The following is a 109,594-nucleotide window of genomic DNA, read 5'->3' on the forward strand; positions in this document are numbered from 1 at the left end:
AGATCGAAATATCCCTCTTCGTCGGTCAGCACCTCGCCACTGATACCGCCCGCCGAATAAAGGATCCGCGCGCTCCGGATCTCGTCGGTCTCGTAGCGCTTGAGACTGAGCCACACATTGCCGAGGATCGACTCGGTGTGTTCGGCCGAGATCACGCCCTGATCCTCGATGACCCGGCCGCGCAGCCACAGCCCCTCCGGGGTCTGAAACCCGCGATAGGCGAGCAGAATGGGGGTGCCGAGAAGCCCGGCGGCGCGTTTCGCGCGGAAACGGACCCTGTCCCAGAGATTTTCGGCGCGGTGCGCGAGCGCGTGAATTTTTTCGGTTGCCATCGAGCAGACGATAGGGCTGCCCGACGGCGCGGCGAGGAAAAGTTTCGCTGACAGGCGAAGGGCCGATCGCTCGGCAACCGGCCCTTTCCGCGGCGGACGATTATTTGGCGGGCAAGGCTGCCGGCGCCTCGGACTTGACCTCGGGCGTCCGGACGAACGTTCCGGTCGCGCAGGCGTCCGACGTCTCGTTGAGGAAGGCGAAGATCGTCGTCTGATCGGCGTCGCCGACGCGGCGGTCCTTGAGCATGCGGTCGGCGACCGGCGGCGCCACCACGCTGGCGATGAGATAATCGCGCTGCGGGTCCGACAATTCGCTCATCGCTTCGGTCGCAAGACAGGTGCAGGCGGCCGGCGTCATCGCTTTCATCTGCACGCCGCAAAGACCCGCGATCATCTCGATCTGGTTGTCGCCGTTGACGCGTGGCAGCTCGAATTTCTCGCCGACCTCGTTCGACGGCGGGGCGCTGCTCTTGCTCTCCGCCGTGCCTGACCCGGTCGCTGACGTCGCCGAGCCCGCCGGCGAACCGGAGGCCGTCGCATCGCTCGCCTCGCCGCCCGCAGCGGCTGGTTTCTCGGGCGTTTCCGTCGCGGCTGGGTCGGCCGGCGTCGGCACGCCTTGTGTTGTCGGCATCTCGGTCGTCGATTGCGCAAGGGCTGGCGCATTCATCAGAGCGAGCGCGGCAATTACCGCGAGCCCGGCGCCTGTGGATCGAATCATGCAGTTCCTCCGAAATGACTGAATGTCGGCCGCTCAAGCGGACCGGTCACCGGTGCCCGACGACACACTTAGCACGCCGATCGGAATGCGGCAGTCCGGATAGGGCAGGGACAGACATTTCGACTCGATCCGACAAATTCGAGGCCGCGCAGCGAAACCGCCCGTCCTTCGCCGCGCAAACCTTCGCGAACGCAAACGGCCGGCCCGAGGGCCGGCCGACTGAGAAGGCCTGAAGCGGGAGCGATGCTATTCAATACACCCGCGTTTTCGGCTCGATGTATTCGATCTCGTTCGACAGCGTGTAGGCATGGACCGGTCGATCCTCGAGCGTCACGGTCTTGGTGCCGGTGTCGCAGAAGCTCAGCGTGTGCTTCATCCAGTTCGTGTCGTCGCGGTCGGGGAAATCCTCGCGGGCATGGGCGCCGCGCGACTCCGTCCGGTTGCGCGCCGAATCCATCGTCACCACGGCCTGGGCGATCAGATTGTCGTATTCGAGCGTCTCGATCAGATCCGTGTTCCAGATCAGCGATCGGTCGGTGACCCGCACGTCCTCCGACGCCGACCAGACGTCGTGGATCTTCTGATGGCCTTCTTCCAGAACCTCGCCGGTGCGGAAGACCGCGCAGTTCGACTGCATGGTCTGCTGCATCCGATCCCGAAGCTCGGCCGTCGGCGTCGAGCCGGCGGCGTTGCGGAACCGGTCGAGGCGGGCGATCGCCTTGTCGCCAGCATCGGCTGGCAGCGGCGCATGCCCCTCGCCGGGCGTCAGAGTTTCGGCGCAGCGCAGCGCCGCGGCACGGCCGAAGACGACGAGATCGATCAGCGAATTGGAGCCGAGCCGGTTGGCGCCGTGGACCGATACGCAGGCCGCCTCGCCCACTGCCATCAATCCCGGCACCACGGTATCCGGATCGCCGTCCTTCTTGGTCAACACCTCGCCATGATAGTTCGTCGGAATGCCGCCCATATTGTAGTGGACCGTCGGCAGCACCGGGATCGGCTCGCGGGTGACATCGACGCCGGCGAAGATCTTCGCCGATTCCGAAATGCCCGGAAGCCGCTCGTGCAGCACGGCGGGGTCGAGGTGGTCGAGATGCAGGAAGATGTGGTCCTTCTGCTTGCCGACGCCGCGACCCTCGCGGATTTCCAGCGTCATCGCCCGGCTGACCACGTCGCGCGACGCCAGATCCTTGGCCGACGGCGCGTAGCGCTCCATGAAGCGCTCACCCTCGGAATTGGTGAGATAACCGCCTTCGCCGCGCGAGCCCTCGGTGATCAGACAGCCGGCGCCGTAGATGCCGGTCGGATGGAACTGCACGAACTCCATGTCCTGCAGCGGCAGGCCCGCACGCAAGGCCATGGCATTGCCATCGCCGGTGCAGGTGTGGGCGGAGGTCGCTGAGAAATAGGCGCGGCCGTAACCGCCGGTGGCCAGGATGGTCTTCTTGGCGCGGAAGCGATGCAGCGTGCCGTCGTCGAGGCAGAGCGCGATCACACCCCGGCACGCGCCCTCCTCGTCCATGATCAGGTCGATGGCGAAATATTCGATGAAGAACTCGGTGGAGTGGCGCAGCGACTGGCCATAGAGCGTGTGAAGCATCGCGTGGCCGGTCCGGTCGGCGGCGGCGCAGGTGCGCTGCGCCGGGGGACCCTGGCCGAAGTCGGTGGTCATGCCGCCGAAGGGTCGCTGGTAGATCTTGCCGTCCTCGGTCCGCGAAAACGGCACGCCGAAATGCTCCAGCTCATAAACGGCGGCCGGCGCCTCGCGCACCAGATATTCAATGGCGTCCTGGTCGCCCAGCCAGTCCGACCCCTTGACGGTGTCGTACATGTGCCAGCGCCAGTCGTCCTTGCCCATGTTGCCCAGCGAGGCGGCGACGCCGCCCTGCGCGGCAACGGTGTGCGAGCGTGTCGGGAACACCTTGGTGATGCAGGCGGTCTTGAGCCCGGCCTGGGCGGCACCCAGGGTGGCGCGAAGGCCAGCGCCACCTGCCCCGACGACGACGACGTCGAAGGTGTGGTCGGTGATCGGATAGGCCTTGCCGTTCTGGGCCGGGGCGCTGCGATGCGGCTGCCCGGCTCTATTGCCGTCGGCGGTTCCATTCGTTGCCATGGTCAGACTCCGAAGCTCATCTTGACGATCGCGAACAGGCTCGCGCCAGCGATGGCGACCGCGAAAAACGTATTGAAAATAACGAGGACCACCTTCATTCCGCCGTGGACGTAGTCCTCGATGATGACCTGCATGCCGATCTTCATGTGGATTGCCGCCGACACGGTGACCAGCGCCATCGCGATTCCGACCAGCGGATTCGCGAAGGCCGCGCGCACATCCGCGTAGCTCTCGTTGTGGAGGGCGATGACGAGGATCACGAAGAAGCTGATCAAAAACAGGTTCGCGACGGCGGTCAGCCGCTGCTGCCAGAAGTGCTCGGTGCCACTGGCCGCCGAACCAAGGCCGCGCACGCGGCGCAACGGTGTTCTCATGTCGGTCATGGCGCGCTCCCTCAACCGAAGATCAGAATGCCGACCCAAAGGATCAGCGTGACGGCAAGCGAGGCAACCAGCGTCACCTGGGCCAGAAGGGTCGAGGTTTCCTTGCCCAGACCGTGCCCGGTATCCCAGATCAAGTGCCGAACGCCGCCGAACATGTGGTGGAGCAGCGCCCAAGTGTAGCCGAACAAAATCAGCTGGCCGACGATCGAGCCAAAGAAGGCCGAGGCATAGGAGAAGGCCTCCGGACCACTGGCTGCTGCGACCAGCCACCAGACGAAGAACAGCGTGCCGACATATAGCGCGCCGCCGGTGATTCGATGCAGGATCGACATCACCATGGTGGGACGGAATTTGTAGATGCTGAGATGCGGCGATAGGGGCCGCGGGGATGGGGCGTCGGACATCGGTGCTTTCTAGTCCTCGAATTTCCCTTGCACCATGCAGCATATAGGCACAGGCCCCACGCCGCACAGCGATCGGATGCGTCCTTAAAAGACGTATCGCAACTGCGAAAGCAAGCCTTTCGCGTTGCGGTAGGGACGGCGAGGCCGGCTTAATCGATTAGGCGCGGCAGGCGGGTGCGGCAAAACCGTCTGCCCCGCCCTGCACTCTTACAAGTTTCGAATCACTTCGGCGAGGGTTCGCGGTCGATAAAGCGGATGACATAGCTCGACCAATCGGCTGGATCGGCGATCTTTTCGTAGAGCCGCCGCCCGTTGCCGGGGTTTCGCGGCGAATGCAGCACGAGCTTCGACCAGCCGCGGCCGTCGGCTTCATCGGCGAGAAGATCGATCATCGCCTTGGCGATGCCTTTGCGGCGGTGGCGGTGATCCACATAGATGTGGTCGGCAAGACCCGAGCGCATGCCGGTCCACACATCCGGTATGTCGTAGAAAAGAACGAAGCCGACCAACTCGCCATCAAGCCGCGCTCCCAGGACCTCCGCCGTCCGGTCCTGCAGCAATTGCTCCGCGTAATAGGGGTCCGGGGACCCTGGCGCGCCGCGAAACAGCGACTGGTTGTAGGCCGAGATCAACGGCGCCAGATCGCGCGCGTCGCTGAGGCGCAGTCGCCTGATATCGATGTCGGGGGCCGGCGTCTCCATGGACGGAAGCCTTTCACGCCTGGGGAGGCCGGCGTCAAGACCCCTTGCCGGCATCTCGTCAACTGCGATCGTTCGACGGCATCGGATAGCCGTCCTCCCCGAAATTTCCGCTAGGTCGCCGCCCGCAAAACCGGTGGGGTCACCCCTATCCGATTGTTTTCATACATAAATCTCTAGTTGCAATCCCAAATCAATACTACACGCAACTTAAGAGCTCCGTTAACTTAAACCGGCTACAGTTACTCCTGCAACGGCTTTGGCCGTTTTTTGCGCTTTACCACCCTTCTCATCGGTTGCTCCCGAAGAGACCGCCTTTCAAATACGAGTCGACATGAGCGAAGCAGACATTCTGGCCTGGTGCGTGCCTCTCGCTCTCGCTGCGGTCTCGGGGGTCTTTCTCGTCCTCGGCGTCACGGTTCCCGGCGGCGTCTCATGGGGCATCGCCTACGCGCTGGTGGCTATCGGCTATGCGACGGCGATCTTTCCGGGCGGGGACTACGGCGTCGCAAAAGCGATCCTCGAAGATTCGCTATTCCTGTTCGCCATGGCGGCGATGGCGCGAGGCCTATCCCAGCGGTTCCACCGCCCTCCGCACGACTTCGCCGCCTTGGCCATGATCGCGCTGACGCTTCTCATCGCCGGACTCGCTCTCGTCCTCCACGATAGCGTTCCGGCCGAGGTCGCAGCCGTGCAGACCGGATGTGCCGCCTTTGCCCTCTTCGCCGCCGCCCAAATGAGGGGAGCGCTGCAAAAGCCGATCAACCGAGCGTTGTTCGCACTCGCCCTGCTGCTGGCGGCAAACCTGATGGCGCAGAATTTTATCTTCCTCGTCGATCCGTCCCCACACCTCACAACCGCCGATTGGCGCCAGTCGAGCTGGGCGTTTTTCTTCCAGCTCGGCGGTATCGCGTTCGGCCTTCTGTTTGCCTTCACCGCCCTCATCGCCATCGGTCTCGATGCCGTCGAGCGCTACCGTGTCTCATCGGAGACGGATCTTCTGTCAGGCCTGCTCAATCGCCGCGGCTTCGAGCTGCAACTGCGCGCCGCCACCGAGCGGCGGGGAGCCGAGGGTGCGCTCGTCTTGATCGATGTCGACCACTTCAAGGCGGTCAACGACCGCAACGGTCATGCCGCCGGCGACATGGTGATCGCGGGATTAGGGGCGCTTCTCGGCCTGTTCGCGGACCGCCTCGGTTTTGCCGGACGAATGGGCGGCGAGGAGTTCGCGATCTTCGTCGAAGGAGCCGATACGTCGGCTGGCGCGGCGAGGGCTCTCGAAATCCGTGAGGCGCTGAAGGGCGTGGCCTGGCCGCTGCCGCTGGTGGGCATTCAGATTACGGCCAGCTTCGGCGTCGCCGCCGCTCGGCCGGGCGAGAGCTTCGAGGCCGCCTACCGTCGGGCGGACGACAGGCTCTACCAGGCAAAGCAAGCCGGCCGCGACTGCGTCATCGCGGCCGAGACGGCGATTGTTGTCACCAGACCACCGGACCAAGCGGCAACAATCTCGCGGGTCGCCTGACCCCATTCGCCCAGCGCCGGCCGATATCTATTTCCAGGTTCGGATGTCGACGAAACGACCGGCGATCGCCGCCGCCGCCGCCATCGCCGGCGACACCAGATGGGTGCGCCCCTTGGAACCCTGACGGCCCTCGAAATTACGGTTTGACGTCGAGGCGCAACGCTCGTGCGGCTTCAGCCGGTCCTCGTTCATGCCGAGACACATCGAGCAGCCGGGCTCGCGCCATTCGAAGCCGGCCGCCATGAAGATCCGGTCGAGCCCTTCTTCCTCCGCCTGCGCCTTCACCAATCCCGAGCCGGGCACGATCATGCCGGAGACGCCGGTCGCCATACGGCGTCCTTCGACCACCTTGGCGACGGCCCGCAGATCCTCGATCCGGCCGTTGGTACAGGAGCCGATGAAGATCATGTCCACCGCGATATCGGTGATCTTCGTGCCGGGGGTCAATCCCATATAGTCGAGGGCGCGCTGCTTCGACTTGCGTTTGTTCTCGTCGGGAATGGTCGCCGGGTCCGGCACGACGCCCTCAATGGAGACGACGTCCTCGGGCGACGAACCCCAGGAGACGATCGGCGGCAGGTTGGCCGCGTCGAGCCGCACCACCTTGTCGTAATGGGCGCCTTGGTCCGATGTCAGCGTCCGCCAATAGTCGACGGCTATCTTGAACGCCTCGCCCTTGGGCGCGCGCGGCTTGTCCTCGATATAGGCGAAGGTGGTCTCGTCCGGAGCGATGAGCCCGGCCCGCGCGCCGGCCTCGATCGACATGTTGCAGATCGTCATCCGCCCTTCCATCGACAGGGCGCGGATCGCCTCGCCGGCATATTCGATGACGTAGCCGGTGCCGCCCGCCGTGCCGATTTCGCCGATGATCGCCAGGATGATGTCCTTGGCGGTGACGCCTTCGGGAAGCTGGCCGTTCACCTCCACCAGCATGTTCTTGGCCTTTGACTGGATCAGCGTCTGGGTGGCCAGCACATGCTCGACTTCGGAGGTGCCGATGCCATGCGCCAATGCACCGAAGGCGCCGTGGGTCGAGGTGTGGCTGTCACCGCAGACGATGGTCATGCCCGGCAGGGTGAAGCCCTGTTCGGGACCGATGATGTGGACGATGCCCTGCCGCCGGTCGACCTCGTTGAAATACTCAATGCCGAAATCGGCGGCGTTCTTCGCCAGCGCCTCGACCTGGATGCGGCTTTCCGGATTGCCAATGCCGTGCGAGCGATCGGTCGTCGGCACGTTGTGGTCGACCACGGCCAGCGTCTTCTCCGGCTGGCGCACCTTGCGGCCAGCGAGACGCAGACCCTCGAACGCCTGCGGGCTCGTCACCTCATGGACGAGATGGCGATCGATATAGATCAGGCAGGTGCCACCCTCCTGTTCGTCGACGAGATGTTCGTCCCAGATTTTGTCGTAGACGGTGCGGGGCTTGGCTTCGGCGTTGCTCATGGGTCGGTCCTTGTCCGGCAGCCTCTCGGGCCACGGTCGGTCGAATGGGCGAAAGGATGGATCGGTTCGCGCCATCGCGGCGCTCGTCGGTCGCTTTACCGGCCGTCGGCGGCGATCAGCCGGTAGAAGAAACGGCCGGGCAGGCGCGCATGATCGGAGAGCTTGGCGAAGCCCTCGCTGGTCGGCAGGTGCGCCCGCGCTTTCCGGTTCCGGACTCTTGTCATGGCCACAAAGTAGCAATTGGATGCGGCCGGGACAATCGGGACGTTCGTCCGCGACGCTCCAGCAACGGCTCGGCTATTCCGGTACCACCAGATCCTCGATGAAGCGCGGCGTGTGCCGCGCCTCGAAATCGGCCTCGCGCACCAGCCCGTCGAAATGCCGGGTCAGCTCCATGACCTGCCGGCGCTCGCGAAAGGCGAGATAGAAGCGGCCGACATAAACCGCCGCCTGCAGCGGGCCGAAGATCGTCACCGGCGCGGAGAAGACCTTCTTGCGGTCGAAGAGATACAGCCGGAGCGAGGGATACAGTTCTTCGGTCAGCCGGGCCAGCCGCTCGAGCTGCGCCCGTCGCTCGGCTGACGGCAGGCCGCGCCAATAGCCCTCGCCGGCCGCGAAACTCTCCAGCGCATCGATCGGCATGGCGATCTCGTAATCGGTATCCGGCGCTCGGAGATAGGCAAGCCGGTCGCGCATGTCGGCGATCGCCTGGTCGGACGTGCGGCCGAGGAAATCGCCATATTCGAAACGCAGCACCGATTCCGACTTCAGCATATCCGGCAAGGTCGCCGGAACGTGCCGGATCTTGTAGCCGCGCGCCTCCTCGTGCCAGCGATAGATCGACTTGTCGGAGGGCGCCCGCGCCGCTTCCTCGATACGCATCGCCACCTGCAGGACATCGGCGCTGCGCTCGCGCCGGTCGGTGAGCCCCAGCAGCCAGTCGCAGGACACCCCGAGCGCGGTCGCGCATTCCGCCGCGAATTGCGCGTTGGGCAGCCGGCCCTCGTCGGACGACAGAATCAGCGAGACGGTCGAGCGATCTGCCCCGGTGGCACGTGCCAACGCACTCTTCGACATCGCCGCCGAGGTCATGGCAGAGCCCAGGCGTTCGCGGAAAAGGCGGGATCTTTGTCGTTTATCCATGATTGTTGATAATTGTCATAGTTCACGAAGAAAATCTACATTTGTGAATCAAACCATGAGAATTCACAGAATTCCCGTGAGTGGCTGAAAAGCCTATGGTCGTCACATTCCCTCCCAGGGCGCCGACTTTCCACCTGCCTCCCAAGCTGGCGTCGGCGCCCCTGGACTTCGACAAACAATCGAATCTGCCCATCGGTGCGACGCATCGCGACGGACGGATTCGCCTCGGCCAATGGAGATTTTCGATGGAAACCCGCGTACGGAGCCTGGTGAAAGCCGCGTCCTGGCAGCTTCTCGGCCTCGTGACCATGTCGATTCTGGGGTTTCTGTTTACCGGCTCGCTCACTTCGGGCAGCGCTCTGGCCGCCGCATCGGGCCTGCTCGGCTTCTTCACCTATCTGGCGCACGAGCGGGTGTGGGCCGGTGTTCGATGGGGTTGGGTCTCGGCGACCGGCACGATCCGCGAGGCGGCGACCCTCGATCGTTAAATGCGCGGCGAGGGCGCTCCGGGTCGATGCTGGAAACTCCGTCCGCCGGGGCTCCGAGGAATTTCATTCCCCAAACACAAGAAAGCGGCCCCAGAGGGACCGCTTTTCCAAATTCTGTCCGACCGAGAGGTCGGCTTATTCGGCGGCGTCCTTGGCCGCCTGCTTCTCGGCCTTCGCCTTGTCGCGCTCGGCGACGGCGATCTGACGGGCGTCGTCGTTCAGCTTGCGGGCGCGCACATTGGTCGCCTCGACGATACGGGCCGACTTGCCGCGGCGATCGCGCAGATAATAGAGCTTGGCCCGCCGTACCTTACCGCGCCGCACGATCTCGACCGAATCGAGCTGCGGCGAATAGAGCGGGAAGACGCGCTCGACGCCTTCGCCATAGGAAATCTTGCGGACCGTGAAGTTTTCCTGGATGCCCGCGCCCGACCGCGCGATGCAGACGCCTTCATAGGCCTGGACACGCGTGCGCGTGCCCTCGGTGACCTTGACGTTGACGCGCAGCGTGTCGCCGGCGGAAAATTCCGGAAGGGTACGGATCGCGTTGATACGCTCGGCCTCGGCGGCATCGAGTTCGGAGATAATGTTCATGGCATAGCCTCAATTCGTTTCATGCCGGAAAAGTTAGTCTCAGCCGACATGGCCGCGGGTACGGTCAAGTTATTCTGAGGAAATCGGTGTCGCCCATACACCGCTTTGCCGCCTTTGTCACTATCCCGCGTCGACATCCGACACTAGTTTTGCAAGGACCAAGGCGCCAGCGGCAGTCGCGGCGGTTCGATATATGCCCGAACGGTGCGGCAGAGTCGATCAAGCAACGTCAGTCGTCGAGCAAATCCGGTCGTCGCGCGCGGGTGATCCGTTCCGCTTCAGCCTCCCGCCAGCGTTCGACCGCCCCGTGGTCGCCCGACGTCAGGAGATCGGGGATCGTGCGCCCCTCCCATTCCGCCGGCCGGGTATAATGGGGATGTTCGAGGAGACCCGTTTCGAAGCTTTCCGTCTCGCCCGATTGGGCATTGCCCATGACGCCTGGCAACAGCCGGACCACGGCGTCGAGCAGCACCATCGCCGCCACCTCGCCGCCCGACAGGACATAGTCACCGATCGAGACCTCCTCGAGGTCACGCGCCGCGATCACCCGTTCGTCGACCCCCTCGAAGCGCCCACAGACGATCACGGCGCCATCGCCGGCGGCGAGTTCGCGCACCCGCGCCTGGGTCAGCGGCTTGCCCCGCGGGCTCATCAAGAGCCGCGGGCGTGTGTCGCCCGCAGGCGAGGCCGAATCGATCGCGTTGGCCAGCACATCGGCGCGCATCACCATGCCGGCGCCGCCACCGGACGGCGTGTCATCGACCATACGATGACGGCCGACGCCGAAGTCGCGAATCTGCACCGTCTCCAGCGCAAAATCGCCGCGAGCGAGCGCCTTGCCGGCCAGCGAGACGCCGAGCGGTCCGGGAAACATCTCCGGATAGAGCGTGAGGACGGAGGCGCGGAAGCTCATGATCGGATCAGGCGAGCGGCTCGCTCTTGGCGACCTCGATGATCTTCAGATCGCGCCCGAGCACCTCGACCTCGCTCAGCGCCGCCCGCCAGGCCGCGATGTGGTCGGACTGGGCGTGGCGCGTCAGATCGGCCCGGCTTTCCCACTCCTCGTAAATCCGCACCAGACCCGGCTCGGTCAGATCCTCCGCGAAGGAATAGACGAGACAGCCGGGCTCGGCGCGGGTCGCGGCGATGGTGGCGTTCGCCTTGCCACGCAAGCGCTCCAGATCGGCGGCATGAAGACGCTGGGTTCCGGCGACGATAATCATGAGGCGCTCCTTTCGGTGGCAGCGGGATCAGAGATCCGCGCCGCGGGCAAGACAAGGGATCGGTTACGCGCCACAAGGCGCGGAGTAAACCGACGGGGACGACGCCGGAGCCGGACGTCAGTCGTCGTCCGCCGGTAGCTCTGGCGCACCGTCTGGCTCATCTGTCTCGGCCTCGGCAAGCCCGGCGGCGAAGGGTTCGACGATCATCACGCCGCGATCCGCGTCGATCTGCGGAACCGCCGCATCTGAAAACGGGATCATCACGGTCTGGCCTTCCGGCGGCTTGATCTCGACGATGTCGCCGGCGCCGAAATCGTGGAACGCCACGACCGTGCCGACGGCGACGCCCGCCACCGTCTCCACGGCGAGGCCGACGAGGTCGCCCAGATAGAACTCGTCCGACTCCTCCGGCTCCGGCAAAGCGGATCGATCGATGAAGAGTTCACGGCCGTTCAGCCGCTCGGCGTGGTTACGATCCTCCACCTCGGCAAAGCGGACGACGACGACGTTCTTCTGAAGGCGGGCACTCTTCACAGTGTAGCGGTTGCCAGCAGTGTCGAAGAGCGGCCCATAGGCGCCGAGCTCGACGGGGCTCTCGGTAAACGAGCGGACGCGGCATTCGCCCTTCAGTCCGTGCGCGCCGCCGACGACGCCGAGCAGGACGGGATTTTCCGGTTTGGTTTGGTTTTGCGGCACGACGTTGCAATCCAGCGAGCGGAGAAAAGCGGCTTGTTGGCGCCTCACAGGGAGGGTCTTACGCCAACGGATACGGCGATGACACCCTTGCGGCCCCCCAGCAACGACCTCTTGAGGCCATCGGACAGGGCGGAGGCGCCTGGACAAGGTCAATAGCTCGATGAGAGCCGCGCCCCATCACACGAACGGCGCCAAATGGCGCCGTTCGTCACTCTCGTTATCGCGGATGCGAACTGAGCGCCTTATTCGGCCGACGCGGTCTCGGTGTCTTCAGCCGGAGCGTCCTCAGCCGCAGCCTCTTCGGCCGGCGCGTTCTTGGCCGCCTCAGCGTCCGCGGCGGCCTGCTCGGCCGCTGCCTTGGCGTCCTCCTCGCGCTGCGCACGCTCGGCTACGCGCTCCTGCGCCTTCTTGCCCGGCTTGCCCTTCACCGGATTGGCGCGGGCGGGACGGCTGAGAATGCCGGCCTTGTCGAGGAAGCGCATCACGCGGTCGGTCGGCTGGGCGCCCTCGCTCAGCCAGTGCTTGATGCGCTCTTCGTTCAGGATGACACGCTCGACGTCCTTCGGCAGCATCGGGTTCCACGAGCCAATCTGTTCCACGAAACGGCCGTCACGCGGGCTCCGGGCGTCAGCGACGACGACATGGTAATAAGGCCGCTTCTTCGAACCGGCACGGGCAAGACGCATTTTCAGGGGCATCGGGGATCTTCCTTCTGTTGGTATCGGCCCGCTATCGGGTGCCGGATTTCGCTATTCGTGGTGTTCGCATGGTCACGGCCTTGCGGCCCTGACCGGTTATTTCTTCTTGCCTGTCAGACCGGGAAGTCCGGGCAAACCGCCGCTGGGAAGGCCCGTCCCGCCCCCCGGTCCGCTCAGCCCAGGCGGCAGACCCGGCATGCCGCCGCCTTGCGCGGCCTTCGCCATCGCTTCGAGCTGCTTGGGATCCATCTTCGACAGATCCGGCATGCCGCCGGGCATACCGCCCATGCCACCCCCTGGGCCACCAAGGCCCATCTTGCCGGCAAGGCCGCCCATCATCTTGCCCATCATGCCGCCCTTACCCTTGCCCATCGACTTCATGACGTCGGCCATCTGGCGGTGCATCTTCAAGAGCTTGTTGATCTCGGCGGACGAGGTGCCGGAGCCGGCTGCGATGCGCTTCTTGCGGCTGTGCTTGAGGATGTCGGGGCGGGCGCGCTCGGCCGGGGTCATCGACGAAATCACGGCGAGCTGACGCTTCAACATCTTATCGTCGAGACCGGCGGACGCCATCTGGTCCTTCATCTTCCCCATGCCGGGCATCAGACCCATCATGCCGCCCATGCCGCCCATCTTCTGCATCTGACCGATCTGCTCGGCGAGGTCGTTCAGGTCGAACTTGCCCGACTGCATCTTCTTGGCCATCGCTGCGGCTTTTTCCGCGTCGATGTTCTCGGCCGCCTTTTCGACGAGGCTGACGATGTCGCCCATGCCGAGGATGCGATCGGCGATGCGCGAGGGATGGAAATCCTCCAGCGCATCCATCTTCTCACCGGTGCCGATCAGCTTGATCGGCTTGCCCGTAACCGCGCGCATGGACAGCGCCGCGCCGCCGCGCCCGTCACCATCGACGCGCGTGAGAACGATGCCGGTGATGCCGACGCGCTCGTCGAAAGAACGGGCGAGATTGACCGCGTCCTGGCCGGTCAGGGAGTCGGCGACGAGCAGGATCTCGTGCGGCGTCGCCCGCGCCTTGATCTCCGCCATCTCGACCATCAGCGGCTCGTCGATATGGGTGCGGCCGGCGGTGTCGAGAATGACGACGTCGTAACCGCCGAGCTTGCCGGCCTGATGGGCTCTGGCAGCGATTTCCACCGGTCCCTGCCCGGCAATGATCGGCAGCGTGGCGACGCCGGTCTGCTCGCCGAGAATCTTCAATTGCTCCTGCGCGGCCGGACGACGCGTGTCGAGCGAGGCCATCAGCACCTTCTTGCGCTGGCGCTCGGTCATGCGCTTGGCGATCTTGCCGGTGGTCGTGGTCTTGCCCGAGCCCTGCAGGCCGACCATCATCACGACGACCGGTGCCGGCGCGTTGAGATCGATCGGAACCTGGTCCCGGCCGAGCATCTCGATCAGCTCGTCATGGACGATCTTGACGACCATCTGGCCGGGCTTGATCGATTTCAGGATCTCGGCGCCGACAGCCTTTTCACGCACCCGGTCGGTAAAGCCGCGCACCACTTCCAGCGCGACGTCGGCTTCGAGCAGCGCCCGACGGACCTCGCGCAGCGCCGCACCCACATCCTTGTCGGAGAGCGCGCCGCGGCCGGTGAGACCGTTCAGGATGGACCCGAGGCGGTCCTGGAGCGAGTCGAACATCAAGCTTCCTTCCGTCCTTCCGAATTGCCCCGGAAGGTGGTGCGCATCCCCAAGGACCGCAAACCCCTCATGCCCGGAGCAAACGATGCTCAAAGCATGATCGCATCCGCGGGCGAAACTCGCTGGCGGATGGGGACCTCCATGCGGCTCCAAGAGGAGGGGCATGGTCGGCGGGTCGCGGACGGAATGTCGCGGATTTGGCCAGCAACAACACCAATGCGCTCGAATTGTCAAATCCGATGGCTGGGAAAGCGGCCAGAGTCGCCGCGTGCGCGCGGTTTGGAAGGCGATCCCGCGGAACCCGCTGTCAGCAGGCAGAACGCCTGTGGCCTTGTTCTGCGCCGCTTGCGATACAATTGCTCGACCAAGGTCGACCTGTCCCGGCCCTCGATCTGATCACTCCAACGGCGTTGAACTCATGACCGCTGCCATAATCCTGACCGCAGTCACGGTGTTTCTGCTCTTCGCGACCGGCATCTCCTTCGCCCGTATCGCGCACGGTTTCGTCCGGGTTTTCGCCTTTCCCCGGCTGCAATTTCTCGCCCTGACGCTGGTCCTCGTGCCGCTGACCGTCTGGCTTGTTGCGCCCGCCATGTGGATGTGGAGCCTGCTTGCCGGACAAGCCATCGTTCTGGTCGTACAGGCGGTGTCGATCGCGCAGTTCACGCCGCGGCGCAAGCGTCAGTCCCAACGCTACCAGGGTGATCCGAACGGCAAGAACACGGTGTCGGTCCTTTCCTACAACGTCAAAATGTCCAACCGCGACTATGACAGGGCAATCGAGCTGGTTCGCGATGCCGATCCGGATATCGCGATCTTCATGGAGACCGACGAGGCTTGGGCGCGGGCTCTCAAGCCTCTCTCGGAAGGCAGGCCGCATAGTGTCTCGCATCCGCTGGAGAACTCCTACGGCATGGTTCTCATGTCCCGCCACGAATTGCGGGACACCAAAGTGCAATATCTCGTCATGGAGGGCGTGCCCTCGATCATCACGACCGTCGTCCTGCCGGACGATCAATCCCTTCGTCTTTTCTGCGTCCATCCCGAGCCGCCAGTCCCCCATGTGGATTCAGCCGGCCGCGACGCGGAGCTGGTCACGGTTGCCAAGCTTGCCCGCGAAGATCCGATGCCGGCCATCGTCTGTGGCGATCTCAACGACGTCGCATGGTCCCACACGACACGCCTGTTCCAACGCATATCGCGGCTGCTTGATCCGCGTGTCGGCCGGGGATTTTACAACACCTTCGACACGCGCTTCTGGTTTATGCGATGGCCGCTCGATCACCTTTTTCACGATGCCCGCCTCCATCTGATCGCGATGAAGCGCCTGCCGGACATCGGCTCCGACCACTACCCGATGTATTTCAAGTTGGCCCTGACGGCATCCGCCGACGAAGCCGAGCTGCCTGAAGCCGCCGATGCCACGGATCGCGAGGAATGCGCCGAGATCGAGCGGGATGCGCGCGAGGTCGACCGGGACGCCATTGGGACTGACTGGGAAAAGTAGGAGGATCCAGGCTGAATCCTCGCCTCTCTCGCTGAGCAACGAAAAATAGTTGCGCAACGCAGCTGTTAGTCAGGAACAATTATCAACCTGTGACATTTTGAGGAGCGAAGGGCATTTCTTGTTGGGATTAACTTTATGAAACTTCGAAACATTCTCGCAGCTGGCGCCGCTACAGCTATCGCCGCAACGGCTATGCCAGCGTTTGCTCAGACGGTTGTCAAAGCGACGACCGACCTGAACGTCCGCGCTGGCCCAGGTCCGAACTACGAGATCGTTGGCGTGATTGCGAATGAGGGCAATGCCACGGTCGAGGGCTGCATCGAAGGCGGTTCCTGGTGCAAGGTGACCGTCGACGGTCAGGAGGGCTGGGCTTATTCCGACTATCTGACCGCCGACATGTCGGGTGAGCAGGTCGTCGTTACGACCCGCCGGCAGGAACTGGCAGTTCCGGTAGCAACCTACGAAAACGATGCGGGGGGCGGGCTCGCCGGCGCAACGACGGGCGCCGTCGCGGGAGCCATCGTAGGCGGCCCGATCGGCGCGGCGATCGGCGGAGCGGCGGGTCTTGCCGCGGGCGCTGTCATCGACCCACCCGAAACCGCCGTATCCTATGTCCGCTCGAACCAGGTCGATCCTGTCTATCTCGAGGGCGAAGCCGTCGTCGGCGCCAGCCTTCCCGAGACGGTCGAACTTCGGGAGATTCCGGATTACGAGTACCGCTACGTCTATGTGAACGGACAGCCGGTGCTCGTCGAAGCCAGTACGCGTAAGGTCGTCTACGTCGTCCGCTGACGGCCGTCGCGCATCACGGGAGCGCCGGAAAAACCGGCGCTTCTCCCTCGCCCGGCACGCAGCATCGCCGGCGCCTCAAAAAGGAGCACATCCATGTCCGACCCGCGCGACGTCCCACCTCCGGTGGGCACCCCCCCTTCCCGGGAGGACCGTACCGTCATCGTCAACAACGATCGCGTCGACGGTCCTAGGGGCGGCGGCAGCGGCGGCATGATCGCCGCCGCGGTTCTCATTCTCGTTCTTCTCATCGGTGCCTTCTTCCTGTTTGGCGACGGCCTGTCTGGCGGCGGAGACGCGGGCGACAGCAGCACCAGCGTCACCGTCGACACGCCGGACGTGAACGTCGAGGCACCCGCCGCTGAGAGCAACGCGGCCCCGGCCGCATCCGAGGCTCCGGCCGCCGCTCCTGAAGCTCCGGCCGAGACGACGGCGCCGGAAGCCCCCGCGGCCACCGAGCCCGCACCGGCCAACTAAGGCAAAGCGGTCGGCTCTCGGCGCGCAACTCGCGAGACCGAACTGGGCGTGATGGCGGACAGTCGTTCTACCGTCACGTCCCACCGACCGTCTTAGGCACGAGGAGGCCTCCAACGCCTCTGGCCGCGTGGCCTACCCCACGCGGCCTCCTTTCATTTACCACCATGATCGGCCATATAGCCGCCATGACCGAGAGCGCCGGCACCGCCGCTGAGACCGCCATCGCCTTCGCGCGGATGAACGGGCTTGGCAACGAGATCATCGTCGCCGATCTGCGCGGCACGAATGCCCGCATTTCGGCAGATGGCGCGCGTGCGCTGGCCACGGACCCTGCGACCCGCTTCGACCAGATCATGGCGATCCATGATCCCAAGACCCACGGCACCGATGCGTATATCCGGATAATCAATCGCGACGGTTCCGAGGCCGAGGCCTGCGGCAACGGCACCCGCTGCGTCGTCCAGGCGCTCGGCGTCGAGACCGGCCGCACCGATTTCACCTTCGAGACCCGCGCCGGCATCCTGACCGCGAACGAACGGGCCGACGGGCTGATTGCCGTGGACATGGGCAAGCCCCGCTTCGGCTGGCAGGAGATTCCGCTGGCCGAGGAATTCGCCGATACGCGCACGATCGAACTCCAGATCGGACCGATCGACGCGCCGGTGCTGCATTCGCCCTCGGCCGTTTCCATGGGCAATCCGCACGCGATCTTCTGGGTCGATCGCGACGTGTGGAGCTACGATCTGGACCGCTTCGGCCCGATCCTCGAAAACCATCCGATCTTCCCCGAACGGGCCAATATCTCGATCGCCCAAGTCATCAGCCATGGCGCCCTGACACTCCGGACCTGGGAGCGTGGTGTCGGGCTGACGCAGGCCTGCGGATCGGCCGCCTGCGCCGCCGCCGTCTCGGCCGCGCGGACACAGCGAACCGGCCGGAGGGTGACCGTAACCGTGCCGGGCGGTGACCTCCTGCTGGAATGGCGCGACGACGACCATGTCGTCATGACCGGCCCCGCGGCGTGGGAGTGGTCGGGCCGCCTCGACCCGGCGACGGGCGCCTATGTCCGCGACGACCAGACCGCTGCGGAACCCGCCTGATGGGCGTCGACATCGTTTCCTTTGGCTGCCGGCTGAACACCTACGAGGCCGAGGTGATGAAGCGCGAGGCGCTGGCCGCCGGCCTCGGCGAGGACGGCGCGAGCGCGATCGTCTTCAACACCTGCGCCGTCACCGCCGAGGCCGTGCGCCAGGCGCGCCAGCAAATCCGCCGGGCCCGGCGCGACAACCCAAGGGCCCGCATCGTCGTCACCGGCTGCGCGGCGCAGACCGAACCCGGCCGCTTCGCCGAGATGGTCGAAGTCGACGCCGTCATCGGCAATGACGACAAGCTTGCCGCCGCATCCTATCGCGCCCTGCCGGATTTCGGCGTGGCGAAGGAAGAGAAGATCCGCGTCAACGACATCATGAGCGTGACCGAGACCGCCGGCCACATGGTCGACGCCATCGAAGGCCGCGCGCGCGCCATCGTCCAGGTCCAGAATGGCTGCGACCACCGCTGCACCTTCTGCATCATCCCCTTCGGACGCGGAAATTCCCGCTCGGTGCCGATGGGCGCGGCCGTCGATCAGGTCAAGCGCCTCGTCGCCGGCGGCTACAACGAGATCGTCCTGTCGGGCGTCGACATGACCAGTTGGGGCGCCGATCTGCCCGGCCAACCAAGGCTCGGCGACCTCGTCCAGGCGATCCTGCGACACGTGCCGGACCTGAAGCGCCTGCGGTTGTCCTCGATCGATTCCATCGAGGCCGACCCGGCGCTGATCGAGGCGATCGGCTCGGAAAAGCGGCTGATGCCGCATCTGCACCTGTCGCTGCAGGCCGGCGACGACATGATCCTGAAACGGATGAAGCGCCGCCACAACCGCGACGACGCGATCCGGTTCTGCGAAGACATGCGGGCGGCGCGGCCGGACATCGTCTATGGCGCCGATATGATCGCGGGTTTTCCGACCGAGACCGACGCCATGTTCGAGAACTCGTTGAAGCTTGTCGAGGAGTGCGGGCTGACCCACCTCCACGTCTTTCCGTTTTCGCCGCGCGAGGGCACGCCGGCGGCGCGCATGCCGCAATTGCCCCGGCCCCTCGTCAAGGAACGCGCGGCGCGGCTGCGCGAGACGGGCGAAGCAGCCCATGCCGCGCATCTGACCCGGTTGGTCGGCACGGCGCAGTGTGTGCTCGTCGAGCGCGACGGCGTCGGCCGCTGCGAAGACTTCACCGTTTGCCGTGTCGACGAAGGTCTCCCCGGCGAGATCGTCGACACTATCCTTGTCGAGGAACGTGGCGGCCAGCTTTTCGCCCGTGCACTCCCGATTATCGAAGAGAACTGACGTAACCATGGCTGAACCAAAAGGCTTCTTCCGGCGCATCTTTTCCTTCGGTTCGGATCGCGAGGAAGATCGTGTACCCGAGCACGGTGAATTGCCGCGGCCGTCCGATACGGAAGTCGGTCGTGCTGGATCGCCGGACCCGGACATGCATCCGGAGGCAGCAGCCAGTTCGGTCGCCGACAGCGAGGCCGGCGCCTCGGTGGAGGATGGCGGCGGCATCACTCCGCTGGCCGAAGTCGCGGGAACGCGTGTGTCGGGCGAGTCTGGCGACGATACAGTCACCCGCCAGACGGATACGGCTCAAAAAAAAAGCGCTGAAATCCTCCTAGACCGACAGGAACCGCAGCAAGCGGAATTCGATAGCCCGGACGAGACGGTGGATTTTTCATGGCTCGAGGCGCCGGAGCCGGAGGAAGCGATAGCGGAAAGCCCCGACTTCTCGTTTCTGGAAGAGCCGATTATTCCCGAAGACGAGTCACCGCCGCACGTCGCGGGCGAACGGCGGGAAACCTCCGAGGCCGCTGACGCGGTGGCCCCCGTCGTCGGACCGGCCTCCGAAGACGATCATCTCGATGGGCATCGCGACGGACATGGCGACGATCTGCCCAACGAGGAGGCAGACTTTTCCTGGCTCGACCAGGACCTGCCGGCGGACGACAAAGACGATGTGCTTGATACGGCGGAACGAATCGATCCCGCTTTCGACGAGATCCCCGACGGCGCCGCCGATCACCCGCTTCCCGCCCCGGCATCGCAGCCTGCAATCGCCCGCCCGCCGGTGGATCCCGATGCCGGCTTCCGGCTTCGCGAGCAGGCGGCGCCAGCCGCGCCCACCCCCGAGGTACCGGCACCCTGGCTGCAACGCTTGCGCCAGGGACTGTCGCGCTCGTCCAACCAACTCTCCGGCTCGATCGGCTCGATCTTCACCAAGCGGCGCCTCGACGAGGAGACGCTACAGGATTTCGAGGACGTGCTGATCCAGGCCGATCTCGGCGTCGAGACGGCGCTGCGCATCACCGACCGCCTGTCGGAAGGCCGCTTCGGCCGCGAGATCGGCGGTGAGGAAGTTCGCTCGATCCTCGCCGACGAAATCGAGAAGACGCTTTCGGCGGTGGCGATGCCGCTGGAACTCGACCTGGAAAAGAAGCCGCACGTCATTCTCGTGGTCGGCGTCAACGGCACCGGCAAGACCACGACGATCGGCAAGCTCACGGCGAAACTTTCCCGCGCCGGGCTCAAGGTGACGCTGTGCGCCGGCGACACCTTTCGCGCCGCCGCCGTCGAGCAATTGAAGATCTGGGGCGAACGGACCGGCTCCGAGGTCGTCGCCAAGCAGATCGGCGCCGACGCGGCGGGGCTGGCATTTGAGGCCTATGACCGGGCGGTCGAGAACGATTCCGACGTGTTGATCATCGATACGGCGGGGCGGCTGCAGAACAAGACCGAACTGATGGCAGAGCTGGAAAAGATCATCCGTGTCCTCGGCAAGCGCGAGCCCGACGCGCCGCACACCGTGCTGTTGACCCTCGACGCGACCACCGGCCAGAACGCCCTCAACCAGGTCGAGATCTTCCGCAATGTCGCCGGCGTCAACGGGCTGGTAATGACCAAGCTCGACGGCACGGCACGCGGCGGTATCCTCGTCGCCATCGCCGCCAAGCACAAGCTGCCGGTCTATTTCGTCGGCGTCGGCGAGGGCATCGATGATCTCGAACCGTTCAAGGCCAAGGACTTTGCCAGCGCCATCGCGGGGACCGCGCCGGCGGCGCCGTTATAGCGCCAGCCCACATTAAAGATCGACAAGATTTCGGCGATCGCCGCCCGGTGGCCTATCATTTGCCGCGATCCCGAACGATATGAGGGCGAACACGGAGTGCCCATGACCGACCACATCATCGAAGAAGAACCGAACTCTCCCACCCGCAAGGAGATGAATCCGCTCCTGAAATTCGCGCTGGAGCTCGGGCCGCTGCTGGTCTTCTTCTTCGCCAATGCGCGCGGCGAGCAGATCGCCGACGCCTTTCCGGTGCTGCAGGAACTGGGTGGCCCGCTATTCGTCGCTACCGCGCTGTTCATGGCGGCGATGGCCATCTCGCTGAGCGTGTCCTGGGCGATCACCCGGACATTGCCGATCATGCCGCTGGTCTCCGGCGCGGTCGTGCTGGTGTTCGGCACGCTGACCCTGTGGCTGCAGGATGAGACCTTCATCAAGATGAAGCCGACCATCGTCAACGGCCTCTTCGCCGCCGTTCTCCTCGGGGGGCTCGTCTTCGGCAAGTCGCTGCTCGGCTACGTCTTCGATCAGGCCTTCAAGCTCGATGCCGAGGGCTGGCGCAAGCTGACCCTGCGCTGGGGCCTGTTCTTCATCTTCCTCGCCATCCTCAACGAGGTCATTTGGCGCAGCTTCTCGACGGATTTCTGGGTCGCGTTCAAGGTCTGGGGCACGATGCCGATTACCATCCTCTTCATGATGGCGCAGTTTCCGCTGATCAAGCGCCACGCCACCGAGCCACTGGTCAAGGAGCACCTAACCGCGAAGAAGTGACGCCGGCCGGGGGCGCCGTCAGAACTCGCCGGTCTTCAAGACGCGCCCATCAGGCATGACGTTGCCGGTGGCGCCGTCGGGATTGCCGAACGGCACCGGCGGCGCGCCGGCTTCCGCCTCGCGATCGTGGTTCAACGCCCAGTGGACCGAGGGAAAGGCCAGTTCGTCCCACGGAATGGCATCGAAGGCGAACATATCCACGGCCTGGCTTTCCGGTCCCGCCGCGATGGTCGCCTCGGCGAGCCGCGCCCGGTAGATGAGCTGCACCTGGCTGATCCGCGGAACGGCGTAGACCGCGAGCAGCCGCTCGATCGTGAGCGACGCCTCGGCTTCCTCCCGCGCCTCGCGGCGGGCGCCGTCCTCGGGCGTCTCGTTCAGTTCCAGATAGCCGGCCGGGATCGTCCAAAAACCCTTGCGCGGCTCGATCGCCCGTTTGCAAAGCAAGATCTTGCGATCGTGATGGACCACCGAGCCGACCACGATCTTGGGGTTTTCGTAGGCGACGAAACCGCATGTGTCGCAGATCTTGCGCGGCAGGGCGTCGTCTTCGGGCGTGCGGAGGGAGAAGGAGGGGGTCATCGCGTCACAGATGGTCCTCGATATTCATCCGGCCATGCAGGATGCGGACGACATTCGAGAGCGCCCGACGACGAACGCACATAAAAAATCTGATGCCGACCGCTTTGATGGAAGCGCAAACCCTTACGGTATCGCGACGCGTCGCGAGACGAGCCGGGGCGGTCAAACACGCGTTCGCAACTTCGGGCGATTTCGGAGACATATCGGTCCGCCTGATCTGCTCCATATCGCTTCAGTGTATAGAGATAGACAGCGGCAAGATCGCGGTACCCAGCGGGACTGAAGCGGACTTCCCTCACTCGGCGTCGGACCGCGAATGCATGTCGCGCAGGAACGTTTTGAGATCGAACGGCTGTGGCTCGCCGCTGTCAAACCCTTCCTGGATCGCGGCACGAAGCGCGGCGATCTTTCTCTGTCGTCGTTCCAAAAGTCGCAAGCCGGCGCGAACGACATCATCGGGGTCAGCGAATTCTCCGATTTCGACCTGCTGATCGACAAACGCGTCGTAGGGTTCGCCAAGTCTCTGCGATTTTACGGAACTCATTCCAGACCTCCGGCTGTCACTTTCAGCTATTTTCAGGGCTTTCGAGAAACAAGGAACAGCCTCCTCAGCTCGTCGGCGCCTTCTCGGCCGGCTTTCGCGCCAACACCGCTTCGATCGCCGGCATCAGCCCGGTCTCGATGAGCTCGGGCGAAAACGGCCCCGTCTGCTTATAGACGATCTCGCCGTCCGGGGTGACGAGGAAGGTTTCCGGGATGCCATAGACGCCCCAGTCGATCGTCGCCGTGCCCTTGGGATCGACTCCGACCGCGTCATAGGGATTGCCGAGCGATTCCAGGAATTCGAGCGCGTTTTCCGGCTTGTCCTTGTAGTTGATCCCGACCAACCGGAACCGGTCATCCTTCCCAAGGTCCATCAACAGGGGATGCTCGACGCGGCAGGGCACGCACCAGGAGGCGAAGACGTTGACCACCACCGGCCGGCCGTCGCCGAACCCCGCAAGGTCGAGACCCGGCGTCGGTTGCCCGTCCGGTCCCTTGAGCCCTTCCAAAGGCGGCAACGTAGTCTCCGGCGCGGTCTTGCCGATCAGCACCGACGGGATGATCTGGGCGTTCTTTCCCGAAAGCAGCTGATAGAGGAAGACGGAGGCAAGCCCGCCGAACAGCAGCAGCGGCAAAAGAACCAGCCAGTTGCGCCGCGGCTTGGCGGGGCGGGAGGGCGGCGTCTCGCCGTCAACTGGCGTTGGCGCGGTCGGGATCGTCGTCTCGGTCGGCTGCTCGGTCATTGTGCCGTCCCTGTCGTCTCCAGAGCCGCGCCGCGACCGGCGGAGCGCCGGCGAACGCCTCTCGCCTCGAGCGCCTTCAGAGCGCGCCGCTGCGCCTTCGCGTCAAGGAAAACCCACAATGCCAGCCCGACCAGAGCCAGCGCCGAGACCCCATAGGCCGAGACGATAAAGCCGAAATAATTCATGACATTTTCCTCAGGCCTCGGCGTTGCGGGCCGCAAGCCGCGACAGCGCCGCGACGCGGCGGCGCAGCACCTCGGTGCGCATCGCCGTCAGATGCAGGGCGAAAAACAGCAGCGTAAAGCCGACCGCCGAGATCAGCAGCGGTGCCAGAAACACCGCCGGCATCGCCGGGCCGTCGGGGCGCAGAACGCTCGCCGGCTGGTGCAACGTGTTCCACCAATCGACCGAGAACTTGATGATCGGGATATTGACGAAGCCGACGAGGACGAGGATCGCCGCGGCCTTGGCGCTCTTGCCCGGATCGTCCAGCGCCCGGGTCAGCGCGATCAGCCCCAGATACATCAGGAACAGGATAAAGACCGAGGTGAGCCGGGCATCCCAGACCCACCAGGTGCCCCACATCGGCCGGCCCCAGATCGAGCCGGTGATCAGCGACAGCGCCGTGAACACGGCGCCGATCGGCGCAGCGGCCTTCACCGCCACATCGGCCAGCGGATGACGCCAGACCAGGGTGCCGAGGGCCGACACGCTCATCACCGTCCAGGCCATCATCGCGATCCAGGCGAAGGGCACATGAATGAACATGATCTGCACGGTCGCGCCTTGCTGGTAATCCGGCGGCGCGGTGAAGCCGAGGAACAATCCCACGGCGAGCGCGAGCAAAGCCAGCCCATAAAGCCAGGGCTGGATCTTTCCCGACAACGCCAGGAAGCGGGTCGGGTTGGCGAGAATGGTCAAGCGCGACGGCTTGGCGGCGGAGAGGTCGGTCATAAGCCTAGTTTAGGAGCTCCCAGGAGGGATAAGGCGAGAATTGTAGGGTCTTCATAACCTAAGCACCGTGGATAGCGGCGTGTCATTCCCAGCCAGATGCATCACGATCCAGATCATCCAAGTGATCGGCCAGATCGCGGCAAGAAAGGCGTCGATCGTCAGGCTCATGACGATTTTCAGGAAGACCGACATGCCGCTTTGCCACGTGTCCACCACGCCAAGGATGAAGGTGAGCGGGCCGCCGATCATCATGACGATGGCAAACGGTGCGGCGAGCAAGCTTCTCATTTGGGCCTTCGTTTTCTATTGCGCGCCCTTCGCGCTACCGAGGTCGGCAGATTAACGTCGGCAAGTCCGTAACTGCAACCGCTCGCAAATATGTTCTGGTTACGCAGACGTTAAAGCAGCGGGTTCGCCCGAGGATGACGAGGCACGGACAGGAAAGCATCACTTTTCCTCCAGGCGGCGGCGCATCGCATCGGGACGCCTGCCTCAATCAGCACTCGTCTTCAGCGCCGCGCCCGCCGCGATCGGTCCCAGTGCCCCGAAGAACAACGTCAAGGCGACGAGAATGAGGAATGGCGGGAGAAACGGATCGGGATCGTTGACCGCGCCGTAGGTCGCCGAGACGCCGAAGATCAGCACGGGGATCGCCAGCGGCAGGACGAGGACCGAGACCAGCAATCCGCCGCGCGGCAGCGCGACGGCGACGGCGGCCCCGACGGCGCCGATGAAGGTGATCGCGGGAGTGCCGGCGAGAAGCGTCGCCATGACCGCCCCGATTGCCACCGGATCGAGCGCGAGGAAGAGGCCAAGAACCGGCGCGGCAAGGACCAGCGGCAAGCTGGAGGCGACCCAGAGCGCCAGGCATTTGGCAAGGACGACCAGCGGAAGCGGCGTCGGCCCGGCGATCAAAAGATCGAGCGTGCCGTCGTCACGGTCGGCCTGGAACAGCCGGTCGAGGGTGAGCAGCGCCGACAACAACGCCCCGATCCACAGAATCGCCGGCCCGATGCGCGACAGAAGATTGAGGTCCGGGCCAATGCCGAACGGGATCGTCGCGACCACGGCAAGGAAGAAGATCACGCCGGTCATCGCCCCGCCGCCGCCGGAAAAGGCGAGCCCCAGGTCGCGGCGGAACAGCGCGATCATAACCAACCCTCCGCGGCGGCGATCGCCGCCTCGTCGAAGCCGCCGGATCGCTCGTCAGCGGCAGGCAGGCGGCGCGACTCCAGCCGCAATTCGCGTACCGCCGCCATCCCCAGCGGCTGGTGGGTCGCGGCGATAACGATGCCGCCGCCGGCCAGATGCGCGTCCATCAACGTTCCGAATCGCTGCTGCGAGGAAGCGTCGAGCGCCGATGTCGGCTCGTCGAGAATCCACACCAGCCGCTCGACCACGAGCAGCCGGGCGAGACTTGTCCGCCGCTGCTGGCCGGCCGACAAATACGAAAACGGCAGATGCGCAAGATCGGGAAGGCCGACGGCCTCGAGCGCCGCCTCGATCGGATGCCCGCCGCCGCCGAGGAAACGACGCCAGAAGGCGAGATTATCCCGGACGCTGACACCCGGCTTCATGGCGTTGCGGTGGCCGACATAATGGGCGATCTCGGCGACGGTCCGGGCCGGTTCGCCGTCGGCGGCGGTGGCGCCCGTGACAGCAACGTGCCCGGCGAGCGGCCGCAGCAGCCCGGCAAGCGTGCGCAGAAGCGTCGACTTGCCGGCGCCATTCGGACCGGTGATCACCAGTCCGTCCCCGGCCCGTACCGCGAAATCCAGGGGACCAGCCACGGTTTCAAGACCACGTCCGACCGAAAGCCTGTTGGCGGTGATCGTCAGCACGGGATACGTACACGATTCGTCATTGGCGGCGTATATCAGAGCCAGCGGGTCTTCGGCGAGGCGTAGACGCCTTGCAACCTGCCGTTCCGCCCAGTTTTCTCCTCCCCACTCAGCCGACCTCCTTCGCACTGCGACAGAAATTCCGCCTTCCAAACACTGTGCCCTTTATAGGCGTTGCAAACTTCGCTATGAGGACGGCAACCACACCAGCGACCGGCGTGGAATTTTTTCAGCGCCGATCTCAAGGCCCCGCCCGGCACCGGCGGGCGCCGGGGCGGACAAGCGGAAATGGTCGTACCCGCATCTTCGAGCGCTTTTCCGCGGCGCTCAAGGCCGTTCGCCCTTCGGACTTCCATCCTGGTTCGAAAGGAACGAAGCCATATGTCTCACGCACCCGACAGTTTCAAATGCCGCAAGACGCTTTCCGCCGCAGGCAAGGACTACGTCTATTATGATCTGAAGGAGGCCGAGAAGAACGGCCTTGCCGGCGCGTCGCGCCTGCCCTTCTCCATGAAGGTTCTGCTCGAAAATCTCCTGCGCAACGAGGATGGCCGCACGGTGACGGCGGACGATATCCGCGCCGTCGCCAACTGGACCAAGGACAAGGGCAAGGCCGGCCATGAAATCGCCTACCGCCCGGCGCGCGTGCTGATGCAGGACTTCACCGGCGTGCCAGCGGTGGTCGATCTCGCCGCGATGCGCGACGCCACCAGAAGTCTCGGTGCCGACCCGAAGAAGATCAACCCGATGGTTCCCGTCGACCTGGTCATCGATCACTCGGTGATGGTCGACTTCTTCGGCCGCAAGGATTCGTTCGAAAAGAACGTCGATGCCGAATACGGCCGCAATGGCGAGCGCTACACCTTCCTGCGCTGGGGCTCGGAAGCCTTCGAGAACTTCCGCGTGGTGCCGCCGGGCACCGGCATCTGCCATCAGGTCAATCTGGAATATCTTGCCCAGACGGTCTGGACCAAGGACGAGAACGGCGAGACGATCGCCTATCCGGACACGCTGGTCGGCACCGATTCCCACACCACCATGGTCAACGGCCTGTCTGTGCTCGGCTGGGGCGTCGGCGGCATCGAGGCCGAAGCGGCGATGCTCGGCCAGCCGATCTCCATGCTGATTCCCGAAGTCATCGGCTTCCGGGTCGAGGGCAAGCTGCCGGAAGGCACCACCGCGACAGACCTCGTCCTGACCGTGACCCAAATGCTGCGCGCGCATGGCGTCGTCGGCAAATTCGTCGAGTTCTTCGGCCCCGGCCTGTCCAACCTGACCCTCGAGGATCAGGCGACGATCGGCAACATGGCGCCCGAATACGGCGCCACCTGCGGCTTCTTCCCGATCGACAAGGACACCATCGCCTATCTGGAGGCGACCGGCCGCGACAAGGACCGCATCGCCCTCGTCGAGGCCTACGCCAAGGCCCAGGGCATGTACCGCGAGGACGGCATTGCCGATCCGATCTTCACCGATACGCTCGCACTCGACCTGTCGACGGTCGTTCCCTCGCTTGCCGGACCAAAGCGCCCGCAGGACCGTGTCGCCCTCACCGAGGCGGCGGCAAAATTCCACGACGCGCTCGCCGAGATCCATGGCGGACGCAAGAAGAACGACACGCCGAAATCCGAGGGCGAATCCCGCTATATGGACGAAGGCGCGACCGGGGTGAACGACACGCCCCAAGACAACCGCCACGGCCAGACGCTGCATGCCGTTGAAGGCACCGACCACGGCCTGTCGCATGGCGACGTGGTCATCGCCGCGATCACCTCCTGCACCAACACGTCCAACCCCAACGTCCTGGTCGCGGCCGGGCTTCTCGCCCGCAAGGCCCACGCAAAGGGTCTGACGGCCAAGCCGTGGGTGAAGACGTCGCTGGCGCCGGGGTCCCAGGTCGTCACCGAGTATCTGGAGAAGGCCGGCCTGCAGTCGGATCTCGACGCGATGGGCTTCAACCTCGTCGGCTATGGCTGCACGACCTGCATCGGCAATTCCGGCCCATTGCCCGAGCCGATCTCCGAGGCGATCAACCAGAACGACCTCGTCGCCTGTTCGGTGCTGTCCGGCAACCGCAACTTCGAGGGCCGGGTCAATCCGGACGTTCGGGCGAACTATCTCGCCTCGCCGCCGCTGGTGGTCGCCTATGCCATCGCCGGCTCGATGTTCGTTGACATTACCAAGGACGCGCTCGGCCAAGACAAGGACGGCAACGACGTCTTCCTCAAGGACATCTGGCCGTCAACCCAGGAGATCGCCAAGATCGTCCGCGAGACGGTGACGCGTGAGATGTTCGAAAACCGCTATGCGGACGTCTTCAAGGGTGACGAGCACTGGCAGAAGATCGCCGTGTCCGGCGGCCTGACCTACGATTGGGACGACCGCTCGACCTATGTCCAGAACCCGCCCTATTTCGAGGGAATGACTCAGGAGCCCGATCCCGTGACCGACGTGAAGGGCGCACGGATCCTCAGTCTGTTCCTCGATTCGATCACCACCGACCACATCTCGCCGGCCGGCTCGATCAAGGCCAATGGGCCGGCGGGCGACTACCTCGTCAGCCATCAGGTTCGCCCGGTCGACTTCAACTCCTACGGCGCCCGGCGCGGCAACCACCAGGTGATGATGCGCGGCACCTTCGCCAATATTCGCATCAAGAACCAGATGCTCGACGGGATCGAAGGCGGCATGACCAAGCATTTCCCGTCGGGTGAGGTCCTGCCGATGTACGACGCCGCGATGCGCTACAAGGACGAGGGTGTGCCGCTCGTCGTCTTCGCCGGCAAGGAATACGGCACCGGCTCCTCACGCGATTGGGCGGCCAAGGGCACCGTGCTTCTCGGGGTCCGCGCCGTGATCGCGGAAAGTTTCGAGCGTATCCACCGGTCCAACCTCGTCGGCATGGGCGTCGTCCCCTTCGTCTTCGCCGAGGCGGGAACGTCCTGGGAATCGCTCGGGCTGAAGGGCGACGAGAAGGTCACCATAGAAGGCCTCGCCGACATCAAGCCGCGTGAGATCATGGAAGCGACGATCGAGGCGGCCGACGGTTCGACCCGCACGATCAAGCTGCAGGTCCGCATCGATACGCTCGACGAGTTGGAATACTACAAGAACGGCGGCATCCTGCACTACGTTCTGCGCCGGCTGGCGGCCTGATCCCAGGCACCGTCCTGCACATGGCAGATGACGATCATCGACGCCGCCGCGCCTCGTGCCGGCGGCGTCGCTCGTTTGGCCGACCGATCAATGACTTGTCATCCGCAATTGACTGGCAGACGCATCCGTCGATCGCTACGGTACGATCGATGACGAAACCCCAGGCAAAAGCGCTCCAGAACACTGACGGCCCCCGTCCCGCAGACGGACCGGCAGGTTCGTCCAAGGTGGTCTCGTGACCGTCCTTCACCTCATTCGACGCGCCTTTCCGGCATTCGCGTTGCTGATGCTCTTCCCGTTTGTCAGTGGAGCCCGAGCCGGCGACGCACCCGCCGAGCCCGTCACCCAGGTGCTGGAATTGTTCACCAGCCAGGGCTGTTCGTCCTGCCCGCCGGCGGATCGCCTCCTGACCAAGCTGGCCAAGGAACCGGGCGTTCTCGCGCTCGGCTATCACGTCGACTATTGGGATTACATCGGCTGGCGCGACATCTTCGGTTCGCCCGAAAACACCGAGCGGCAGCGCGCTTACGCCCAGGCCTTCGCCACCACCACGATCTACACGCCGCAAATGGTCGTGAATGGCCGCAAGGGTGTCGTCGGTTCGCATGAAGCGAAGATCCGCAAACTCATGCAGGCGACGTCGCTTCCGCAAGGGGGAGACACGCCAAAGGTAGCGTTAAGTGTCGAAGGCGACCGGCTGCACATCACCGCGGACGTCGGCCGGCTGGATCCGGACAGTCCGGCACCGGTACTGATGCTGGTCACCTTCGGTGACGAAGCGACGACGACGATCGAGCGCGGCGAAAATAACGGCCACACCATCGTCAACACGCGTCCCGTCCGTGGCTGGCGCCTTCTCGGCATGGCCGCGGGCGAACCGATGGATATCGATCTGCCCTTGGCGTCGCTACTGAAACGGGGAGAGCCGAGCGGGGGTGGCTGCGCGGTAATCCTTCAGGCCGTGACGGCGGATGGAATGCCGGGACCGATTCTCGCCGCGGCGCAGATGGAATTCGCCGATCCATGACGCCGGCCAGGTGACGGCCGATCAGTCATCCGGCGCGCGTTTGCCGCCAGATGGCCATTCCGTGTTGTCGGCATCGGAAACGGTTTTGCCCGCGGCCGGTTTCATGCGAACATGCCGAAGAGTTGCGGCTTCCTCCGCGGCAAAGCATTGGACGAGGGCAGTCTTGACGGATTTCGGATCGGAGGGAGAAACCGCGACCAATCTCCTCCCCTTTCCCCGTCAGAATTCCTGTCATTTTTCCATCGTCTCGTTCGATCGACGAGAATTGTCCGAGATCCTCAAGATTTACGGACGCATGGTCGCGGCCGGCGAATGGCGGGACTACGCCATCGACACGTTGAAGGATCGGGCGGTGTTCTCGGTCTTCCGCCGGGCCAGCGAAATGCCGCTCTATCGGGTGGAGAAAAATCCGAAGCTCGCCCGTAAGCAGGGGGCGTACCAGGTCGTCGCCGCTGGCGGCCTCGTTATGAAGCGCGGCCATGACCTGACCGCCGTGCTCCGCGTGTTCGACAAGGGATTGAAACTGGCGGAGAACGGTTGAGACCGTCCGCTGGTGCGAAAGCCCTGGATGACGATATCCATTGCCGGCTACAGAAGTTTATCCCGCCCGCCGCCCCGCGAAGGGATCGCCTATTGGGTCGTGGCGTTGCTGCAGAACCGGGACGGGTGAGGGCGAATGACCAGAGCGAAGACAAATCACGCCGAGCTTCGAGACAAGGGCCGGGGGCGACACGCCGACCGGCCCGGTGAAATTCCCGTCGCGGGTTGGAAGAGCATCCTTTGGCGGGTTTACGAGGAAATGGGCGACGATCGCGTCACTCTCGTCGCCGCGGGCGTGACCTATTATCTGCTTCTCGCCATAGTCCCGGGCCTTGCCGCCTTCGTTTCCCTCTACGGACTTTTCGCCGATCCGGCGACGGTCAGCGATCATCTGGCACAGTTGCGCGCCTTCATCCCTGGCGGCGGAATGGATGTTCTGGAGACGCAACTGAAACGACTGGCGTCGAAGGGCGACACCACGTTGGGGCTGTCGCTGGTTATCTCCTTCGCAGTCTCGCTGTGGAGCGCCAATGCCGGAGTCAAGTCGCTGTTCGAGGCGATGAACGTCGCTTATGATGAGCGGGAAAGCCGTTCCTTCTTCAAGCTGAACGCGATCTCCCTCAGCTTCACGCTGAGTCTCATCGTTGTGTCGTTGCTGATGATCGGCCTCGCCGTGGTTCTGCCAGTTCTCCTGGGCTATCTCGGCCTGGGTACGGGGCTGGAATGGCTGATCTCCGGCCTCAGTCTCCTCCTGATGATCGTGGTGTTCTCTCTCGGCCTTGCCGCGCTCTACCGCTGGGGTCCGGACCGTGCGAACGCCAAATGGCGGTGGATCACCCCGGGCGCAATCCTCACGCTCGTAGTCACCACGATCGTTTCATTGCTGTTTTCCTGGTACGCCGCCAATTTCGGTTCCTACGATGCCACCTATGGTTCGCTCGGCGCGTTGATCGGTTTCATGACCTGGATCTGGCTGACGATGATCATTCTGATCGTCGGCGGCGAGTTGAACTCGGAAATGGAGCACCAGACCGCCCGGGACACGACCACCGGGGCGCCGCAGCCCTTGGGCCAGCGCGGCGCCGCCATGGCTGATCGTGTCGCCGGACAATCCTCCGACGCCGATGGTTCCGGTCGCGGCCGCACCCCTCTGACGCGGGAGGAAGAATCCGCCGAGAGCAAGCGGCGACGCGAAGGATTGTCGGTTGGCAAGCTGGCGGTGGCGCTCCCCGCCGCGCTGTTGCTCACCTACCTCAAGCGCCGGTCCGAGCGGCAGAGCTGAGCCATAAGGCTGATCAGCGCGGCTATCGCTGGTACAGCGTGCCGGGAGAGCGCGTCTCGTCGGGCAGCGTCGAGCCGGCCGCGCCAAGCGGCATCTGCATCAGAACGGTATCGATCCAGCGGCCGAATTTGAAGCCGGACTGCTCGAAGACCCCGATCATGCGGAAGCCTGCCCGTTCATGCAGCCTGACCGACGGCGCGTTACCGGAGTCGCCGACGACGGCGATCATCTGGCGGAAGCCGCTTTCGGCCGAGATCTCGATGAGGCGGGTCAGAAGATCGCCGCCCACACCGCGTCCCTTTGCATCCGGAGCGACATAAACCGAATCCTCCACCGACCAGCGATAGGCGGGTCTGGCGCGGAAGGCATTGGCGTAGGCGTATCCCAGGACTAACCCGTGGGCGTCTTCCGCGACGATGAAGGGATAGCCCTGACCCGTCATCGCGGTGAAGCGCGCCGCCATTTCCGCCTCGTCCGGCGGCAAGATTTCAAATGTCCCGGTGCCGTGCAGCACCGCGTGCTCGTAGATCGACCGGATCGCCGGGACGTCTTCGATGCTGGCGGGTCGGATCGTATGAGCGCTCATCGGCAGGCAAGCCCAAGCTTCGTTGCAATCTGGATGTCGCAAAAGCAATGACAAAAGAAAAGGGCGGCCCGCAAGCCGCCCTGATTTGTCAGTCCTGCCCTGGCGCTTAGTTGCGGTTGCCGAACAGCTGCAGGAGGAACAGGAACATGTTGAGGAAGTCGAGATAGAGGCGCAACGCGCCCATGACCGCCTTGCGGCCCATCACCGCCGAGCCGTCGCCCTCATAATACATTTCCTTGATCTGCTGCGTGTCGTAGGCGGTGAGGCCCGCGAACACTAGGACGCCGATTGCCGAGATGGCGAACTGCAAAGCCGGCGAGGCAAGGAAGATGTTGACGACCATCGCGATGACGATGCCGATCACGCCCATGAACAGGAACGAGCCCCAGCCGGAAATATCCCGCTTGGTGGTGTAGCCCCAGAGCGACAGCGCGCCGAAGGAGGCGGCGGTGATGAAGAACACCTGGGTGATGGATTCCTGCGTGTAGACCAGGAAGATCGTCGACAGCGACAGGCCGACCATCGCCGCGTAGGTCCAGAAGGTCGCCTGGGCGGCCGCGACGCTCATCTTGTGAACGCGGAAGGACAGGAAAAAGACCATCGCCAGCGGCGCCAGCATCAGCACCCATTTGAGCGGCGAGTTGTACACGACATTGCCGATGTCGGTCAGACCGACGACGGTGCCAGCGTCGTTCGTCACAACCGCCATCGAAAACAGGAGATAGGCCGCAACGCCGGTGAGGGCGAGACCGCCCGCCATCAGGTTGTAGACCTTCAGCATATAGGAGCGGAGGCCCTGGTCGATGTCCGCTCTTGTACCGGCTGCTGGCACGGTGCGAGCGCCGGCGTTCCGATATTCCGCCATGGATGAATTCCTTTCTGCGTGTCCCGTCCGGTGTCCCCGCGCGACGGTTTCAGTCGGCACGAAGAGGCGCCGCTGGCGGGACGCCCAGCGATCCTATGCATAATATGCGGATCGCGAGGTTCGCGCACAAGCCTCCAGCCGCATGGAACGATAAAATCGCGCCCGATCAGGGTTAATTATCCGTTAGCCTGTTGCCGGATCGAGCCGGAGGCAGGCGGCTGGAGACGCGCCTGCTTCGGTTTTTCCAGCTTTCGCGCGTCTCCTCATCACAGATTGCGCAAGACCGGCGCGGCCTTCTGTCCCAGGACGCGCCATGTTCCCGCAAGACCAATGCCGACCGTCAGCACCAGAGAGACGGCCAGCGTCGTCAGCGCGACGGTCCAGTCGAAGACGTAAGGCAGCTGCATGATCTGGACGACCACGAACCAGGCGGCGAGAGCGCCCGCCCCGACCGCGAAGACACCTGTCGCAAGGCCCAGCAGCAGGTATTCGGTTGTGAAGGCGCGAATCAGGGTCAGCCGCGTCGCGCCAAGCGTCTTGAGGACGACGGCGTCGTGGATGCGGCTCCGGTTGCCGGCGGCCAGCGCCCCGGACAGGACCAGGATCGAGGCGATCAGCGCCACCGCCGCCGCGACCCGGATTGCCAGCGCGAGTTGGGCGATCAGGCCGTTCACCGCGTCGAGCGCTTCCTTCACCCGCACCGTCGTGACCGCCGGATAGGCATTGGTGACGCCGTTGATCAGCGCCTTTTCCGCAACCTCCCCGTCGTCCGGCATCGACAGCGTCGCCAGCCAGGAATGTGGCGCGCCGGCGAAGGCGTTGGGCGAGAACACCATGACGAAGTTGATCGAGAGCGATTCCCATTCCACCGCGCGGAAATTCGCGATCCGGGCGGTGATATTGCGGCCGAGGACATTGACGGTCAGCGTATCGCCGACCTTCAGGCCGAGTTCGCCCGCCTCCTCCGCCGAAAATGACACCAGAGGCTCGCCCGCATAGTCCTCCGGCCACCACTCGCCCTCGGTCAGGCTGGAGTTCTCCGGCAGCGTCGGCGAATAGGTCAGCCCGCGATCGCCATGCAGGACCCAACTGCCTTCGTGTCCCTCCGCAAAGGCGGAGACATCCTGTCCCGCAAGGGCTGTGATCCGCCCCCGCAGCATGGGAGCGGCATTGAGGGACGAGCCCGGCGCCAGCGTCTCGACAGTCTGGCGAAAGCCATCGATCTGGTCGTTTTGAATGTCGACGAAAAAGAAATCAGGCGCTCGCGAAGCCATTCCCGTGCCGATCTCCTGGCGCAGATCGTAGTCGATGGTCGCCAACGTTACCAACAGCGTCAGGCCGAGGCCGAGCGACAGCACCACCGACGCCGTCAGCGCGCCCGGCCGGTGAATGTTGCCGATCGCCAGTCGCAGCGGCGTCGAGCGGACCCGCGGCGCCCGCGCGGCGAACCACTGGACCGCCATCGCGACGCCGCGCAGGATCACGAAGGCAGCCGCCGTGCCCACGAGGAAGATCAGCGCCACCCGGCGGTCGCCGGCCATCACCAGCGCCAGCGCGGAAATGACGAGGGCGAGGCCGAGCGCCGTGCCGAGATAGGCCCAGCGCATCCGGTAGCCGCCCGTCGCCCCGGCTTCGCGGAACAGGGCCGTCGCGGCGATATCGCGGGTGCGCCCGAGCGGCAGCAGCGCGAAGGCCAGCGCCGTGAGCACGCCGAAGACGGCAGCTAGCGCGAGGGCGCCCGGATAGACGGACGCCTCGGCCGCGATCGGGACGACGCTTTCGAGGAAGCGCGCGGTCGCGAAGGGCGCGATCGCTCCAAGGACGAGGCCAAGGATAATGCCCACACCGGCCAAGAGCATGATCTGGATCAGATAGACCGTGACGACGAAGCCGCCCCCGGCCCCAAGGCTCTTGAATGTCGCGATCACCCCTCGCTTGGAATCGAGATAGGCGTTGACGGCATTGGCGACGCCGACCCCGCCGACGATGAGGGCAGTGAGCCCGACCAACGTCAAAAACTGCGAGAAACGCTCGATATTGCGCTGGAGCGAGGGGGCGGCATCTGCCGATGTGCGAATGTTGAAGCCGGATTCGGGAAAGTGCTCTTTTGCCTGCGCCGCGATTGCCGCGGCGTCGCCGCCATTCGGCAAACGGATCTTGTAGTCGTATTCGACGAGGCTTCCCGGCTGGATCAGCCCGCTCGCCGCGAGCCCGTCCAGCGACAGCATCAGCCGCGGAGCGAAATTGAAGCGGCCGGACAAGACGTCGGGTTCGCGCTCGAGCACGCCGCGCAGTTCGATCTCGGCATTGCCGAGCTTGATGGTCTCGCCGGGCTCGATGCCCAATCGATCGTATAATTCCGATGCGGCGACGGCGCCGAACCGGCCGTCACGTTCTCCCAGAAGATCGCCCAACGGCACGTCTGGTTGCGTCTCGACGGCCCCATAAAGCGGATAAGCGCCGTCCACCGCCTTCACCTCGGCCAGCGACTGATCACTGCCGTCCAGCAGCCGAACCATGGAACGCAGGGACGCCGCCTCGGCGACGGTTCCAAGGTCCGCCAGGTAAGTGGTTTCCTCGTCCGTCGCCTGGCGCTGCACAAGGGCGAAGCGCAGGTCGCCGCCGAGGATCGACCGCCCCTGTTCGGCGATGCCGGTGGTCATCATCATCGCGACGGAATTCACCGCGGCGATCGCCGCCACGCCGAGGGTGATGCAGGCGAGGAAGATGTAGAAGCCGGACAGTCCGCCGCGCATCTCACGCAGCGCGAAACGCACGGCGAGCTTCAGATTGCCGCGCCCGTTCGTCGGCTTCGGCCGGGCGGTGGCGGCAATTCCAGCTGTGGAATCGAGCGCGCTCATCCAGCGGCACCGGCAAGCGCGGGATCGAAGTTCGCTCCTGCGGCCTCGACCATCGCCATACGGTCGTCATGAATGACGCCCGAGCGGACGGCGACCTCCCGACCGCAGCGATGCGCCAGCGCCGGATCGTGAGTCACGAGGACGAGCGTCATGGCCCGCCGCTCGCATTCGGCGAACAGCAAATCGGCGACCTGCCGTCCGGTCTCCTGGTCGAGATTGCCGGTCGGCTCGTCGGCGATCAAAATCGCCGGTTGTGGAGCCAGAGCCCGCGCCAACGCGACGCGCTGCTGTTCGCCACCCGACAATTCCCCAGGATAATGGGTAACGCGGTCGGCGAGGCCCACATTCGACAGTTCCCGCTCGGCGCGCTCGAAGGCATCGTCATGGCCGGCGAGTTCCAGCGGCACGGCGACGTTTTCCAGCGCCGTCATGTTCGGAATCAGGTGAAACGACTGGAAGACGATGCCGATATTGCGACCGCGGAACGCCGCGAGCCGGTCCTCACTGAGACCGCCAAGCGGCTGACCGGCGATTTCGACGACGCCCTCGTCGGCTCGCTCCAGCCCGGCAACCACCATCAAAAGCGTCGACTTGCCGGAGCCGGACGGACCGACGATGCCGACGGATTCGCCTCGATCGACGGCAAGGCCGACGCCCTTCAAAACATGGACAGCGCTACGGCCACTCCCCAGCGTGAGATGAACGTTTCGTAACCGGATCGCTGGTTCTGCCAAGGCCGCCGGCTCCTATATGTGACATCGGGCGCCCCACACGGGGCCTGCGCTATATGGGTGTATGATGCAACGCTTCCAACCGATCCTCTTGGCACTGACGCTATTGTCATGGCTGATGGTGCCGTCAGCTTCGAGTGCTCAGCAGGTCGCGCGGGGGGCCGCCGATGGCGAGCCGCTTCACGTCGTCGTTTTTGGCGACAGCCTCATCGCCGGCTACGGTGTCGGGCCCGGGGAAGCATTTCCCGAGCAATTGCAAGTCGCCTTGCGGGACCGGGGATACGGCGTAGAAGTGACTAACGCAGGCGCCTCGGGCGACACATCGAGCGGCGGGCTCGCCCGGCTCGACTGGTCAGTGCCGACAGAAGCCGACCTCGTCATCGTTGAACTCGGCGCCAACGACGCGCTACGCGGGATTTCTCCCGAGATCACGGAAAAGAACCTCGACCAGATCCTGCAAACGCTGACCGAACGCGGCCAGGCCGTCATCCTCGCCGGCATGATCGCGCCACCCAATATGGGCCCCGACTATTCGGCGGCTTTCAATCCGATCTATGCCGGCCTCGCCGAGAAATACGACGTCGCCCTCTATCCGTTCTTTCTCGACGGCGTGGCGACCCAGCCGAAGCTCAATCAGGACGACGCCATGCACCCGAACAAGGAAGGCGTCGCCGTCATTGTCGAAAAGATGCTGCCGCTGGTCACCGAAACGCTTGATTCCGTCAATGCGGGGCGTGTTGCGGGACGAAACTCGCCGCCAGACGCCGCAGGGGCTCGGTGAAGAATCGCAGACGCCGACCGCGCTCCTCGATCATGGCGAAGACATAGGCTTCGCTCTCATCCGCCCATTCCCGTGCGAGGCTCTTCGCATCCGCATAAGGCCGCAGGATTTCGGCGGTCACGTCGCCGGCAATGAAACTGAGATCGGCGCCGTGTTTGGCGGCGATCGCCTGCATCCGATGATTTTCGCGCAGGCAGGTCAGGAAAATTCGCCGAACGCCGCGATTGCGGGCGGCGGCAACCAGCCGGCCGAAGAGGCGATCCCCGTGACCGTGGCCCTGGAATTCCGGCTCGATCGAGAACGCACCTTCGGCTTCATCGTGAGATCCGGTGAGAAACCGTAATTCCGCGACGCCGCGTAGTTCGCCGTCGGCGAACAGACCCTTCACCAGAGAGTCAGGACCGAGTGCCAGCCGGGCATAGCTTTCCAGAAACGTATCGTTGACTGAGTTACCGAAGCGCAGGCGCCGGGTTTCGGAGGGAAGGCGTTGCAGGTGCGAAAGAAAGAGATCGGTCTCATGGGCGCGGACCCGGCGTACGTGAACCGGTGACCCTGCGCCGCCCATCAGGTCCGGGCGCGCATCATTTCGCTTGTCCGCAATATTGGCAGCAACGACATCCGTGACGATGGACATGGGTCATAGCCTTTGTTCAGCCTCCCAGCGACGTCCTCCGTGGACCCAACATAATTGTGCATGGTGCCGCGGACAACGGCGAATGGCAGCATGCAAGGCTGCCCTGTCCTTGAAACATGGCTCGGGAGGTGAGAGTCTTTTCGCGACGGCAACGACGCACGGAAGGACATCCGATGCCCCGACTGTTCACCGCCCTCGAGATCCCCCAGGATATCGCGCTTTCACTCTCCTTCCTGCGCGGCGGCCTGCCGTCGGCCCACTGGATCGATCCGCAGAACTATCATCTGACCCTGCGTTTCATCGGCGATATCGAGCCCCGGCTTGCCGACGAAATCGTCGCTTGGCTCGACCGCGTCGACCGACCGGCCTTTTCCATAGCCTTGAGCGGGGTAGCGGCCTTCGGAACACGCAAGCCGCACTCGATCTACGCCGGCGTCGAGGCGTCGCCCGAGCTTTGCGATCTGCAGGCGGAGATCGAACGCATCTGCAGGCGCCTCGACGTTCCCGCCGACCAGCGCAAATTCGTCCCGCATGTGACGCTGGCACGGTTGCGGCAGCCGAAGCTGGCGGAAGTCGCGCATTTTCTCGCCACGCGCGGCGACTTCCGCACGCCGCCGTTCATGGTCGAGCGATTCGGCCTGTTTTCGGCACGGGAGTCAGTCGGCGGTGGCCCTTATGTGCTGGAGGAGGCGTTTTCGCTGCACACCGGAACCCCCACGGCGAAAGGGCTTGCGCGGCCGGTGTCGGGCGGCCACGCGCAACGGCTGACCAAGTCCGCATGGCCCGCCGCGACGACCGCCATGAACCGAACCTCTTGAGCCCGCGGCGGTAACGGACCATCTAACCTCCTGACATTGGAGGACGCGATGGCACTCGACACACCGAAGGTCGGCGAAATTTTACTGCCCGGTTCCAGCGAGGAACAGGCGCGACAGGAAGAACGGGTTCGCGCATCATTTTTCCAGACCGTCCGTCGCGCGTTGCGATCGGTCCCGTTCATGGAAGACGTGGTCGCGGCCTATTATTGCGCGCTCGACCCGCAGACGCCGGCGGCCAGCCGGGGCATCCTCCTTGCCGCGCTGGCGTATTTCGTCCTGCCGATGGACGTGGTGCCCGATTTCATTCTCGGCCTCGGCTTTACCGATGATATCGCGGTGCTCTGGGCTGCGTTCCGGGCGGTTCGCCAGAACATCCGACCGCAGCATTACCAGCGGGCCCGCGAGACGCTTGGCGAAATGGACCGGTAGCGATTTCCCCGCTGGCGAGCACCGCTGCTGCGCCGCATGGCTACGCCTTACCATTCCGTAACAACGACTTGGCATGACTTGCCAAATTGTCGCCCAATTCGTTCCATCATTCACGGGGGCCGGACCAGGCTTTGGTGAAGCGGAGGGTCTGCATCCGGTTTTTGCCAGATGAAGCGCCGAGTGGTGGAGACGTTTCCATAATTCTCCTCGGCTTTCGTTCTTCGTTAACCGACGATAAACGGCCTTGGCGCTAGTCTGTCGGGTAGCATCGCTTCCAGCGTCTTGCCGGCCTCGGCCTCGACCGTGGGAAATCAAACGAACACGCACCGAACGAGCGGGGAATTATGAACCTCAAGAACGTCCTGACGGCCTCCGCGGCCATTCTGATCTTCTCGAGCGCCGCGGGCGCGGCCCAGACCCCGACGCGCATGAACCAGTTCAACGCCTGGGGCACCTATTCCTACGCCGGCAACGGCGGCAAGGTCTGCTACATCCTGTCGACGCCGACCAAGATGGAGCCAGCGAATGTCGATCACGGTGACATCTTCTTCCTGATCTCGCAAAAGCCGGGCCAGGGCGTCTCCTACGAGCCGCAAGCGGTGATGGGCTACACGCTCAAGGATGGCTCCAAGGTCACGGTCGACGTCGACGGCAAGGATTATTCGATGTTCGTCAAGGGCGAGTCGGCCTGGATGGAGAACGCCGCCGAGGAACCCCAGCTGGTCGCCAATCTGCGCGCCGGGAAGGCGATGAAGGTCGACGCCGTGTCGCAGCGCGGCACAAAGACCAGTTACACGTTCTCGCTCTCCGGCGTGACCGCCGCGCTGAAGTCGATCAACGACTGCAAATAGGGCATCCAGCGACCGCCTCTGGCCCTCGATATCGCAATGAAGCACGACGCCGGGTCCCGCGCCCGGCGTTTCGCCGTTCTGGTCCCGGATCTGCCTGAAACCTTGCGCAAATGACCAGAAGGGGTCATTTGAGGGGGCAATTCCTGTTCCTGACCGTTGATTTCGCCGGCAGCCGCTCGCCGAGGATATGATGCCCGTTTCGCTCGATCTCGCCTCTCCAGCCAACCGCCCGCGCCCGCTGGCGGCGGTTTCGCCGGTCGATGACGGCGAAAAGCCGTCGCTTGTCGGCCTCGATCGTGAAGCCCTCGCCGAGGCGCTGCGCGCGGTCGGCGTGCCCGAGAAGCAGCTGCGCATGCGCGTCGCCCAGCTCTGGCATTGGCTCTATGTGCGCGGGGTGACCGATTTCGGCCAGATGGCGAATGTCGCCGGAGATCTGCGCAACGCGCTCGCCGACGCCTATTCGATCGCGCGGCCGGAGGTCGTCGAGGAGCAGGTCTCGGTCGACGGAACCCGCAAATGGCTGTTCCGCTTTCCGGCGAAAGGCGCCGGGCGCCCGGTCGAGATCGAGACGGTCTACATCCCGGAAGAAGGTCGCGGCACGCTCTGCGTCTCCTCCCAGGTCGGCTGCACACTCACCTGCACCTTCTGCCATACCGGCACCCAGCGCTTGGTTCGCAACCTGACGCCGGACGAGATCGTCGGGCAGATTCTCCTGGCCCGTGAACGGCTCGGCGATTTTCCCGACGCCGCGACGCCCGCCGGCGCGATCGTGCCGTCCGATGGCCGCCTCGTCTCCAATGTCGTGATGATGGGCATGGGCGAGCCGCTGTATAATTTCGACAATGTCCGCCAGGCGCTGGCCGTTGCCACCGACGGCGAAGGCCTGTCGCTGTCGCGGCGGCGCGTGACCCTGTCGACCTCGGGCGTGGTGCCGATGATTGCGAAGGCGGGCGAGGAAATGGGCGTAATGCTGGCCATCTCGCTCCATGCCGTGCGCGACGAATTGCGCGACGAGTTGGTGCCGATCAACAAGAAATATCCGCTGAAGGAACTGCTCGACGCTTGCCGCGCCTATCCGGGGGCGTCCAACGCCCGGCGCATCACCTTCGAATATGTGATGCTGAAGGGCGTCAACGATTCGATGGCGGATGCGAAGGAACTGGTCCGCATCCTCAAGGGCATTCCGGCGAAGATCAATCTGATCCCGTTCAATCCCTGGCCGGGAACGGTCTACGAATGTTCCGACTGGGACCAGATCGAGCGCTTCGCCGACTATGTGAACCAGGCCGGCTACGCTTCGCCGATCCGCACGCCGCGCGGCCGCGACATCTTCGCAGCCTGCGGCCAGCTGAAATCGGAATCCGAGCGGATGAAGAAGAGCGATCGAGTGAAGCTCGAAACGGCGCGAATCTCGGAACTCGCAGCCCACTGAGGGCAGAGCACGGCGCCGAGACGCGCCAGCAAAGGAACCCTCGTCGTCGAATGACCGCCGTTCTCCGTTTTCTGTTCGTGATTCCCTTCGGCTTTGTCGCGGCTTGCATGACGGCGGCCTTCGCGATGCTGTGGCCGTTCCTGACCGTTCCCGCCGGCATGGGAGCCAGCGACCCGATCTTCCTGTTCCAGACGGTTATCGCCTTCCTCGCCCAATCGGCGCAGATTGGCTCGGTGATTCTGTTGCCGTGGGCGTTGTTCATGGTGGCAAGCGAACTCTTCGGACTTTCGTCGATCCTTCTGCATCTTGCCGCCGGCCTTATCGGTGCGGGCGCGATCCTCGTTACCGCCTACGGGGATAATCTGCCGCATGCGAGCGTCCAAACCGCGATCGTCGTCGCGGCGCTGTCGTTCACGCTGTCCTATTGGATCGTCGCCGGACGCAGCGCGGGGCGATGGCGCCGCAGCTCAAGTCGGACGACGCCGGCCGCAGAACCAACAATCAAAGGATAAGATTTCATGGCCCGACGCCCGACCAATCCCCGGGACGCCGCCGAGGCGGCCTTCAAATCCGCCACGACGACGCCGGAGCGAATGAAGGAATCCCTCTCCGCCATCCCGACAGGCCGGGAGATGGTGTCCCTGCGCATCGACCGCGACGTGCTGGCGCATTTCCAGGAGGACGGTCCGGGTTGGCAGGAGCGCATCAACGCCGCGTTGCGGAAATCGGCCGGGCTTTAGTTCTCCACAGGGCACGGCCTCCGCGTCTTGCGCCTAGCACGTATTGCAGCAGGTTGGCCCTATGATCACCATCCATCATCTCAACAATTCCCGTTCGCAGCGCGTGCTTTGGCTGCTTGAGGAGCTCGGCGTCGCCTATGAGGTGAAGCGTTACGAGCGCACCAAGGATATGCAGGCGCCGAAAGAGCTCAAGCAGATTCACCCGCTCGGCAAGTCGCCGGTACTGACCGAGGACGGCCGGACGATCGCGGAGACCGGCGCCATCGTCGAATACATCCTGGCGCGATATGGCAATGGACGGCTGATGCCGGCGGAGGGAACGGACGATTACTGGAACGCCCGCCATTTCCTGCATTACGCCGAAGGCTCGGCGATGCCGCCGCTGTTCCTGATCCTCATTCTGCAGATGATCCCGGAACGGGCACCGTTCTTCATCAGGCCGATCCTGAAGACCTCGTTGGCCAAGGTCGACGCGATGCTGGTGCGGCCACAGATCGCGCTGCATCTCGACCATTGGGAGAAGGCGATCGGCGACAGTGGCTGGTTCGCCGGGCCGGAGCTTTCCATCGCCGACATCATGATGAGCTTTCCGGTCGAGGCGGCCGCCCACCGCTTCGGCTACGACGACCGCCCGAAGCTGCGCGACTTCCTGCTGCGTATCCACGACCGACCAGCCTATCACGCGGCCTCAAGCGCGGCGGCCCCTACGCCTACGCCTGAGGGCGATCAGCGCCAGGCGACCAGCACCGCCCCACCCATGATGAGGACGACGCTCAGCTTGTCGACGGGCGCGACGGCCGAGGCGGGTCCGAGCTTCAGCGCCCGGAAATAGCACAGCCACGACGCGCCAGTCGCCAGTCCCGACAAGGCGAGAAAGACGAGGCTGCGACGGGACAACTCGGCGGGTGGCTGCCATTGTCCGGTCAGGCTCACGATCGCCGCCAGTAGCACCACGACGACCACCGTCCGCAGGAAGGTCGCGAGATCGGAGTTGATCCCCTCGACGCCGATCTTCGCCAGAATCGCCGTGGCAGCAGCGAACATGGCGGCCAGCACCGCCCAGAACTGCCAGGATTGCGCGAAGCCGAGCGATGTCGGGTGCGACGCCATGTCAGCGACCCTGCGTCAGGAGAATCCGCACCGCGAAGGCCGAGAACACGCTGGCGAACAGCCAGTCGATCGCCCGCATCACCTTCGGGCGGCGCTTCAGCGCGGCGGCGAAACGATCGGCGGTAAGAATCATCGCGACGCTCATCGGCACCGCCAGCACGATGAAAAACAGGCCGAGGAAGAACAGCTTGCCGATGACATCGGCATCGCGCGCCGAGACGAATTGCGGCAGGAAGGTCACGAAAAACAGGACGATCTTCGGGTTGAGCAGATTGATGCCAAGCCCGGTCAGCCAGTTCGAGAGGAGGCTGTGGGGCCGCCCCGCCGCCTTGCCGTCGAGCTTGAAGGTCGAGCCGCCGCGGATTGCCTGCACCGCCAGATAGACGAGATAGCCGGCACCGACGATCTTCAGCGCCAAAAACGCCTGCGGCGAAGCCGCGATCAGGGCGGAAATACCGAAGGCGGCCAAGCTCGTATGAACGACGATGCCGGAGGCCGCGCCCAGCATGGCGGCCATGCCCGCTGCCCGGCCCTCGGACAGCGTGCGGCCTAAAAACAGCGTCATGTCCGGCCCCGGCGTGATGGTCAGCACGAAGGCGGCGAGCATAAAGGCCAAAAGCGTCGGAAGCTCGGGGATGAAGGTCATGTCACATGTCTCGTTTCAATGCCGTCGGTCTGCGAGGGCTGACAATGCAAGCTGCTTTTCTCGATCCGGTATCGACCGATACGCTCCGCGCGCCACCCGGAATTCGCCGAAGGCGAGCGGACGCTTCGCGTGAAGCGGTTTCCCTACCGGCCTGCTTTGCGCTAGAGGCGTGGCGAAGCGCAAGACGAAAGAGTTCCAATGGCACAAACCCGCGACGTCAAGAAGGTCGTTCTCGCCTATTCCGGCGGCCTCGACACCTCGATCATCCTGAAATGGCTGCAGACCGAATACGGCGCGGAGGTGGTCACCTTCACGGCCGATCTCGGCCAGGGCGAGGAACTCGAGCCGGCCCGCCGCAAGGCGGAAATGCTCGGCATCAAGGAAATCTACATCGAGGATCTGCGCGAGGAGTTCTGCCGCGACTTCGTCTTTCCGATGTTCCGCGCCAACGCCGTCTATGAGGGCACTTATTTGCTCGGTACCTCGATCGCCCGGCCGCTGATCTCCAAGCGCCTCGTCGAGATCGCGCGCGAGACCGGTGCCGACGCAATCGCCCACGGCGCCACCGGCAAGGGCAACGACCAGGTGCGGTTCGAGTTGGCCGCCTACGCCCTCGACCCGGACATCAAGGTCATCGCCCCCTGGCGCGAATGGGAGTTCAAGTCGCGTACCGATCTGATCGACTTCGCCGAAAAGAACCAGATCGTCGTGTCCAAGGACAAACGCGGCGAGGCACCCTTCTCGGTCGACGCCAACCTCCTGCACTCCTCCTCCGAGGGCAAGGTGCTGGAGGACCCCGCGGAAGAGCCGCCGCACTACGTCTTCCAGCGCTCGGTCAGCCCGGAGGAAGCGCCGGACAAGGCGACGACGATCGAAATCGGCTTCGCCAAGGGCGATCCCGTCTCGATCGACGGCAAGACGCTGAAGCCACATGAGTTGCTCGCCGCGCTCAACGACCTCGGCCGCGACAACGGCATCGGCCGCCTCGATCTGGTCGAGAACCGCTTCGTCGGCATGAAGAGCCGCGGCATCTACGAGACCCCTGGCGGCACCATCCTTCTCGCCGCCCACCGGGCGATCGAATCGATCACCCTCGATCGCGGCGCGGCGCATCTAAAGGACGAGCTGATGCCGCGCTATGCCGAACTGATCTATAACGGCTTCTGGTTCTCTCCCGAGCGCGAGATGCTGCAGGCGGCGATCGACCGCAGCCAGGAACACGTCGAGGGAACGGTGCGGCTGAAGCTCTACAAGGGCAACGTCATCGTCATCGGCCGGACCTCGCCGCAATCGCTCTATTCCGACGAACTCGTCACCTTCGAGGACGACCACGGCGCCTACGACCAGAAGGACGCGGCCGGCTTCATTCGCCTGAACGCCCTGCGGCTCAGGACGCTGGCCAAACGCGCGGGGCGGTAGGCGCGGCGCGGAGAACGCAGCGTTTCATTGATGTCATAGAGCGCGGCGTCCATATCGGGGTTCACCATAGACAAGGGCCCGCCATGATCCCCTATTCCGTTCTCGACCTGTCGCCGATCCCGGAGGGCTCGACAGCCGCCGAAGCGCTGGCAAATTCCGCCGACCTTGCCCGGCACGCTGAATCCCTCGGCTATCTGCGCTTCTGGATGGCCGAGCACCACAACATGACCGGCATCGCCAGCGCCGCGACTGCCGTCGCGCTCGGCCATGTCGCAAGCCAGACGTCGACGATCCGGGTCGGCGCCGGTGGCGTCATGCTGCCGAACCACGCGCCGCTGGTCATCGCCGAGCAGTTCGGCACGCTGGCGACGCTCTATCCGGGCCGCGTCGATCTCGGCCTCGGACGCGCGCCTGGGACCGACCAGCCGACCGCGCGGGCACTGCGCCGCAGCCTCGATAATTCCGATAATTTTCCCCAGGACGTCATGGAGTTGATGGCCTATTTTGAGGAGGCCGAGCCGAACCAGAAGATCCGAGCGGTGCCGGGCACGGGAACCCACGTTCCGGTCTGGATTCTCGGCTCCAGCCTGTATGGGGCCCAGCTCGCCGCGCATCTCGGCCTGCCTTACGCCTTCGCCTCGCATTTCGCGCCGGGCGCGCTGGATCAGGCCGTCGAGGTCTATCGCCAGACCTATCGCCCGTCGGCGCGTTGGCCGAAGCCGCATTTCATGCTGGCGATCAACGTCTTCGCCGCCGCGAGCGACGAGGAAGGCCGCGTGTTGAAATCATCGATGCAACAGGCCTTCGTCAATCTGCGCACCGGTGAGCCCGGACCCCTGCCGCGCCCGGTCGAGGACTTCGCGGAGCGCGTCGCCCCGGCGGCCAAGGCGATGGTCGACGAAGCCCTTTCCGTCGCGGCGACCGGCTCGCCGGAGACCGTCCGTCATGAACTGGCGCGCTTCGTCGAAGCCTATGCCCCCGAGGAGGTGATCCTCACCGGCCAGATCCACGATCATGCGGCGCGCAAACGCTCCTTCGAGATCGCGGCTGAGGCGATGCGCGAGATCGCCAACACCCGCGACGCCGCCGAGTAGGAACAGGCTCCACAATCCGGCCACTTCGCCCGCGCGTGGCGCATGGCTGCAACGCCTAACGCAAATCCTCCGCGCGAAGACCGACATTCGCCTTCTCAATTCGACGTCACTGGGCTAGGCGATACACGCGCCCGTGATCTTAACGTCCCAGCGGTCGCGAACAAGGCAGACCCTCCCGCCCGACGGTATATCGGGAGGATTGTGGAGAAGGCATGATCGAGAAGCGGCTCGTGTTCGTGTTCCCCGGTTTCGAGCCGATGCTGGCCCCGGCTCATATGGAACGGTTTCGGCGGGCGGCCGAACGCTCGGCGGCCGTATGGCAGGCCGATCTGCGGCTGGACGGCGCTTCGGGTGCGCCCACACTGTTTCCGTCGCTGCGGGCAGACCTTTCGGGCTCCGGCTGGCGCACGGAAACCGAACTGGTCTTCTGCGACTGGGGCGATCTCATTCTCGCCTACGCCGCACGCCCGGCAATCGAGCGATTGTCCAGCGGATTGCTGGCGTTGGCCGACTTCCTCGTGACCGGCACGGTCTTCCGCTATTGCCAGGTGAGCTGGCGCTACGCCTTCTTCTTCGCCTTTCCAATTGCCGTCATGACGGCGGCCATCTGGATAGGTTGGGCAGTCCATGCCGCGCTGACAGCCCTGTTGCCGGGACTTGCCGGCTCCGTGACCGGTTTCGTCCTGGGTTTGTTGGCCGCGCTGGCGCTGCTCTTTCTCGCGGAGCGGCGATGGCATCTTCTGACCGCCCTGGACGATTGGGCCTTGGCCCGCGACCTTTGCCGCGAGCGCAACCCCGCCCTGTCGGCGCGGATCGCACGACAGGCCGAGGAAATCGCCGCACGGGCGGCAGCGAGCGACGCGGGCGAGATCGTCGTCGCCGCCCACAGCCTCGGCGCCAGCTTCGCGGTCCTCGCCTTGGACCGGGCGTTGTCGGGCGATCTGAAGACCGACCTGCGCTGGCATATCCTCACCGTCGGCTCCAGCTTGATGAAGACGACGCTGCATCCGGCCGCCAAGACGCAACGCGCGGCCGTGCGACGGCTCGTTGCCGACCACCGCATCGCCTGGACCGATTGCCAGGGCCTGTCGGACCCGATCAATTTCTACAATTCGAACCCGGCCACGTCGCTCGGCATTCGCGAGGGGCGCATCCCGGTCGTCGTGCGCGTCCACTTCAAGCGGCTCGTCTCGCCCGGGACCTACCGGCGCATCAAGCGCGACTTCTTTCGCCTGCATCGGCAGTTCGTGCTCGCGGTCGAGCGCCGCTGCCCCTATTCCTTTCACATGCTGCTGCTTGGGCCCCGCCCCCTCGCCGACTTCGCCGAGACCAGAGCCGTCGACGTCCCGCCGCTTGCCCCCGCCGCGTGCGAGGGAGCCGCTCCATGAGCCCCGCTTTGGCCGGTTCGATCGCCTGGGTGCTGATGGTCGTCGGTTGGTACGTCATCCGCTATCCGTTCGAGCGCCGCGCCAAGCGGCGGCGGGTCGAGCGCACGCGCCGCGGCCCGGCCGAGTCCCTGCGCATGGCGATCTCGCTGACCGGGCTCGGCATCCTGCCCGCGATCAATGTCGCCACCGGCTGGCCGGAGGTCGCCCGCAGCGAGCCATCCTGGGGGCGGATCGCGCTCGGCCTCGCCGCGATGGCGCTGGCGCTCGTCCTGTTCCGCAAGACCCACAAGGCGCTGGGCAAGATGTGGTCGGTCTCGCTCGACATCCGCGAAAAGCACGAACTGGTCACCTCCGGCATCTACAGGCGGTTGCGCCATCCGATGTACAGCGCCTTCTGGGCGATGGCGCTGGCACAGGCCCTGCTCGTTCCCAACTGGATCGCCGGGCCCGCCGGCCTTATCGGCTTCGGCATCCTCTTCGCCGCCCGGATCGGCCCGGAAGAGCGGATGATGGAAGAGACCTTCGGCGACGCCTATCGCGCCTACAAGGCGCGGACGGCGCGGATTATCCCCGGCATCTTCTGACGCGCTCTGCGCCTGAATCGTGCTCGCTGGCTGGTGTTTTGCCGGCTCCAAAGTCCCATATGATGGGCGACGCTGGTTGGCGCATATCCTGTTCGCACGCCGCCTCGCCGGTCGACGCTGAAATGGAGAGCCGCGAATGTCCTGGTCCCTCACCCTGGGCCGGCTGTTCGGATCCGAGATTCGGATCCACATCACCTTCCTGATGCTGCTGGCCTGGATCGGCGTCGCAGCCTACCAGCGGGGCGGTGCCGCCGCCGCCATCGCCAGCCTCGCCTTCATCATCGCGATCTTCGCCTGCGTCGTCGCACACGAGTTCGGCCACGCCCTCGCCGCGCGGCGCTACGGCATCAAGACGCCGGACATCACGCTGCTGCCGATCGGCGGCATTGCTCGGCTTGAGCGGATGCCGGAACGGCCACGCGAGGAGATCGTCGTCGCGCTTGCCGGCCCCGCCGTCAACGTCGTCATCGCGGCGGTGCTGATCGTCTTTCTCGGCGCCAACTTCGACCCTGAAAGCCTGGCGGCGCTCGAAAGCCCCAATGCGGGTTTTCTGGCGCGAATCGCGACGATCAACGTCTTTCTCGTCCTGTTCAACCTGATCCCGGCCTTCCCGATGGACGGCGGGCGCGTGCTGCGCGCCCTGCTGGCGCTCAAATTCGACCGCCCGACGGCGACGCGCTACGCCGCGCGCGCCGGCCAGTTCCTCGCCTTCGGCTTCGGTTTCTGGGGGTTGTCGACCGGCAACGTCTTCCTCGTCTTCATCGCCGTCTTCGTCTATGTAGCCGCCGCCAGCGAGAGCTATCAGGTCGGCGTCGATGACGCGGCGCGCTCGGTCTCGGCGCATGAGGTGATGATCACCAAATTTGAGAGTCTCGGCCCGACGGCGAGTCTCGCCGACGCCGCCGAGGCGCTGATCCGCACCACCCAGCACGAGTTTCCGGTGGTCGACGGCGGCGGAAAGCTGCGCGGCGTGCTCACCCAGAAGGCGCTGATCGCGGCACTGGCCCGGTCGGGACGCGAGACGCCGGTCATGGAGGTCATGATCAAGGACGTGCCGCTGGTGCGCGAGCACGCGGCGCTGTCATTCGCCTTGAAGACGATGCGGGAACGCGGCGCCGGTGTCATCGGCGTCATTGATCAGGCTGGACGATTCATCGCCTACATCACCCAGGAAAACATCGCCGAATATCTGATGCTCGCGAAGGCCGGCGGCGTCGACCGGCCGAAGCCGGCCACGCGCACCGAAGCCGGCCCGTTCTGAGCCGCGGCGCGCGTCCCTTCACTCCCGCGCGTCGCGGGGCAGCGGCGGGGCCGGCACCCTTGGCCGGGGCTCCGGTTCGACGACATGCGGATGGGCGCGATAGACCGCATAGGCGCCGATCGCGATGACGCCGAGGCCGGGCACGACGACCTGCGTCGCCAGCACCGGTTCGCCGATCATCGCGGCGATGACCCCGCCGACGAGGCCGGCACCCATTTGAATGAACCCCGTCATCGCCGCGGCGGCGCCCGCCATATGCGGAAACGGCGCCAGCGAAGCCGTGGTCATTGCCGGCATGACGAAGGCGATGCCGAAAGCATAAAGGCCGACAGGCCCCATGATCGAGAGATAGGACACCGGCAGCGCCGCGATCGAGACGGCGAGCGAGAGGCTCCCGGCGGCGATGAAGCCGAGTCCGACCGGTACGAGCCGATGGGCGCCGGTGCGCGGCATCAAAAAGCGCACGGCGAGCGAACCGGAAAAGAACATGCCGGACTGCCCGAGCATGCCGATGCCGAATTGGGTCGGCGTCAGGCCGGCGCGCTCGATGAGCACAAAGGGCAGCACGGTCGCCAGCGTATAGAGCGCGCCGACCGAGCCGGCGACGGTCAGGCTGGTAGCCATGAAGTGCCGGTTGGTGACGAGTTGGCCGTAGGAACGAGCGATCGCGCGCGGGCGAATACGCGACCGGTCGGGTATTACGGTTTCGCGCATGAAGCCGAGCGTCACCGCGACGACGGCGAGGCCGCAGACCAACATGCCGACGAAGATCGCCCGCCAGCCGGCGAGAGCGAGCAGGAGGCCACCGATCGTCGGCGAGACCGCGGGGCCGATGGCGAGGATGATGCCGATCGTGTTCATGATCCGCGACGAGGTTTCGCCGGTGAACTGATCGCGGACGATGGCGCGCGATGTCGCGACCCCGACGGACGCGCCGACCCCCTGCAGCAGGCGCGCGGCCAGCAGCGTCTCGACGTTGGGCGCGACAACCGCAAGCATCGAGCCGGCCAGATAGATGGTGATGAAGCCGAGCGTGGTAATCCGGCGGCCGAATGCGTCCGAGACCGGCCCACAGACCAGCTGGGTGAGGGCGAAACCGGCGAAATAGACGGCGAGCGTCAGTTTGATCAGCGAGTCGGTCGTGCCGAATTCGGCGACCAAGGTCGGCATCGCCGGCGTGTACAGCGCCAGCGAGATAGGCCCGATCGCGACCAGGCAGCCGCCGACGAGGCTGGTCCGCCGCTCGGACATCAGCGGCGAGCGGGCGGAAGAGACGGTCAAGCGGGGCGATCCGTTATTGGAGGCTCAAACGGCGACGCACGGCCGCGCCAAAGCGACCGTTCCGCGTCCCCTCGTGCCCTATCCCAATCCGGCAGCCGGGAAAACCCGCCAGTTTGTGCGGTCTATGCGGCGCCGCGCAGCGGCTGCTCGGCCGGCATCTCGCCCAGAACCTGCGGATCGTTGGTCAGATTGGCCCGCATCATCTGCAGCGCGGAATCGAGGAACTTGCGCTCATCCTCACTGAGGCCGGTCACCGTGCGTTCGTAAACCGCGAGCGCCACCGGTCGAGCCTCCTCGAACACCTGCTCGGCAGCCTTTGTCGGCGCGATCACCTTGGCGCGCCGATCGGTCGGATCGACGGTGCGGGTGATCAACCCGCGTATTTCCAGTCGGTCGAGATAGGCCGACAGGGTCATCGGCTCGACGCCCATGCGCTCGGCCAGCACCGCTTGGCGGGACCCCTCGTAACGTGCCACATAGGCAAGCGCCCGAATTTCCCCGGGCGTCAGTGCTAGGCCGGCTTCCTCGACAGCCTTTTCGAAGGCTTGTCGATAAAGCCGGGCGATGTCGACCACGACGAAGCCGAGTGCATTTCCTGGTAGTAGTTGTGACATGATAGCAAAGGTCCCGTTTCAGTCGTCTTGTCGATGTGAGCCTACCGGAAACGTTACGTCAGGACCGGCACAACCCCATTTTCGCATTATCTGCCTGCCGAAGCGGTACGTCTATAAGGCTTTCGACCAAAAGGCCGAACTGTTCCGTCGAGCATCGCCTCAATACAACAAGGTTTTCTCATGCCCGATCGCGGAATCACTGCCTCGCAGGATGCAGCCTTCACGTTTAATTTACCGTCTGGGCGTCTCGACTTCGGCACAATCGACCCTTCCGGTTTCCCCGACGCGTTTCGCGCGGCGATGGCGGAGCACCTCGCCGAAATTGCCGCGATAGCCGAAAACCCCGCCGCGCCTAGCTTTATCAACACCTTGGCCGCGATGGAGGGCTCCGGCAGACGTCTCGACGCCGTGGCTCGGACCTTTTTCGCACTCGCGGGAGCTCATACCAACGCGGAGTTGCAGGCGGCCGAGCGCGAGATTTCCCCGGCGCTTTCCCGCCATGCCTCGGCGATCGCGCTGAATGCCGGACTCTTCGCGCGGGTCGATGCCGTCGCCGAAAACAGCGTCGAAATGTCGCGTCTCGCACCGGAAGATGCGCGGCTGTTAAAGCGTGTTCACAGCGGATTTGTTCGTGGCGGCGCGAATCTTCAGGGGGCCGACCGCGAAAGGCTGGCCGAGATCGACGCTGAACTGGCCTCGCTCGGCACGCGCTTTTCCCAGAACATCCTGGCCGACGAGCGCGACTGGCTGCTGCCGCTCGCCAAGCACGACCTCTCCGGCTTGCCGGATTTCCTCGTCTCGTCCATGGACGGGGTCGCGGCGGAGCGTCGTATCGACGGCTACGGGCTGACCCTGTCGCGCTCCCTTGTCGTGCCGTTCCTGACCTATTGCGACCGGCGCGATCTGCGCGAGACCGCGTTCCGCGCCTGGACCAGCCGCGGCGAGAATGACGGGCCATCCGACAACCGGCAGATCATGGCCGACATCCTGCGGCTTCGCCGCGAGAAGGCGAAGCTGCTCGGGTACCCGAGCTATGCCGCCTACAAGCTCGACGACCAGATGGCCAAGACGCCGGGGGCAGTCCGAACCCTCCTGGAAGAGGTCTGGGGCCATGCCAAGGCGCGGGCGGCGGACGACGCCGAAGCGCTCCGCGCCCTCGCGGCGGCGGCCGGCGACAACAACGCGCTGGAGCCTTGGGATTGGCGCTATTATGCCGAGAAACGTCGGCGCGCCGCGTTCGATCTCGACGAGGCGGAACTGAAGCCGTATTTCCAGCTCAACCGCATGATCGACGCAGCATTCGACGTTGCCGGCCGGCTGTTCGGCCTGACCTTCGAGCCGTTGCCGGACGCCAAGGCCTGGCACCCGGACGTGAAGGCCTGGGCCGTCCGCGACCGGACCGGCCGTGAGCGCGGGCTTTTTCTCGGCGATTATTTCGCGCGCGCCTCCAAGCGCTCCGGGGCCTGGATGAGCGCGTTGCGCGGCCAGCACAAACTCGATGGCGGCCAGACCCCGATCATCTACAATGTCTGCAATTTCGCCAAGCCGAACCAGGGTGAGGCGGCGCTGCTGTCGCTCGACGACGCCCGCACGCTGTTCCACGAATTCGGCCACGCCCTGCATGGCCTGCTCTCCGACGTCACATGGCCGTCGCTCGCCGGAACCGCCGTCGCCCGCGACTTCGTCGAGCTGCCGTCGCAGCTCTACGAACACTGGCTGACCGTTCCCGAAGTGCTGGAGAAACACGCCCGCCACGCCGAAACCGGGGAAACGTTACCCAAGGCGCTGCTCGACAAGCTTACCGCCGCGCGCACCTTCGACGCCGGCTTCGACACGGTCGAATACACCGCCTCGGCCCTGATCGATCTCGGTCTGCACGAGGCCGAAACCGTTCCGGACAAGCCGCTGGAGGCCGAGCGGGCCATGCTGGAGGCCCTCGGCATGCCGCGCGCGATCGTCATGCGCCACCGCTCGCCGCATTTCGCCCACATCTTCTCCGGCGACGGCTATTCGGCGGGCTATTACTCCTACATGTGGTCGGAAGTGCTCGACGCGGATGCCTTCGAGGCGTTCGGCGAGACGGGCGACCCGTTCGATCGCGCCACTGCGGACAAGCTGCTGACGCATATCTACTCGGCCGGCAATTCGCGCGATGCGGCCGAGCTCTACACCGCTTTTCGCGGCCGCATGCCGACCACCGAGGCGCTCCTGAAAAAGCGCGGCTTCGTCGCGGAGTAGGGCAAGGCGATCGGCGGCTATGCGGCGGTCGGCAAGCTGGCATCGAGCAGCCGACAGACTTGTAGCGAGGCACCGCGCGATCTGGTAAATTGGTCCGTCGCAATGGGACCGACGACGATGGCCCGACCGATACGCCGCCTCGCCGCAATTTTATCGATGGATGTGGAAGGCTTTTCCGGCCTTGTCGAAGCCGACGAGGCCGCCGCCCTCCGCGCCGTCGTGCATACCTATCGCGAGCGCGTGCTTCCGACGATCGGCGAATTTGGCGGCACGGTGTTCAAGACCACCGGCGACGGCCTGCTGGCGGAATTCGCGAGCGCCGTCAGCGCGGTCAAATGGACCGCCAGCTTCCAGCGCGCGATGGCCGCGGACGAACCCGATGATGCGCCGCTGCGCGTGCGCACCGGGATCGTCATCGGCGACGTGGTGGTGTCGGACGACGACCGGTTCGGCGGGGGCGTCAACATGGCAGCGCGGGTGCAAGCGCTCTCGCCGGCCGGCGGCATGGCGATCTCGCGGGGGGTCTTCGAGTATCTGACCGGCAAGACCGATCTTTATTTCACCGACATCGGCGAGCGGGTTCTCAAGGGGCTGTCCGGCCACCATCGGATCTGGGTGTGGGACCCGAAGATCGTCGGCGTCAGCCGCCGCAGCCCGGTCGCCGTCCCCGACCCGGCGACGCACCCCTCGATCGCGGTCCTGCCCTTCGACAATTTGAGCAGCAATGCCGAGCGCGACAGCTTCATCGAGGGCATGGTCGAGGAGATCACTGCCAGCCTGTCCCGGGTCCGGGAATTCCTCGTCATCGCCCGGCACTCGGCCTACGCCTATCAGGGACGGTCACTCGACGTGCGGGCCATCGCCACCGAACTCGGTGTCCGCTACCTCCTTGAAGGCAGCGTGCGGTTTGCCGGGGAGCGCATGCGCGTGTCGCTTCGCCTCGTCGACGGCGAGACCGCCATGCAGATCTGGAGCGACCGGATCGAGGCGGAGATCGCCGACGTGTTCGAGGTGCAGGACAACATCGCTGAACTGGTCTCTGGCGCACTGCATCCGACGATCCGCCAGGCCGAGGTCGACCGCTCCCGCCGCAAGGCGCCGGAGAGTCTCGTCGCCTACGACCTCGTCATGCGGGCGCTGCCCCACTTGTGGGCGCATCGGCGGGAGGAAAACACCCGTGCCATCGCGCTGCTCGGCGAAGCGCTGACGCTGGAGCCCGGCAACGGCCGGGCAGCGGCCATCTGCGCCTGGGCGCACGCCCAGCACATCGTCTACAACTGGTCGGAGGATTTTGCCGCCGAACGCGCCGCCGGCCGCGCGCATCTGGAAGCGACGGCGGGACAGATCGACGACGACCCGCTGGCGCTGACCGCCGCCGCCACCGCGATCATGCTGACCGACGGCGCGCTGGACCGGGCCAACGCGCTGATCGACCGGGCGCTCGACATCGACGTCAATCATGCCTGGGCGTGGACACGCCGGGGTTTCGCGCGCGTCTACGCCGGCCGGGCGGAGGAGGCGTTCGCCTGTTTCGAGCGCTCGATGCGGCTATCGCCCCGCGACCCCTTCAGCTTCAATTCGATCGTGGGAATGGGTCTGTCGCATTTTGCCGCTGGCCGGCCGGCGGAAGCGGCCCGCTGGACACGACGGGCGCTGGTCGAAAAGCCCGGGATGACCTGGCCGCTACGTGACCTGGCGACCTTTCTGGCGTCGGCCGGCGAGATGGAGGACGCACGCCGCGCCCTTCTGGCTTTCCTCGCGATCAGACCGGACGTCACCGCCGCCACCGTGCGGGACGCCCTGCATTTCATGGAGCCGGCGCTACTCGACCGCTATGTCGGCGGACTTCTCGCCGCGGGCCTTCGCGATGAACCGGCCCCGCCGGCGCGGCTGGTCCATGGTTGAGGCCAGGCTCGACCGCCGGCGGAAATCGTGGCGGTCGGTAAAGGCCAAGTCGTCTTTCCGGCATTGGCATCTTTCGCAATTGCACAAAATGCTGTAGGAGGGCGTCCAGATCAGCGCCGGGCGGACATTTGAGGTGTCGGCCGCGGCCTTAACTTGTTTCCGGTGACAATCATGAAGCTCCGCAACATCGCGATTATCGCGCACGTCGACCATGGCAAGACGACTCTCGTCGACAAGCTGCTGGCCCAATCCGGCTCATTCCGCGAGAACCAGCGCCAAGAAGACCGTGCGATGGACTCCAACGATCTGGAGAAGGAGCGCGGCATCACCATCCTGGCCAAGGCGACTTCGGTCGAGTGGAAGGATACCCGCATCAACATCGTCGATACGCCGGGCCACGCCGATTTCGGCGGCGAGGTGGAGCGTATCCTCAACATGGTCGATGGCGCCGTCATCCTGGTCGACGCCTCGGAAGGCCCGATGCCGCAAACAAAATTCGTGCTCGGCAAGGCGCTCAAGGTCGGATTGAAGCCGATCGTGGCGATCAACAAGATCGACCGCTCCGACGAGCGCCATCAGGAAGTGCTCAACGAGATCTTCGACCTGTTCGTCGCGCTCGACGCCACCGAAGAGCAGCTCGACTTCCCGGTGCTGTACGGCTCGGGCCGTGGCGGCTGGATGGCCGAGGAGCCGGAAGGCCCGCAGGACAAGGGCCTCGAGCCGCTGTTCGATTTGATCCTCAAGCATGTCCCAGAGCCGGACACCGCCGGCAAGGATGAGCCGTTCAAGATGATCGGCACGATTCTTGAGGCGAACCCCTTCCTCGGCCGGCTGATCACCGGTCGCATCCAGTCGGGCTCGATCAAGCCGAATCAGGCGGTCAAGGTGCTGCATGGCGACGGCAAGGTGCTGGAGACCGGCCGCATCTCGAAAATCCTTGCCTTCCGCGGCCTTGAGCGGGTGCCGCTCGAATTTGCCGAGGCGGGCGACATCGTCGCGATCGCCGGCCTGTCCAAGGGCACGGTCGCCGACACCTTCTGCGACCCGGCGGTCACCGAGCCGCTGCACGCGCAACCGATCGATCCGCCGACGGTGACGATGTCCTTCATCGTCAACGATTCCCCGCTCGCCGGCACCGAGGGCGACAAGGTGACGAGCCGCATCATCCGCGACCGTCTCCTGAAGGAGGCCGAAGGCAATGTCGCGCTGAAGATCGACGAGGCGGACGACAAGGATTCCTTCTACGTCTCCGGTCGCGGCGAGCTGCAGCTCGCCGTGCTGATCGAGACGATGCGCCGCGAGGGTTTCGAGCTCGGGATCTCGCGTCCGCGCGTCGTCATGAAAGAGGGCGAGAACGGCGAAACCCTGGAGCCAATCGAGGAAGTCGTCATCGACGTCGACGAGGAGCATTCCGGCATCGTCGTCCAGAAGATGAGCGAGCGCAAAGCCGAGATGATCGAGCTGCGCCCCTCCGGTGGCGACCGCCAGCGTCTGGTGTTCCACGCCCCGACGCGCGGCCTCATCGGCTATCAGTCGGAGCTGTTGACCGACACCCGCGGCACGGCGATCATGAACCGCCTGTTCCATTCCTACGCGCCCTTCAAGGGCACGCTTCCCGGCCGCAACACCGGTGTGTTGATCTCCAACGACACTGGCGAGAGCGTCGCCTTCGCCATGTTCAACCTGGAAGATCGCGGCCCGATGGTCATCGATGCCGGCGTCAAGGTCTATGCCGGCATGATTATCGGCATCCACACCCGTGAGAACGATCTGGAAGTGAACGTTCTCAAGGGCAAGAAGCTGACCAATATGCGCGCTTCCGGCAAGGACGAGGCGATCAAGCTGACGCCACCGATCCGCATGACGCTGGACCGGGCGCTGTCCTGGATTCAGGACGACGAACTGGTCGAGGTGACGCCGAAGACGATCCGGCTGCGCAAGATCTATCTCGACTCGAACGAGCGCAAGCGCTTCGACAAGAGCCGTAAGGCGGCCTGACCGGCCCGGCGCTTAGGACTAAGCCAGACCTCTTTACTGACGAAAAACGGGTGCCTGCTCTCGCGGGCACCCGTTTTTCGTCGACACGACTTGGGAGATCGCGCGTCTGAATTTGTTACGCGGCCGCCACTTGCGAGCTGGCCGCCGCGCCGCTCTGGTCGCGGTAATAATCCTGCGCCGCCGCCACGCCCGATCCGAGCTCGATCCGGGCTCCGGCGTCGACCAGCGCCATCTCGGCAATGCTCAGCGCGGTCAGGCACATCCCCGCATTGAGATCGCCGAGATGGCCGATACGGAACACCTTGCCCGATAATTGCGCGAGCCCGCTGCCGAATGAGGTTTCGTAGCGCTCATAGGCGATCTTGAGCACCGCGTTGGCATCGACGCCCTCCGGCACGCGAATGGCCGAGACGGTGTCCGAATGCCATTGCGGCGCCACCGCCTGAAGCTTCAGCCCCATGCCGGCGACGCCGCGCCGCACGCCTTCGGCCAGCCGGTGGTGCCTGGCGAAGACATTGTCGAGCCCTTCCTCGAACAGCATGTCGAGCGCGACCCGCAGCCCATGGAAGAACTGCGTCGGCGGCGTATAGGGGAAATAGCCCTGATCGTTGGTCGCGATCATGTCGGCGAAGGAGAAGTAGCACCGCTCCATCTTCGGGCGGTTGTCACGATACGCGGCCATGGCTTTTTCCGATACCGACAGGAACGACAGCCCGGCCGGTAGCATGAAGCCCTTCTGCGAGCCGGCGACGGCCAGATCGACACCCCATTGGTCCTGGCGAAAATCGATCGAGGCGATCGACGAGACGCCGTCGACGAAGATCAGCGCAGGGTGCGAATGGGCGTCGAGCAGCTTGCGGAGCCCGGCGATGTCCGAGGCCACGCCGGTCGCCGTTTCGTTCTGGGTGGCGAAGACTGCCCTGATCTCGTGCGCCTTGTCGGCGGCGATGACGCGCTCGTATTCGTCCAATGGCACGCCGGCGCCCCATTGGACGTCGATCGCCGTCACGTCGAGGCCGAGGCGGATCGCCATATCCACCCACAGATGCGAGAACTGGCCGAAGCGCGACATCAGTACCTTGTCGCCGCGCGCGAGCGTGTTCTGGATGGCCGCCTCCCAAGCGCCCGTCCCCGAGGAGGGATACATGAAGACGCGGCCGTCCTTGTTTTGAAAGACCTTCTTCAGGTCGCGGAACAGCGGCAAGGTCAGTTCGGGTAAGTCCGGGGAGCGCTGATCCTCCATCGGCACGTTCATGGCGCGACGGACGCGCTCGGGAACGTTGGTCGGGCCGGGGATGAACAGATGTCGGATACCGTGCTTCAAGATGACCTCCCATAAACCGGGATCGCGTGCGTTCGCACACGTCTTCGCCGGTTTTTCTCGATCGTACCCCTCCCTCCCCTATAGATATACTTTCAAATTCTGTTGTCGACGTAAGCTTTTCTTATCCATCATCGGCGGATGTCGGCACCCTCGACGCACGGTTGTGGACAGCGGGCGCGGGATCGCTATCCAGTCACCCAAGATAACGACAACGAAAAGCGAGTGGGGAAATGGGTCTTCTTTCCGGTATCATGGGACTAACCAGCGACGCCGATATCGACGAGGTGCGGAGCGACCTCGACCCGATGCTGCTGGCTGACGAAGACGTTGATTTGGCGTTTCGAGTCGTCCGCGATCTGTTCGTGTTTACCGATCTTCGCCTGATCATCGTCGACAAGCAGGGCATGACCGGCCGCAAACGGCATATCCAAACGATCCCCTATCGCTCGATCACCATGTTCGCGATCGAGACGGCCGGCAATTTCGACGCTGATTCCGAACTGACGCTGTGGATGAGCGGACAGCCGCCGCTGTTGCGTCAATTATCGCGCCGCGCCGACATCGCCGGTATCCAGCGCGCTCTGGCGCACGGGGTCCTCGACCGAAAGTGAGGCGCTCTCCAATCGGTCATTCGAGTCAGTGCTGTCGTCCGCCGCGATAGGTCGGACGCCTCCTCCGCCAAACTCAAAAAGCCGGGGACAAACCGGGCGACCGCGTCGGCAACGCCGCGGCGCGATTGATGTTCGCGGACGATCAGCGGAAATATGAACCGGCGAACGAGACGGATCGGTCGAGACGGTTTATGGTTAATATCCGATGAACACGATTGTCGCCGAAACTCGCTTAGCCGAACCGCGTGACACCGCGGCGCTGGCGGCGGTGCATGAGGCGGCATGGCGCGGCGCCTATGCCGGCTTGATCCCCCACCATAGTCTCTCCCGGATGATCGGACGGCGCCACCAAGCCTGGTGGGCACGGGCGATCCGCAGCGGTGCGGCGATCCTGGTGGTCGAGTTCGCCGGCGAAACGATCGGCTATGCCACGCTCGGGGACAACCGCGCCGAGGCGATCAAGGCCGAGGGCGAGATCTACGAACTCTACATCCGACCGGAATATCAGGGGCTGGGCTTCGGCGGGCGCCTGTTCAAGGCGGCCAGAGGCCTGCTGGCCGACCGCCGCCTGACCGGTCTGGTGGTCTGGGCGCTCGCGGACAATCACCAGGCCGTCGACTTCTATGCGCGACTTGGCGGCGCCGATGTCGCCGAGGGCAGCGAAGTGTTCGAGGGCCGCAACCTCGGCAAGATCGCCTTCGTCTGGCCCCGATAACGGGCGGTCATCAAGGCGATTGCACGGGTTTGTTGCACCGCCCTCCGGGAGCGGCTAGAGCATCGGGCAATCCCCAAGGCGCCCCAGATCGAGATTTCCCCGCGCTTTGGCAAGCCAATCCCGGCGTTCACGCCGTCGGTTCTCCTGACGCGCCGACCGGCCGGCCCGAGACAGTGAAGAGGACAGATCATGCGCATCGATGCGATCGCCATCGGCAACACCCCTCCGGACGATATCAACGTCATCATCGAGGTGCCGCTGGGCGGCCATCCGATCAAATACGAGATGGACAAGGAGGCCGGTTGCCTCGTCGTCGACCGGTTCCTCTACACGCCGATGACCTATCCGGGGAATTATGGCTTCGTGCCGCACACGCTGTCCGACGATGGCGATCCGATCGACGTCCTGATCTGCAACACCCGTCCGCTGTTTCCCGGCTGCGTCATCAACTGCCGGCCGATCGGCGTTCTGGTCATGGAAGACAACAAGGGCCAGGACGAGAAGATCATCGCCGTGCCCTCGCCGCACATCACCCGCCGTTTCGAGATGGTCACGGAATACAAGGACCTGCCGGAGATCACCCTGCAGCAGGTCGAGCATTTCTTCGAGCACTACAAGGATCTGGAACCCGGCAAGTGGGTGAAGATCGGCGATTGGGGCGATAGCGACAAGGCGCGCACCCTGATCACGGAAGCCATCGAACGCGAGAAGCAGACCAAGGCCTAAGCGAAACCGGGCGGGCGGCGCGCGAGCGCCGCTCGCATAGCCGCAACCTTCCGCAAACAAAGTGTGCCCATTTCATGAACGATTGATATCCGGTAAACAGCCGGGTGCCTTTGTCATGCGCAGTTTGCACACGAGATTTGCAATTTAATGCCCTGCTCTTGTGCAACGCAATATACTATGTCTGGGTCATCGCAACGACCTGTCTGGACAGAACCATGTTTCGCCATCTCACCAGCCGCCTGCAGGCTTACCGCAACCAGCGCAACGACATTCGCCAGTTGTCCATGATGGACGACCGCGCCCTGTCCGACATCGGCGTAGGCCGTGCCGACATCGCGCGCGCTGTTCGCTTCGGCCGCTAATGCGGCGTGCGTCCTTTCGGACGCACAAAGGACGCTGTAACGCTTTGATCGAGCATCGGACCGCTACGCCTTCCGGGCCGGCGATCCGACGAGATACCGCTTGAGCGCCGCCGCCGTGAACAACGGACGGGCGGCGTTTTTGCGTCCGCAGTACGATGGGGATGGTGATCCTTCAGAGTGCCTCAAGCGCGGCGACCAGCACCAGCAGATCGTCCTCGATCCGCAATGTCTTCGCGCGTGATGTGTGACCGGCGACCACGGTAACGGCCGATTTCGGCACCCCAAGATGTTTCGCCAGCATGGCCGTCAACGCCTTGTTCGCCTTGCCGTCCTCCGGCACCGCCGGACCCGGGCGCGTAGATGCAAACGCCCTTCCGCACCCGCTTCCCGTCCGTCGATTCGGTCGACCGAGGATTTCGGCGTCAGCCTGACCTGCACGAGCACGCCGTCATCGACGACGCGCCAGAGGCCCGGCTCGGCCACAGCCGACAGTCGCGCGACCGGCTCAGACGCCGACGCTGTAAATCGCCGGGTTGACATAATAGACCAGCAGATACTGCAGGAACATGATCCCGAACAGCACGACCAGCGGCGACAGGTCGATGCCGCCGAGATCGGGCAGCACCTTGCGGATGCGCCGATAGACCGGCTCGGTCAGCTGCCACAGGAAGCGCCCAACCGAATCGACGAAGGGGTTGCCCGGATTGACGATGTTGAAGGCGTAGAGCCAGGAGAGGATCGCCGATGCGATGACGATCCACCAATACAGGTTGAGCGCCTGATAAAGAACATAGGTGACTGCGAGCATGAATATCCGGACCTTTGCGACGACGTGCCCCGATGTAGCCATCGCCCCTTGAAATCGCAAGCCGGCGACGGCGGCGCCAAGTCACGACGGCGCCGCCGATTGCCCGTTGACACCGCCGAGCCCCGCACCCTATATCGCGAACGCAATGGTGGACGGGGCTGTAGCTCAGTTGGGAGAGCGCGTCGTTCGCAATGACGAGGTCAGCGGTTCGATCCCGCTCAGCTCCACCAGCCAGTCTCATGCTTGTCCAGGACGCCCCGTAAGCCTGGTATGACGCGCCCGACGGTTCGGGCTGAGCCATGGCAGGTGCGGTCGTGACCCAGGACGTGGAAGCCGAGGCCGGCGCGCAACCCGCCTCCGACGGGAGCGCCATTCCGGACGACGACCGCTTCGCCGCCTTCCGCAATCCCCGCTTCCTGCGCTACTGGCTCGCCCGCTTTTTCTCCACCTTCGCCATCCAGATCGTCATCGTGTCGGTCGGCTGGCAGATCTACGATCTGACCCGCAACCCGCTGGATCTCGGCATTATCGGCCTTTGCCAGTTCCTGCCTGCGCTTCTTCTGGTTCTCGTCACGGGGGCGGCGGCCGACCGGTTTTCGCGGCGGCTGATCATGGGACTGGCCATTTTTGTCGAGGCGATCGGGGCACTCGCCCTGCTACTGCTGACGTGGCACGGCCTCGCCTCGCCGCTGCCGGTCTTCGCCGTCCTCGTCGGCTTCGGTATCGCCCGCGCCTTCTTCGGCCCGTCCTCGCAGTCACTCGTGGTCAATCTCGTGACCCGGCAGGAACTCGCCAACGCCATTGCCTGGAACTCCTCCTCCTGGCAGATCGCGGCGATCGTCGGCCCGGTCGCCGGCGGCCTCCTCTACGGCGTCTCGCCGCTCGCCGCCTATGCCACCGGCCTCGCGCTCTTTCTCGGCGCCGCGACGCTGGTGATGTCGATCCGCGCGCCCGCCCGCAAGCGCGTTTCCGAGCCGGCGAGCTTTGAGACCGTCGTCGCCGGATTCCGCTACATCTGGTCGGAAAAAGTGGTGCTCGGTGCCATCTCGCTCGACCTCTTCGCGGTGCTCATGGGCGGCGCGGTGGCGCTGATGCCGGTCTATGCCCGCGACGTGCTGGAGGTCGGCCCCTGGGGCCTTGGCTTATTGCGCGCCGCGCCCGGCATCGGCGCCGTCGCCATGGCGGTCTGGCTGGCCGCCCATCCCGTCAAGGACAATGCCGGCGCGATCATGTTCGCCTTTGTCGGCCTGTTCGGCGCCTTCACGGTGGTCTTCGGCCTCGCCACCGTCCCCTGGCTGGCGATCGTCGCGCTCGTGCTGATGGGCGCCTCCGACATGATCAGCGTCTATGTCCGCGAGACCTTGCTGCAGCTGTGGACGCCGGACGCGGTGCGCGGCCGGGTCAACGCCGTCAACATGGTGTTCCTTGGCGCCTCCAACGAACTCGGCGAATTCCGCGCCGGGGTCATGGCGTTCTGGATCGGCGCGGTGCCGGCCGTGGTCGTAGGCGGTGCCGCGACCGTGGGCGTCACCGGCCTCTGGGCCTGGATGTTTCCGGAACTCCGCCAGGTTCGCCATCTCGCCGGACGGGACTGACACCTCTGCCCGCCGAAGAGGTTCAGCCGAGCGCCCCAATCAGCCCCGCCACTTCGCCGAGCCGCTCGATGCGGCGAAAGCGCGGGTCGTCCGCCGGCGCCTCGGCGCGTTCCAGCGCCCAGGTCAGATCATGCGGCACGTGCACGCCGTAGCTGCCCGCGGCGAGCGCCGGCAGGACGTCCGATTTCAGCGAATTGCCGACCATCATCGCCCGCGCCGGCCCGTCGCCGTGGCGCGCGAAAATCCGTTCGTAGGTCGCCGCCGATTTGTCGCTGACGATCTCGACCGCGTCGAAGAAGTCGCCGAGTCCGGAGGCGGCGAGCTTCCTTTCCTGGTCGAACAGATCGCCCTTGGTGATCAGCACCAGCCGGTAGCGCCCGGCGAGCGCTTCCAGCGTCTCCTGAGCCTCCGGCAGCGTCTCGACCGGATGCTCCAGCATCTCCCGGCCGGCGTCGATGATCTGGCGCACGATCGCCGGCGAGGCGTTGTCGCCAGTGACATCAAGAGCGGTCTCGATCATCGACAGGACAAAGCCTTTGATACCGAAGCCGTAACGGGCAAGGTTGCGGCGTTCGGCATCGAGCAGCCGGCTGGACACGACCTCACCCGTCGCATGGTCCGCGAGCATCTCGCGAAACCGAGCCTCGGTCAGCTGGAAGAACCGTTCATTGTGCCAGAGCGTGTCGTCGGCATCGAAGCCGATGGTGGTGAGCGTCGTGCTGGATGGCATGATCCGGTCTCACTCCTCCACCCGCGCCCCGAAAATCCTGGCGAGGAATTCTTCCAGCCAGCGCCGGATCGGCGCGTCGTAGATCGCCCGCCCGTCGAAGTGCTGACGCCGCCCCTGCGCGCCCGGCAGCTTCAGCCGTTCATGCCCGCGCGTCGTCCAGCGGTGCATCATGGCGAGCGTCAGTTCGGCATGGAACTGCACCCCGTAGGCGGCCTTGCCATAGCTGAACGCCTGGTTCGGATACCAGTCGCCCTTGGCCAGACGTTTCGCGCCATGCGGCAGGTCGAAGCCCTCCCGATGCCATTGATAGACCATGTCCGGCCAGTGTGGCATCAGCATCCGCCCCTCGGTGGTCGGCTGGATCGGGTAATAGCCGACCTCGGCAAAACCATGCGGATGGCTGGCGATCGGTGCACCAAGATGCTTGGCGAGCATCTGCGCGCCGAGGCAGATACCGAGAAACGGTCGCTCCTCGGCCAATGGCACCTTGAGCCAATCGATCTCCCGAATGAGATGCGCATCGGTATCGTTGGCGCTGGGCGGCCCGCCGAAGACGATGGCGCCGCCATGCCCGTCCAGGGTCTCCGGCAGGGGATCGCCCATCACCGGCCGGCGGATGTCGAGCGTGACGCCGTGCGCCTCAAGCAATTGCCCGACGCGGCCGGGTGTCGAGCTTTCCTGATGCAGGACGACCAGTATTGGCCGCCGGTCCGCGCCGTCGAGACTGTAGCGGTGTTCCGCCGCCGCATGACGGACCGTTTCGGCAGCATCCTGTTCGCGCTTGTCGTAATAGGCCATCAGTCGGAAAGCCCGCTCCTGTCCGCCGCCTCCCGCTTCATCAACATCCGGTCCCGCGTCGAAACCCCGAGAAGGTCGGAAATGCGCCAGATCAGATTGTCCTCGAGTTCATGCACCTCGCCGTCGGCGTAGGTTACCTCCCACAGCATCTCGACGAAACGAACCCGGTGCTCCGCCTCCAGCCGCGCATTGAGGACCGAGGTGAACTGATAGAGATCGACGGCCCCGGCATCCGCCTCGCGACCGGCCTCGGCTATCCTGTCGGTCTCGGTCGGGTCGAGCTGGAACTCTTGCGCCAGCACCGCCCGCATTTTTTTCCGCTCGTCGTCCGTGACGATGCCGTCGGCGCCGATGATGTGGAACAAAAGCGCTGCGGTCGCGACCCGTAAATCGTCAGCGCCCGCCGCATCTCGCGCCGTCTCGTCTCTGCCGATCGTCTGCACGAAGTCCCGAAACGCCTCGAACATCATCTCACGCCGCGCCCGGTTGATGGATCGACTCGGTCAAGCGAAGCGAGCCTCCTTGCGGTCCGCGCTGGTCGGGGCCGCGTTGCTTTCCGCAGGCTTGTCGCCATCCGACTTGTTCTTGCCGCCGGCGGAGGCATCCCCGGCCTTCGCGGGTTCCGGCTTGGATTGGGCGGGCATACCGTTTGCCGACGGTTTTTCGGTCTTGTGCGGACCGCTGTCCGTCGCCGCAGCGCTCGGCTGTTTGGGCGCGGAAGCTGAGCCGTCTCCGCCCTTTCCGGCCTCGATCGACGTGGCCAGTGCGTCCACCGCCTTGTCGGTGCGCTTCGGCTCGGCCGCCGGAATTTCGGTCACCTCGATGGTCTGGGCATCGCGGCCCGCATCGGCTTCGATGAGCCGGCCTTCGCCACCCATGTGCTCGACCGGCACCTTCCAGCGGAAGGCGTCGAGTCGCCCGGTCACCGGCGATGTCGGTGCCCAGACCTTCGACACGTAGCCGTCGGCGGTCCAGGCCGGATCGCGCTCCGCGCGGATCGCCTTGGCCAGCCATTCGCGCACCCGGCCCACCTCGCCGGTGTCTTCTTCCTCGATGTCGGCGAGCAGCAGGTAACCGCTTTCGCGCGGTTCCGCCTCGACCGCCGTTCGCGCCGACTTGCGCGCCAGCGCGAAGTCGCCGGCATCGAGCGCGGCGCGGGCGAGACACATCTCCGCCTCGAAATTGCCAGGACGCAGACCGTGCAGCTTGCGCGCCCGCTTCAGTCGATCCTCGGCGGAGTCGCCGGGCCGTGCGCGCACATAGGCCTCGGCGATGTCAGGATGGGGGGCGTGCGTCCAGCTGGATTCGAGGATCTTGGCGCCGCGCCGAAGGTCGCCGAGCCGGAACAGCGCTTCCGCCGCCACCAGAGCGGCCGGGGTCAGCTCAGGCGCGAGCTTCTGCGCCTCGATACCGGCGGCCTTGGCGGCCGACGGATCGCTTTCGGCGACGGTCATCGCCTTGGCGGTCAGAAGCACCGCGCGCAGCCGCTTGGATTCATCCCGGTCGATCAGGCGGGTATTCTTCTGCGCCTCGAGAATATCGAGCGCCCCGTCCCATTCGCCGGCAAGCGACTTGGCTTCCAGAACGGCACCGCCGGCCCAGGGCACATGCGGCGCGATCCGCACCGCTCGCTCGGCATAATGGCGGGCCGCACCCTCGTCGCCGACGCGCTCGGCCTCCAGGAACAGGCCGCGCAGCGCGAGCAAGCGCGTCTCGGGGTCGCGCTCCATCTGCTCGAAGGCGCCGCGCGCCCGCGCGTGGTCGCCCTCGATCATCGCCGTCTGGGCGTCGAGGAATCGAATCAGCGGCTCCTTGCGTGTGTCCAGCAGCTTTTCGCTGCGCTTGGTCATACGCCGCGCCTCGATCGCGTCGCCAGCACCGGCGGCCAGGATGCCGGCCGACAGCGCATGGTAGCCGCGATCGCGCTTGCGGGTGCTCCACCAACTGCCGATCGCGCCCGGCGTCTTGAAGAAGGCCCCGACCAGCCAGACGACGAGGAGAATTGCGGCGATCAGCGCACCGAGCGCGATCAGGAACATCATCAGGCTGGTTTCGACATTCTGCCCCTGCCAGACGAAGGTCACTTGGCCGGGATTGTCCGCCAGCCAGGAAAAACCGATGCCGGCGGCCAAAACGATGAGAAAGAAGGCGAGGATTCGCAGCATGGTAATTCCTTAGCCCTGGTTGGCTTGGCCGGTCGGCTGGTCAGCCGGTGGCTGGCTATCGGCTCCGCCCGCCGGCGCCGGGGCAAGCGCCGAGGACAGCGCCTCGGCGACGACGCGGTCCGCCGTCAGCCGCGCCGCCAGGCGGCTCGCGAAGTCTTGGCTGGCGTCCTGTCCCGCCTGGGGCAGCGCCTGCCATTCGGATTGCCATCCGGCGAGGTCACCCCTCTCGATGGCCGCGTTAAGCCGCGAGAGCACGGCGTCCGGCCCTTTGGCTTCCGCCGGAGCAGGTCCGTCGGGTCGCACCTGGACGAGCGAGCGCAACCCCGACAGCAGTTGCTCCTGCACCGGCGCGTCGGGCTGCGCTGGCCGCAGGCTTTCGGCGATCTTGTCCTCGACCGCCGGCCACTCGGCGGCCAATGCCTGCTTCGACGGCACGCCGTCGGCCGCGAACGCCCGCAAATCCTCAGTCGCGGCGCCGGCGCCCGTGGCCTCGGCATAGGTTTCGAGCTGGCTCATGAACGGCCCGCCTTGGTCGATGGCGGATTTCAAATTCGCCGCCGCAAGCGCCACGTCCGCGCGGCGGTTGTTCGCTTCCATTCCGGCGATCCGGCTCTCGAACTGGGCGGCGGCCTCATCGACCTTCGCGCTTGCCTGCTCCGCAGCCTGTTGCGTCGCCGTTGCGGCCTCATTGGCCTGCGTCGCCGATTGCTGCGCGGCGGTCGCGGCCTGTTGCGCCGCGTTAGCGGTTTCTTGCGCGGCTGCGGCGGTCTCTTGCGCAGCCGTGGCGGTCTGTTGTGCCGCCACCGCGGTCTCGCCGGCCTGCTGCAGTCCCGCGGTCGCCTCCGCTCCGGCGGTGGACGCGGAGGTTTCGAGCGTCTCGATCCGCTGACCGAGCGCCGTCAATTGTTCCGCCGCCGCGCCATTTTCAGCCGGTGCGGCGGGCGCGCTTTGCACCTGGTCGCGCAAGGCTGCGACCTCGCCGCTCAAAGCATCGAGCTGTTCGGCGCTTGCCGCAACTTCGCCGGTCTCCTGCACGCCGCCGAGCGCGGGCAGATAGCCGCCCGCCTGCAACGCCGCCGCGCCACCCAAAGCCAGGATCGCTCCGATGATGCCGGCTGCCAGAGCGCCGCCGAAGCCGGTCCCAGAAGAGCTGGCCGGCGCGGCGCTTCTCGAAGAGCCGGTGCCCGTCGCGGGCGACGCCGGCGGCCGCGCGGGCGCGGTCGAGGCCGACGTGGCCGTCGTGGCGGACGTGCTTGCGGGATTCGACGAAGGCCGGCTCGTGTCAGTAGGCCCGGACTTGATGGCAGACGAGGGCGCCGCCAGGGACGACGGCGTCGTCTTGGCGTCGCCGGACTTTGCGTTCGAAGCGCTCGTGCTCGTAGTGGCCATGCCCGGCTTGGTCGCTGCGCTGGGCGAGGCGACGGGAGGCTTCCCGCCTCCGACGACGGGCGGCGACCCCGCTGGCGTAGCGGGCACCGATCCCGGCGCGCCGCTGGCTACGGCCGGCTTGGCGGATGACGATGCAAGCGCTCCGCCCGTCGCAGCCCCAGCCTTGACGTCCTCTTTCGTAGACGGCGTGGACGCGGCCGACGCACTGGGCGCCGGCTTCGCGTCGCTTGGCTTGGACGGTGCAGAGGCCGCCGCGCTCGACACGACGGGCGATGTCGCGCCAGCTCGCTCCGCGGACGCCGGAACGGTCGGCTGCGCCGTCGTCGTCGCAGGCGTACTGGTGCCGCCGCCCGATGTCGCCACGGTCTGTGCCTCGGTATTCGTTGTCTTGTCGCCGTCAGTCACAGTGCTCTTTTCCGCTTTGAGATCGATCGTTTGCCCACGCGTCTGCTTCGGCTTCGACCGCCGGGGACGGTTGGTCATCGCGTTTGCTCCATTTCTGCTGGCTTCGGCGCGTGGGATCGCCCGTTCCGCGCGCCGCACTCAATCGAGGCGTATTCGTCCTTCATTCGTGCGGGCCGTGCAAGCATCGTCTCGTTCCAACGATCAAACTAGGTTAGTCGATGCATTCGAAAAGCGAAGCAAGCCGGGCATCGGAAGAAATTATCGCATCGCGGCGAAGCACGGGCGACAGCGCCTCGGCGATTCGCCGCGACAGAGTGAGAATGGCGGGCATCGGTTGGAACAGCGTCGGCAGCCGCTCCGCGAGCCCGCAAAATGCTTCCGCCTGCCCCGCCGAAAGCACGAATACGGCGTCCGGCGCCGCGCCGCCGAGCACGGAAGCGACCGCCGCTTCGTCCGGTGCGAGCCGGATCATCTCATAGACCTCCCAGACGGCGTAGGGGATCGCCGCCGCGTCGAATGCCTCCTCCAGCGTGCCGGTCCGCGTTTTGCCCGCAGCGTAAAGCAGCGCGGTCTCGACGGAAAGACCGGCGGCATCGGCGAGGCGTGCGATGTCGGGCGCTGTCCCGCCGGCAACCCGCACGTCTGGAAAGCCCGCCCCGCGCGCCGCCTTGCCAGTTCGCTCGCCGACCGCGAAGACCGGCCGCGGATCGGCGGGAAAATGCCGGGCGAGGGCCGGCACGGCCCGGGCGCTGGTGACGGCGTAGCCGGCGAACGCTCCCTGCGGCGGCTCTTGGTCGAGCGGTCGCGCCGCTTCCAGCGGCAGGATCAGCGGCTGGTGGCCCCGCGCTTCGAGCGCTTCGGCGGTGCGCCTCGCTTCGTCGCGCTCGCGCAGGATCAGGACGCGCGCCATCGCGGACCTTGCGTTCGCTCGCGGCCGTTCACGTCGCCCAGCCGTCGAAGAAACCGGGTCCAGCCGCCTCAAGGACGTCGCGCCCGGCCAGCCGCCCGATGGCCTCGGCATCCGCAACGACGCCGCTGCGCCGGGTTTCGTGCATCCCGACGCCATCCGGCGTCAGGATCATGCCGTGCAGGGTCAGCGTGCCGTCGTCATGGCGCGTCGCATGCGCGGCGATCGGCGTCCGGCAGGAACCGTCGAGTTCGGCGAGGAAGGCGCGTTCGGCGGTCAATGCGTCGGTCGTCTCGGCATGCGCGATCGCCGCGACCAGCGTGTCGATCCTTGCATCGCCGATCCGGCTTTCGATGCAGATCGCGCCCTGACCCGGCGCCGGCGGAAACGCCGCGACGTCGAGAATGTCGGTGGCGACGTCGCTCATGTCCATGCGGTTGAGGCCTGCCAGCGCCAGCAGCGTCGCGTCGACCTGGCCTTCCCCGAGCTTGCGCAGGCGGCTTTGGACGTTGCCGCGAAAATTGATGATGTTGAGGTCCGGCCGCAGCCGTTTCAGCAGCGCCTGGCGCCGCAGCGAGGCGGAGCCGACCGTCGCGCCCTGCGGCAGATCGGCGATCGTGCGGCCGCTTCGCCCGATGAAGGCGTCGCGCACGTCCTCACGCGGCAGGAACGCCGATATCCTCAGGCCGTCCGGAATCGCTGTCGCCATGTCCTTGGACGAATGGGCGGCGAGATCGATCCGATCCTCCAGCAGCGCGGCCTCGATCTCCTTGGTGAACAGGCCCTTGCCGCCGACCTCCGACAGCGGCCGATCGAGAATGCGATCGCCGGAGGTCGAAATCACCGCGATCGCGAAAGCGTCCTCGGGCAGATCATGGGCGGCCATCAGCCGCGCCCGCACCTCGCTGGCCTGGGCCAACGCCAGTTGGCTGCCACGTGTCCCGATGCGGATAATGTCGTTCGTCCCCATAGATGCCCCTGTCGTTGCATCGCCCCGGCGTCGGCCGGCATGATCGTGCCCTTGCATAGGGGATCGGTCCCGCCGAAATCAATGGCGGCGGCGAGCCGGCGGCGGCGCTCTTCCATCTTGCGGCGAAGGCGGTAGAAGAACCGCTCGAAAGGAAGCTCCATGACCGGCACGCTGATCCTCGGCATCGAGACGAGCTGCGACGAGACCGCCGCGTCCGTTGTCGGCCGCGACGCGTCGGGCGCACCGGTGATATTTTCGAATGTCGTTCTTTCCCAGGTCGAGGAGCACGCCGCGTTCGGCGGCGTCGTGCCGGAGATCGCCGCGCGTGCCCATGTCGAGGCACTCGATGGCATCGTCCGAGCGGCGATGGTGGATGCGAACACAGGCTTCGGCGATCTGTCCGCGGTCGCCGCCACCGCCGGCCCCGGCCTGGTCGGCGGCCTGATCGTCGGTGCAATGACCGGCAAGGCGATCGCCGCGGCCACGGGCCTGCCCTTCATCGCGGTGAATCACCTCGAAGGTCACGCCCTCACCCCGCGCCTGACCGACCGCCTCGCCTACCCTTATCTCCTGCTGCTGGTCTCTGGCGGCCACAGCCAGATCGTCCTGGTCCGGGGATTGGGCGATTACGAGCGGTGGGGAACGACGATCGACGACGCGCTCGGCGAGGCCTTCGACAAGACAGCGAAGCTGTTGCGGCTTCCCCATCCCGGCGGCCCGAATGTCGAGCGGACGGCCGAAGGCGGCGACCCGAAGCGATTCGCCTTGCCCCGACCGCTGAAGGGCGAAGCCCGGCTCGACTTTTCCTTCTCCGGCCTCAAGACCGCGGTGCGGCTCGCCGCCGAGGCTGCCTCGCCCCTGTCGAGCAAGGACGTCGCCGATCTCTGCGCCAGCTTCCAGGCGGCCGCCGCCGACAGTCTCGGCGATCGCATTGGCCGGGCGCTGGCACGGTTTCGCGAAAGCTTTCCAGAGCTTGCCAATCCCGTCCTCGCGGTGGCCGGCGGCGTCGCGGCCAATCGCACGATCCGCGCCGCGCTGGAGGCCGAAGCCGCCAAGGCGGGCGTCCGGCTGGTGGCGCCACCGCTGGCGCTGTGCACCGACAACGCCGCGATGATCGCCTATGCCGGGCTGGAGCGCTTCGAGGCCGGGCTCCTCGACGGGCTCGACGCCCCGGTGCGTTCACGCTGGCCGCTCGACGAAAAGTCGCAGCCGATGGTCGGCTTCGGCCGGCGCGGAGCCAAGGCATGACGCGCTTCGCGATCGTCGGCGGCGGCGCCTGGGGCACGGCGCTCGGTTGTCTCTACGCTCGCGCCGGGCATCGCACGATGCTTTATGCCCGCGACGCTGAGACCGTGGCTGCTATCAACCGCGCGCATCGCAACGCACGCTATCTGCCGGATATCGGCCTCCCCGACAGCCTCGCCGCGACCAGCGACCCGGTCGAGGCGCTCGCCGGCGCCGACATCGTGCTCTTCGTCGTCCCGGCCCAGTCGCTGAGCGCCGCTACGGCCGAACTGGGTGGCCTGGTTCCGCCCGATGCGCTGGCCGTGCTGTGCGCCAAGGGCATCGAGCGCAGCACCGGCCGCTTCGCCTCGCAAATCTTCGCGCAAGCCCAGCCCGCCCAGCCGCTCGCGGTGCTCTCCGGCCCGAGCTTCGCCGCCGATGTCGCGCGCGGCCTGCCGACGGCCGTCACCATCGCCGCCGGCGAGCCTGCCCTCGCCGACCGCGCCGCGCGGCTTCTGTCGACCGAGACCTTCCGCTGCTATGCCGCCAGCGACGTCGTCGGCGTCGAGGCCGGTGGCGCGTTGAAGAACGTCATGGCGCTCGCCGCCGGCGCGGTGGTCGGTCGCGGCCTCGGCGCCTCGGCCCAGGCCGCGATCATCACCCGCGGCTTCGTCGAGCTGCGCCGCCTCGGCGCCGCGCTCGGTGGCCAGCCGGAGACGCTGATGGGCCTGTCCGGTCTCGGCGATCTGGTACTGACCTGCTCCAGCCCGCAATCGCGCAACTTCGCCTATGGAATGGCGCTTGGCCGGGGCGACGACCGCTCCGGGCTGAAGCTCGCCGAAGGCGTCTTCACCGCCGAAATCGCCGCCCGCCTGGCGCGCGACCTTGGCATCGACGCACCGATCATCGCGACCGTCGCGGCGATCCTGACCGGGGATCTCGATGTCGACGCCGCCGTGCAGTCGCTGCTCGCGCGGCCGTTGAAACGCGAATTCGATTGAATCAGACGCCGAGACCCTTACCCTTCGCCGCATTCGCCAGCTCGGATCAACTCAACCCACGCCGATCACAGGATTTTCCATGCTCTACGCCCTTCTTTGCGACGACAAGCCGGATTCGCTGCAGCTGCGCCTCGACAACCGCTCGGCGCATCTGGAATTTCTGAACGGCCTCGGCGACGCGCTGAAATTCGCCGGTCCGTTCCTCGACGGGAATGAAAAGCCCTGCGGCAGCCTCGTCGTCATCGAGGCGGACAGTCTGGGCGCGGCCCAGTCGATCGCCGCCGAAGACCCCTATGCCAAGGCCGGGCTGTTCGACAATGTCGCGGTTCGCCCCTGGAACTGGGCGATCAAGAACCCGGCTGCGGCTTAAGGCGAGGCGGACATGCGTTATTGGCTGTTCAAATCCGAGCCCAACAAATGGTCCTTCGACCACCAGAAAAAGGTCGGCGCCAAGGGCCAGGAATGGGACGGGGTCCGCAGTTACCAGGCCCGCAACTTCATGCGCGACATGGAGATCGGCGACCGCGGCTTCTTCTACCATTCCAACGAGGGCAAGGAGGTCGTCGGCATCGTCGAGATCATCGCCGAGGCCCATCCGGACTCCACCGCCAAGGATGGAAAATGGGAGTGCGTCGACATCAAGGCGCTCATGGACATGCCCCAGCCCGTCACGCTGGACGCCGTCAAGGCGGAGCCGAAGCTGACAGACATGGTGCTGGTCAACAATTCGCGGCTCTCCGTCCAGCCGGTCGAGCCATCGGAGTTCCGGCTGATCTGCGAGATGGGCGGGCTCGATCCCGACACCGCGATGACGGGCTGAGCTGCGGTCGCGGGGCTCCAAAATGCTGAAGCCCGACGATCGCGATTTCGAAGTCTTCGTCCTCGCCAACACGGCGGTGTTTTGCCCGCCGCATGTGCCGGAAATCCGGCTGCGGCTGGCCGACGAGGCGCATGACCTCTGGCTGAAGACCGAGGAAGAACTCGAGGCAATCTGCCTGTCGCCGCCGTTCTGGGCGTTTGCCTGGGCCGGCGGCCAGGCGCTCGCCCGCTTCCTCCTCGACCATCCCGAGCAGATCGCCGGGCGCCGGGTCGTCGACTTCGCCACCGGTTCCGGCCTCGTCGCCATCGCCGCCGCCAAGGCCGGCGCGGCCAACGTTACGGCGATCGACGTGGATCCCTTCTGCCGCAGCGCCGTTCGGCTCAACGCCGCGCTCAACGGCGTCGACCTTCCCTTCGACGATAGCGACCCCGTCGGTAGGCCGCTCGACGCGGACATCCTGCTCGCCGGGGACGTCTTCTACGACGCCGCCATGGCCGCCGCCGTGGTGCCCTGGTTCGATCGTCTCGCTCGCGACGGCCTCACCGTCCTCGTCGGCGATCCGGGCCGCGCCTATCTGCCGGCCGATCGCGTCGAACACCTCGCGCGTTACGAGGTGCCGGTCACCCGCGCTCTGGAGGACGCCGAGGTCAAGCGCACCACCGTCTGGCGGTGGCGCGCGGGCTGACGAAACAGGCGCCGGGCGCCGACGCCGCGCCCTTCTCCCTCATCCCGAGGTACGAGCGAGGCAAGCCTCAAAGGGCGAGGGAGACGCCGACAGTCATCGGTCTCGCGCTCAACGCGTGACGATCAACCGCGTCCCGGGCCCCAGCAGCGGCGCAAGCCGCAGCATGTCCCTCGGCGCCACCGCGACGCAGCCTTCGGTCGGCGGGAAGCCTTCCCTGGCGATGTGGAGAAAGATCGCACTGCCGCGGTGACGGGCGCGGGTGCTGATGTTCCAGTCGAGCACCACGACGAAATCGTAGAGCCGATCGGCCCGGGCGAGGCTTTCGGCGCTTGCGGAAAACGGCGAGCGGACATGGCGGTTGTAGGCGGGATGGGTCGGCGCGTCGCACCACAGATCGACCCCCGATCGCACACCGCGAATCGGCAATCGCGCCGCCGGCCGCGCCATCCGGCCTTGCCGATGCCAAGCCGACAGCAGCCGCATCGAGGCCACGGGGGTGGCGCCGTCGCCCTCGCGTTTGAAGATCGTCGTGCCGGTCCGGCCCAGCGCGCAGGGAATGCGCAGGGAGCCGGCCGCGAGAATACCGCGCGTTCCCGATCCGGGGGCCCGGCGGACCGCGATCACACTATTTTTTCCCATGATTTGCCTTTTTTTCCTGACTTTCCTTGCAATCGGCCCATTTGTCGTCACGAATTGTTACAAGCTCGAATGTGCGCCGCCCTTTCTTACGGCCATCCTTGAGAAAAGAACCGAACGGCTGAATCGCATGACCGCACGCAGCATCCTCATCGTCGACGACGACGACGACCTCCGGCAGACCCTCGCCGAGCAGCTTTCGCTGCATGAGGAGTTCGCCGTCCTGCAAGAGCCCACAGCGACGAAAGGAATCAATACGGCCAGAGCCGGATTGATCGATCTCGTAGTCATGGATGTCGGTCTGCCCGACATGGACGGACGCGAGGCCGTCAAGGTTCTGCGCAAGGGCGGCTTCAAGGCGCCGATCATCATCCTGACCGGCCAGGACACCGATTCCGACACGATTCTCGGGCTCGAAGCCGGCGCCAACGATTATGTCATCAAGCCCTTCCGTTTCGCGGTGCTGCTCGCCCGTATCCGCGCGCAATTGCGCCAGCACGAACAGAGCGAGGATGCCACCTTCCAGGTCGGTCCTTACGTTTTCAAGCCTAGCCAGAAACTGCTGCTCGACGAGAAGGGCGGCAAGATCCGCCTGACCGAGAAGGAGACGGCGATCATCCGCTATCTCTATCGCGCCGACCGCCGGGTCATCACGCGGGACGTTCTCCTGGAGGAGGTCTGGGGCTACAATTCGGGCGTCACCACCCATACGCTCGAAACCCATGTCTATCGCCTGCGCCAGAAGATCGAGCCCGATCCGTCAAACGCCCGGATACTGGTCACGGAGTCCGGCGGCTACAAGCTCGTCCCCTAAGCCGCTTCAGCGATCTCGCAATGTCCCTCGTTTCTTCTTGTGCCGGGTCGAGGGGCATCGCCTCGCGCTATAGACTTGCGGTTTCGTTTCGCTTTCTCTCTACCCTTCATTAAAAGGCTCCGTTAACGGTGGCGCAGGAACAGCCGAGCGATCACGGCCAACCCGACCGCCGGGAAAAACCGCGCATCGGACGCTGGATCAAGGCCATCAAGGCCGCGACGCAGGCTAGGAAAACGGTACTCCGACGAGATGAGCCTTGAAAGCGACATCGCGATCCTTAGAAACGTGCCGCTGTTCGAAGGCTTGGCGAACGACCAATTGCGTCTCCTCGCCTTCGGGGCCGAGCGCCGGCGCCTGGCCGCCGGGGAAATCGTCTTTCGCCAGGATGCGCAGGCGGATGCCGGTTTCGTCATTGCCTCCGGCACTGTTGCGCTCGCTCGGCAAGGAGGCAGCCAACAGAAGATCGTCGGGGTGTATGGACCGGGGACGCTGCTCGGCGAACTCGCATTGATCACCGCGACCACCCGGCCTGCCAACGCCAAGGCGGAGACCGATTGCGAACTGCTCAGGATAACCCGGTCGCTGTTTCGGCGCATGCTGGAGGAATACCCCGAATACGCCGCCGGCCTGCATGAACGGCTGAAGGTTCAGTTCGCCGACATGACCCGGCAGATCCTCGCGCTCGAGGAACGGTTCTCAGGATAGATGTCGCGGACCCTGCGAGACGATCGCCCGCCGCCGCATGGCCGAGCGATTTGTCACAACATGAAGGTCGCGGTCACCGGGACATGGTCCGACGGGCGCTCCCAGCCTCTCGCGTCGCTGAGCACATCGATGGCGGAAAGCGCCGGCGCGAGATCGGCCGACCCCCAGACATGGTCGAGCCGCCGGCCGCGGTTCGACGTCGCCCAGTCCTTGGCGCGGTAGCTCCACCAGGTGAACACCGTCTCCTCCATCGGAATGTGATGGCGCATCAGGTCGATCCATTTGCCGTCGTCCCGCGCCCTGAGCAGCCCCTCGCATTCGATCGGCGTGTGCGACACCACCTTCAAAAGCTGCTTGTGCGACCACACGTCGGTCTCGAACGGCGCGATGTTGAGATCGCCGACAAGCAATGACGAGACGCCCGGCTCCGCCTCGGCGCCGATCAGCCGCATCTCCTCGATGAAATCGAGCTTGTGGCGGAATTTCGGATTGATCGCCGGATCCGGCTCGTCGCCGCCGGCGGGGACGTAGAAATTATGCACCCGCACGCGGCGCTCGCCGACCCTGAGCCGCGTCGACAGGTGCCTTGCGTCGCCGATGGCGCAAAAATCCTGCCGGACGATGTCGTCGAAAGGCTGTCTCGAGACGGTCGCGACGCCGTGATAGCCTTTCTGTCCGTGGATCGCGATGTGTTCATAACCGAGCGCCCGGAACGCCTTTTCGGGAAACTGGTCGTTCGGGCATTTGGTTTCCTGCAGGCACAAGACGTCCGGCGCGGTCTCCGTCAGAAAGCGCTCGACCAGCGGCATGCGCAGCCGCACCGAGTTGATGTTCCAGGTGGCGATCTTGAAGGACATGGGCGGGGATTCCGGCTTGAAGGACGGAACGGGCATATGGGGCCGGTCGCCGGCTCGCAACCCTTGCCGACCGCGATTTGCCGCACTTGATGCGCGAAGCCGTTTCGCGAGTTGTCCGCTCCAACGCCGCAACTCATCCCGTGGGCCGCAGCGAGCCCCGATGCCGCGGGTGTTCAAGACCAGACAAGCCGCGGTGGAATTTGACGACGAAGGCAACCTGACCATAGGTTTGCCACATAATGACAGAAATGATCCAGTCTTTCTGAAAACGGACCACGTAATGCCCATGTTCACCCGCAACTTCGGCCGGCCTCTTTCGAACCGCCGCTTCGGCCGGGTTGCATTTGGAAGGATAAGTTTTCTTATTCTGTTCCTACCGCTGAATGTCGGGCAGATCGCGGACGCAGCCCCGGCACCGACTCCGGACGGCTTCACCTTGGAACTGCGTTCGGACACGCATCTGGCGCCGGGAGGTGTTTCTGCGAAGAAAGCGCCCGTCTCTTCAGCCGAACCCCGTCTTGCCCTGACTCCCCCGAACCCAGAACGTCCGTTCATGTCGAGGACTTGCCTCGAGGCGTTGACCCGCCTGCGCGAGTCGGCCAAGGGAAGCCCGCTGATCGACCCCCAGGAAAACCAGGCCGTGCTGATGAAGGCGATCGACCATGCGATTGCCGTTTGCTCGAAAGAAATTCGCCGCAAGCGCAATTAGTATATTCGCGCTGCACGCAACGCAAAATACATTTTAATAGACATCGAAACAAATTCTGGATATGCCTTTAGGGCATTATCGGAGTTTTTCTTGATGATTGGAGGGGCATCCCATGGCGACCATTATCGAGACGACCGACGCTGCCAATGGCACCGGCACGACTTATTCGCTGTCCATCAATGATTTCTTCCGCGGCAATCTGACGGCCGGCGATTCCGACTGGGTGGCCGTGAATCTGGTGGCCGGCCAGACCTACACGATCGGCATGGTCGGTATTGGCGCGCTCGATACCAGCGTGGACGACACCCTCGTTCGACTGCGCGACGCAGCCGGAACCCTGATAGGATCGGACGATGACAGCGGACCTGGGCTGTTCAGTAATCTGACGTTCACTGCCGCGACCTCCGGCACCTACTATATCGACGCGCAAGCCTTCAGTGGTACTGATGTCGGCGGCTACGGCCTCTCGATCGTCACGGGCAGCGGCGCCAGCTACGATGTCGCGATGGGAGCCGGCGCCCTCTACCGTCCCGATGCCTCGTGGAGCGCCACGCCCGCGACCGCTGCGACGGTGACCTGGGGCGTCCGGGCGACGGGTTCCGGCCGCAACGCCGAGCCGCTCGAAATTCTGACCGCGGCTCAGACCGCGGCGACGCAACAAGGCCTCGGGATGTTCAGCGATGTCGCCGGGCTTACCTTCCAGCAGGTCAATCCCGGCGGCACGACCGATAGCGCCACAATGCTGTTCGCCGGCTACACCTCCACGACCGACGGCGCTGGCGCCTACGCCTATTATCCCGGAAGCACGGCCGCAACGGCTAACGCCGGTGACGTCTGGCTCAACAACACCTCGGTATCCCAGAGCTCGCTGCCCCCCGGCGGCTACAGCTTCTTTGCCCTGCTGCACGAGACGGGACACGCCGTCGGCCTGGCCCATCCCGGCGACTACAATGCCGCTCCCGGGGTTACCATTACCTATAACACTTATGCGCAGTTTCGTGAGGACTCCCATCAGTACTCCGTCATGAGCTATTTCGACGAATCGAACACGACTCAAACGTTCAGCAGCTATCCCGATACGCTTCTCCTCTACGACATCTACGCGTTGCAACAGCTCTATGGCGTCAACGCGTCGACACGGGCCGGACACACCGTCTATGGCTTCAATTCCACAGCCGGCGGTGTCTACGATTTCACCACCAATACCGACCCTGTGATGAGCATCTGGGATGGCGCCGGGATCGATACGCTGGACGTCTCCGGCTTCGCGAACGACCAACGCATCACCCTAGTCGAAGGAGAGTTCTCCAATATCGGCGGGCTGGTCGGCAACGTATCGATCGCCATCGGCGCAGTCATTGAAAATGCCCGTGGCGGCGCCGGTAATGATACCGTCCTCGGCACTGATGGCGGGAACAGCCTCTCGGGCAACGGCGGCGCTGACAACATTCACGGCCGCGGCGGCAACGACGCCCTTTACGGCGGCGCTGGCGACGACAAACTGACCGGCGGGGCCGGCAGCGACATCCTCGACGGCGGCGCCGGTACGGACGCAGCGGATTACTGGGGAGCGGCTAGCGGCGTGCAGGCAGATCTGCTTGGGATTTACGCAGGAACCGGCGACGCGGCCGGCGATACCTACGTTTCGATCGAAAACCTCCTCGGCACTCAATATGGCGACACATTTCTTGGGTCGAACGGCGCCAACACCTTCGATGGACAGGATGGAGTCGACAATCTCTACGGCCGCGACGGCAACGACAATCTCTACGGCGGCGGCGGCAATGACAATCTGGACGGCGGGCCTGGCGCCGACTATCTCGACGGCGGTCTGGGCTTCGACTTCGCCTATTACACTCAGGCCACTGCCGGCGTGCGCGCCGACCTGTCCAATGCCGTCTCAGGTCTCGGCGATGCGGCCGGCGACACGTTCAATTTCGTCGACGGCATCATCGGCAGCCAATTCGCCGACACGCTGTTCGGCGATCAGTGGAGCAATATCCTCTACGGCTTGGCGGGCGCTGACAATCTCTACGGCCGCGACGGCTTCCTGGATTATCTCTACGGCGGCGATGGAAATGATAATCTCGAGGGCGGCAACGGCGCCGATTATCTCGATGGCGGCGCCGGGTTTAATTCGGTCTACTACACGTCCAGCACGACGGTGCGGGTCGACATCTCCAATGTCACTGCGAGCACCGGCGGCGAGGCGCAGGGCGATACGTTCAACCTGATCAACAACATCGTCGCCAGCCAGTTCTCCGACATTCTCTATGGCGACATGTGGAGCAACGTCATTTACGGGCTCGGTGGCAACGATGTCATCGATGGCGGCGGCCTCAACGACGTCATCTATGGCGGCGACGGCGCCGACTGGTTCATCTTCACGCCCGGCGCCGGCTCCGACACGCTGGCCGATTTCGCCGACAATTCTGACCGGATCGACCTGCGCAGCTTCGGCTTTTCCAGCGCCAACGCCGCGCTTGCCTTCGCCACCGATACCGGGACCGGCGTGCGCTTCGACTTCACCGACGGCTCGCAGCTCAATGTCTATAATGTCGCCAATGTCTCTGACCTGCAGAACGACATCATCTTCGCCTGAGGCGGAGAAAGCGCAGGATACAGAACGGGCCGCCCCCAAAGGCGGCCCCGGTGACGGTAGACGGATGAAACGGCGCCTTAATTGCCGGTCTGGCCCTGGGCGATCGCCGTATACGGGATCTTGAAGGCGGAATCCTTGATATCGCCGCCCTTCTTGACGTTGTAGATCATCACCGTGGTGTCCTTGCCCTGCTGGTCTCGGATCGTCCACTGCTTGAGCTCATTGGATTTCGGGTCGAACATCATGGTGATGCGCGAATTGCCGAACACCGATTTGTCGCCCATGACAATGGTGGTGAGATCGGGCTCTTCCTTGACGTTCTGGATATTTGCCGCCGAAAGGTCGATTCGCCGGTTGAGCAACAGCTTCAGCGGGGTCTTCGACAGGGGATAGACATCCCACGTGTTCAGCTTCTTGTTGTTGACCGCGACGTTGGAGCCGTCGGAAATTACCCGGAGCGGCGTTCCCGAATAGTCGAAGCGGACCTTGCCGGGCCGTTCGATGTAGAATTTGCCCTCGGTCTGCCGGCCGTTCGGATCAAACTGCATGAAGGTCCCATGCATTGAGGGAATGCCGGAGAAATGGTCGGCGATCTTCTGTGCCGCGGCGCTCGACTGGGCCGCCGCCGGACCTGCCGAGAGCGGCGCGAGGGCCGCTGCCGCGATGAATGCCGAGGCCACGCCGCGAACGAGCGCTGCGCGGAAGGATCGGTGGACTGTATCGTTGTTCGCCATGGTGATGGAGGCTTCCCTTATTCCGAAGTCTGCCCTTCGTGTCGCCGACCCAGATAGGGCGCGACGCGGATTTCGTCTCGCCCCTTCATGTCGGGTCGTATCATTCGACCCGCAATAGGGCGCCCCAATGGCGAAAACCTAACCATTTCGTCATCGATCACATGCGGTCGTCTTCCGTCGGCACCAGAATCTCGCGCTTGCCGGCGTGGTTTGCCGCGCCGACGATCCCTTCCCGCTCCATCCGCTCGATGATCGAGGCGGCGCGGTTGTAGCCGATCGACAGGCGTCTCTGGACATAGGAGGTCGAGGCCTTGCCGTCGCGTAACACGATCGCCACCGCCTGATCGTAGAGGTCGGCGCCTTCATCGACCTCCCCGCCGCCACCGCCGCCGGACGACCCGGAGTCGCCGTCCTCGTCCTCGTCCTCCAGGATCGAGTCGAGATAGTCGGGCACGCCCTGGCTTTTCAGATGCGCGACGATCTGCTCGACCTCGCTGTCATCGACGAACGGACCGTGGACGCGCTGGATGCGGCCGCCACCGGCCATGAACAGCATGTCACCCATGCCCAGCAGCTGCTCGGCGCCCTGCTCCTGCAGGATGGTGCGGCTATCGATCTTCGAGGTCACCTGGAAGGAGATGCGGGTCGGGAAGTTCGCCTTGATCGTGCCGGTGATGACATCGACCGAGGGCCGCTGCGTCGCCATCACCACATGGATACCGGCGGCACGGGCCATCTGCGCCAGGCGCTGCACGGTGCCTTCGATGTCCTTGCCGGCGACCATCATCAGGTCGGCCATCTCGTCGATGATGACGACGATGTAGGGCAGCGGCTCGAGATCGAATTCCTCGGTCTCGAAGATCGGCTCGCCGGTCTCGCGGTCGAAGCCGGTCTGGACCGTGCGCGAGATCGTCTCGTTCTTCTCCAGCGCGCTTTTCACGCGAGCGTTGAAGCCGTCGATGTTGCGGACGCCCACCTTCGACATCTTGCGGTAGCGGTCCTCCATTTCGCGGACCGTCCATTTCAGCGCGACGACCGCCTTTTTAGGATCGGTCACCACCGGGGCGAGCAGGTGCGGAATGCCGTCATAGACCGACAGCTCCAGCATCTTCGGATCGATCATGATCATCCGGCATTCCTGCGGCGTCAGCCGGTAGAGCAGCGACAGGATCATGGTGTTGATCGACACCGACTTGCCGGAGCCGGTGGTGCCGGCGACGAGAAGATGCGGCATCTTGGCGAGATCGGCGATCACAGGCTCGCCGCCGATGGTCTTGCCGAGGGCGAGCGCCAGCTTGCTCTTGTTCTGGGTGAAGGTCTCCGAGCCGATCATCTCGCGGAAATAGACGGTCTCGCGGCGCTGGTTCGGCAGTTCGATGCCGATGGCGTTCTTGCCGGGAATGACGGCGACGCGCGCGGCGATGGCGCTCATCGAGCGAGCGATGTCGTCGGCCAGGCCAATGACCCGTGACGACTTGATGCCCGGTGCCGGTTCGAGTTCGTAGAGCGTCACCACGGGACCGGGGCGCACCTCGATGATCTCGCCCTTGACGCCGAAATCTTCCAGCACTCCTTCGAGCAGACGGGCGTTCTCCTGCAGCGCTTCCGGCGACAGGGTAGAATCGCGGCTACGCGGCTTCGGCGGCGTCAGGAAATCGATGGAGGGCAGTTCGAAGCGGACGGGATCGGCGACCGTCGTCGCCGGCTTCAGGGCGACGGCCCGGCCCGAGCCGCCGCGCAGCCGCTGTTGCTCGGCGGTGACGGTTGCCTGCGGCACGACGCGCACGCCCGGATCGACCGGCTGGTGCGGCGCGCCTTGGCTGGATCGCGCTTGGCGTCCCGGGGCCGGACGGCCGGATGCCCCAGCCGCGCCGTCCGGAAGCTCGTCCTTCGCGGCCTTGCGGCCGGGAAAGGCGACGATGTTGCCGGACAAGAGCCCACGCCAGCCGCCGCCCTCTTCGGGGATCGGCGCCGCGTTGGGCGACACCCGGTCACCGGGACGGACGATCATGGCGTCGTCATCGCTAAAGTCGCCATCCGCGAAATTGCGCTCTTCGCTATTATCCGTTTCGTCCCAAGGCATTGCGGAGCCAGCGTCGAGTTCCGCGCGCCCATCATCGGCATCCGCCTCGTAATAGTTTTCCATGTGCTCGGGCTGGGACACGCGGATCGAGCGGCGGTCGCCGTGCCCTTGCGCCGGGTAGGGGGAGAAATCCTCGTCGTTGTCGCGCCAATTGGCGAAGCCGTCGCCGAATTCCTTCGACGCGCGGGCCTCGCGGCGGGCGGCGAGACGCCGGCCGATGGCGGATTTCGCCGAATAGGCGGTATGCGCCAATGCTCCGAAGAACAGCGCCAGGCGGCCTTCCCCCTCGCCGTCATCCTCGTCGTCTGCTTCGACCACCGAGGCCTTGCGACGGCGGCTTGTGACCGGTGCCGGACGGCGTCGATCGATCACCCCGGCGCCGTTGAGGAACAGCCAGGTCGCCGGCGCGGCGATCATCAGCGCAAGCACGATCGCGAGGAAGCCTTGCGGATACGCCCCGGTGGCCAGCGCCGGAAATTTCAACACGAGGTCGCCGGCGACGCCGCCAAGGCCGATCGGCAGGGGCCAGCCCGCTGGCGCCGGCAGACAGCCGAGAGCGGCCGCGGCCAATACGGTCCCGGCAACCGCATACCAGGCACGCCGCCAGATATGGTCGATCGCATGGCCGGACATCAAAATCAGTCCCCAGATCGCTGGGAGAACCACGAGCAGCGCCGCGGCAAGGCCGAAAATCTGCATGGCGAGGTCGGCGACGATAGCGCCGGAGGGGCCCGCCCAGTTCTCCACCATGTTCTGATTGGACTGGCTGAGCGAGGGGTCGCTCACACTCCAGGTCGCGAAGGCGACGCCGAGATAGCCCGCCAACGCGATCAGCGCGGCGCCGGCGCCGATTTCGCCCTGCCGCCGAAGGAATGTCGTTTCGCTGCCGCCTGGCGCCGTGGTTGCCATCTGACCCTGCCTGTCTTGTCCAACGCGGATCGTGCCTTCGAGCCGGCCCGCTGCTTGCGGCCAGATTAGGGAGCCGAGGTTAAGACCCGTTTAAGCTTAAGACCGCCTTACGATCAGAATGCCTGTCAGATGGATCAGCGGGAACTTGCGATGACCAAAATCATCCGCCACACTTATCAATGATCGAACAGGAAGGCATGATCATGGACATCCGGCACGAGGCAGACGGCACCAAGGGCCGATTTACGACCGGCGAAGGCGACAGCGAAATGACCTATGTCAGGGTCGGCGAGACCCTCGTCATCTTCGATCACACTTTCGTTCCAGACCGATATCGTGGCCAGGGGTTGGCGGGGAAACTGCTCGCCGCCGGGGTCGATTGGGCCCGCGCCGAGAATTTGAAGGTGATTCCGCAATGCCCCTTCGCCCGGACCGAATTCGATCGCAAGCCGGAATATCGCGACGTTCTGAAGGAGTGAACCCTCCGCCACCGCCTTGTCGCAAACCCGGTGATCGAACCCTTCTCTTGAAAACGAAAGAGGCAGGCGCTGACCGCCTGCCTCTCATCATGTGGTGGGACGAAGTTGTCCGATCAGGAGTGGTAGGCCGCCTCGCCATGATAGACGAGATCGAGGCCTTCGCGCTCCTGCTCCAGCGTCGGGCGCAGGCCGACGACGAGATCGACGATCTTGAAGAGGATCGCCGAGACCACGCCACCCCAGACCAGCGTGACCAGCACACCAACGATCTGGGCCCAGACCTGGGCCCCCATCGACACGCCATCGGCCAAACCGACGCCGCCCAGCGACGAGGCGGTGAAGATGCCCGTGCCAACCGCGCCGATGATGCCGCCGATGCCATGGATGCCAAAGACGTCGAGGCTGTCGTCATACTGGAACTTGTTCTTCACCACCGAGACGAAGAAGTAGCAGCCGGCGCTGGCAAGCCCGCCGAGGACGATCGCGCCGACCGGCCCGATCGTGCCACAGGCCGGCGTGACAGCGACAAGACCAGCAACTATGCCGGAGGCCCCGCCCAGCATGGAGGCCTTACCGCGCATCATGGTTTCGATGACGCACCAGGTGAGCAGCGCACCGGCAGTGGCGGTGAAGGTGTTCACCATGGCGAGCACTGCGACGCTTGTCGATTCGAGATTCGAACCCGCGTTGAAGCCGAACCAGCCGACCCACAGGATCGAGGCGCCGACCATGGTCAGCGTCATAGAGTGCGGGGCCATCATGTCCTTGCCGAGGCCGGTTCGCTTGCCGACAAAGAGGCACCCCATCAACGCGGCGATGCCGGCGTTGATGTGCACAACGGTGCCGCCCGCAAAGTCGAGCGCGCCTACGCCGCCGGACAGGACGCCGTTGAAGATCAGGCCAGAACCGTCCCAGACCATATGCGCGATCGGGAAGTAGGCGAAGGTCAGCCACAGCACGGTGAACAGCACCACCGCGGAGAACTTGATGCGTTCGGCGAAGGCGCCGACGATCAGCGCCGGGGTGATCATCGCGAAGGTCATCTGGAAGGCGATGAACAGATATTCGGGCAAGGCCACGCCATCGGTGAAGGTCGCCGCCGTCGAATCGACCGTCACGCCGGCGAGGAACAGCTTGCCGAGACCGCCCCAATAGGGGCTGGTGCCGCCGCCGAAGGCGAAGGAATAGCCCCACACGACCCAGACGATGATGGCGACGCCGGAGATCACGGTGCACTGCATCAGCACCGACAGCATGTTCTTGGCTCGCACCAGGCCGCCATAGAACAGGGCGAGGCCGGGCATGAGCATGAACAGGACGATCAGTGTGGCCGTCATCATCCAGGCGACATCGCCCTTGTCGACCGTGGGAGCTACGGCCTCGGTCGCCGCGGCGGCCGCATCGGCGGCCGGCGCGGCGGCATCCTGGGCGAAGGCCGCCGTGGCGGCGAGCCCGGCCAGCAGGGAGCCGGCAAATAGGAGTTTCTTGATATTCATGGGTGGTCGGTCCCCTTAGAGTGCGTTCGCGTCGACTTCGCCCGTCCGAATGCGGACGGCCTGGTCGATGCCGAAGACGAAGATTTTGCCGTCGCCGATCTGGCCGGTCTTGGCGGCGGCCTGAATCGCCTCGACCGCCGGCTCGACCATGTCGAGCGCAACGGCGATCTCGATCTTCAGCTTGGGCAGGAAGCTCACCGCGTATTCGGTGCCGCGATAGATTTCGGTATGGCCTTTCTGACGGCCATATCCCTTCACCTCGGTGACGGTGAGGCCCTGGATGCCGATGCCGGTCAGCGCCTCGCGCACTTCGTCCAGCTTGAATGGCTTGATGATCGCCATCACGATTTTCATGTTCACCTCGAACCTTGGACGGCCGCGGGAGCGCCGCCGTGTTGAGCATCACTCGCCGGAGCAGCATGCCCGCGACGATGACTGACCTTCAGGAATCAAGGTTTGTGCCAAACGGAAGCCGCGCCACCGTTCGGTCTTATTTTGCAGTGCGAAACGGCGGCTTCCACCGGCGTTGCCCGCCGGTTGGACGGGCTCAGCGCCGCTTAAAAGCGTGGCAAAAACCGCAAATCTGGCTGAAAATTAGGCAGACGGGGCGCGCCGGGGACGGATCAGCCCTTCCTGCGCCACCGATGCGACCAGCGTTCCGTCGCGGGCGAACAGCGAGCCACGGGTGAGACCCCGCGCGCCTGACGAGGACGGGCTGTCCTGCGAATAGAGCATCCAGTCGGAGACCTTCACCGGGCGGTGAAACCACATGGCATGGTCGAGGCTGGCCGCCTGGATGCGTTCGTCGAACACCGACAACCCATGCGCGAACAGCGAGGTGTCGAGGAGGGTCATGTCGGAGAGGTAGGCAAGAACCGCCGCGTTCAGGTTGCGATCGTCGCCGATCGGGCTAGCGCAGCGGACCCAGACCTGTTGCACCGGCTCCAGCTTGTCGCGGGTCAGATAATGGTCGAAGGAGACCGGCCGGAACTCGATCGGCCGGGGCCGCAGCCAATAGCGGCGCACCGGCTCAGGCGCCCGTTTCAGGATCGTTTCCTTGAGATCGTCGCCATGCGGGAGATCGTCGGGACCGGGAACGTCCGGCATCGTCACCTGGTGGTCGTGCCCGTCCTCGTCCTTCTGGAAGGAGGCCGACAGCGAGAAGATCGCGTGGCCATGCTGGATCGCGACGACGCGCCGGGTGGTGAAGGAGCCGCCATCGCGAATCCGGTCGACATCGTAGATGATCGGCGCTGCGGGGTCGCCCGGACGCATGAAATAGGAATGCAGCGAATGACAATGGCGGTCGGCGGGGACGGTACGTTGGGTGGCGACCAGCGCCTGGGCGATCACCTGGCCGCCGAAAACCCGCTGCCAGCTCTGATCCGGACTGATGCCACGAAACAGATTTTCTTCGATGCGTTCGAGATCGAGGATATGGAGGAGCTTTTCAACGGCCTCGGTCATCCTAATCTACTCCCCAGTCGCGGGGAGCCACGCACCCCTTCGCCTTTCGCGGCGTTGCACCAATATACCGGGCGTGGTCAACCGGTTTTAGCGATCCGCACCGACCGCGCCGCACGAGGGGCGCGAGCAAGGAGACTTCGATGTCCGACACCAGAGCCGCGACGACAGCCGCCGAGCAGGCCGACATCGTCATCGCCGGAGCCGGCTATGTCGGCCTGACGACGGCGGTGGCGATCGCCGACGCCGCGCCGCATCTCAAGATCGTCCTGGTCGACGCCGCGCCTGAAGGGGTCTGGAAGAAGGATGGCCGCGGCTCCGCCGTGGCAGCCGCCGCCGTGCGGATGCTGGAGCGGCTTGGCATCTGGGAAAAGGTCAAGGACGAGACGCAGCCAATCACCGAGATGATCGTCACCGATTCACGCACCTCCGACCCCGTCCGTCCGGTGTTTCTCACCTTCGGGGGCGAGGCCAAGCCGGGCGAGCCGTTTGCGCACATGCTGCCGAACACCGCCCTCAACGGCGCCCTGCGCGAGCGCGCGAAAGCGCTCGGCATCGACATCCGGCAAGGCATGGCCGTGTCGGGCATCGACCGGCAGATGGCGGCGATCCGCGTCGCCCTCACCGGCGGCGGAACGGTCGACGCGCGGTTGCTGATTGCCTGTGACGGTGTCCGCTCGACGATCCGCGACATGGCCGGCATCCACACCGTCCACTGGGATTATGGCCAATCCGGCATCGTCGCCACCGTCGCCCACGAGCGCCCGCACGAAGGCCGGGCGGAGGAGCATTTCCTGCCCTCCGGGCCGTTCGCCATCCTGCCGCTCAAAGGCAACCGGTCTTCACTCGTCTGGACCGAGCCGACCCGCGAGGCCGAGCGTCTGGTCAACGCCGACGAGATGCTGTTCGATCACGAACTCGAACAGCGCTTCGGCCACAAGCTCGGCGCGCTGACCGTCGAGGGCGGCCGCCGTGCGTTTCCGTTGGGACTCACGCTGGCGCGCGATTTCGTGAAGCCGCGGATCGCGCTCGCGGGCGATGCCGCCCACGGCATCCACCCGATTGCCGGCCAGGGCCTCAATCTCGGCTTCAAGGACGCTGCGGCGCTGGCCGAGACGATCGTCGAGGCAGACCGTCTTGGCCTCGATATCGGAGCGCTCGACGTTTTGGAGACCTATCAGCGCTGGCGGCGCTTCGACACCGTCCAGATGGGCATCACCACCGATGTCTTGAACCGCCTGTTTTCCAACGACAACCCGTTGCTGCGGGCGGCCCGCAGCTTCGGACTGTCGCTGGTCGACCGCGCCCCGCCGCTGAAGGACTTCTTCATCGGCCAGGCCGCCGGCCTGTCGCGCGGGCCATCGCCGCGTCTTCTCAAGGGCGAGGCGATCTGAGGCCGCCCGGCCGCGCGTCCCAGACCAATCTGGAACGATCCTGTCGCTAAGTACGTCCGGGGCAGGAAATTCTTTCTCCTTGCACTGCGACAAGGCAATCGACGCCGCCGCTGAACGGCGCGATTCGGCTTATCTATCATCGACCGAACACTGGCCCGGCCCATTGGCCCGCATGGACCAGCGACAAGGGAGATGACAATGGCGAAGGACCACCGCGCCGGATCGAAGGTCCGGGGTGACAAGCTTCCGGCGATCCTGATGGCGAACCATCTCCTCGACGGAGACGTGGTGTTCCTCGCCGAGACAGGCTGGACGCTCGACCCGTCCAAGGCTCGCGTCGCCTTCGACGCCGAAACCGCCGAGGCAATGGACGGCGAAGGCAAGGCGGCCTTCGCGGCGAATGTCGTGGTCGACCCTTATCTCGTGCCGGTCGACCTGCACGGCACCGGCCTTCCGGTGGCCCGGCATTTCCGCGACGCGATGCGCCAGAAGGGTCCGTCCATTCACCCGGACATGGGCAAGCAAGCCGACTACCCGACGCCCGCCTGAACGCTTGACGAGAGGCGACAGGCCAAAGCGCCCGGCGCCTTCCACAGCACCATCAAAGGATACGATCATGTATCGCTACGACGAATTCGACGAGCGTTTCGTGCGCGAGCGGGTCGCCCAGTTCCGCAGTCAGGTGGAGCGGCGTCTCAACGGCTCGCTGTCGGAAGATGAATTCAAGCCGCTGCGTTTGAAGAACGGGCTCTATCTGCAGCTTCACGCCTACATGCTGCGGATCGCGGTGCCCTACGGCACGCTGAATGCGCGCCAGCTGCGCCAACTGGCACACATCGCCGACACCTACGACAAGGGCTATGGCCACTTCACCACGCGCCAGAACCTGCAATTCCATTGGCCGAAGCTGAAGGACGTTCCGGACATCCTGGATCTGCTCGCCGACGTCGAGATGCACTGCATCCAGACCTCCGGTAACTGCATTCGTAATGTGACCGCCGACCAGTTCGCCGGCGTCGCCGCCGACGAGGTCGAGGACCCGCGGCCAACCGGTGAACTCATTCGCCAGTGGTCGAGCCTGCATCCGGAGTTCGGCTGGCTGCCGCGCAAGTTCAAGATCGCCGTGACCGGCGCCGAGCACGACCGCGCGGCGATCAAGACGCATGACATCGGCCTGAAGATCAAGCGGCACCCCGAGACCGGGGAGATCGGCTACGAAATCGTGGTCGGTGGCGGCCTCGGTCGCACGCCGATGATCGGCAAGCTGATCCGGGAGTTCCTGCCGAAGGACGAGCTGCTCGCCTATCTGGAAGCCGTCATGCGCGTCTACAACTCGGAAGGTCGGCGCGACAACAAGTTCAAGGCGCGGGTGAAGATCCTCGTCCACGAGACCGGCGAGGAGGAATTCCGCCGCCGCGTCGAGGCGGAATTCGCCAAGCTCGACGGGCCGTCGATCAACGCGCCGGACGAAGAAGTCGCACGGATTGCGGCTTATTTCGCAGCCCCCGCCTATGAGGATCTGCCACAGGACTCCACGACTCTCGCGGCGGCGCGGGCAAGCGACCCCGGCCTCGCCCGGTTCGTCGAGCAGAACGGCTTTGCCCATCGCCAGCCTGGCTACATCGCCCTGACGGTGTCGCTCAAGGCCATCGGCGAGGTGCCCGGCGACATAAGCGCCGACCAGATGCGCGCCTTCGCCGATATCGCCGAGCGCTATTCCTTCGGCGAGTTGCGCGTGACCCATGGCCAGAACCTCGTCCTGCCGCATGTGAAACAGGACGATTTGCCGGCGGTCTACGCCGCGCTGAAGGCGGAAAGGCTGCATACGGCCAACGCCGGGCTCGTCACCGACATCATCGCCTGCCCCGGCCTCGATTATTGCGCGCTGGCCACGGCGAAATCGATCCCGATCGCGCAGAGCATCGCCAAGACCTTTGCGGACGAGGCGCGCCAGCTGGAAATCGGGCCCCTGCCGATCAAGATTTCCGGCTGCATCAATGCCTGCGGCCACCATCATGTCGGCGCGATCGGCATTCTCGGGCTCGAAAAGGCCGGCAAGGAAAACTACCAGATCACCGTCGGCGGCGATGCCACCGAGAACGCCGCCCTCGGCGAACGGCTTGGCCCCGGCATCGACGCCGAGGACGTGCCGGGCGCGATCGAATCGATCGTCGAAACCTATCTCGGCGAGCGGCAGGACGGCGAGGAATTCATCGAAACCGTGCGCCGCGCGGGAATTGAGCCGTTCAAGGCCGGCTTTACCGCCTATGTCGCCGGCCGGGAAAGCCTTCGAAAGGACGCCGCATGACGCTGATCGCCGCCACCGGCGCGAAGCCGGACGCCTACACCCGCGTCGACACCGCCGAGGTCGCCACGAAAACCGAGGGCCCGGTGATCATGCCGCTGGCCCTGGCCGACGCCGTGCTCGCTGTCTTGCCGGAGTTGCGCTTCGGCCTGTCGGTGCCCAACAGCGCGACGATCGAGGAGATTGCCCCGCATCTCGACGCGGCCGACCTCATCGCCGTGGAGTTTCCCGCGTTTTCCGACGGCCGCGGCCTGTCGCTGGCCAAGCGGCTGCGCCGGGCTGGCTTCGACGGCACGCTGCGCGCGTCCGGGCCGCTGATCGCCGACCAGTTCGCCGAGGCGCTGGCCTGCGGCTTCGATGAGATCGAACTGCCCGAAACGATGGCGAACCGGCAGCCGGTTCAACAGTGGATGGCGGCCAAGGACATCGTCACACGGCACTACCAGACCGGCTATGGCGAAGAGCGCAGCATCCTCCAGAAGCGGCTCGCCGCCCGGAGGGCCTGACGCCATGTGCGCGGAGCGTAGACATCTCGCGGGGGAGCTGAATATCAGCTTCGCGGCGCTGACCCCGCTTGAGCGCCTGCAGGCGCTGGTGGATCGCGCCGGCGGACCGGTGGTGTTCACGACGAGCCTTGGCATCGAGGACCAGATGATCACCCATCTGATCTTTTCGAGTGACCTGCCGATACTGGTGAAAACGCTCGACACCGGCCGGCTGTTTCCCGAGACCTACGCGCTCTGGCGCGAGACCGAGGAGAAATACGGCCGCCGCATCAAGGCGCTGTACCCGCAAGCCGACGCGCTCGAGGCGCTGGTGAACGACCAAGGCATCGATGGATTCTACTACGCGCCGGAATTTCGCAAGAACTGCTGCAGCGTCAGAAAGGTCGAGCCGCTGGCACGGGCGCTCGCCGGCGCCGCCGGCTGGGTTACCGGCCTTCGCCGCGATCAGTCGGCCAACCGCTCGGATATGGACTTCGTCTCCTTCGACGGCGCCCGCGGTCTGATCAAGGCCAACCCGATCTTCGACTGGACCCGCGACGCCATCGTGGGGTTCACGGTCGAGCAAGGCATTCCGGTCAACGCGCTGCACGCGAAGAACTTCCTGTCGATCGGCTGCGCCCCCTGCACCCGCGCGATCCGCCCAGGCGAGCCGGAACGGGCCGGCCGCTGGTGGTGGGAGGAAGAGACCAAGCGCGAATGCGGCCTGCATGTCGATGACGCTGGCCGCCCCATCCGCAACGACGCCCATCGTCCCGCGAGAGCGGACGCAGCCTTCGAGAGACCGCCGCAATGAAACAGCTGACCCATCTGCAGCGGCTCGAAGCCGAGGCGATCTTCATCCTGCGAGAGGTCGCAGCGACGGCCGAAAATCCGGTGATGCTGTATTCGGTCGGCAAGGATTCGGCGGTGATGCTGCATCTCGCGATGAAGGCCTTCGCGCCCGGCAAGCCGCCCTTCCCGCTCCTGCATGTCGATACGACCTGGAAGTTCCGGGAGATGATCGAATTCCGCGACCGCCGCGCCAAGGACCTCGGTCTCGACCTCATCGTCCATATCAACCAGGAGGGGGTGCGTGCCGGCATCAACCCGTTCTCATCCGGCAGCCGCGTCCACACCGACGTGATGAAGACGGAGGGCCTGAAGCAGGCGCTCGCCAAATACCAATTCGACGCGGCCTTCGGCGGCGCGCGGCGCGACGAGGAGAAGAGCCGCGCCAAGGAGCGCATCTTCTCGCTGCGCTCGGCCGAGCATCGCTGGGACGCCAAGAACCAGCGACCGGAGCCCTGGCGGCTGTTCAACACCCGCAAGAAGAAGGGCGAGAGCTTCCGGGTCTTCCCGCTGTCGAATTGGACCGAGCAGGATGTGTGGGACTACATCGCGCTGGAAAACATCCCGGTCGTGCCGCTGTATTTCGCAGCCCCCCGCCCCATCGTGAGGCGAGACGGGGCGCTGATCATGCGCGACGACGAGCGGATGGCGCTGAAGCCCGGCGAAACGATCGAGACCATGATGGTCCGCTTCCGCACCCTCGGCTGCTACCCGCTGACCGGAGCGGTGGCGTCGGAGGCAGCGACGCTTGCCGACATCATCGCCGAAATGCGCGGATCGCGCACCTCGGAGCGCCAGGGCCGGGTCATCGACCAGGATTCCGGCGCCTCGATGGAAGAGAAGAAGCAGGAAGGCTATTTCTGACATGACCAGCGTCCTGCAACAGCGCCCCGCCGCCGAGGATACCGACGCGGTTCCTCGTCCTGCGAAGCTCGCTCTCGTCGATCCACAGGCCGGCGCGCGGCCGTTGGCGGTACCGGCCGCCTCGCTCTTACGCTTCATCACCTGCGGCTCGGTCGACGACGGCAAGTCGACGCTGATCGGCCGGCTGCTCTACGAGACCAACGCCGTCTTCGACGATCAACTCGACGCGCTGAAGCGCGATTCGAAGAAATTCGGCACCACCGGCGAGGATCTCGATTTCGCGCTGCTCGTCGACGGACTGTCCGCCGAGCGTGAGCAGGGCATCACCATCGACGTCGCCTACCGGTATTTTTCTACCGGCCACCGCGCCTTCATCATCGCCGACACGCCCGGCCACGAGCAGTACACCCGCAACATGGCGACTGGCGCCAGCCAGGCCGAACTCGCGGTGATTCTCGTTGACGCGCGCAAGGGCATCCTGCCGCAGACGCGGCGCCATTCCTTCATCACTTCGCTCGTTGGCATCAAGAGCGTCGTCATCGCCATCAACAAGATGGATCTCGTCGACTTCGCCGAGGATCGCTACGAGGCGATCAAGCGCGGCTATGAGGCGATCATGCCCGCGCTCGGCTTCACCGACGTCTCCTTCGTTCCCGTGTCGGCGAAGAATGGCGACAACATCGCCGCCCGCTCGCCAAACATGCCGTGGTACCGGGGCGAGACGCTGCTCGAGCGGCTGGAATCCGTCACGCCCGAGACCTTCGACGCCGGATCGGCGCCGTTCCGGATGCCGGTGCAGTGGGTCAACCGACCCGATCTCGATTTCCGGGGCTTCGCGGGCACCATCGCCGGCGGCAGCATCGCGGCCGGCGACCCGGTCGTCGTCCTGCCAGGCCGGCGCGAAACCCGTGTGAAAGCCGTCTGGGATCCCGACGGAGAGGTGCTGTCGGCCGCCGCCGGCGAGGCGGTGACGTTGACCCTCACCGACGAGGTCGATGTCTCGCGCGGCGACGTGCTGGCAAGGCCGGACGATTCGCTGGCGGCGGTGAAATCCGTCACCGCCGAGATTCTCTGGATGGTCGACCGGCCACTGCTGCCCGGCGGACGCTTGGTCGCCAAGCTCGGCACCGCTTCGACGCCGGCGAGCGTGCGGGCCCTCGAGGCCGCGATCGATATCCATTCGTTCGAGCCGAAGTCGGCAAACGTCCTGTTGATGAACGAGATCGGCCGCGTGACGATCGCCTTCGACCGTCCCTTGGTCGCGACGACTTACGCGGCCAGCCGCGAACTTGGCTCCTTCATCCTGATCGACCCGTTGACCAACGAGACGATGGCGCTCGGCGTCGTGCGGACGGTCATTGACGACAGGCAGCCGTCGCAATCCTCGGCAGAGCCGGGCTCGACGCTGGATACACTTAAGGCGCTTTGGCTCGGCGAGACGACAAGCGCAGCCCATCGTTGGGCGATGGTGCGGTTCCGGGCAGCGGCAGCGGTGCTGTTTGGCTTCATCGGGTTTCTGTTCGGGCTTGCCCCGGTACTGGCGGCTGTCCTCGCATTGCTCGATTTTGCTCTGCGGCCGTTGCTGCGGGTTGCCTTCGGCGCCCATCAACGCCATCCGGCTGCCGAGAAAGGCGTCGCGACGGTGGGCGACGGCGCGGGCATTTGACCGACAAGCAGCCGAAGCCATGGGCGCCGCCGCCGCGGCTCCTGGCAACGTGGCGCGGGCGCTTGCCGCTGGCCGAGCTTGTTCTCCTGGCGTTATCCCTCGTCGCGGGCCGGACCCCGACGGTCGGCATCTTGAGTTGACCGCCAGCGGCCGGCCGCAATCGTCAGGACAACGTGGCGATGGCTTGGCCGGCTTGTCCGAAATCACCTTCCAGTAATCATCGCGCAAACGTGATCCGACCACGAAACGGCGAGAACCTCTCCCCATCGACGGAACGCCAGAAGCGGTGGTCCGTCGACCCTTCGGACAAATGGAGAGAGTTCCGATGAAAACACTGCTACTGACAGCCGCGACACTGATGCTCGGCGTTCATATCGCCGCGGCCCAGACGGAGGCCCCGGCGGAGGGCAAGATTCCGATGGCGTCAAGCTGCGCCGAGGCGCTGCCTCAGATCCAGGCGCTGGTCGACCAGGCCGAACAATCGGGGATCGATACCGAAACGGCGAAGGGGTACGTCGCCGCCGCCGAGAATGCGCAAGAGGCGAACGATGATGATGGCTGCATCCGCGCCCTTCAGCTCGCGCAGAGCGAGGTTCTTTCGAATGCCGACGCCCAGCCCGACGCGACGGCGCAATAGATCTCGATGAAATCGGAGGGCCGGGCGCGATGCCCGGCCTTCTTTCTTTAACACCGGGCTGTCAATCTCAATCGAGCTCCCGCGCCTCGGAGGGGAGCATGATCGGGATGCCTTCGCGAACCGGATAGGCGAGCTTCGCCGCCTTCGAAACGAGTTCGTTGTTCTCGCGATCGTAGACGAGGGACGTCTTGGTCAGGGGACACACCAGAAGCTCGAGCAGCTTCGGATCGGGCCGTCCCATTTCGCGCCGTTGGTTCATCTGTTCCGTCTTTCACTTCGCGGTCGTCGGCTCCGGCAAACGCGCGGTGGCCGTACCGCCCTATTGCAGCGTGTGCGAGGAGCCGTCGTCGCCGCCATCGCGCGCCAAGGCGATCTCGGTGATGGCGACCAGAGTCTCGGCCCGCGTCTTCAGGTCGGGGGCCTCGAGCAGCGCCTGTTTCTCGGCCGCGCCGTAGGGCGACATCATGCAGAGCGCGTTGACCAAGGTCTCGTTGGAGGCGCGGGTGACGCTTTCCCAATCCGCCTCGAGCTGATTGGCCTCCAGATATTGCTTGAAGGTGCCCAGCAACGAGTCGCGATCGACCTCGCCGGCTCCCTGCCCCAGATCGAGATCACCGAGAAAGGCCGCCGCCCGGCACGAGCGATACGGCGCCCGATCGGATAACTCCTCCAGCACCCGGAATCGCACGACACCGTGCAGACTGATGATGTAGCGCCCGTCGCCGGACTCATTGAGCGATGTGATCCGGCCGAGGCAGCCGACCTTGCAAAACTCCGGCTCGCCATCGCTTCGGCGCCGCCCGTCGAGCGCCGGCTGGATCATGCCAATGATCCGCCCCCCTGCCATGGCGTCGTCGACCATCTGCAGGTAGCGCGGCTCGAAAACGTTGAGCGGCAGCTGCCCCCCCGGCAGGAGCAGCGCGCCCGCCAGAGGAAAGAGCGGGACGATGCTCGGGAGGTCCGATGCGTTGCGATAGTTGAAATTGCCGGCGTGAACCAAACCATGTCTCCGTTGCCGAGACCGAACTTGGAACGCGAACACGCGATCTCAAGGGACGCGGCAACAAGCAGCGGCCGAACCGGCTCGAAGGCGGGCGCGGCGCGGGCTTATCGCCCCTGCCGCGCCCGCCTGGACGATCAGGTGAAGAGCAGCGAGGACAGCTTGCGCCGGGCCTCCTTCGTCGCCGGATCGGTCGGCCCCCAGGCCTCGAAGAATTCGAGAAGCTTTTTGCGCGCGGCGTCATCCTCGAAGGTACGATCGCGGCCGATGATCTCCAGGAGATGGCCGGCGGCCGTCGCCCGCTCGCCCTTTGCCTGGGCAATCAGCGCCAGATCGTAGCGGGCCTGGTGATCGTCCGGGTCGCCCTCGATCCGAGCCTGCAGCGCCACCGGATCGCCCAGTTCCGAAATCTCCTCGGCAAGCTTCAGCTTGGTGCGGATGGCCGCGAGCGCTGGATCCTCAGGCTTGCCGGCATCCTCGGCCGCATATCCATCGACCAAGGCCTTTGCCCGCGCCGTGTCGCCGGCCGCCAGATAGCATTCGCCCAATCCCGCGGTCGCGGCGGCGTGATTGGGCTCGTGCTGGAGAACCGCGCCGAAGAGCTGCGCGGCTCCGCCCGCGTCACCGTCGGCGAGCAGTTGCCTGGCCTGTTCGAGCGCCTGGGCGACCGGATCGTCCGCGCCGCCGCCCTTGCCCTTCGGCAGGCGGTCGATGAAAGCCTTGACCTCGCTCTCCGGCAGCGCGCCCATGAAGCCGTCGACCGGCTGGCCGTCGACGAAGGCAAACACCGCCGGGATCGACTGGACCCCCAGCTGGCCGGCGATGGCGGGATGGTCGTCGATGTTCATCTTGACCAGCTTGACCTTACCGCCGGCCGCCTTCACCGCCCGCTCGATGATCGGGGTCAATTGCTTGCAGGGGCCGCACCAAGGGGCCCAGAAATCGACGATCACGGGCTGGCGCCGCGATTCCTGGATGACGTCGGCCGAGAAATTCGCCGTCGTCGTGTCCTTGACCAGATCGGCTTGCGCGGCGCCACCGCCCAAATCCGCAAAACCTTCCAGACCCGGTGAGGCCGGCGCAGCCGGCGCCTGCGGCTGGGCGTTGCCCACCGTCTGGCCTGCCGGCCCGCTCGTCTGCGCGCCGTAGCCGCCGAAGGAATTGCCGTAGGGATTGTCGCTCATGCCGCCTGCCCGTCGTCGTCTGCCGGTGCTTCGAGGCCGATGACGAGCGGCTCGTGCCCGGTGGATTGGAAGAACGCCATCAGCGCCGATGTGGCGATGGTCGTCGTCGCCGCATTCGTCATCGGATGGCAGTTCACCATATCGTGCGCCAGGAGCCCTTCATCAAGCACAACACGGACCTGGCCCCCGGTATCGTTGATGAGGCCGAAGGCGGTGACCGAGCCCGGCTCGACGCCGAGCAGCGCGCGCATCTGGTCGCCGCTGGCAAAGGACAGCCGCCCGGACGCACCGATCCGCTTGTGCAGCCCCTTCAGGTCAACGGCGCGGGTTTCCTCCGCCACGACCAGAAAAATCCGCCCCTTCTTGTCCTTGAGAAACAGGTTCTTGGTGTGGCCGCCGGGAATCGTGCCGCGCAGCGCCTGGCTCTCTTCGACGGAATGAAGCGGCGGATGCTCGACCGTCTTCGTCTGAATTCCGAGTCCGGCAAGGTGGTGGATGAGGTCGTCGCGTGTCTTCATGGGAGTGAGAGCTCTCCGTCCTGCTGATCGGTCCCGCCTCGAAGGTGAGGCTTCGGCGGTTCGGCTCCTGATAGTATCGATGCGCAGCGAATGCGACCATTCGCTGGAAACGTCATTGATCGACATCAAGACGGCCCGCCCGCCCAGCCGGTACAAAGACATGAACAGACATCGCCGATGCAAGGGAGGTCGCCATGTTCAAGAAAATCATGGTCCCGGTCGATTTGGGTCATACGGACCGCCTGGAAAAGGCGTTGATGATCGCCGCCGATCTTGCGCAACTTTATGGCTGCGCGGTCCACTATGTGGGCGTGACGACGTCTGGGCCGGGCTCGGTCGCGCATACGCCCGAGGAATATACCGACAAGCTCGAAGCCTTCGGCAAAGCGCAGGCCGAGAAGTACAGCCTCCCGCAGGAGACGACGGCGACCTATGTCAGCCATGACCCGACCGTTGATCTGGATCGAACGCTGTTGAGAGCCGTGGAGGAAAGCGGCGCCGATCTGGTGGTCGTCGCCTCGCACGTGCCGGGGCTCCCCGAGCACATCTTCGCATCCAACGCCGGCTATATCGCCGCCCATGCGAAGACGTCGGTCATGGTTGTACGCTGAGCACGGGCTAACAACCGCGAACCGCTACTCCGCCGGAACCGCCCCGGCTTCCGGCGAAAGATCGCGGGCCTCGCGCGGGCGGTCGACGAACTGGTCGGCGAGTGCCGCGCCGCCGACCATCGAGAGCAAGGCCAGAAGCGCCGACACCGCCAGGACAGCGCCACCGGTGAAGCCCGCGCCGATGGTGCAGCCGACCGCCAGGATGCCGCCGAAACCCATCAGTACGGAACCGACGGTGTAGCGCAAAATCGAGGGCGTGCCCGGCTCGGAGAATGTCTGGATGCGAAACTGCCGGAACAACAGCGCCGCGATCAAGGCGCCGAACAGCGCGCCGGCGAGAACGCCCTGGTCCAGACCAGCGAACGCGTCCGCGTCGGTGGCCAGCGCCGCGGTGGTGGCCAGCGGCCGGATGAACGAGAGGCTTTCGGCCTGGATCGGCTCGAACACCTGCTGCGAGAGCGTGTAGGTGAAATACCAGCCGGCGACGATCGTCGCGCCGACGCCGACGCCGCCCGCCAGGCGCCAGATGGACGCCCGCGACGCCAGAGCGAGGCCGACTGCGGCAGCCGCCAAAGTTACGCCGATGATCACCCCGGCTGCCTGCCCGAGGCCCAGATGGGCAAGGACATCGTTGCCGCCGATCGCCGCCGTGCTCCAGAGCCCGCCGGCGCTGTCGCGCAACGGCACCAGAACGCCGCTATAGGTGGCGAGACCGACGATGGCGATGACGACCGACGAATAGAGCGCCCGCAGATTGCCCGTGGCCGACAAGACCAGCAATCGCGACACGCAGCCGCGCGCCAGGATCATGCCGATGCCGAACAAGATGCCGCCGATGATGGCGCCGGACAGGCTTTGGGCGGTGGCGAAGAAGCGGGTTTCGACGACGTTCACGACATCGAGCGTCAAAAGGATCTGGACGCCGAGCACCGCAGCCGCGAAGCCCGCGCCCCAGGTCGCCAGCGCGGCGAGATCGCGTCTGCGGGTGAGATCGAGAACGGCCGAGCGCGTGCAGAACGCGCTGCGCTGCATGAAGAAGCCGAACAGCGCGCCGATCACGGCACCGCCGGCGAGCGCGGTCTGATTCTCGCCAATCAGATCGATCAGTGGAACGAAGTCCATCGCAGTGTTTCCCGAATTGCGTGTACCCAGAACATATGCGGAAGCCGCGATCTATTCAGGCTACGGGAATTGCGCGTGGGCCAGCGTGCGGGGATGCTTTTCCCACGCAGGCCGGTTTTATTGGATTCTCGTTCCGCCACGCGCGGCGCGGCGCCGGCGTCACTCCCGGTTGGAGACGGCCGCCTCACCGAAGGTCGCCATGCCGGAATGACATTCCGCCGCCGCCTTGACGATGCCGGCAGCGATCGCCGCGCCGGTGCCTTCGCCGAGCCGCATGCCGAGGGCCAGGAGCGGCACCTTGCCCATCGCTTCCACCGCGCGAATATGGCCCGGCTCGGCCGATACATGGCCAAACAGGCAATGGTCGAGGGCCTTGGGGTCCATGGCGTAAAGGATCGCCGCGGCGGCGGTCGAGACGAAGCCGTCGACGATGACTGGCACCTTTTGCATGCGCGCGGCCAGAATCGCGCCGGCCATCGCGGCGATCTCGCGCCCGCCGAGACGCCGCAGCACCTCCAGCGGGTCGGCGAGATGCCCCTTGTGATGCTCCAGCGCCGCGGCGACGACCCGCGCCTTTTTATCGACACCGGTCGCGTCATGGCCGGCGCCGGGGCCGGTCCAGTCGCTCGGGTCCCCGCCGAACAGCGCCGCGAAGATCGCCGCGGCGATAGTGGTGTTGCCGATGCCCATCTCGCCGATGCACAGAAGATCGGGCTCGCCGGCCAGCACCTCCATTCCGAAGGCCATGGTGGCCGCACACGTCCGCTCGTCCATCGCCGCGGCTTCCGTGATGTCCTCGGTCGGCAGTTCGAGGGCGAGATCGAAGACCTTGAGGCCGAGGTCGTAGGCGGCGCAAATCTGGTTGATGGCCGCTCCGCCGGCGGCGAAATTCGCGACCATCTGCGCCGTCACCTCGGCCGGAAAGGGCGAGACCCCTTGCCTGGTCACGCCGTGGTTGCCGGCAAAGACGGCGACCAGCGGCCGGCGCACCGCCGGCTGACGGCCCTGCCAGGCGGCGAGCCACTCCGAGATATCCTCCAGCCTGCCGAGCGCGCCCGCCGGCTTGGTCAATTGCCCTTCGCGCTCGCGTTTCACCTGGACCGCCGCCTCGTCGGGGCCGGGCATCCGGCGGACGAGATCACGAATATCGTCGAAAGGCAGCCCGGTTGTGGACATCGCTCGCTCCTCGGGGTTTGCTTCGGCGAATCACGACGGAATGTCGGCGGCGCCGTTACGAATTGGCTGTGGCGGGCATGGCGCAGCGACGCGCAAGGAGCAAGTCCGCAATGAGGGAATTCACCGCTTCTACGATGCGATCGCTGGCCTTTCTGACCCGGCTTCCGCCGGCGCGCCGCGCCTTTACCGGAACGCACCCGCTCGGCGAGGACGTCCATTCATTTCCGCTGGCGGGGCTGATCGCGGCGCTGCCCGCGGCGCTGATTCTGTTTCTCGGGCCGGCGGTCGGCCTGTCGGCGCTCGTCGTCGCGTCGCTGGCGGTCGCGGCGATGGTCTTCGTCACCGGAGCGCTGCACGAGGACGGGCTCGGCGATGTCGCCGACGGGCTCGGCGGCCATCATGAGCGCGAGCGCGCGCTGGCGATCATGAAGGACAGCCGGGTCGGCAGCTATGGCGCCCTCGCGCTCGTCCTGTCGGTCGCGCTGCGGGTCGGGCTTCTGGCCGAACTGGTCGAAGCCGGTCCCGCCGGCGCGGCGCTCGCCATGCTCGGTGTCGCCGCGGCAAGCCGCGGCGCGATGGCCTGGCTGTGGGCGTCGCTGCCCTCGGCCTCGGTCGGCGGCACGGCGGATCGGATGGGCCGGCCGGACCGCAGAAACGGCCGTGCCGCGCTACTGATCGGTGATGGCCTCTTTCTCGTCGCCGGCATCCTCGCCGTTGGCTTTGGCCCGATGCTCGCCGGCTTTCTCCTGGGTGGGCTGGTGCTTTTGTGGTTTCGCGGCTTCATCGAACGCCGGCTCGGCGGCCAGACCGGCGACTGCCTTGGCGCTTCGCAGCAGCTCGTGGAAATCGCCGCGCTGCTCGGCCTTGCGCTGGGCAGCGGATAAACGGGCCCGACCTATAGCGCCGCCGCGATGAACAGCAGCGCGGCGAACGCCAGAAGCAGATTCGCCGCGGTCCGGAACACTCCGATCGCAGCGGCGATGTCGGCCGGCCCCGCCCAGCGCCGGCCTTCCGGATTCAGCATCGGCGCCTCGACTTCGAGATTGCCGTAGCGGCGCGGACCGCCGAGCGACAGGCCGAGGGCGGCGGCCATCGCCGCCTCCGGCCAACCGGCATTGGGCGAGCGATGCAAAGGCGCATCGCGTCGCGCGGTGGCCAGGGCGGCGCGGACTTCCGCCATGCGTCGGTGGTGGATTCCCGCAGCCAGCGCGATCAGCAGCGCCGTCAGCCGGGCCGCCGGCCAGTTCATCCCATCGTCGAGCTTCGCGGACGCCCAACCGAAGGCGCGATAACGGTCGTTCAGATGGCCGATCATCGAATCTGCGGTGTTGATGGCCTTGTAGGCAAGCAGGCCCGGAAGCCCCAGAACCAAATACCAGAGAAACGGTGCGACGACGCCGTCGGAGGCATTTTCCGCCAGGCTCTCGATCGCCGCACGGCAGATCCCGGCCTCATCCAGCGCTTCAGGATCGCGGCCGACGATCATCGCGACGGCGCGGCGCCCTGATTCCAGACCCTTTTCGCCGAGCGCGCGTTCGACTGCGCGGACATGATCGACGAGGCTTTTTTGAGCCAGGAAAACGGCGAGCACGAGTGCCTCGAACAGCCCGCCCAAAAGACCCAGGCTGGCGAAGACCGTCGACAAGAGAAGGCCCGCGAGCAAAGCACCGCCGACGAGCAAGCCGGCGGCGATGACGCCGTTGCGCCACCGCGCCGATTCCTCGAGCCTTGGCCGGTTGAGGATCTGGTCGAGCCGGTCGATCACCCACCCGAACAGCACCACCGGATGCGGCACCCGACGCCAGAGCCAATCCGGGTCGCCGACAAGGCGGTCGACGGCCGTCCCCAGAAACAGGATCGCAAAGCGCGACATCATCCTTCGCCGCCGATCTCGTCGAGCGCTTCCGCCAGAGCCGCCCGCAGCCGCGCGGCATCGTCGGGGCCGGCCGGATTGCCGATCCGCAGCCAGTCGGGCCGCTCGGCGAAGGGCCGCGTCAGGATGCGCCGACGGCAGAGCGCTTCGAACAGCGCGCCGGCCCGTTCGTGGCGGATCGTCGCGAACAGGGCGGTTCGCCCGACCAGCGGCGTCCGACGGTTCAGCACCGCCTCGAAAAGCATTTCGGCTTGCCGGCGAATACGCTGGCGAGTGGCCCGGATCGCATGACCGTCGCCGAGCAGCGCCTCGGCGCAAACCAGAGCGGGCCCGGACACCGCCCACGGCCCGAGCCGCTCTGACAATCGCCCGGCAAGGTCCGGCGTGGTCAGCGCGAAGCCGAGGCGAAGCCCGGCGAGGCCGAAGAACTTGCCGAAGGAGCGATGGATCAGAAGCCCCGGTCGGCCGGCTTCCGCTGCGAGGCTCATGTCCGGCGTCACGTCCATGAAGGCCTCGTCGACCACGAGAAGGCCGCCGCGCGCGACCATGCGCTCGTGAAGCTCGAACAACTCCGCTCGCGAGAAAACCCGCCCGTCCGGGTTGTTCGGATTGACGACGACGGCGATTGTCACGGTGTCGGCGATATCGTCCGGCCGGTCGATCCCCACCACATCATGCCCCGCGGTGGCGAAAGCGCGCCGGTGTTCGGCATAGGTCGGCTCGACGATCGCGACCTCACTCGGCGGTAGGAGGAACGGCAGCAGCGAGATCAGCGCTTGCGAGCCCGGCGCGGCGACGATTCCGGCGTCGGCCGGCGCGCCATAAGCGCGGCGCGCCGCGTCGAGCGCCGCTCGTTCCAGACTGGATTCCGGCAGGCGTGAGACCGCTTCGGGCGGGAAAGCCGGCAGTGCCGCAGGGACCGGATTGATGCCGGTGGACAGATCCAGCCAGTCCTCGCGGCGGCCGCCATGGCGGGCGATCGCGACGTCGAGGGCGCCGCCATGGCGAAGGGTGCTAGCGTCCGGCTGCATCAGGATTCCCTGTCGATGACATGGAGAAAGGAACCGCTGACACGGCCCCGACGAAGGCCATGACGGCCGAGATCGGCGCCGCGCGCGTCCGACGCCCGGAACAGCGCCTCACCCGGCCCTTCGGCGACGATCGACGCATAGTGGAACTCATGCGCCCGCAACTGACCGGGCCACGGTCCGCCGCCGACCGGGGTGAGCCGGCGATAGCCGAGATGCAGCTTGCGCCGGGCGAAGCTCGTTTCCAGCGACAACAGGCCGAGCATCGGATGAGGCGTCCCGCCAGCGTCGGTGAGCGTCCCGCCGAGCACCATGTAGCCGCCGCACTCGCCATAGATCGCGATGCCTTTTACCGCCGCCGCGCGCGTCCCGTCCAGGAAAACGGAGGCCGCCGAAAGACGCCCGGCATGGAGCTCCGGATAGCCGCCCGGCAGATAGATCGCGTCGGCCGCCGGGTCCGGGGCCTCGTCGGCCAGCGGCGAGAAGAACAACAGCGCGGCACCGGCATCGCGCCAGCCGGCAAGGAGATGCGGATAGGAAAAGGCGAAAGCCTCGTCCCGCGCCACGGCGATCGTCTGGCCGAGCGGGGCGAGCGGGGCGGCGGAACCCGGGGGGACCGCCGCTGCCGCATCCGGGCCTGCACCCGCGAGCGCCGCCAGCGCAAACAGGTCGCAGCCTTGCGTGATCCAGTCCGCCGCGCGCTCGACAAAGGCGTCGAGGTCGCCGTGCTCGCCGGCCTGGACGAGCCCCAGATGGCGCTCCGGCAGCGCGAGATCGGGCTGGCGTGGAAGCACGCCGAGAACCGGAATGGCCAACGGCACCAGCGCCTCGCGCAACAGGCTTTCATGCCGGTCGGACCCGACGCGGTTGAGGACGAGGCCGGCGATCGCGAGGTCGGCGCGATGGGTCGCAAAACCCCGGACGAGCGCGGCGACCGAATGGGACTGTTTGGCGCAGTCGACGACGAGGACGATCTTGAGATCCAGCATCGCCGCCAGATCTGCGGCCGAGCCGCTGCCGTCCGCCGCGCCATCGAACAGCCCCATCATCGCCTCGACGACGAAGGCCTCGCCTTGCTGACGTGCCTCGTCGGCAAGGCTGGCGATCAATGCCGGGCGCATTGCCCAGGGATCGAGATTGACGCAAGGGCCGCCGCTCGCCGCAGCGTGGAACGCCGGGTCGATATAGTCGGGACCGGCCTTCGCCGAGCCGACAGTGACGCCCGAGCGCCGCAGCGCGCGCAGCAGCCCCAGCGTCACCGTCGTCTTGCCGGCGCCCGAATGCGGCGCCGCGATCATGAGCCCCATCATCGTCGGGCCTCCGGCTTCCCGTCACGACGGGCGACGCCTATAAGCCGGGCATGGGTTTCAATCTCGGCGACGACAGGGCGGAAGGACGCGGCGACGGCAAGCCGGCCGGCGAATTGCGCCGCGGCTGGACGACGGGCGCCTGCGCCACCGCCGCGACCAAGGCGGCGCTTTCCGCGCTCTTGACCGGGGATTTTCCCGATCCGGTGGAGATCGTGCTGCCGAAGGGCGAGACACCCGCCTTCGCGCTCAACCGGACCGTTCTTGAAGCCGGCCGGGCGATGGCGGCGATCGTCAAGGACGCGGGCGACGATCCGGACGTGACGCATCTCGCCGAGATCGTCGCGACTGTCCATTTCGGCGCGCAGGGTTCCGGCATCGTCTTTTCGGCCGGCCCCGGCGTCGGTACGGTGACCCGCGCCGGGCTGCCGATTCCACCCGGCGAGCCGGCGATCAACCCGGTGCCGCGCCGCATGATCGGGGCCGTGGTCGACGACCTCTGCGCCCGTCACCATCGCGCGGCCGATGTCACCGTCGAAATTTCCGTCACCGACGGCGAGGCGCTGGCGCGGCAGACCTGGAATCCAAGGCTCGGCATCCTTGGCGGGCTCTCCATCCTCGGCACCACCGGCATCGTCCACCCCTTCTCCTGCTCGGCCTGGATCCATTCGATCCATAGCGGTGTCGACGTGGCGCGCGCGGCCGGGCTCACCCATGTCGTCGGCGCCACTGGGTCGGCCAGCGAGGATGCAGCGCGGGCACTCTATCCGGAGCTGTCCGACATGGCCTGGCTGGACATGGGCGACTTCGCTGGCGGCTTGCTCAAGTATTTGCGCGCCCATCCGGTCGACCGCGTCACCATCGCCGGCGGCTTCGCCAAGCTGACCAAACTGGCGCAGGGCGCGATGGACCTTCACTCCGGCCGCAGTCAGGTGGATTTCACCTTCCTCGCCGACCTCGCGGGGGAACTTTCGCCGGATAAGGCCGAGGCGCTGCGTCCAACGATCCTTGCCGCCAACACCGCCAAGGCGGCGCTGGAGCTTTGCGCCGCCGAGGGGATCGATTTGTCCGCCGCCATCGCCGAGCGCGCGCGGCAAAGCGCCACCGGTATCCTGCGCGACGCGCCGGTGACGCCGCACATCGTCGTCGTCGATCGGGAGGGCACGGTCCTTGCCCGCACCGACTGAGACCATCCTCATCCTCGGCGGCACCGCCGAGGCCAACCAGCTGGTTAGCCGGATTCGCATTATGCGACCGGATGCAAGAATCGTGCTGTCGCTCGCCGGCCGAACCGCGACGCCGGTGCTCCCCGACGGCTGCGCGGTTCGCGTCGGCGGCTTCGGTGGCGCCAACGGCCTCGCGATATTTCTCGACCAGGAAGGCGTCACCCACCTCGTCGACGCAACGCATCCCTTCGCTGCCGGCATCTCGCGCAATGCGGCGCGGGCGGCTGAAGTCGCCGACGTGCCGCGCGTCGCGCTGGTCCGTCCCGCCTGGGAGCCGCAAGCCGGCGACCGCTGGACCCGCGTCGCCTGCCTCGGCGATGCCTGCGATGCTTTGCCGGCAAAGGCGCGGCCGCTGCTGGCGCTGGGCCGGCAGCATCTGACGCCCTTCGCGCGCCGGCCCGATCTCGACCTCGTGGTGCGGATGATCGAGCCGCCAGAGCCGCCGCTGTCATTTCCGGCCGAGATCGTTCTGGGTCGGCCTTCGCCGGACGCCGACGAGGAGGCGGAATTGCTCCAGCGGCTCGGCGTCACCCATCTCGTCTGCCGCAATTCCGGCGGCGCGGCCTCATACGCCAAGGTCGAAGCCGCGCGACGGCGCGGCCTGCCGGTGATCATGATCGAACGGCCGCCCAGCGCTCCGCCGCCGGTCGCCGGTTCCATCAACGAAGTGCTGACCCTCCTCGGCATACCCCTCTCCGCCTAGATCACGAGGCGAGCGTCTTGCGCTTCGGCCGCAGCACATGGACGTGGCCGGCGTCGTAAAGCTTGGAATCGATGAAATCCTTGGCGCCCAGCGCCCGGCCGACGAAGATCAGCGCGGTGCGCGTCAGCTTCGCCGCGCGCGCCTTTTTGTGAATGTCGCCGAGCGTGCCGT

The 109,594-nt window shown here is 65.5% G+C and carries 114 protein-coding genes, 1 tRNA gene and 2 pseudogenes (2 of these 117 only partly in view); 57 read left to right on the forward strand and 60 right to left on the reverse strand.

Annotated elements, in window-relative coordinates:
• From VSX60_RS03235 to VSX60_RS03260, 6 genes are all read right to left on the reverse strand, one after another.
• Positions 1-332: the start of an App1 family protein gene (locus tag VSX60_RS03235; RefSeq protein ID WP_327622712.1), read on the reverse strand. Its footprint begins 823 nt before the window's first position; only the first 332 of its 1,155 coding nucleotides appear in the window; the start codon lies at positions 330-332; the stop codon falls past the left edge of the window.
• Positions 333-432: 100 nt separating this feature from the next.
• Positions 433-1,050, reverse strand: a complete 618-nt coding sequence (locus VSX60_RS03240; RefSeq protein ID WP_327622713.1) for a hypothetical protein — start codon at positions 1,048-1,050, stop codon at positions 433-435.
• Between the two features lie 250 nt (positions 1,051-1,300).
• On the reverse strand, positions 1,301-3,163 hold the full coding sequence (gene sdhA, locus VSX60_RS03245; protein WP_327622714.1) for a succinate dehydrogenase flavoprotein subunit: 1,863 nt from the start codon (positions 3,161-3,163) through the stop codon (positions 1,301-1,303).
• 2 nt (positions 3,164-3,165) lie between these two features.
• A complete protein-coding gene (gene sdhD / locus VSX60_RS03250) occupies positions 3,166-3,546 on the reverse strand; it encodes a succinate dehydrogenase, hydrophobic membrane anchor protein (RefSeq protein WP_327622715.1) in 381 nt (126 codons plus the stop codon).
• 11 nt (positions 3,547-3,557) lie between these two features.
• The gene (gene sdhC, locus VSX60_RS03255; protein WP_327622716.1) at positions 3,558-3,950 is read right to left on the reverse strand and encodes a succinate dehydrogenase, cytochrome b556 subunit; all 393 of its coding nucleotides are present in this window, start codon (positions 3,948-3,950) and stop codon (positions 3,558-3,560) included.
• A gap of 221 nt (positions 3,951-4,171) precedes the next feature.
• Entirely contained in the window at positions 4,172-4,651 is a 480-nt protein-coding gene (locus VSX60_RS03260) for a GNAT family N-acetyltransferase (protein WP_327622717.1), read from the reverse strand.
• Positions 4,652-4,982: 331 nt separating this feature from the next.
• Between VSX60_RS03260 and VSX60_RS03265 the strand changes: the two genes are divergently transcribed.
• Complete coding sequence (locus VSX60_RS03265) at positions 4,983-6,170, forward strand: GGDEF domain-containing protein (RefSeq protein ID WP_327622718.1); 1,188 nt, start codon at positions 4,983-4,985, stop codon at positions 6,168-6,170.
• 27 nt (positions 6,171-6,197) lie between these two features.
• Here VSX60_RS03265 and leuC read toward each other — a convergent pair whose 3' ends face one another.
• The 3 genes from leuC to VSX60_RS03280 all read right to left on the reverse strand — a co-directional run bounded on the left by leuC (position 6,198) and on the right by VSX60_RS03280 (position 8,678).
• A complete protein-coding gene (gene leuC, locus VSX60_RS03270) occupies positions 6,198-7,616 on the reverse strand; it encodes a 3-isopropylmalate dehydratase large subunit (protein ID WP_327622719.1) in 1,419 nt (472 codons plus the stop codon).
• A gap of 95 nt (positions 7,617-7,711) precedes the next feature.
• Positions 7,712-7,840 (reverse strand): hypothetical protein, encoded by a 129-nt coding sequence (locus tag VSX60_RS03275; RefSeq protein WP_327622720.1) that lies wholly within the window; start codon positions 7,838-7,840, stop codon positions 7,712-7,714.
• 73 nt (positions 7,841-7,913) lie between these two features.
• A complete protein-coding gene (locus VSX60_RS03280) occupies positions 7,914-8,678 on the reverse strand; it encodes a transcriptional regulator (protein WP_327622721.1) in 765 nt (254 codons plus the stop codon).
• Between the two features lie 326 nt (positions 8,679-9,004).
• Here VSX60_RS03280 and VSX60_RS03285 point away from each other — a divergent pair, with 326 nt between their 5' ends.
• Positions 9,005-9,247, forward strand: a complete 243-nt coding sequence (locus tag VSX60_RS03285) for a DUF2061 domain-containing protein (protein WP_327622722.1) — start codon at positions 9,005-9,007, stop codon at positions 9,245-9,247.
• A gap of 135 nt (positions 9,248-9,382) precedes the next feature.
• Here VSX60_RS03285 and rplS read toward each other — a convergent pair whose 3' ends face one another.
• The 6 genes from rplS to ffh all read right to left on the reverse strand — a co-directional run bounded on the left by rplS (position 9,383) and on the right by ffh (position 14,117).
• A complete protein-coding gene (gene rplS, locus VSX60_RS03290; protein WP_327622723.1) occupies positions 9,383-9,841 on the reverse strand; it encodes a 50S ribosomal protein L19 in 459 nt (152 codons plus the stop codon).
• A gap of 229 nt (positions 9,842-10,070) precedes the next feature.
• Positions 10,071-10,754, reverse strand: a complete 684-nt coding sequence (trmD, locus tag VSX60_RS03295; RefSeq protein WP_327622724.1) for a tRNA (guanosine(37)-N1)-methyltransferase TrmD — start codon at positions 10,752-10,754, stop codon at positions 10,071-10,073.
• A 7-nt stretch (positions 10,755-10,761) separates the two neighbouring features.
• Entirely contained in the window at positions 10,762-11,064 is a 303-nt protein-coding gene (locus VSX60_RS03300; RefSeq protein WP_327622725.1) for a putative quinol monooxygenase, read from the reverse strand.
• A gap of 117 nt (positions 11,065-11,181) precedes the next feature.
• Complete coding sequence (gene rimM / locus VSX60_RS03305; protein ID WP_327622726.1) at positions 11,182-11,760, reverse strand: ribosome maturation factor RimM; 579 nt, start codon at positions 11,758-11,760, stop codon at positions 11,182-11,184.
• Positions 11,761-12,002: 242 nt separating this feature from the next.
• Complete coding sequence (gene rpsP / locus VSX60_RS03310) at positions 12,003-12,458, reverse strand: 30S ribosomal protein S16 (RefSeq protein ID WP_327622727.1); 456 nt, start codon at positions 12,456-12,458, stop codon at positions 12,003-12,005.
• 96 nt (positions 12,459-12,554) lie between these two features.
• Entirely contained in the window at positions 12,555-14,117 is a 1,563-nt protein-coding gene (ffh, locus tag VSX60_RS03315) for a signal recognition particle protein (RefSeq protein WP_327622728.1), read from the reverse strand.
• Positions 14,118-14,535: 418 nt separating this feature from the next.
• Here ffh and VSX60_RS03320 point away from each other — a divergent pair, with 418 nt between their 5' ends.
• From VSX60_RS03320 to VSX60_RS03350, 7 genes are all read left to right on the forward strand, one after another.
• Positions 14,536-15,624, forward strand: coding sequence for an endonuclease/exonuclease/phosphatase family protein (locus tag VSX60_RS03320; protein ID WP_327622729.1), 1,089 nt, complete (start codon positions 14,536-14,538; stop codon positions 15,622-15,624).
• 135 nt (positions 15,625-15,759) lie between these two features.
• Entirely contained in the window at positions 15,760-16,416 is a 657-nt protein-coding gene (locus VSX60_RS03325) for a DUF1236 domain-containing protein (protein WP_327622730.1), read from the forward strand.
• 93 nt (positions 16,417-16,509) lie between these two features.
• Complete coding sequence (locus tag VSX60_RS03330; protein WP_327622731.1) at positions 16,510-16,890, forward strand: hypothetical protein; 381 nt, start codon at positions 16,510-16,512, stop codon at positions 16,888-16,890.
• Positions 16,891-17,075: 185 nt separating this feature from the next.
• Positions 17,076-17,990: a diaminopimelate epimerase gene (gene dapF / locus VSX60_RS03335; protein ID WP_327622732.1), complete on the forward strand. Its 915-nt coding sequence runs from the start codon at positions 17,076-17,078 to the stop codon at positions 17,988-17,990.
• On the forward strand, positions 17,990-19,276 hold the full coding sequence (mtaB, locus tag VSX60_RS03340) for a tRNA (N(6)-L-threonylcarbamoyladenosine(37)-C(2))-methylthiotransferase MtaB (protein ID WP_327622733.1): 1,287 nt from the start codon (positions 17,990-17,992) through the stop codon (positions 19,274-19,276). The genes dapF and mtaB overlap by 1 nt, the downstream gene beginning before the upstream one ends.
• A 7-nt stretch (positions 19,277-19,283) precedes the next feature.
• A complete protein-coding gene (gene ftsY / locus VSX60_RS03345) occupies positions 19,284-21,053 on the forward strand; it encodes a signal recognition particle-docking protein FtsY (RefSeq protein ID WP_327622734.1) in 1,770 nt (589 codons plus the stop codon).
• Positions 21,054-21,155: 102 nt separating this feature from the next.
• Entirely contained in the window at positions 21,156-21,821 is a 666-nt protein-coding gene (locus VSX60_RS03350) for a septation protein A (protein WP_327622735.1), read from the forward strand.
• An 18-nt stretch (positions 21,822-21,839) separates the two neighbouring features.
• Here the strand turns inward: VSX60_RS03350 and VSX60_RS03355 are convergent, their stop codons facing one another.
• The 9 genes from VSX60_RS03355 to ccmA form a co-directional block, all read right to left on the reverse strand.
• On the reverse strand, positions 21,840-22,400 hold the full coding sequence (locus tag VSX60_RS03355) for an NUDIX hydrolase (RefSeq protein WP_327622736.1): 561 nt from the start codon (positions 22,398-22,400) through the stop codon (positions 21,840-21,842).
• On the reverse strand, positions 22,397-22,699 hold the full coding sequence (locus VSX60_RS22540) for a type II toxin-antitoxin system RelE/ParE family toxin (RefSeq protein WP_442873043.1): 303 nt from the start codon (positions 22,697-22,699) through the stop codon (positions 22,397-22,399). The genes VSX60_RS03355 and VSX60_RS22540 overlap by 4 nt, the downstream gene beginning before the upstream one ends.
• A complete protein-coding gene (locus tag VSX60_RS03360) occupies positions 22,696-22,944 on the reverse strand; it encodes a type II toxin-antitoxin system ParD family antitoxin (protein WP_327622737.1) in 249 nt (82 codons plus the stop codon). Before VSX60_RS03360 ends, VSX60_RS22540 begins: the two co-directional genes overlap by 4 nt.
• A gap of 64 nt (positions 22,945-23,008) precedes the next feature.
• A complete protein-coding gene (locus VSX60_RS03365) occupies positions 23,009-23,686 on the reverse strand; it encodes a DsbE family thiol:disulfide interchange protein (protein ID WP_327622738.1) in 678 nt (225 codons plus the stop codon).
• A complete protein-coding gene (ccmD, locus tag VSX60_RS03370; protein WP_327622739.1) occupies positions 23,683-23,871 on the reverse strand; it encodes a heme exporter protein CcmD in 189 nt (62 codons plus the stop codon). The genes VSX60_RS03365 and ccmD overlap by 4 nt, the downstream gene beginning before the upstream one ends.
• A 10-nt stretch (positions 23,872-23,881) precedes the next feature.
• Entirely contained in the window at positions 23,882-24,640 is a 759-nt protein-coding gene (locus VSX60_RS03375) for a heme ABC transporter permease (RefSeq protein WP_327622740.1), read from the reverse strand.
• A gap of 51 nt (positions 24,641-24,691) precedes the next feature.
• Complete coding sequence (locus tag VSX60_RS03380; RefSeq protein ID WP_327622741.1) at positions 24,692-24,919, reverse strand: hypothetical protein; 228 nt, start codon at positions 24,917-24,919, stop codon at positions 24,692-24,694.
• Between the two features lie 213 nt (positions 24,920-25,132).
• Positions 25,133-25,792 (reverse strand): heme exporter protein CcmB, encoded by a 660-nt coding sequence (gene ccmB / locus VSX60_RS03385; RefSeq protein ID WP_327622742.1) that lies wholly within the window; start codon positions 25,790-25,792, stop codon positions 25,133-25,135.
• Positions 25,789-26,430 (reverse strand): heme ABC exporter ATP-binding protein CcmA, encoded by a 642-nt coding sequence (ccmA, locus tag VSX60_RS03390; RefSeq protein WP_442873044.1) that lies wholly within the window; start codon positions 26,428-26,430, stop codon positions 25,789-25,791. The genes ccmB and ccmA overlap by 4 nt, the downstream gene beginning before the upstream one ends.
• Before the next feature lie 432 nt (positions 26,431-26,862).
• Between ccmA and acnA the strand changes: the two genes are divergently transcribed.
• From acnA to VSX60_RS03410, 4 genes are all read left to right on the forward strand, one after another.
• Positions 26,863-29,637 (forward strand): aconitate hydratase AcnA, encoded by a 2,775-nt coding sequence (acnA, locus tag VSX60_RS03395; protein WP_327622743.1) that lies wholly within the window; start codon positions 26,863-26,865, stop codon positions 29,635-29,637.
• A gap of 235 nt (positions 29,638-29,872) precedes the next feature.
• Positions 29,873-30,664 (forward strand): DUF1223 domain-containing protein, encoded by a 792-nt coding sequence (locus VSX60_RS03400; protein ID WP_327622744.1) that lies wholly within the window; start codon positions 29,873-29,875, stop codon positions 30,662-30,664.
• A 163-nt stretch (positions 30,665-30,827) separates the two neighbouring features.
• On the forward strand, positions 30,828-31,205 hold the full coding sequence (locus VSX60_RS03405; RefSeq protein ID WP_327622745.1) for a DUF2794 domain-containing protein: 378 nt from the start codon (positions 30,828-30,830) through the stop codon (positions 31,203-31,205).
• A 135-nt stretch (positions 31,206-31,340) separates the two neighbouring features.
• Positions 31,341-32,486: a YihY/virulence factor BrkB family protein gene (locus VSX60_RS03410; RefSeq protein ID WP_327622746.1), complete on the forward strand. Its 1,146-nt coding sequence runs from the start codon at positions 31,341-31,343 to the stop codon at positions 32,484-32,486.
• Between the two features lie 22 nt (positions 32,487-32,508).
• Here the strand turns inward: VSX60_RS03410 and VSX60_RS03415 are convergent, their stop codons facing one another.
• The 4 genes from VSX60_RS03415 to VSX60_RS03430 form a co-directional block, all read right to left on the reverse strand.
• Positions 32,509-33,072, reverse strand: coding sequence for a GNAT family N-acetyltransferase (locus tag VSX60_RS03415; protein WP_327622747.1), 564 nt, complete (start codon positions 33,070-33,072; stop codon positions 32,509-32,511).
• 106 nt (positions 33,073-33,178) lie between these two features.
• On the reverse strand, positions 33,179-33,937 hold the full coding sequence (locus tag VSX60_RS03420; RefSeq protein ID WP_327622748.1) for a Bax inhibitor-1/YccA family protein: 759 nt from the start codon (positions 33,935-33,937) through the stop codon (positions 33,179-33,181).
• Positions 33,938-34,203: 266 nt separating this feature from the next.
• Positions 34,204-36,798, reverse strand: a complete 2,595-nt coding sequence (locus VSX60_RS03425; protein WP_442873045.1) for an ABC transporter permease — start codon at positions 36,796-36,798, stop codon at positions 34,204-34,206.
• Positions 36,795-37,532 carry an ABC transporter ATP-binding protein gene (locus tag VSX60_RS03430; protein WP_327622749.1) on the reverse strand — a complete coding sequence of 246 codons (738 nt, stop codon included), beginning with the start codon at positions 37,530-37,532 and terminating at the stop codon, positions 36,795-36,797. Before VSX60_RS03430 ends, VSX60_RS03425 begins: the two co-directional genes overlap by 4 nt.
• A gap of 61 nt (positions 37,533-37,593) precedes the next feature.
• Here VSX60_RS03430 and VSX60_RS03435 point away from each other — a divergent pair, with 61 nt between their 5' ends.
• Positions 37,594-38,310: an arylesterase gene (locus VSX60_RS03435; RefSeq protein ID WP_442873046.1), complete on the forward strand. Its 717-nt coding sequence runs from the start codon at positions 37,594-37,596 to the stop codon at positions 38,308-38,310.
• Here VSX60_RS03435 and VSX60_RS03440 read toward each other — a convergent pair.
• Positions 38,252-38,944, reverse strand: coding sequence for a GNAT family N-acetyltransferase (locus VSX60_RS03440; RefSeq protein ID WP_327622751.1), 693 nt, complete (start codon positions 38,942-38,944; stop codon positions 38,252-38,254). The genes VSX60_RS03435 and VSX60_RS03440 overlap by 59 nt on opposite strands.
• A 173-nt stretch (positions 38,945-39,117) precedes the next feature.
• Here VSX60_RS03440 and thpR point away from each other — a divergent pair, with 173 nt between their 5' ends.
• From thpR to VSX60_RS03475, 7 genes and pseudogenes are all read left to right on the forward strand, one after another.
• The gene (gene thpR / locus VSX60_RS03445; RefSeq protein WP_327622752.1) at positions 39,118-39,762 is read left to right on the forward strand and encodes an RNA 2',3'-cyclic phosphodiesterase; all 645 of its coding nucleotides are present in this window, start codon (positions 39,118-39,120) and stop codon (positions 39,760-39,762) included.
• A gap of 48 nt (positions 39,763-39,810) precedes the next feature.
• Positions 39,811-40,191 carry a YkvA family protein gene (locus VSX60_RS03450; RefSeq protein ID WP_327622753.1) on the forward strand — a complete coding sequence of 127 codons (381 nt, stop codon included), beginning with the start codon at positions 39,811-39,813 and terminating at the stop codon, positions 40,189-40,191.
• Between the two features lie 344 nt (positions 40,192-40,535).
• The gene (locus VSX60_RS03455; RefSeq protein ID WP_327622754.1) at positions 40,536-41,042 is read left to right on the forward strand and encodes an invasion associated locus B family protein; all 507 of its coding nucleotides are present in this window, start codon (positions 40,536-40,538) and stop codon (positions 41,040-41,042) included.
• A gap of 190 nt (positions 41,043-41,232) precedes the next feature.
• Positions 41,233-42,474, forward strand: coding sequence for a 23S rRNA (adenine(2503)-C(2))-methyltransferase RlmN (rlmN, locus tag VSX60_RS03460; RefSeq protein ID WP_327622756.1), 1,242 nt, complete (start codon positions 41,233-41,235; stop codon positions 42,472-42,474).
• Between the two features lie 50 nt (positions 42,475-42,524).
• A complete protein-coding gene (locus tag VSX60_RS03465; protein ID WP_327622757.1) occupies positions 42,525-42,986 on the forward strand; it encodes a hypothetical protein in 462 nt (153 codons plus the stop codon).
• 6 nt (positions 42,987-42,992) lie between these two features.
• Complete coding sequence (locus tag VSX60_RS03470) at positions 42,993-43,214, forward strand: BrnA antitoxin family protein (RefSeq protein ID WP_327622758.1); 222 nt, start codon at positions 42,993-42,995, stop codon at positions 43,212-43,214.
• A gap of 61 nt (positions 43,215-43,275) precedes the next feature.
• Positions 43,276-43,934 (forward strand): annotated as a pseudogene (locus tag VSX60_RS03475) (glutathione S-transferase family protein).
• A gap of 6 nt (positions 43,935-43,940) precedes the next feature.
• On the opposite strand, the gene VSX60_RS03480 reads toward VSX60_RS03475, so the two are convergent.
• Positions 43,941-44,324 carry an EamA family transporter gene (locus VSX60_RS03480; protein ID WP_327622759.1) on the reverse strand — a complete coding sequence of 128 codons (384 nt, stop codon included), beginning with the start codon at positions 44,322-44,324 and terminating at the stop codon, positions 43,941-43,943.
• Between the two features lies 1 nt (position 44,325).
• Positions 44,326-44,970 (reverse strand): LysE family translocator, encoded by a 645-nt coding sequence (locus VSX60_RS03485; protein WP_327622760.1) that lies wholly within the window; start codon positions 44,968-44,970, stop codon positions 44,326-44,328.
• A gap of 198 nt (positions 44,971-45,168) precedes the next feature.
• Between VSX60_RS03485 and VSX60_RS03490 the strand changes: the two genes are divergently transcribed.
• From VSX60_RS03490 to VSX60_RS03510, 5 genes are all read left to right on the forward strand, one after another.
• The gene (locus VSX60_RS03490; protein WP_327622761.1) at positions 45,169-46,389 is read left to right on the forward strand and encodes an argininosuccinate synthase; all 1,221 of its coding nucleotides are present in this window, start codon (positions 45,169-45,171) and stop codon (positions 46,387-46,389) included.
• 83 nt (positions 46,390-46,472) lie between these two features.
• Positions 46,473-47,483: an LLM class flavin-dependent oxidoreductase gene (locus VSX60_RS03495; RefSeq protein ID WP_327622762.1), complete on the forward strand. Its 1,011-nt coding sequence runs from the start codon at positions 46,473-46,475 to the stop codon at positions 47,481-47,483.
• A gap of 212 nt (positions 47,484-47,695) precedes the next feature.
• The gene (locus tag VSX60_RS03500; RefSeq protein WP_327622763.1) at positions 47,696-48,871 is read left to right on the forward strand and encodes a hypothetical protein; all 1,176 of its coding nucleotides are present in this window, start codon (positions 47,696-47,698) and stop codon (positions 48,869-48,871) included.
• Positions 48,868-49,455, forward strand: coding sequence for a protein-S-isoprenylcysteine O-methyltransferase (locus VSX60_RS03505; protein WP_327622764.1), 588 nt, complete (start codon positions 48,868-48,870; stop codon positions 49,453-49,455). The genes VSX60_RS03500 and VSX60_RS03505 overlap by 4 nt, the downstream gene beginning before the upstream one ends.
• Positions 49,456-49,591: 136 nt before the next feature.
• Positions 49,592-50,716, forward strand: a complete 1,125-nt coding sequence (locus VSX60_RS03510; protein ID WP_327622765.1) for a site-2 protease family protein — start codon at positions 49,592-49,594, stop codon at positions 50,714-50,716.
• A gap of 18 nt (positions 50,717-50,734) precedes the next feature.
• Here the strand turns inward: VSX60_RS03510 and VSX60_RS03515 are convergent, their stop codons facing one another.
• Both VSX60_RS03515 and VSX60_RS03520 read right to left on the reverse strand, forming a co-directional pair.
• Positions 50,735-51,967 (reverse strand): multidrug effflux MFS transporter, encoded by a 1,233-nt coding sequence (locus VSX60_RS03515; RefSeq protein ID WP_442873049.1) that lies wholly within the window; start codon positions 51,965-51,967, stop codon positions 50,735-50,737.
• Positions 51,968-52,119: 152 nt separating this feature from the next.
• Entirely contained in the window at positions 52,120-52,611 is a 492-nt protein-coding gene (locus VSX60_RS03520; protein ID WP_327622767.1) for a MarR family winged helix-turn-helix transcriptional regulator, read from the reverse strand.
• Positions 52,612-52,791: 180 nt separating this feature from the next.
• On the opposite strand from VSX60_RS03520, the gene VSX60_RS03525 reads away from it, so the two are divergent.
• The 3 genes from VSX60_RS03525 (at position 52,792) to typA (ending at position 58,752) form a co-directional block, all read left to right on the forward strand.
• Positions 52,792-54,849: a M3 family metallopeptidase gene (locus VSX60_RS03525; protein WP_327622768.1), complete on the forward strand. Its 2,058-nt coding sequence runs from the start codon at positions 52,792-52,794 to the stop codon at positions 54,847-54,849.
• A gap of 117 nt (positions 54,850-54,966) precedes the next feature.
• Positions 54,967-56,754: an adenylate/guanylate cyclase domain-containing protein gene (locus VSX60_RS03530; RefSeq protein WP_327622769.1), complete on the forward strand. Its 1,788-nt coding sequence runs from the start codon at positions 54,967-54,969 to the stop codon at positions 56,752-56,754.
• Between the two features lie 171 nt (positions 56,755-56,925).
• Positions 56,926-58,752, forward strand: a complete 1,827-nt coding sequence (typA, locus tag VSX60_RS03535) for a translational GTPase TypA (protein WP_327622770.1) — start codon at positions 56,926-56,928, stop codon at positions 58,750-58,752.
• Positions 58,753-58,867: 115 nt separating this feature from the next.
• Here the strand turns inward: typA and VSX60_RS03540 are convergent, their stop codons facing one another.
• Positions 58,868-60,076, reverse strand: coding sequence for an aminotransferase class V-fold PLP-dependent enzyme (locus VSX60_RS03540; RefSeq protein WP_327622771.1), 1,209 nt, complete (start codon positions 60,074-60,076; stop codon positions 58,868-58,870).
• Between the two features lie 230 nt (positions 60,077-60,306).
• Between VSX60_RS03540 and VSX60_RS03545 the strand changes: the two genes are divergently transcribed.
• The 4 genes from VSX60_RS03545 (at position 60,307) to VSX60_RS03560 (ending at position 62,490) form a co-directional block, all read left to right on the forward strand.
• Positions 60,307-60,687, forward strand: coding sequence for a PH domain-containing protein (locus VSX60_RS03545; protein ID WP_327622772.1), 381 nt, complete (start codon positions 60,307-60,309; stop codon positions 60,685-60,687).
• A gap of 205 nt (positions 60,688-60,892) precedes the next feature.
• Positions 60,893-61,402 (forward strand): GNAT family N-acetyltransferase, encoded by a 510-nt coding sequence (locus tag VSX60_RS03550; protein WP_327622773.1) that lies wholly within the window; start codon positions 60,893-60,895, stop codon positions 61,400-61,402.
• A gap of 189 nt (positions 61,403-61,591) precedes the next feature.
• On the forward strand, positions 61,592-62,128 hold the full coding sequence (gene ppa / locus VSX60_RS03555) for an inorganic diphosphatase (RefSeq protein ID WP_327622774.1): 537 nt from the start codon (positions 61,592-61,594) through the stop codon (positions 62,126-62,128).
• Positions 62,129-62,343: 215 nt separating this feature from the next.
• Positions 62,344-62,490 carry a DUF1127 domain-containing protein gene (locus tag VSX60_RS03560; protein ID WP_327622775.1) on the forward strand — a complete coding sequence of 49 codons (147 nt, stop codon included), beginning with the start codon at positions 62,344-62,346 and terminating at the stop codon, positions 62,488-62,490.
• 172 nt (positions 62,491-62,662) lie between these two features.
• Here VSX60_RS03560 and VSX60_RS03565 read toward each other — a convergent pair.
• Together VSX60_RS03565 and VSX60_RS03570 are read right to left on the reverse strand one after the other, a co-directional pair.
• Positions 62,663-62,973 (reverse strand): annotated as a pseudogene (locus VSX60_RS03565) (DUF167 family protein).
• A gap of 22 nt (positions 62,974-62,995) precedes the next feature.
• Positions 62,996-63,298 carry a YggT family protein gene (locus tag VSX60_RS03570; protein ID WP_327622776.1) on the reverse strand — a complete coding sequence of 101 codons (303 nt, stop codon included), beginning with the start codon at positions 63,296-63,298 and terminating at the stop codon, positions 62,996-62,998.
• 154 nt (positions 63,299-63,452) lie between these two features.
• Between VSX60_RS03570 and VSX60_RS03575 the strand changes: the two genes are divergently transcribed.
• Positions 63,453-63,528 (forward strand) — tRNA-Ala (locus VSX60_RS03575).
• 69 nt (positions 63,529-63,597) lie between these two features.
• Positions 63,598-64,893: an MFS transporter gene (locus VSX60_RS03580; RefSeq protein ID WP_327622777.1), complete on the forward strand. Its 1,296-nt coding sequence runs from the start codon at positions 63,598-63,600 to the stop codon at positions 64,891-64,893.
• A gap of 22 nt (positions 64,894-64,915) precedes the next feature.
• Here VSX60_RS03580 and VSX60_RS03585 read toward each other — a convergent pair whose 3' ends face one another.
• The 7 genes from VSX60_RS03585 to hemC form a co-directional block, all read right to left on the reverse strand.
• Positions 64,916-65,623 carry an HAD family hydrolase gene (locus VSX60_RS03585; protein ID WP_327622778.1) on the reverse strand — a complete coding sequence of 236 codons (708 nt, stop codon included), beginning with the start codon at positions 65,621-65,623 and terminating at the stop codon, positions 64,916-64,918.
• A 9-nt stretch (positions 65,624-65,632) separates the two neighbouring features.
• Positions 65,633-66,421 (reverse strand): glutamine amidotransferase, encoded by a 789-nt coding sequence (locus VSX60_RS03590; protein WP_327622779.1) that lies wholly within the window; start codon positions 66,419-66,421, stop codon positions 65,633-65,635.
• On the reverse strand, positions 66,421-66,888 hold the full coding sequence (locus tag VSX60_RS03595; RefSeq protein ID WP_327622780.1) for a tellurite resistance TerB family protein: 468 nt from the start codon (positions 66,886-66,888) through the stop codon (positions 66,421-66,423). The genes VSX60_RS03590 and VSX60_RS03595 overlap by 1 nt, the downstream gene beginning before the upstream one ends.
• A 36-nt stretch (positions 66,889-66,924) precedes the next feature.
• Positions 66,925-68,586 carry a heme biosynthesis protein HemY gene (locus tag VSX60_RS03600; RefSeq protein ID WP_327622781.1) on the reverse strand — a complete coding sequence of 554 codons (1,662 nt, stop codon included), beginning with the start codon at positions 68,584-68,586 and terminating at the stop codon, positions 66,925-66,927.
• 9 nt (positions 68,587-68,595) lie between these two features.
• The gene (locus VSX60_RS03605) at positions 68,596-69,675 is read right to left on the reverse strand and encodes a COG4223 family protein (RefSeq protein WP_327622782.1); all 1,080 of its coding nucleotides are present in this window, start codon (positions 69,673-69,675) and stop codon (positions 68,596-68,598) included.
• 916 nt (positions 69,676-70,591) lie between these two features.
• On the reverse strand, positions 70,592-71,290 hold the full coding sequence (locus VSX60_RS03610; protein WP_327622783.1) for a uroporphyrinogen-III synthase: 699 nt from the start codon (positions 71,288-71,290) through the stop codon (positions 70,592-70,594).
• Between the two features lie 28 nt (positions 71,291-71,318).
• Positions 71,319-72,257 (reverse strand): hydroxymethylbilane synthase, encoded by a 939-nt coding sequence (hemC, locus tag VSX60_RS03615; protein WP_327622784.1) that lies wholly within the window; start codon positions 72,255-72,257, stop codon positions 71,319-71,321.
• Between the two features lie 159 nt (positions 72,258-72,416).
• Here hemC and tsaD point away from each other — a divergent pair, with 159 nt between their 5' ends.
• The 5 genes from tsaD (at position 72,417) to VSX60_RS03640 (ending at position 75,987) form a co-directional block, all read left to right on the forward strand.
• Entirely contained in the window at positions 72,417-73,505 is a 1,089-nt protein-coding gene (tsaD, locus tag VSX60_RS03620) for a tRNA (adenosine(37)-N6)-threonylcarbamoyltransferase complex transferase subunit TsaD (protein ID WP_327622785.1), read from the forward strand.
• Entirely contained in the window at positions 73,502-74,482 is a 981-nt protein-coding gene (locus tag VSX60_RS03625; protein ID WP_327622786.1) for an NAD(P)H-dependent glycerol-3-phosphate dehydrogenase, read from the forward strand. The genes tsaD and VSX60_RS03625 overlap by 4 nt, the downstream gene beginning before the upstream one ends.
• Before the next feature lie 79 nt (positions 74,483-74,561).
• Positions 74,562-74,852: a YciI-like protein gene (locus VSX60_RS03630; protein ID WP_327622787.1), complete on the forward strand. Its 291-nt coding sequence runs from the start codon at positions 74,562-74,564 to the stop codon at positions 74,850-74,852.
• A 12-nt stretch (positions 74,853-74,864) separates the two neighbouring features.
• Complete coding sequence (locus VSX60_RS03635) at positions 74,865-75,302, forward strand: EVE domain-containing protein (protein WP_327622788.1); 438 nt, start codon at positions 74,865-74,867, stop codon at positions 75,300-75,302.
• A gap of 22 nt (positions 75,303-75,324) precedes the next feature.
• Entirely contained in the window at positions 75,325-75,987 is a 663-nt protein-coding gene (locus VSX60_RS03640) for a class I SAM-dependent methyltransferase (protein WP_327622789.1), read from the forward strand.
• A gap of 108 nt (positions 75,988-76,095) precedes the next feature.
• Here VSX60_RS03640 and VSX60_RS03645 read toward each other — a convergent pair whose 3' ends face one another.
• Positions 76,096-76,626, reverse strand: a complete 531-nt coding sequence (locus VSX60_RS03645) for a L,D-transpeptidase family protein (RefSeq protein WP_327622790.1) — start codon at positions 76,624-76,626, stop codon at positions 76,096-76,098.
• Positions 76,627-76,753: 127 nt separating this feature from the next.
• On the opposite strand from VSX60_RS03645, the gene VSX60_RS03650 reads away from it, so the two are divergent.
• Together VSX60_RS03650 and VSX60_RS03655 are read left to right on the forward strand one after the other, a co-directional pair.
• Positions 76,754-77,437, forward strand: a complete 684-nt coding sequence (locus VSX60_RS03650; protein ID WP_327622791.1) for a response regulator transcription factor — start codon at positions 76,754-76,756, stop codon at positions 77,435-77,437.
• 249 nt (positions 77,438-77,686) lie between these two features.
• Positions 77,687-78,142, forward strand: a complete 456-nt coding sequence (locus VSX60_RS03655; protein ID WP_327622792.1) for a cyclic nucleotide-binding domain-containing protein — start codon at positions 77,687-77,689, stop codon at positions 78,140-78,142.
• Positions 78,143-78,195: 53 nt separating this feature from the next.
• Here the strand turns inward: VSX60_RS03655 and VSX60_RS03660 are convergent, their stop codons facing one another.
• Positions 78,196-78,999 carry an exodeoxyribonuclease III gene (locus VSX60_RS03660; protein WP_327622793.1) on the reverse strand — a complete coding sequence of 268 codons (804 nt, stop codon included), beginning with the start codon at positions 78,997-78,999 and terminating at the stop codon, positions 78,196-78,198.
• A gap of 160 nt (positions 79,000-79,159) precedes the next feature.
• Here VSX60_RS03660 and VSX60_RS03665 point away from each other — a divergent pair, with 160 nt between their 5' ends.
• Both VSX60_RS03665 and VSX60_RS03670 read left to right on the forward strand, forming a co-directional pair.
• Positions 79,160-79,708, forward strand: a complete 549-nt coding sequence (locus tag VSX60_RS03665) for a hypothetical protein (RefSeq protein ID WP_327622794.1) — start codon at positions 79,160-79,162, stop codon at positions 79,706-79,708.
• Positions 79,709-79,820: 112 nt separating this feature from the next.
• Entirely contained in the window at positions 79,821-82,310 is a 2,490-nt protein-coding gene (locus tag VSX60_RS03670) for a M10 family metallopeptidase C-terminal domain-containing protein (RefSeq protein WP_327622795.1), read from the forward strand.
• Between the two features lie 77 nt (positions 82,311-82,387).
• Here the strand turns inward: VSX60_RS03670 and VSX60_RS03675 are convergent, their stop codons facing one another.
• Together VSX60_RS03675 and VSX60_RS03680 are read right to left on the reverse strand one after the other, a co-directional pair.
• The gene (locus tag VSX60_RS03675; protein WP_327622796.1) at positions 82,388-83,044 is read right to left on the reverse strand and encodes an outer-membrane lipoprotein carrier protein LolA; all 657 of its coding nucleotides are present in this window, start codon (positions 83,042-83,044) and stop codon (positions 82,388-82,390) included.
• Positions 83,045-83,201: 157 nt separating this feature from the next.
• Positions 83,202-86,036, reverse strand: a complete 2,835-nt coding sequence (locus VSX60_RS03680) for a DNA translocase FtsK (protein WP_327622797.1) — start codon at positions 86,034-86,036, stop codon at positions 83,202-83,204.
• Between the two features lie 197 nt (positions 86,037-86,233).
• On the opposite strand from VSX60_RS03680, the gene VSX60_RS03685 reads away from it, so the two are divergent.
• Positions 86,234-86,515, forward strand: coding sequence for a GNAT family N-acetyltransferase (locus VSX60_RS03685; protein ID WP_327622798.1), 282 nt, complete (start codon positions 86,234-86,236; stop codon positions 86,513-86,515).
• Positions 86,516-86,628: 113 nt separating this feature from the next.
• Here VSX60_RS03685 and VSX60_RS03690 read toward each other — a convergent pair whose 3' ends face one another.
• The 3 genes from VSX60_RS03690 to tesB all read right to left on the reverse strand — a co-directional run bounded on the left by VSX60_RS03690 (position 86,629) and on the right by tesB (position 89,478).
• On the reverse strand, positions 86,629-88,011 hold the full coding sequence (locus tag VSX60_RS03690; RefSeq protein WP_327622799.1) for an ammonium transporter: 1,383 nt from the start codon (positions 88,009-88,011) through the stop codon (positions 86,629-86,631).
• A 15-nt stretch (positions 88,012-88,026) separates the two neighbouring features.
• A complete protein-coding gene (locus VSX60_RS03695) occupies positions 88,027-88,365 on the reverse strand; it encodes a P-II family nitrogen regulator (RefSeq protein ID WP_327622800.1) in 339 nt (112 codons plus the stop codon).
• 240 nt (positions 88,366-88,605) lie between these two features.
• Positions 88,606-89,478 (reverse strand): acyl-CoA thioesterase II, encoded by an 873-nt coding sequence (gene tesB / locus VSX60_RS03700; RefSeq protein ID WP_327622801.1) that lies wholly within the window; start codon positions 89,476-89,478, stop codon positions 88,606-88,608.
• Positions 89,479-89,618: 140 nt separating this feature from the next.
• Between tesB and VSX60_RS03705 the strand changes: the two genes are divergently transcribed.
• The 8 genes from VSX60_RS03705 to VSX60_RS03740 all read left to right on the forward strand — a co-directional run bounded on the left by VSX60_RS03705 (position 89,619) and on the right by VSX60_RS03740 (position 97,675).
• Positions 89,619-90,869 (forward strand): ubiquinone biosynthesis hydroxylase, encoded by a 1,251-nt coding sequence (locus VSX60_RS03705; RefSeq protein WP_327622802.1) that lies wholly within the window; start codon positions 89,619-89,621, stop codon positions 90,867-90,869.
• Between the two features lie 198 nt (positions 90,870-91,067).
• The gene (locus VSX60_RS03710; RefSeq protein WP_327622803.1) at positions 91,068-91,418 is read left to right on the forward strand and encodes a DUF2849 domain-containing protein; all 351 of its coding nucleotides are present in this window, start codon (positions 91,068-91,070) and stop codon (positions 91,416-91,418) included.
• 67 nt (positions 91,419-91,485) lie between these two features.
• On the forward strand, positions 91,486-93,177 hold the full coding sequence (locus tag VSX60_RS03715; protein ID WP_327622804.1) for a nitrite/sulfite reductase: 1,692 nt from the start codon (positions 91,486-91,488) through the stop codon (positions 93,175-93,177).
• Entirely contained in the window at positions 93,174-93,680 is a 507-nt protein-coding gene (locus VSX60_RS03720; RefSeq protein WP_327622805.1) for a DUF934 domain-containing protein, read from the forward strand. Before VSX60_RS03715 ends, VSX60_RS03720 begins: the two co-directional genes overlap by 4 nt.
• Positions 93,681-93,684: 4 nt before the next feature.
• Positions 93,685-94,473, forward strand: coding sequence for a phosphoadenylyl-sulfate reductase (locus VSX60_RS03725; protein ID WP_327622806.1), 789 nt, complete (start codon positions 93,685-93,687; stop codon positions 94,471-94,473).
• Positions 94,470-95,372, forward strand: a complete 903-nt coding sequence (cysD, locus tag VSX60_RS03730; protein WP_327622807.1) for a sulfate adenylyltransferase subunit CysD — start codon at positions 94,470-94,472, stop codon at positions 95,370-95,372. The genes VSX60_RS03725 and cysD overlap by 4 nt, the downstream gene beginning before the upstream one ends.
• A gap of 1 nt (position 95,373) precedes the next feature.
• A complete protein-coding gene (gene cysN / locus VSX60_RS03735) occupies positions 95,374-97,038 on the forward strand; it encodes a sulfate adenylyltransferase subunit CysN (protein WP_327622808.1) in 1,665 nt (554 codons plus the stop codon).
• A gap of 325 nt (positions 97,039-97,363) precedes the next feature.
• Entirely contained in the window at positions 97,364-97,675 is a 312-nt protein-coding gene (locus VSX60_RS03740; RefSeq protein ID WP_327622809.1) for a hypothetical protein, read from the forward strand.
• A 67-nt stretch (positions 97,676-97,742) separates the two neighbouring features.
• Here VSX60_RS03740 and VSX60_RS03745 read toward each other — a convergent pair whose 3' ends face one another.
• The 4 genes from VSX60_RS03745 to VSX60_RS03760 form a co-directional block, all read right to left on the reverse strand.
• Entirely contained in the window at positions 97,743-97,934 is a 192-nt protein-coding gene (locus VSX60_RS03745; protein WP_206454625.1) for a Trm112 family protein, read from the reverse strand.
• 60 nt (positions 97,935-97,994) lie between these two features.
• A complete protein-coding gene (locus VSX60_RS03750) occupies positions 97,995-98,675 on the reverse strand; it encodes an LON peptidase substrate-binding domain-containing protein (RefSeq protein ID WP_327622810.1) in 681 nt (226 codons plus the stop codon).
• 137 nt (positions 98,676-98,812) lie between these two features.
• Positions 98,813-99,859, reverse strand: a complete 1,047-nt coding sequence (gene trxA, locus VSX60_RS03755) for a thioredoxin (protein ID WP_327622811.1) — start codon at positions 99,857-99,859, stop codon at positions 98,813-98,815.
• Positions 99,856-100,377, reverse strand: a complete 522-nt coding sequence (locus VSX60_RS03760) for a prolyl-tRNA synthetase associated domain-containing protein (RefSeq protein ID WP_327622812.1) — start codon at positions 100,375-100,377, stop codon at positions 99,856-99,858. The genes trxA and VSX60_RS03760 overlap by 4 nt, the downstream gene beginning before the upstream one ends.
• Before the next feature lie 194 nt (positions 100,378-100,571).
• Here VSX60_RS03760 and VSX60_RS03765 point away from each other — a divergent pair, with 194 nt between their 5' ends.
• Positions 100,572-100,988: a universal stress protein gene (locus VSX60_RS03765; RefSeq protein WP_327622813.1), complete on the forward strand. Its 417-nt coding sequence runs from the start codon at positions 100,572-100,574 to the stop codon at positions 100,986-100,988.
• A 24-nt stretch (positions 100,989-101,012) separates the two neighbouring features.
• On the opposite strand, the gene VSX60_RS03770 is transcribed toward VSX60_RS03765, so the two are convergent.
• Together VSX60_RS03770 and cobT are read right to left on the reverse strand one after the other, a co-directional pair.
• Positions 101,013-102,110, reverse strand: coding sequence for a YeeE/YedE thiosulfate transporter family protein (locus VSX60_RS03770; RefSeq protein WP_327622814.1), 1,098 nt, complete (start codon positions 102,108-102,110; stop codon positions 101,013-101,015).
• A 159-nt stretch (positions 102,111-102,269) separates the two neighbouring features.
• Positions 102,270-103,286, reverse strand: coding sequence for a nicotinate-nucleotide--dimethylbenzimidazole phosphoribosyltransferase (gene cobT, locus VSX60_RS03775; protein ID WP_327622815.1), 1,017 nt, complete (start codon positions 103,284-103,286; stop codon positions 102,270-102,272).
• A 110-nt stretch (positions 103,287-103,396) separates the two neighbouring features.
• On the opposite strand from cobT, the gene VSX60_RS03780 reads away from it, so the two are divergent.
• Positions 103,397-104,170, forward strand: coding sequence for an adenosylcobinamide-GDP ribazoletransferase (locus VSX60_RS03780; RefSeq protein WP_327622816.1), 774 nt, complete (start codon positions 103,397-103,399; stop codon positions 104,168-104,170).
• Between the two features lie 11 nt (positions 104,171-104,181).
• Here the strand turns inward: VSX60_RS03780 and cbiB are convergent, their stop codons facing one another.
• The 3 genes from cbiB to VSX60_RS03795 are packed head-to-tail and all read right to left on the reverse strand — an operon-like array spanning position 104,182 to position 107,497.
• Complete coding sequence (gene cbiB / locus VSX60_RS03785) at positions 104,182-105,162, reverse strand: adenosylcobinamide-phosphate synthase CbiB (protein ID WP_327622817.1); 981 nt, start codon at positions 105,160-105,162, stop codon at positions 104,182-104,184.
• On the reverse strand, positions 105,159-106,190 hold the full coding sequence (cobD, locus tag VSX60_RS03790; RefSeq protein ID WP_327622818.1) for a threonine-phosphate decarboxylase CobD: 1,032 nt from the start codon (positions 106,188-106,190) through the stop codon (positions 105,159-105,161). The genes cbiB and cobD overlap by 4 nt, the downstream gene beginning before the upstream one ends.
• Positions 106,190-107,497, reverse strand: a complete 1,308-nt coding sequence (locus VSX60_RS03795) for a cobyrinate a,c-diamide synthase (RefSeq protein ID WP_327622819.1) — start codon at positions 107,495-107,497, stop codon at positions 106,190-106,192. The genes cobD and VSX60_RS03795 overlap by 1 nt, the downstream gene beginning before the upstream one ends.
• 50 nt (positions 107,498-107,547) lie before the next feature.
• On the opposite strand from VSX60_RS03795, the gene VSX60_RS03800 reads away from it, so the two are divergent.
• Entirely contained in the window at positions 107,548-108,681 is a 1,134-nt protein-coding gene (locus VSX60_RS03800; protein ID WP_327622820.1) for a cobalt-precorrin-5B (C(1))-methyltransferase, read from the forward strand.
• A complete protein-coding gene (locus VSX60_RS03805) occupies positions 108,665-109,423 on the forward strand; it encodes a cobalt-precorrin-6A reductase (RefSeq protein ID WP_327622821.1) in 759 nt (252 codons plus the stop codon). The genes VSX60_RS03800 and VSX60_RS03805 overlap by 17 nt, the downstream gene beginning before the upstream one ends.
• A 1-nt stretch (position 109,424) precedes the next feature.
• Here the strand turns inward: VSX60_RS03805 and cobM are convergent, their stop codons facing one another.
• Positions 109,425-109,594 carry the 3' end of a precorrin-4 C(11)-methyltransferase gene (gene cobM, locus VSX60_RS03810; RefSeq protein WP_327622822.1) on the reverse strand. Its footprint extends 610 nt past the window's final position, so the window shows 170 of its 780 coding nt (coding positions 611-780); its start codon lies off the right edge, out of view; the stop codon is at positions 109,425-109,427.

Origin of the sequence: Aurantimonas sp. A3-2-R12 (genome assembly GCF_036016755.1) — a bacterium.
In the GTDB taxonomy this organism is placed as follows: domain Bacteria; phylum Pseudomonadota; class Alphaproteobacteria; order Rhizobiales; family Rhizobiaceae; genus Aurantimonas; species Aurantimonas coralicida_A.

Bases quoted from the DNA above. Each gene is read 5' to 3' on its own strand.
- VSX60_RS03240 (WP_327622713.1), bottom strand. From the start codon at position 1,050: ATGATTCGATCCACAGGCGCCGGGCTCGCGGTAATTGCCGCGCTCGCT.
- sdhA (WP_327622714.1), bottom strand. From the start codon at position 3,163: ATGGCAACGAATGGAACCGCCGACGGCAATAGAGCCGGGCAGCCGCAT.
- sdhD (WP_327622715.1), bottom strand. From the start codon at position 3,546: ATGACCGACATGAGAACACCGTTGCGCCGCGTGCGCGGCCTTGGTTCG.
- sdhC (WP_327622716.1), bottom strand. From the start codon at position 3,950: ATGTCCGACGCCCCATCCCCGCGGCCCCTATCGCCGCATCTCAGCATC.
- VSX60_RS03260 (WP_327622717.1), bottom strand. From the start codon at position 4,651: ATGGAGACGCCGGCCCCCGACATCGATATCAGGCGACTGCGCCTCAGC.
- VSX60_RS03265 (WP_327622718.1), top strand. From the start codon at position 4,983: ATGAGCGAAGCAGACATTCTGGCCTGGTGCGTGCCTCTCGCTCTCGCT.
- leuC (WP_327622719.1), bottom strand. From the start codon at position 7,616: ATGAGCAACGCCGAAGCCAAGCCCCGCACCGTCTACGACAAAATCTGG.
- VSX60_RS03275 (WP_327622720.1), bottom strand. From the start codon at position 7,840: ATGACAAGAGTCCGGAACCGGAAAGCGCGGGCGCACCTGCCGACCAGC.
- VSX60_RS03285 (WP_327622722.1), top strand. From the start codon at position 9,005: ATGGAAACCCGCGTACGGAGCCTGGTGAAAGCCGCGTCCTGGCAGCTT.
- rplS (WP_327622723.1), bottom strand. From the start codon at position 9,841: ATGAACATTATCTCCGAACTCGATGCCGCCGAGGCCGAGCGTATCAAC.
- trmD (WP_327622724.1), bottom strand. From the start codon at position 10,754: ATGAGCTTCCGCGCCTCCGTCCTCACGCTCTATCCGGAGATGTTTCCC.
- VSX60_RS03300 (WP_327622725.1), bottom strand. From the start codon at position 11,064: ATGATTATCGTCGCCGGAACCCAGCGTCTTCATGCCGCCGATCTGGAG.
- rpsP (WP_327622727.1), bottom strand. From the start codon at position 12,458: ATGCCCCTGAAAATGCGTCTTGCCCGTGCCGGTTCGAAGAAGCGGCCT.
- ffh (WP_327622728.1), bottom strand. From the start codon at position 14,117: ATGTTCGACTCGCTCCAGGACCGCCTCGGGTCCATCCTGAACGGTCTC.
- VSX60_RS03320 (WP_327622729.1), top strand. From the start codon at position 14,536: ATGACCGCTGCCATAATCCTGACCGCAGTCACGGTGTTTCTGCTCTTC.
- VSX60_RS03325 (WP_327622730.1), top strand. From the start codon at position 15,760: ATGAAACTTCGAAACATTCTCGCAGCTGGCGCCGCTACAGCTATCGCC.
- VSX60_RS03330 (WP_327622731.1), top strand. From the start codon at position 16,510: ATGTCCGACCCGCGCGACGTCCCACCTCCGGTGGGCACCCCCCCTTCC.
- dapF (WP_327622732.1), top strand. From the start codon at position 17,076: ATGACCGAGAGCGCCGGCACCGCCGCTGAGACCGCCATCGCCTTCGCG.
- mtaB (WP_327622733.1), top strand. From the start codon at position 17,990: ATGGGCGTCGACATCGTTTCCTTTGGCTGCCGGCTGAACACCTACGAG.
- ftsY (WP_327622734.1), top strand. From the start codon at position 19,284: ATGGCTGAACCAAAAGGCTTCTTCCGGCGCATCTTTTCCTTCGGTTCG.
- VSX60_RS03350 (WP_327622735.1), top strand. From the start codon at position 21,156: ATGACCGACCACATCATCGAAGAAGAACCGAACTCTCCCACCCGCAAG.
- VSX60_RS03355 (WP_327622736.1), bottom strand. From the start codon at position 22,400: ATGACCCCCTCCTTCTCCCTCCGCACGCCCGAAGACGACGCCCTGCCG.
- VSX60_RS03360 (WP_327622737.1), bottom strand. From the start codon at position 22,944: ATGAGTTCCGTAAAATCGCAGAGACTTGGCGAACCCTACGACGCGTTT.
- VSX60_RS03365 (WP_327622738.1), bottom strand. From the start codon at position 23,686: ATGACCGAGCAGCCGACCGAGACGACGATCCCGACCGCGCCAACGCCA.
- ccmD (WP_327622739.1), bottom strand. From the start codon at position 23,871: ATGAATTATTTCGGCTTTATCGTCTCGGCCTATGGGGTCTCGGCGCTG.
- VSX60_RS03375 (WP_327622740.1), bottom strand. From the start codon at position 24,640: ATGACCGACCTCTCCGCCGCCAAGCCGTCGCGCTTGACCATTCTCGCC.
- ccmB (WP_327622742.1), bottom strand. From the start codon at position 25,792: ATGATCGCGCTGTTCCGCCGCGACCTGGGGCTCGCCTTTTCCGGCGGC.
- acnA (WP_327622743.1), top strand. From the start codon at position 26,863: ATGTCTCACGCACCCGACAGTTTCAAATGCCGCAAGACGCTTTCCGCC.
- VSX60_RS03410 (WP_327622746.1), top strand. From the start codon at position 31,341: ATGACCAGAGCGAAGACAAATCACGCCGAGCTTCGAGACAAGGGCCGG.
- VSX60_RS03415 (WP_327622747.1), bottom strand. From the start codon at position 33,072: ATGAGCGCTCATACGATCCGACCCGCCAGCATCGAAGACGTCCCGGCG.
- VSX60_RS03420 (WP_327622748.1), bottom strand. From the start codon at position 33,937: ATGGCGGAATATCGGAACGCCGGCGCTCGCACCGTGCCAGCAGCCGGT.
- VSX60_RS03425 (WP_442873045.1), bottom strand. From the start codon at position 36,798: ATGAGCGCGCTCGATTCCACAGCTGGAATTGCCGCCACCGCCCGGCCG.
- VSX60_RS03435 (WP_442873046.1), top strand. From the start codon at position 37,594: ATGATGCAACGCTTCCAACCGATCCTCTTGGCACTGACGCTATTGTCA.
- VSX60_RS03440 (WP_327622751.1), bottom strand. From the start codon at position 38,944: ATGTCCATCGTCACGGATGTCGTTGCTGCCAATATTGCGGACAAGCGA.
- thpR (WP_327622752.1), top strand. From the start codon at position 39,118: ATGCCCCGACTGTTCACCGCCCTCGAGATCCCCCAGGATATCGCGCTT.
- VSX60_RS03450 (WP_327622753.1), top strand. From the start codon at position 39,811: ATGGCACTCGACACACCGAAGGTCGGCGAAATTTTACTGCCCGGTTCC.
- VSX60_RS03455 (WP_327622754.1), top strand. From the start codon at position 40,536: ATGAACCTCAAGAACGTCCTGACGGCCTCCGCGGCCATTCTGATCTTC.
- rlmN (WP_327622756.1), top strand. From the start codon at position 41,233: ATGCCCGTTTCGCTCGATCTCGCCTCTCCAGCCAACCGCCCGCGCCCG.
- VSX60_RS03465 (WP_327622757.1), top strand. From the start codon at position 42,525: ATGACCGCCGTTCTCCGTTTTCTGTTCGTGATTCCCTTCGGCTTTGTC.
- VSX60_RS03470 (WP_327622758.1), top strand. From the start codon at position 42,993: ATGGCCCGACGCCCGACCAATCCCCGGGACGCCGCCGAGGCGGCCTTC.
- VSX60_RS03480 (WP_327622759.1), bottom strand. From the start codon at position 44,324: ATGGCGTCGCACCCGACATCGCTCGGCTTCGCGCAATCCTGGCAGTTC.
- VSX60_RS03485 (WP_327622760.1), bottom strand. From the start codon at position 44,970: ATGACCTTCATCCCCGAGCTTCCGACGCTTTTGGCCTTTATGCTCGCC.
- VSX60_RS03490 (WP_327622761.1), top strand. From the start codon at position 45,169: ATGGCACAAACCCGCGACGTCAAGAAGGTCGTTCTCGCCTATTCCGGC.
- VSX60_RS03495 (WP_327622762.1), top strand. From the start codon at position 46,473: ATGATCCCCTATTCCGTTCTCGACCTGTCGCCGATCCCGGAGGGCTCG.
- VSX60_RS03500 (WP_327622763.1), top strand. From the start codon at position 47,696: ATGATCGAGAAGCGGCTCGTGTTCGTGTTCCCCGGTTTCGAGCCGATG.
- VSX60_RS03505 (WP_327622764.1), top strand. From the start codon at position 48,868: ATGAGCCCCGCTTTGGCCGGTTCGATCGCCTGGGTGCTGATGGTCGTC.
- VSX60_RS03510 (WP_327622765.1), top strand. From the start codon at position 49,592: ATGTCCTGGTCCCTCACCCTGGGCCGGCTGTTCGGATCCGAGATTCGG.
- VSX60_RS03515 (WP_442873049.1), bottom strand. From the start codon at position 51,967: ATGTCCGAGCGGCGGACCAGCCTCGTCGGCGGCTGCCTGGTCGCGATC.
- VSX60_RS03520 (WP_327622767.1), bottom strand. From the start codon at position 52,611: ATGTCACAACTACTACCAGGAAATGCACTCGGCTTCGTCGTGGTCGAC.
- VSX60_RS03525 (WP_327622768.1), top strand. From the start codon at position 52,792: ATGCCCGATCGCGGAATCACTGCCTCGCAGGATGCAGCCTTCACGTTT.
- VSX60_RS03530 (WP_327622769.1), top strand. From the start codon at position 54,967: ATGGCCCGACCGATACGCCGCCTCGCCGCAATTTTATCGATGGATGTG.
- typA (WP_327622770.1), top strand. From the start codon at position 56,926: ATGAAGCTCCGCAACATCGCGATTATCGCGCACGTCGACCATGGCAAG.
- VSX60_RS03545 (WP_327622772.1), top strand. From the start codon at position 60,307: ATGGGTCTTCTTTCCGGTATCATGGGACTAACCAGCGACGCCGATATC.
- VSX60_RS03550 (WP_327622773.1), top strand. From the start codon at position 60,893: ATGAACACGATTGTCGCCGAAACTCGCTTAGCCGAACCGCGTGACACC.
- ppa (WP_327622774.1), top strand. From the start codon at position 61,592: ATGCGCATCGATGCGATCGCCATCGGCAACACCCCTCCGGACGATATC.
- VSX60_RS03560 (WP_327622775.1), top strand. From the start codon at position 62,344: ATGTTTCGCCATCTCACCAGCCGCCTGCAGGCTTACCGCAACCAGCGC.
- VSX60_RS03570 (WP_327622776.1), bottom strand. From the start codon at position 63,298: ATGCTCGCAGTCACCTATGTTCTTTATCAGGCGCTCAACCTGTATTGG.
- VSX60_RS03580 (WP_327622777.1), top strand. From the start codon at position 63,598: ATGGCAGGTGCGGTCGTGACCCAGGACGTGGAAGCCGAGGCCGGCGCG.
- VSX60_RS03585 (WP_327622778.1), bottom strand. From the start codon at position 65,623: ATGCCATCCAGCACGACGCTCACCACCATCGGCTTCGATGCCGACGAC.
- VSX60_RS03590 (WP_327622779.1), bottom strand. From the start codon at position 66,421: ATGGCCTATTACGACAAGCGCGAACAGGATGCTGCCGAAACGGTCCGT.
- VSX60_RS03595 (WP_327622780.1), bottom strand. From the start codon at position 66,888: ATGTTCGAGGCGTTTCGGGACTTCGTGCAGACGATCGGCAGAGACGAG.
- VSX60_RS03600 (WP_327622781.1), bottom strand. From the start codon at position 68,586: ATGCTGCGAATCCTCGCCTTCTTTCTCATCGTTTTGGCCGCCGGCATC.
- VSX60_RS03610 (WP_327622783.1), bottom strand. From the start codon at position 71,290: ATGGCGCGCGTCCTGATCCTGCGCGAGCGCGACGAAGCGAGGCGCACC.
- hemC (WP_327622784.1), bottom strand. From the start codon at position 72,257: ATGGGGACGAACGACATTATCCGCATCGGGACACGTGGCAGCCAACTG.
- tsaD (WP_327622785.1), top strand. From the start codon at position 72,417: ATGACCGGCACGCTGATCCTCGGCATCGAGACGAGCTGCGACGAGACC.
- VSX60_RS03625 (WP_327622786.1), top strand. From the start codon at position 73,502: ATGACGCGCTTCGCGATCGTCGGCGGCGGCGCCTGGGGCACGGCGCTC.
- VSX60_RS03630 (WP_327622787.1), top strand. From the start codon at position 74,562: ATGCTCTACGCCCTTCTTTGCGACGACAAGCCGGATTCGCTGCAGCTG.
- VSX60_RS03635 (WP_327622788.1), top strand. From the start codon at position 74,865: ATGCGTTATTGGCTGTTCAAATCCGAGCCCAACAAATGGTCCTTCGAC.
- VSX60_RS03640 (WP_327622789.1), top strand. From the start codon at position 75,325: ATGCTGAAGCCCGACGATCGCGATTTCGAAGTCTTCGTCCTCGCCAAC.
- VSX60_RS03645 (WP_327622790.1), bottom strand. From the start codon at position 76,626: ATGGGAAAAAATAGTGTGATCGCGGTCCGCCGGGCCCCCGGATCGGGA.
- VSX60_RS03650 (WP_327622791.1), top strand. From the start codon at position 76,754: ATGACCGCACGCAGCATCCTCATCGTCGACGACGACGACGACCTCCGG.
- VSX60_RS03655 (WP_327622792.1), top strand. From the start codon at position 77,687: ATGAGCCTTGAAAGCGACATCGCGATCCTTAGAAACGTGCCGCTGTTC.
- VSX60_RS03660 (WP_327622793.1), bottom strand. From the start codon at position 78,999: ATGTCCTTCAAGATCGCCACCTGGAACATCAACTCGGTGCGGCTGCGC.
- VSX60_RS03665 (WP_327622794.1), top strand. From the start codon at position 79,160: ATGCCGCGGGTGTTCAAGACCAGACAAGCCGCGGTGGAATTTGACGAC.
- VSX60_RS03670 (WP_327622795.1), top strand. From the start codon at position 79,821: ATGGCGACCATTATCGAGACGACCGACGCTGCCAATGGCACCGGCACG.
- VSX60_RS03675 (WP_327622796.1), bottom strand. From the start codon at position 83,044: ATGGCGAACAACGATACAGTCCACCGATCCTTCCGCGCAGCGCTCGTT.
- VSX60_RS03680 (WP_327622797.1), bottom strand. From the start codon at position 86,036: ATGGCAACCACGGCGCCAGGCGGCAGCGAAACGACATTCCTTCGGCGG.
- VSX60_RS03685 (WP_327622798.1), top strand. From the start codon at position 86,234: ATGATCATGGACATCCGGCACGAGGCAGACGGCACCAAGGGCCGATTT.
- VSX60_RS03690 (WP_327622799.1), bottom strand. From the start codon at position 88,011: ATGAATATCAAGAAACTCCTATTTGCCGGCTCCCTGCTGGCCGGGCTC.
- VSX60_RS03695 (WP_327622800.1), bottom strand. From the start codon at position 88,365: ATGAAAATCGTGATGGCGATCATCAAGCCATTCAAGCTGGACGAAGTG.
- tesB (WP_327622801.1), bottom strand. From the start codon at position 89,478: ATGACCGAGGCCGTTGAAAAGCTCCTCCATATCCTCGATCTCGAACGC.
- VSX60_RS03705 (WP_327622802.1), top strand. From the start codon at position 89,619: ATGTCCGACACCAGAGCCGCGACGACAGCCGCCGAGCAGGCCGACATC.
- VSX60_RS03710 (WP_327622803.1), top strand. From the start codon at position 91,068: ATGGCGAAGGACCACCGCGCCGGATCGAAGGTCCGGGGTGACAAGCTT.
- VSX60_RS03715 (WP_327622804.1), top strand. From the start codon at position 91,486: ATGTATCGCTACGACGAATTCGACGAGCGTTTCGTGCGCGAGCGGGTC.
- VSX60_RS03720 (WP_327622805.1), top strand. From the start codon at position 93,174: ATGACGCTGATCGCCGCCACCGGCGCGAAGCCGGACGCCTACACCCGC.
- VSX60_RS03725 (WP_327622806.1), top strand. From the start codon at position 93,685: ATGTGCGCGGAGCGTAGACATCTCGCGGGGGAGCTGAATATCAGCTTC.
- cysD (WP_327622807.1), top strand. From the start codon at position 94,470: ATGAAACAGCTGACCCATCTGCAGCGGCTCGAAGCCGAGGCGATCTTC.
- cysN (WP_327622808.1), top strand. From the start codon at position 95,374: ATGACCAGCGTCCTGCAACAGCGCCCCGCCGCCGAGGATACCGACGCG.
- VSX60_RS03740 (WP_327622809.1), top strand. From the start codon at position 97,364: ATGAAAACACTGCTACTGACAGCCGCGACACTGATGCTCGGCGTTCAT.
- VSX60_RS03745 (WP_206454625.1), bottom strand. From the start codon at position 97,934: ATGAACCAACGGCGCGAAATGGGACGGCCCGATCCGAAGCTGCTCGAG.
- trxA (WP_327622811.1), bottom strand. From the start codon at position 99,859: ATGAGCGACAATCCCTACGGCAATTCCTTCGGCGGCTACGGCGCGCAG.
- VSX60_RS03760 (WP_327622812.1), bottom strand. From the start codon at position 100,377: ATGAAGACACGCGACGACCTCATCCACCACCTTGCCGGACTCGGAATT.
- VSX60_RS03765 (WP_327622813.1), top strand. From the start codon at position 100,572: ATGTTCAAGAAAATCATGGTCCCGGTCGATTTGGGTCATACGGACCGC.
- VSX60_RS03770 (WP_327622814.1), bottom strand. From the start codon at position 102,110: ATGGACTTCGTTCCACTGATCGATCTGATTGGCGAGAATCAGACCGCG.
- cobT (WP_327622815.1), bottom strand. From the start codon at position 103,286: ATGTCCACAACCGGGCTGCCTTTCGACGATATTCGTGATCTCGTCCGC.
- VSX60_RS03780 (WP_327622816.1), top strand. From the start codon at position 103,397: ATGAGGGAATTCACCGCTTCTACGATGCGATCGCTGGCCTTTCTGACC.
- cbiB (WP_327622817.1), bottom strand. From the start codon at position 105,162: ATGATGTCGCGCTTTGCGATCCTGTTTCTGGGGACGGCCGTCGACCGC.
- cobD (WP_327622818.1), bottom strand. From the start codon at position 106,190: ATGCAGCCGGACGCTAGCACCCTTCGCCATGGCGGCGCCCTCGACGTC.
- VSX60_RS03795 (WP_327622819.1), bottom strand. From the start codon at position 107,497: ATGATGGGGCTCATGATCGCGGCGCCGCATTCGGGCGCCGGCAAGACG.
- VSX60_RS03800 (WP_327622820.1), top strand. From the start codon at position 107,548: ATGGGTTTCAATCTCGGCGACGACAGGGCGGAAGGACGCGGCGACGGC.